Origin of the sequence: Pseudomonas sp. 91RF, from assembly GCF_003576265.1 — a bacterium.
GTDB classification, from domain to species: domain Bacteria; phylum Pseudomonadota; class Gammaproteobacteria; order Pseudomonadales; family Pseudomonadaceae; genus Aquipseudomonas; species Aquipseudomonas kribbensis.
In genome coordinates, this window is the sequence record NZ_QWFC01000012.1 from 1 (window position 1) to 108,356 (window position 108,356).

Here is a 108,356-nt window from a genome sequence, read left to right on the forward strand (position 1 = left end):
ATGTCGTGGTCGAGACCAGCACCCTGGCCAGCGAGATCGATACCGTCAAAGCGTCGATCACCTACACCCTGGGCGCCAACGTCGAAAACCTGACCCTGACCGGCACCGCCAACATCGACGGCATCGGCAACTCGCTGAACAACGTGCTGATCGGCAACGACGGCAACAACCAGCTCAACGGCGGCGCAGGCCTGGACACCATGATCGGCGGCAAGGGCGATGACGCCTACGGCATCGATCAGGCCGGCGAACTGGCCCTGGTTCAGGAAAACGCCAACGAAGGCAACGACACCCTGGCCATCGTTTACACCGCCACCGCGCAGAACAACGTGATCGACCTGAACCTGAGCAACCTGCAGAACGTCGAGAACGTCACTGTGTACAGCACTGGCGCATTCACCCTGCTGGGTAACGCGCAGAACAACGTCCTGATCGGCAACGCCTCCAACAACGTGCTGAACGGTGGTGCAGGCTCAGACACGCTGACGGGTGGCGGCGGTGCCGACACCTTCGTCTTCGGTGCTGTCAACGAGATGGGGTTGGGGAACAACCGTGACGTCATCACCGACTTCAACAGTTTGCAGGGCGATAAAATCGACCTGACTCACTTCGATGCCAACCTGTTGTCCGCCGGTTTCAACGGCTTCACCTTCATTGGTGCAAATGACTTCACGGGTGCAGGTCAACTGCGGTTCGTCGATCACGTGTTGTCGGGTAATGTCAGCGGCAACATCGGTGCTGACTTCGAAATCCAGCTGGTCGGTGTCAACAGCTTCAGCGCCAACGATCTGGTGGCCTGACGTCTTCACCGAAAGACCCGGCCTGTGATTGCAGGCCGTTTCAACAGAAAACAAAACGCCCCGACTGGTTCGGGGCGTTTTGTTTTTCATGTTCGACGATTGCCGCTGTCAACTCAGCATGCCCAGTTCCTTTGCCCGCGCCACAGCCTGAGTTCGTCGCTCCACTCCCAGCTTGCTGTTGATATGGCTGGCATGGGTTTTCACGGTATGCAGTGAAATGAACAACTGCTCGCTGATTTCCTGATTTGAACACCCTTGAGCGATAAGCCGCAGTACTGCCAGCTCTCGAGTGCTGAGTTGCTCTGTTGCCGAAACTTCGGTAACCGGACGAGTGGCCGACAGTGCAAAGCAGTCCAGCAGGTGTTGGCATACCGGATTCGCCGCGCCCGTCAATTGGCCACGCAACCAGTCCGAATGCTCTCTCGCCAGAATATCAAATGGCTGCAACACCCCGCCTGCCGCGGCCTCCAGCGCCTGGGCAAAAACCTTGCGGGCCTCGGGTTCGCGACCACCGGCCAACAGCAACGCCACCTTCTGAGTCAACGCCATCACGCTCAACAACTGACGCCCGGTCTGCTGACCGTTTTCCAGCAACACGTTCAGCCGCCCCTCGGCGAGCATGGGTTGCCCCTGAATGACGTCCAGCAGCGCCTGCTGTAACTCGACATGCAGCGGCAATTGCGGATGAAACTCCGGAGGTGCAGCGGCGCGCTCACCGGTATAGGTCTGGCCCAATCGCCCGAGCCAGGCTTGCGCCAGGTCAATGCGCCCCTGGGCCAGCCACAACTCACATTTGACCAAGGTAATCATCGCCAGGTAGTAGATCGGCGGAACGTCCCAGATGTGCATCAGGCGCTCGGCTTCAGACAGTTCGGCAAAGGCCCTGGCGTAATCGCCACTGCTGCCGTCAAGCCGGGCAATCACGCAATGGCCGATCAACACACTGATATCACGACAGGCCCGCGCTTCGGTCAGGCCCGCCTGCAATCGCAGACGTGCCGCCTGCGGCTGCAAGCGCATGGCCAGCAAAAATCCCTCATAGAGCGTCAAACGTGCACGTACGGCGTACAGACGCTGTGCCGATAATCCGCGTAGACGCTCAAGGCCCTGATGCACCTCTTCGAGCGAGCGCTGGATTTCCCCTCGCGCCTGCAGGACCCGGGCACGGTCATAATGAGCCAGAGCCTCGAACAACGGATTGCCGACCCGCTGAGCCAATTCCAGGGATTCGCGATTCAATCCACGGGCGCGCCACAGATCACCATCGGCAATCGCCAGGTTGGACAAGGTCGACAGGCACATCAGGCGCTGGCCGTAACGCTTGGCCGGCAGGCTCTCCAGCGCTTCGCTGCAATACTCGATGGTCTGCTCGCGATGTCCCCGGCCTCGGGCGATGATGCCCTTGAGCGCCAGCCATTGAGCGAGCATGGACTTCTGTGCGGTGGCCGATGGCGCCGGCAGAAACCGGCTCAGGTGACTGGCGAGTTCTTCCGCCGCATCGAGCTGACAGGCAAGCCCCAGCGCCCAGCTGTACAGCACAATCAGGCGCGGCGTGCTGATCAGCAAGCTATCGGGCAAGTCCATTTTCCAGCGCAGCAACATGCCGACGTTCTGTTCGGCGAGCAACTGTTCCTCGGACAGGTTCTGCACCAGATTCGCCGCCACATCCAGATGCCCTGCCCGCAACGCCTGCTCCACGGCCTCATCCAGCAGGCCCTGGGCATTGAACCAGCGACAGGCGCGCAGGTGCAGTGTTGCCGCGGGGACGATTGCCCGGGCGATCGGCCTGCTGCGCAACAGATCGGAAAACAGATGGTGATAGCGATACCAGTGCCCGTGCTCATCCAGCGGCACCAGAAACACCTGATGTGCCAGCAGGAAGCGCAGGATTTCCGCACTGTCGTGGGATTCGCGCACCGCGTCGCACAGCTCGCTGCAAAAGCGTTCCTGCGGTGCGGTGTCGTAGAGAAACGCTTGCACCTCGGCCGGCAGGCAGTCGATGACTTCTTCCAGCAGGTAATCACGGATCAGCCCTTCCCCGCTGTTCAAGGCCTGCGGCAATGCGGCATCGCTCCCGGCCTCGGACACCGCCAGCAACCAGAAGCGCAACCCGGCCACCCAGCCTTCGCTGCGCTGGATCAGGTTTTCCAGGGCCTCGCCGCGTAGCGAGCTGCTGTGCCTATCGAGCAATGCCAGCGCTTCGTCGTGGGTCAGGCGCAGATCCTGTTCATGCAGTTCCAGTAACTGTCGCGAAAGGCGCAGACGGGCGAGATGCCAGTCCGGTCGCTGACGGCTGGTAACCATGACCAGCAGGCCATCGGGCAAATGATTGAGGAAAAATTGCAGGCAGCGGTCGAGTACCGGCCCTTGGGCGAGGTGGTAGTCGTCCAGTACCAATAACAGCGGCGAGGTCGGTTGCAGGTGCAGTGCCAGCTCATCGAGCAGGCCATCAAGCCATTCTTCGAAGGCGAACGGCTGATGACGCTGGCGCATCTTCAACAGGCCGAGTGCACGGCTGCCCAGTTGCGGGAAATAGTCTTGCAGTCCTTCGAGCAGGCGCTCGAGAAAGCGCCCCGGATCGTTGTCTCGCGGGCTCAGGCCCAGCCACAGGCTTTGCCAGTGCGCCGGCAGGCTCTGGCAGAACTCCACCGCCAGTGAACTCTTGCCAAACCCGGCTGGCGCGCAGACCAGCAACAGACGTCCACCGAGCCCGGCCTGCAGTCGCTCGCAAAGTCGTGGCCGCAATACGTATCCGTCAGGCAGCGGGGGACGAAAGAAACGTCCGTCCAGTGCCGCGACGGCAACGCTTGCAGGACCCGGAAGTGGGGACAGATCAGTCATGGCCGGCTCTTGTTCGAATGGCTGTTGGCGGCGTAGCAGATGTCCGCAGACTAGCCTTAAACGGCGTACATATGAAGTTGTTGCTACAAATGGCTACAAAATCACCACGCAAAAAAAACGCCCCGAACCAGTCGGGGCGTTTTTTCGAGGATGCGGCCTCGGGTTACTGCTTAGCGGATACCGTCCTGGCCCAGGTTGCCTGGCTGGAATTCGCTCTTGGTGGCAGAGAAGCCGAAGTCATAAGCCTGTTTCTCTTCGTTCTTCATGCCCAGTGCCAGGTAACGACCCGATTGCAGGTCGTACAGCGTTTCCAGCGCGTACCACGGCACTTGCTTGTCGTAGTAGTCCTCGGCATGGGCCTCGGCGACGCGCCACAGCTGACCGCGACCGTCGTAGTGGTCGATGACCGCTGCCTGCCAGGTATCTTCATCGATGAAGAAATCACGTTTGGCGTAGATGTGACGCTGACCCGGTTTCAGGGTAGCCACCACGTGCCAGACGCGACGCAGCTCGTAACGGGTCAGATCCTGATTGATATGGCCGGCCTTGATGATGTCGGCGTACTTCAGCGTCGGCGAATCGATCTTGTAGCTGTTGTTGGCAATGTACATCTCTTTCTTGCCTTCGAGCTTCCAGTCATAACGATCCGGTGCGCCGTTGTACATGTCGAGGTTGTCGGAGGTACGCAGGCCGTCCGCCGCAGTACCCGGACCATCATAGGACACTTGTGGTGCCTGGCGCACACGGCGCTGACCGGTCGCATAGACCCAGGCCTTGCGCGGCTCCTTCACCTGGTCAAGGGTCTCGTGCACCAGCAGCACGGTACCTGCCAGACGAGCTGGCGCGGTCACTTTCTGCTTGAAGTAGAACAGCACGTTGCCCGGGTTGGCCGGATCGTAATCCTTCATCTTGTCGCGGAACACGAACTGGTCCTGGAAATACACCAGGCTGAACGAGCCGTTGGTCTGCGGCGTCGCCTGGGTCACCAGACGGGTCACGCTGCCACCGCGATAGCGGGTGATGTGGTTCCAGATGACTTCCAGACCGTCTTTCGGGATCGGGAACGGGATGGCGGTCTGGAAGTTTTCCAGGCCGTTGCCGCCCGCTACCAGCGTGGTGGTCGTGGCGTTTTTCTTGATGGCGGCGAACACGTCATCCGGCACGGTGGCACCGCGATGGGACGGGTAGACCGGCATCTTGAAGGTATCCGGGTAACGCTTGAACATCGCGTACTGGCCCGGCGCAAGCTTGTCCTTGTACTGGTCGACGTTCTGCGCGGTGATGGTGAACAGCGGTTTCTCACTGCCGTACGGATCGGACAGGAAGCCTTTGCTGTCGACGGTGCCGGCATTCTTCGCCAGCGGCTTCCAGGCCGGGATCGAACCGTCGGCATTGCCCGCCATCTCGGCGCCCATCGGGGTCAGGCTCTTGCCCAGTTTGTCGGCTTCGGCGGCAGGGACTGCCGCCATCACGCTGGTCGCCAGCAGCGAGAGCCCCAGAACACCGGCGTGGAACAGATTCATTGTTATTTTCATAGGTTTGTTCGTCCTGAAAAAACTGCGCTTAGAAGTTCACGCCAACACTGAGGGCTACGAAGTCGCGATCATCCACCGTGCTGTATTCGCCACCAAAGAAGTTGGTGTAGGCCAGGCTTGCGGTGTAGGTGTTCTGGTATTCGGCATCCAGCCCGAGGCTGATGGCCTTGCGACCTTCCTCGAAGTTGCCGCCAGGGCCAGGGGAGTAACCCTTGACGTCATGGGACCAGGCCACGTTCGGCTTCAGGTTCACGCCGGCGAACACGTCGCTGTAATCCCAGATGGCACGAGCGCGATAGCCCCAGGAAGTGGCGGTGGTGAAGCCGTTGTTGTCGCAATTGCTGGAGCGGTTGCTGGTCGAAGCACCAGGGCCGGCACCGTTGATGGTCGAGGTGTTGAGGATCTGCGAGCAGGTGTTCAGGCCGCCAGTGGATGGCAGTTCACCCGGACCGAAGACCGGATCGCGGCCGTAACGGGCCTCGGACTTGCTTTCCAGCCCACCGACGTGGGTCACGCCGACTTCACCCACCAGGGTCAGACGGTTGGCGCCCATCACCTGATCGAAGAAGTGCGTCAGGGTGGTTTGCAGCTGGGTGATTTCTTTACGGTTGTAACCGTGCAGGTCCTGGCCAGGAACGCCATTGAGGATCGAGGCGTTGGTCAGAGCGCCACCCAACGGACGCACACCGGCGAACAGGATGTCGGTGGAGTTCAGTTGCACCGGCGCGTTCGGCCGGTAGCTGACCTCACCGCTCCACGCCGTGCCGGTAGGCAGGGTGGTGGAGAAGCTCAGACCGTAGAGGCGAATGTCCTCTGGATACTCGATGAAATACTCGGAGTTACCCGCCACCACCAGCGGCCCCAATGCCTGGAATGGACCCGGGAGCGCCTTGACGCCGTTATAGATCGACTGTGGCGCACCGGTTGCGCTGAAGATCGGCGCACGGCTGTGGTAGTTCATGAAGTAGGCACCGAACTCGGTGGCCAGCGGATCGAACATGTACTTGGCGGACACGCCCCACTGCCCGCTGTCCCGCGCATTGCGGTTCGGCGAACGGCGTACCAGCACGCCTTCTTCGTTGACGTCGACACCGGCGGCAGCCAACGGGCCGAGGGCAACACCTGGAATGGTCGAACGCTTGTTCAGCACGCGCAGGTTGTCGTCGCAACCGGTGGTGACGATGTCAGGCTGGGAGAAGAAGGTGCCGCAGTTGTCCGTCACGGTCTTCTGCCAGTCGATCTGATAGAAACCTTCGGCCGACAGGTTTTCGGTGATGCTCTGGGACAGGTAGAACATGTTGACCGGGATCAGGCCTTCCTTGATCTCGGCACCCGGACGGCGGAAGGCGGAAACGTCGATCGGGTTGATCGAGTTGATGCCGCCACCGATGAAGGTACTTTCACCCCAGTTCACCACCTGCTTGCCCAGACGCACCGAACCCGGCTCATCGGCAATGGCGTAGTTGTGGTAGATGAACGCATCGAGGATCTGGCCGCCCGAAGAGCGGGCTGCCACGTCGCGGTTGTGGTTGCTGACGTCCTTGTATTCCAGGTCCTGGTTCTGCAACGCGAAGTCGTACCAGTACTTGCCCCGGACGAAGACACCGGTGTCGCCGTATTTCAGTTCGAGGTCGTGGATGCCCTTGAAGATCTTCGAGAAGGCCTGCCCGCTCTTGAAGTTCAAGTGACCGTCGTCGGAGGTCTGGGACAGGCCCCGGCCGCCGTTGTTGACACCAATAAGATCCTTGTTCGGCTGCTGGGTCGACACGCTCATGCCCAGGGAGAGCGAGGAGTCGAACTGGCCTTCGATTTCACCGACGTTGAAGCTGACGCCGAATGCGGGCCCGGCGAGCGTGGAGGCAAGACTGACCGCCAGAGGCAGTTTCGCCCGGCGCCAGAACTGGTTTACTGAGGTCATCGACGCTACTCCATGTGCATTATTGTTATGGCAGTGAGTACTTTTAAAAACGCCTGAAGGACCGGGTGCCAGGAGCCTCCCGAAATCGCTTCAAAGTTGCATCGCCCCGTTTGTGCGTGTGCCCCGTTTCTAAAAATCCTTGAGCGGACTATAGCCAGCAGGTGGTACTGCTTGATCCCTCTAAAGTGTGATTTGCAGCTGTCGGCCACTCTGGAACAGTCCTTTCGCCAGTCCGACACAGGTCGGCCCGGCAAGGATGGCTGATTTTTCCGATTTCACAAGCCAAGCGCTTGCTTGGTGGGGCTGGCGCGCCGTTTTCGGCGCGCCAGAGGACACTCAGAGTGTCGAGAGGAAGGTGCTGTTATTGGCCTGCCATTCGGTGATGTCCAGACGGATGCGCTTCTTGTCGAGCTTGCCGACACTGGTCTTGGGAATTTCAGTAACAAGCGCGATCTGGCTCGGGATTGCCCACTTGCTCAGGTGTCCCAGTTCCACGAACGGCTTGAGGTGTTCCTTGAGTTCGCGCGCCCCGATGGCGTGCCCTTCGCGAATGACCAGCAGGGCAAACGGACGCTCGCCCCACTGCGGATCGGCGATCCCCACCACTGCTACTTCACGTACCGCGACGTGACGGCTGATCAGATCTTCGAGGTCCAGCGAAGAGATCCACTCACCACCGGTCTTGATCACGTCCTTGATGCGGTCGCGGATGTCGATCACGCCCATGCTGTCCAGCGTGGCAACGTCCCCGGTGTGCAGCCAGCCACCGGCCCACAGCTCGGCGCCCTTCTGCGGTTCGTTGAAATAGCCCTCGGTCAGCCACGGTGCACGCAGCACCAGTTCGCCCTGGGTTTCACCATCGGCGGGCAGGAAGTTGCCCTCGCCATCGACGATGGCCGCTTCGACCAGCGGCCCCGGCACCCCGGCCTTGATCCGGTAGGTGGTGCGTTCGTCTTCGGTGCCCGCCATCAACTCGTCGTTCAGATGCGCGCACGAGACCAATGGCCCGGTTTCCGACATGCCGTAGGCGGCCGTCAGTTGAATGCCCTTGCTCTTGGCCGTTTCGTACAGCGTGCGATTGAGCGCACTGCCACCGATGACGATCTTCCAGCCGCCAAAATCGGTGCCCTGCGCACCCTTGGCGTTGAGCACCATCTGCAGGATGGTCGGCACGCAGTGAGAGAATGTGACCTTCTCCTTGCGCCACAACTCGACGAGGAACTCCGGGTCGTAACGTCCCGGATAAACCTGCTTGAGCCCGAGCATGGTCGCGACATACGGGAGACCCCACGCATGAACATGGAACATCGGAGTGATCGGCATGTACACGTCGTTGGTGCCCAGCAGCCGCACGCTGTCGATGGCGCCCATGATGGTCGACACGCCCATGGTGTGCAGAACCAGTTGCCGGTGGGTGAAATACACACCTTTCGGATTGCCGGTGGTGCCCGTGGTGTAGAAGGTGGTGGCGACCGAGTTTTCGTCGAAGTCCTGGAAGTCGTACCGCGGGCTCGCGGCCGCCAGCAACTGCTCGTACTCGCCGACCAGATTCGGCAGATCCGCGGTTTTCTGCGGCAGATCGGTCAGCAGCAGGGTTTTCTCCACCGTGGTCAGGTGCGGCGCGATGGCCTGGTACAGCCCGACGAACTCGCTGTTGACCAGCACGAAGCGGTCCTCGGCGTGGTTCATGGTGTAGAGGATCTGTTCCGGCGACAGGCGCACGTTGATGGTGTGAATCACCGCGCCGATCATCGGAATGGCAAACATGCATTCGAGGTAGCGATGGCTGTCCCAGTCCATCACCGCCACGGTATCGCCGGCCTTCACGCCGGCCGCCGTCAGTACGTTGGCCAGTCGCGCGACCCGCTCGATCAGCGTCGGATAGCTGTAGCGCAACTGGTCACGGTAAATGATCTCGCGGGTTTTCTCGTAACGGGCGCCCGACATAAGCAGCCGTTTAATCAGCAATGGATACTGGTAGGCCCCTTCGGCGGGCGGAATAACGCGAGTCTGCAACATAAGAATCCCTTTTCTGACTGCACGGTGTTGGCGTTGGAGTTTTGTACTCTAGAACCCTTATACGCCAGCCAAATCAGCCAAAGGAATGATTTGCAGAGCCGTACAAATGCTAGCCCAGCGCCAGCATTTGTCGGATTTCATCACCGGTCAGGCCGTTTGCCCTACAGCCGCTTCGGAAGGCGTACGTGGGAAAACCACTGCCGCCAGGAACGTCAAAGCGCCAAATCCGGCCAGAATCAGGTAAAGCCCCACAAAACCATGGCGCGGTTCGACATAGGAAATCAGCGGAATCGCCGTCGCACTGGCACCGAACGATAAACAGTAACGCAGGGCAAATACCCGGGACTGCCATTGCGGCGCGACAAAATTGGCGACCATCGAATCGTTCACCGTCACCTGGCCGAACACCACGAACATGAACGCCGCACCGAGCGCGATCACCGCCCAGCCATCGACGTAAGCCATGGCATAAAGCAGCGGTGCCTGAAACAGCGTCAGCACCACAAATGGCCATTTCAGACTGACCCGGTGCAGCAATTGCCCGATGCTCAACTGCGCCACTGCACCGAACGCGTATGCCAGACTGACCACCACGCCGAGGGTCTGCGGTGAGGCGAACAGGTCATGCAAGCGCTCCTGAAACAGTTTCGGATAGGTCATGGTGGTGGCGTTGAACACCACCCCGCCGGTGGCCGTGGCCAGCGCCAGAACACCAAACACCATGACCATCGAAATACGCTGGCCGCCGGCACCCTTGAGCGCGGTGTGCGGGCGTTTGCGGATCGGCTCCTCACGCACCTGCAAGGCAAAACCGATCCCCAGCACGATGGCCACGGCCCCCGGAATCAGGAATGCCGAACGCCAACCGAACTGCGCCACCAGCAACCCGGTAATCAGCGCCGAGAACGCCACGCCGAGATTGCCCCACATGCCGTTGATGCCGATTTCGCGGCCACGATTTTGCGCATAGGCCACCAGCATCGCCGTGCCGACCGGGTGATAGATCGCGGCAAAAATACCGATCAGGGTCAGGCCGATGACCAGCATCGTCGGGCTGTTACTGAGGCCGGTCACGATCGCCGAAGCTCCGATACCGAAGAAAAACACCAGCATCATCTGCCGCCGGCTCCAGTGATCGCCCAGCCAGCCGGCCGGTAGCGAACAGGCGCCGAACGCGATAAAGCCCCCCAGCGACAGGCCGATCAGCGCGGCGTAGTCGAGGGCGAAGGCCTGGGTCATGCCGAGTACGGCGGCGGGAAAAATCAGCATGAACATGTGATCGATCACATGGGCTGCGTTGATGTAGCGGATGACATTTCTGGATTGATTCATCGCGGCACGCTTTTCTTTTTATGAACAGGGAGGGTGTGAGCGCCTATGCTAATTTGGCGAAAAAGCGCATTCCTGCCATTCAAGTCAGCAAACCAGACATGTTGATCAGCCATTTCGAACACGGCCCGGTGAGTGCCTATCCCCGGGATTATCTCGACGGCGCACACCAGCCATTGCACCTGCACCGCGAGGCGCAATTGCTGTATGCAGTGAGCGGTGTCATGCGGGTGGTCACGGCGCAAGGTGCGTGGGTGATTCCCCCGACCCGCGCGGTGTGGATTCCACCGGAAGTCGGCCATGAAATCTTCATGTCCGGCGATGTGCAGATGCGTTCACTGTTCATCGCACCCGAACTGTCACCTACCAGCCTGCAACACTGCTGCGTGCTGGCGGTGACGCCATTGCTGCGCGAACTGATCCTGCGTGCGGTGCAGGGCCCGCCACACGCCGGCAATCCACTGATCCAGCAGTTGATGCTGGAGGAACTGGCCGGCCTCGAAAACCTTCCGCTGCACATCCCGATGCCGAGCGACCGACGCCTGCAAAACATTTGCCTGGCGCTGCTGCGCGAGCCCGATCACCCCAACACCCTGGAAGACTGGGCACAACAGGTCGGCGCCAGCTCACGCACATTGGCGCGGCTGTTTCAGCAACAATTGCAGATGAACTTCAATGCCTGGCGCCAGCAACTGCGCCTGATGGAAGCCCTGCCCCGACTGCTCGCCGGGGACAGCGTGCAGGCCGTGGCGCGGGATCTGGGTTACGGCAGCGCGCGGGCGTTCAGCGCGATGTTTCGCCGTTTGCTCGGGGACAATCCCCGGGAGTACCTCAACGCCCTGAATCAGCTCCGCTCGATCAATGCATCTCGGTGAACGCGAGTTTCACGCCGATGGCGATCAGCACGGCGCCCATGGTGCGGTCGAACCAGTGGCCCATGCGGGCGAAACCGGCGCGCACGCGCTGTTGGCTGAACAGCATCGCCACCAGGCAGAACCAGGTTGCAGTCGCAGCGGCCAGGTAAACCCCATAACCGGCCTGCACTGCCAGTGGCGTGTGCGGGTTGATCACCACGGTGAACAGCGACAGGAAGAACAGCGTGGCCTTCGGGTTCAAACCATTGGTCACGAAGCCTGAAGTAAAGGCGCCACGGGCGGTGCGTTCGCCGGCCTCTTTGTGCAGATCGTCGGTCATAGTCTTGGCCGGTTGCGCGCGCAGGGCCTTGTAGCCGATGTACAGCAGGTAAGCGGCGGCGGCCCATTTCAGGGCGTTGAACAACACGATCGATTGGGAAACGATCAGCCCGATGCCCAGCAGCGAATAACCGACGTGCAGGAAAATCGCCGTGCCCACGCCCAGTGCCGTCCAGGTGCCGGCGCGGCGCCCGTGGGTCACGCTCTCGCGCACCACCACGGCAAAGTCCGGGCCGGGGCTGGCGACGGCCAGCAGGTGGATCAGTGCAACGGTCAAGAACTCGGTCCAGTACATGGGGGCTCCTCTGAGGTCATTACATTCCTGTGGGAGCGAGCCTGCTCGCGAAGAGGGAGTGCCAGCCACATCACATTGGTCTGACACGACGCCTCGCGAGCAGGCTCGCTCCCACAGGTGTTTCATCTGTTAGGCTCGGCAGATTACGCCTTCCCTTCAAAGCACAACAGGTACAGTTGATGACGAACGCCCACCACGCCGTATTCCTCGATCACCCTTCCCTGGACCTCGGTGACCTTGACCTCGAGCCGTTGCGCGCCTGCTTCAGCGACCTGCAACTGTTCGCCCGGACACTGCCTGCGCAGGTTGCCGAACGCCTGCAAGGCGCGACCGTGGCCATCAGCAACAAGATCCTGATCGATGCCGCCGCCATGGCCGCCAATCCACAACTGAAGTTGATCCTGATCACCGCCACCGGCACCAACAACGTCGATCTGGCCGCCGCCCGCGCCCACGGCATCACCGTGTGCAACTGCCAGGGTTACGGCACGCCGTCGGTGGCGCAACACACGATCATGTTGCTGCTCAATCTCGCCACGCGTCTGGCCGATTATCAAAAAGCCGTCGGCGAAGGCCGCTGGCAGCAAGCGAAACAGTTCTGCCTGCTGGATTACCCGATCGTCGAGCTGGAAGGCAAAACCCTCGGTCTGCTAGGGCACGGCGAACTCGGTGGCGCGGTTGCGCGTCTGGCCCAAGCCTTTGGCATGCGCGTATTGCTGGGGCAGATTCCCGGGCGTCCGGCCCGTCCGGACCGCTTGCCACTGGAAGAGCTGCTGCCGCAGATCGACGCCCTCACCCTGCACTGCCCGCTCAATGAACACACCCGGCACTTCATCGGTGCCCGCGAGCTGGCGTCGATGAAACCGGGGGCTTTCGTGGTCAACACCGCCCGTGGCGGGCTGATCGACGAGCAGGCCCTGGCCGATGCCCTGCGTAATGGTCATCTGGGCGGTGCAGCCACCGATGTACTGAGTGTCGAGCCACCGGTTAACGGCAATCCGCTGCTGGCCGCCGACATCCCGCGCCTGATCGTCACCCCTCACAACGCCTGGGGCAGCCGCGAAGCGCGGCAGCGAATCGTCGGCCAACTGGTGGAAAACACCCAGGCGTTCTACAGCGGTAAGGCGCTGCGGGTCGTCAGTTGATAAACTGCGGCACTTTTTTTCACAGGAGCAGTTATGGATCCGCGCAGTGAAGTACTGCTTCGTCAGGTCGAGTTATTCCAGGGGTCGCTGTTGCTGGCCGGTCTGCCCGCCGACGACCTGCTCGGGCGCCTGCCCAACGCATTCGGCTGGTGCTGGCATGCCGGCGATCAGGCGGCGCTCGATGCACGCTTCGAAGGCCGCAGCCATTTTGGCGTGAATGTGCCGGAGCGCGAATTCGATAGCGCTGTGGTGTTCCTGCCCAAGTCCAAGGATTTGACCGACTACATCCTCAATGCCGTGGCCTCGCGCCTGGCCGGGCGTGAGGTGTTTCTGGTCGGGGAAAAGCGCAGCGGCATCGAAGGTGCGTCCAAGCAGCTCAACCCGTTCGGCAAGCCGCGCAAGCTCGACAGCGCGCGTCACTGCCAGTTGTGGCAAGTAACGGTGGCCAATACCCCGCAAGCCAAATCCCTGGAAAGCCTGGCGCAGACTTACGAACTGCCGCTGGCCGAAGGCCCGCTGAAAGTCATCAGCCTGCCAGGCGTGTTCAGCCATGGCCGACTGGATCGCGGCAGCGCCCTGCTGCTGGAGCATCTGGACAAGCTGCCGAGCGGTCACCTGCTGGACTTCGGTTGCGGTGCCGGCGTGCTTGGCGCGGCGGTCAAACGTCGCTACCCGCACAACCAAGTCACTCTGCTCGACGTTGATGCCTTCGCTGCCGCCAGCAGTCGCCTGACTTTGGCCGCCAACGGTCTGGAAGCCGAAGTGTTGACCGGTGACGGCATCGACGCCGCACCGATGGGCCTGAACGCAATTCTGAGCAATCCACCGTTCCATGTCGGCGTTCACACCGATTATTTCGCCACCGAGAACTTGCTGCGAAAAGCCGCCAAACATCTGAAAAACGGCGGCGAACTTCGCTTGGTGGCGAACAGCTTCCTGAAGTATCAACCACTGATCGAAGAACATCTGGGCGTGTGTGCGATCAAGGCCGAAGGCAATGGTTTCCGGATTTACCGGGCCAAGCGTGGCTGAAAATTAGCACTTGCCGAATGGATTGCGCCTAGGCAGAATCCGCTCCGTCCTAGGGGAGTAGTCTCCCACGAGCGCCATGCTCGTCCGGCATACGTCAACATACTTGATCCTCAGATCATGGCGTATGCGACCCAAGCGTCCGCAGCAGACGGATCGCAGGGTTTGACAAGACCTATGACACGCACACCTTACCCGGGGCGGGAAGGCTGTACGTGTCATAGCCGTGTCGACCCGCCCCTTAGGAAATCCTGATGCTGGACTCGTTACTCGTTCCCACCGCAATCGTTGCCTTGGCCGAAATCGGCGACAAGACGCAACTGCTCGCGCTGATTCTCGCCGCTCGCTTTCGCAAACCCTGGCCGATCATTGCCGGTATCGTCGCTGCGACCCTGGCCAACCACGCAGCGGCCGGTGCGGTAGGCGCCTGGTTCGGCAGTTTCTTCTCCGATGCTGTCCTGCACTGGATTCTCGCCGCGAGCTTCACCGCCACCGCCCTGTGGACGCTGGTGCCGGACAAGATGGACGACGACGAAGCCAGCACCGCCCGCAAGTTCGGGCCATTCCTGACCACCCTGATCGCGTTCTTCCTCGCGGAAATCGGTGACAAGACCCAGATCGCCACCGTGATGCTGGCGGCGCAATACCCGGAACTGTGGTTAGTGATCATCGGTACCACGGCGGGCATGCTGATTGCCAACGTGCCGGTGGTTCTGGCGGGTAATTTTGCAGCGGAGAAACTGCCGCTGACCCTGATCCGTCGCCTGGCCGCCTCGGCATTCATGATTCTGGCAATCGTCGCGGTGTACAAGGCGATGCAGAGCAGCGGCTGGGTCTGATCCGGCAGACCGCTCCCACACTCGGTGTAGGAGCGGTCATTGCTTCAGGACTTGGGCGCTTTTTCGTACAGCGGCATGACCTTCGGAATTGCCGCCTGCAACGAGGCGATCCGGCTGGACGACGCCGGGTGAGTGCTCATGAACTCTGGCGGCGCGCCTTCGGACGCCTTGCTCATCTTGTTCCACAGGGTGATCGCGGCGTTCGGGTTGTAACCGGCGCGAGCGGCCAGTTCCAGGCCGATCAGGTCGGCTTCGTTCTCGTTGGCGCGGCTGTTGGGCAGCGTCATCCCGTAGTTGGCCACGGTATCGGCCAGCGCCAGGCTGTCCTGACCCAGGCCGAGCAACGCGCCGGCGCCCTGCTTGGCCATCTCGATGCCATAGGCCTTGGACATCGCTTCACGACCGTGCTCGCGCAGGGCGTGGGCGATTTCATGGCCCATGACCGCGGCGATTTCATCGTCGGTCAGTTTCAGGCTGTCGATCAGCCCGGTGTAGAAAATGATCTTGCCGCCAGGACCGCAGTTGGCGTTGAGCTCGTCACTCTTGATCAGGTTCACTTCCCACTGCCATTGCGCCGCATCCGGACGGAAGTTCGGCGCCTGGGCGATCAAGCGGTTGGCAATCGCCTGAACCCGCTTGGCTTCGTTGCTGGTCTTGTCCAGCACGCCTTTGCTGGACGCCTCGCCAACGGTCTTCTGATAGGACTGGGCATACATCTGGTCGACCTCTTGCGAGGACAGCATGCTGAACATGTACTGCTTGCGTTCCACGCCCACGGCACCGCCGCTGGTGGTGTTGACCGACTGACAACCGGACAGCAACAGCGCTGCGCTCAGTGCACTTACAACCAATGTCTTGTTCATTCAAAAGCTCCCTGAAAACATGCCGCGTATCCTAGGCGGGTAATTGTATCGACGCCAGATACAACGGACGTGTTGCACCCACTTTCAGAAGGCGCCTGCCGGCCCTGTAGGAAAAAATTCACATCTGTCGACAAGCCCTGCGCATCTGCGTCGCGCACTGCTCTATTTGCGACATCCGCCTTCAATTGCGCGCACTTCGCCTCATGGCGCAATAGTGGCTGCCGATACAGCAGCGCAGACGTCCTCTTGCGTGCGGAGCTTCCATGAAATTCAAGTCGATCCAGTTTTCCGTGGCCGCCCTGGCCGGCGCCATCGTTCTCAGCGTGGTGGCTGCGCTGGTGCTGTATGCGCTGTTCTCCGGCGCCCGCACCCAAGAGATGGTCCAACAGCGGACCCAGGAGCAGTTCGAGCAAGTCATCGAACAGCGCCTGACCTCGCTGGCGCAGACCCAGGTCAGCCAGATCCAGCGCGAGCTCGAAGCGCCGCTGCTGATTGCCGGCGGGCTGGTGCGAGTCAACGCCCTGCTCGGCACCCCGGGCGCCGATGGCCAGCCACGACTGACCGTCAGCCGCGAGCAACTGATCAGCCTGATCAAGGAAAACGTCGAGAAGAACCCGAAGATTCTCGGCACCTACATCGGCTGGGAAAAGAACGCACTGGACCACAATGACGCGGCCTACGTCGGCACCCGCGTGGTCGGCATCGACGCCGCCAACGGGCGCTTCCTGCCGTGGTGGTTCCGCAACGACGACGGCACCCTTGGCCTGGACAAACTGGTGGACGTCGACGATCAGAAAGTCCTGTCCACCGGCGTGCGCGCCAGCGAGTACTACCTGTGCTCGAAGGAAACCAAAAAATCCTGCGTGATCGATCCGGCGCCCTACAAGGTCGGCGACAAGATCGTCATGCTCGCCTCCTTCATTGAACCGATCATGCTCAACGGCGCCTTCCAGGGCATCGTCGGCGCCGACCTGTCGGTGAACTTCATCCAGGAAATGCTTCTGGGCGCGAACCAGAAACTGTACGGCGGCGCCGGGCAAATGGCCCTGATCGGCGGCAACGGCCGGATCGTTGCCTACACCAAGGACCCGAGCAAATTCGGCGAGAAAGTCAGCGACATCCTCGACGCCCAGCAGATTGCCAACATGGCCAATCTCAAGCGCGGCGAAGTGACCTATACCGTCAACAAGGAGTCGGGCCGGATTGAGTTGTACCTGCCGTTCGGCATCGGCCAGACCGATGCGCGCTGGACTCTGATGCTGCAACTGCCACTGAATGCGGTGATGGCCGATCTGCAGAAACTCCAGGGCGACCTCGACGCCCAGCGTAAATCCGACACTTTCGGCATGGCCATGGTCGGCCTGGTCATCGCCGGCCTCGGCCTGCTGGTGATCTGGCTGGTGGGCCACGGCATCGCCCGACCGCTCAAGCAAATGGTGACCATGCTCGATGACATCGCCCAGGGCGAAGGTGACCTGACCCGTCGCTTGAGCAGTGACCGCAAAGACGAACTCGGTTCAATCGCCAAAGGCTTCAATACCTTCCTCGCCAAGCTGCAGGCGATGATCACGCAGGTGGTGTCGTCGGTGCAGAGTGTCAGCGACTCCTCGGAGCACACGGCAGACATCGCGATCCGTACCAATATCGGCATTCAGAAGCAGATGGCCGAGATCGATCAGGTCGCCACCGCGGTGCAGGAAATGACCGCCACGGCCCAGGACGTGGCGCGCAACGCGACCCAGGCCGCACAAGCCGCCAGCCATGCCGATCAGGCTGCCAGTCAGGGCATGCAGATCGTGCGCGACACCTCCAACTCGATCGGTGTGCTGGCCGTGGAAATCGGCAAGGCGGTGGATGTGGTGCAGACCCTGGCCAAGGACAGCGAAAACATCACCGCCATCCTGATTGCCATTCGCGGGATCGCCGAACAGACCAACCTGCTGGCCCTCAACGCCGCCATCGAAGCGGCCCGTGCCGGTGAGCAAGGCCGTGGATTTGCCGTGGTGGCCGACGAGGTGCGCAATCTGGCGCAGAAGACCCAGAAGGCCACCGAAGAAATCCAGAGCATGATCCAGCAACTGCAACAGGGCACCCGCGATGTGGTGCGGGTCATGGAAGACAGCCAGAACCGCACCGACGAAAGCGTGCAGCACGCGGCCAAGGCAGCCGAAGCACTGGAGACCATCACCCAGGCGGTGTCGGTGATCAACGACATGAACACCCAGATCGCCAGCGCCGCCGAGGAACAGAGCGCGGTGGCCGACGACATCAACCGCAACGTGATCAACATCGGTCAGGTGGCGAACGAAGTGGCGGGTGGTGCGGATGAGTCGAGTTCGGCGAGTGCAGGCCTGACCAAACTGGCGGAGCAACAGCGGCGGCTGATCAATCAGTTCAAGGTGTAAGGACGCAGGAAGGTCCTTCGGACCTTATCGCGAGCAGGCTCGCTCCCACAGGGATAGCGTGTGATCACAATGTGTGTGTGCACCGAAAGTCCAATGTGGGAGCGAGCCTGCTCGCGAAGGGGCCGGAAGCAACAACACATCAGGCCGGGGTCAAACACTCCGGCCCATTGAGTTTCGGATCATTGACCAGGTTCGCCAGCACCCGCTCGCGCAAGGCGGCGGGTTCGCTGGCGAGCAGGCCTTGCAGGACATGCAGCGGCGTCTCGGGGTCGAGCCACGCCGCCTGCCCCGCCTCGTCGAGAATCAACGGCCGGCGCTGACTCGCCGCAGGCTGGGTAATCACCGCCGTGCTCAGCCAGACCTGCTCCTGCACCGGATACGCCTCCCAGATCGCCGCAAAAAACAGCGAAGAACCTTCTCCTGGTGTCAGCCAGTAAGGCTGCTTGCGCACATTGCCGCGCCATTCGTAGAAACCGTTGGCCGGCAGCAGGCAGCGGCGCAGGCGAAGGGCTTCGCGAAACATCGGTTGTTCGGCGACGGTTTCGGCCCGTGCATGGGCCGGGGTGCGCGACAGATCGGTCAGCCACGGCGGCGTCAGGCCCCAGCGGGCGCGGGCCAGGGTGCGCTGGCCGTCAGGCTCGGCACGCAGCATCAACACCGAATCGTTGGGGGAAATGTTCCACTGCGCCTGCTGATCGGCGGGAAAACCTGGCAGCGCCGCGAAGTCGCGGTTCCAGCGAAACAGGGCATAACGTCCACACATGGGGCAGCACGACTCAAGAATAAAACGAACGCCAGCCTAACAGACCAGCGTACCGGGGAAGCTCTCCGGTTCATCGCCGGGCAGCGGCAGCGCGGCATTGTACGCGCTGATCAGTTCGCGGGCGTATTCGGCTTGATCGTTCTCGACCGAAAGCCCGAGCAGGCCGAAGATCGGCAGCTCGCCGGTGCCGCCGAGCAGATCGCGCCCCACCAGATGCGCCTCGATGCCTTCGCTGGCGAGCATGCCCTTGAGCATTTCGCCCTCCATCAGGTTTTCCGGCTCGTAGATTCGCTGCATGGGCGCACCTCACTCGTTTTCGCTGAACACTTCCAGAAACCAGTCCTGGCCATCGACCTGCAACACAAAGGTGATCGGCCGGCAACACACCTGACAGTCTTCGATATAGGTCTGATCACCCGCCGACAGATCCACTGTCGTCTCGACTTCCTCCCCACAGTACGGACATTCATACAGTGCGCTTTCCAGCATCGCGGTCTCCCGGGTGACTTGTGCGTATAATCGCCGGTCTATTTGCAGGGCTAATTTTGTCTGGCTACTTTTTCAGACCGTGCCCCGTTGGTTTTCGATCAAAACCTTTACTTACCCTAGCCGTTTCCAACAAGAGAGCATGATGGGCGAATTCGATGCCATCCGACCTTACGACGACAGCGAAGTACCTGCGGTACTGGCAAGACTGCTCGGCGACAAGGCGTTTCTAGATATCCTCACCCACTTCCGCTTCCCGCGTTTCGCCGGTGCCTTCGGCTGGATGCTCAAACCACTTATAGCCCATCGGCTGCGTCGTGAGTTCGCCGACGTGACATCGGTGGCGACGTTGCAGGACAAGGTCGAGTTCTACGTCGACCACACCATCGAGCGCGCCACCGACGGCGTGACTTACACCGGTGTCGAGCAATTCAAGTCCGGCAGCGCCTATCTGTTCATCGCCAACCACCGCGACATCGTGATGGACCCGGCCTTCGTCAACTACGCCGTGTATCACGCCGGCCTGCCGACGCCGCGCATCGCGATTGGCGACAACCTGCTGCAAAAGCCTTTCGTCAGCGACCTGATGCGTCTGAACAAGAGCTTCATCGTGCACCGCTCGATCACCGGGCGCCGCGAGAAAATGGCCGCGTACCAGTTGCTGTCGGCCTACATCAACCACTCGATCCGTAACGATTGCGCCTCGATCTGGATCGCCCAGGCCGAAGGACGGGCCAAGGACGGCGACGACCGTACCGAGTCGGCGATCCTCAAGATGTTCCACATGAGCCGCAAGGACGAGCCGTTCGGCGAGGTCATCCAGTCGTTGAACCTGACGCCGGTATCGATCAGCTACGAATACGACCCTTGCGACCAGGCCAAGGCCCGCGAGCTGTACATCCGCGCCACCACCGGCACCTACAGCAAGGCGCCGGGCGAGGATGACGTGAGCATCGCCAAGGGCATCACCGGCTACAAGGGCCGGGTGCACGTGAACTTCGCCGCGCCGATCACCGAGCTGTTCGAAGACACCAAGCAACTGGCGGTCGAGATGGACAAGCAGATTCTCGGCGGCTACCGGTTGTTCCCGGTGCATTACCTGGCGTACGCGCAGTGGGCGGATGCCGATCCGCAACTGAATGTGCCGAAGGCTGCCGACGTGTTCGGTGCCGAGGAACTGGCCAAGGCCCAGGAAGAATGGCAAAGCCGTCTGGACGCCTGCCCTGAGGAGCATCGTCCGTATCTGGTGCTGCAATATGCGACACCGGTGCGCAATCAGTACCGGGTCAAGGCTGGCTTGCCGCTGTAAGCGGTTTCGAGCGGATACAAGAACGGCGCCTTCGGGCGCCGTTTTTCGTTCAGTAGCGGGTACTGATCCAGGAAATCAGCAACGCCAGTCCCAGACAGGCGAAACCGAAACGATAGAAAAACCGGTTCATGCGCAGGGTCGCCCAGTCCAGCACCGGCTCTTGGTCAGGCTGGCTCTGGCGCTGGGCCGCGATACTGGCCATCGCCCGTTGCTCACGCCGACGGGTCGCGTGCAGCAGCCAACTGCCCGGGAAGGCCAACAGCAGAGCCAGCAGGTTGATCAGTTTGGCGGGATGGGCGGTAAACAGCGTCATCAAGTGCATCACAGACCTCAATCTAAACCGGAATGGCGAACGCCAGACCGACGACCGCGGCGCGGATTCTACCGAAACCCTCCCCCGCAGCCCTACCCTTTGCGACAAATTACCCATCAATCGACCGATGGCTGTCCTGTGTCACGGCATCGTCATTTGTTTCGGCCACCCTGCGCGCCTCGAAACGTAAACGGAATGCGACATGCTTCACGCTGAAAACCAGGATCGCCTGTACCTCATCTCCCCGTCCGACGAACAACAGACCCTCGTCGGCAGCCTGGCCTTCAATGTTCAGGACCGTCACTGGCTGGTGTATTGCGCCCTCGGCGGGCACCAGCATGCGGACTTGCCCGAGACCGATCTGCTGACCGGTGTCAGCGTTCTCGACTTCTACTCGCAAGCCGCCTGAATGAAAAAAGCCCGGAGCCATCACTGACCCCGGGCTTTTTTTACATCAACCGAACGCTTTATTCAGCGAGGATCTGGCCGATGGACGGATCCTTGAACACACGGGTCAGCGCATCGCTCAGTACGTCGCTGACCAGTTTGGTGTTGGTTTCCTGGTTCGGTGCCATGCCGAAACGCTGGTCCAGCGAGGCACCGTAACGGCCGCTGTAGCGACGGTTGCCGCTCTGCACGTCGGAGCGGAAGGTCGCGCCGATGGTGGCCTCGGTCACGTACATGCCTTCTTTCGGCGACTGGTATTTCAGTTCAGTCAGGGTCACGGTCAGTTGCGGAGCATTCATCGCACCGTTGGACGGGGTGAAGCCCAGCAGACGCACGGCCGCTTCGGCCTGGGCCTGCAACTTCGGCACGATCTGCTCGCGCTGGACGGTGATGGCGCTGGTTTCCGGGTACAGGCCACCGCGGGTGCCCAACGTTGGCGACGGACGACCGTCGACCACGCGAACCACGACAGGCTGGCCATGGCCGACCGGTGCCAGCTGAGTGGTCAGCTTCGGTTCCGGGCTCAGTTGTTGCGGGCTGTGGGCGCAGCCAACCAGGGTCAAACTGGTCACAGTGATCAAACCGAACAACAGGCGTTGCAACATGCTCTTCTCTCCAGAATCAGGCACAGACAGGCCCGCAGTATAGCGGTGGGCCACTGCGGGTCACCAGCACTGAAATCTCAGACAAACCCCGCTGCACGCGGTTCCTGTCACAGATTGTTCACCCCCCTTACATGTTCGCTTCACGGTCTTTTGACAATCTTCGTCACAGATCTCCAGAAGGAACACACACCATGCGCTATCTGATCTCGTTGTTCGCTCCACGCCCGCTGCACCGCAGCTTCGCCCTGCTCGACCGCAACGGCCATTGCCAGGCTTTCAAGCAATGCAGCCTGCAGCCAATGGGTGACGGCTGGGTCGAAATCGAGGAAATCCGCCTCAACTGGTTGCACCAGCCTCTGCCGGCCAGCGCCCGGGTCGAGCAGCAGCGCCCTCGCGCACGTGCCCAGGCGATGTTGAGCATCTGACCGGATGCCTAATAAAAGTCATTAAACTCGACCAACTCCCCGCATTTCTTCGATACAATCTCCCCCCGATTATAAGGACGTCTCCTGATCGGGCCCCGCAACAGCGTCAATGCGCTTGCATTGGCATCCAAATCGCCCACAGAGAGCCGCCCACACAGATCGAGTGAAGCTGGCGTGCTTGCTGTTTCCCTGGCAAATCCCCGCTTTTCGCGAATCTGCAGAGCTGTCATGACGCTCGGTCACTGAGTTGTTTGCCCCTTCGGGCACGGTGCCAGCCGGGACAGCCCTTTTTGAGGTTCACGTCTTCAAAAGAGCGTGAAAAAAACGGGTTTTCACAACTTCACAAGAGTGTGGCGAGCAAATGAATAGTTTTGCGTCTGAACATGCACCATTAGCGTCTGAAACAGCCCAACGACACAGGAACGGGTACGCCTCGAATACCGGAGCCTGAAGCCTGTCCGCTACGGATTTGGTTGCACAAACGGATGTCTCGACCATAAGTCGAATTGCCAGCCACGTGCTGAAATGAGTTCATGTGACTCTTGAAGCCAGGCCGCACGCATCCGTCGAAGTTGCGAAAAATTGCGAAGATTCGGACATGGCAAACCTGGCCATGGGTACCTGGGGCGTAACTGACCTGCCCCGGACACCTGGCAGCCATGCCGACAATTTGGTGCTGCAGATTTTGGAGACGCGTTAAATGGCGCATAACGAAGCAGTCGACGTAGTTCTGGTTGGGGCCGGCATCATGAGTGCCACCCTTGCAGTACTGCTCAAGGAACTCGACCCGGCGATCAAGCTGGAAGTCGTCGAACTGATGGATTCCGGTGCCGCGGAAAGTTCCAACCCGTGGAACAACGCCGGTACCGGCCACGCCGGCCTCTGCGAGCTGAACTACACGCCGCAGAATGCCGACGGCACCGTCGACATCAAGAAAGCCGTACACATCAACACCCAGTTCGAGGTGTCGAAGCAGTTCTGGTCGTACCTGACCAAGAAAGGCACCTTCGGCTCGTGCAAGTCCTTCATCAGCCCGGTCCCGCACCTGAGCTACGTCGAGGGTGAAAAAGGCGTTTCGTTCCTCAAGGAGCGCTTCAACACGCTGCACAAGCATCACGCCTTCGCCGACATGGAATACACCGAAGACAAGGCGAAGATGGCCGAGTGGATGCCATTGATGATGCCGGGCCGCCCGCAAGACCAGGTGCTCGCCGCCACCCGCGTGATGAACGGTACCGACGTCAACTTCGGCGCGCTGACCAATCAGTTGCTCAAGCACCTGACCAGCGCTCCGGATGCCCAGGTCAAATACTGCAAGCGCGTGACCGGCCTCAAGCGTAACGCCAATGGCTGGACCGTCAGCATCAAGGACGTCAACAGCGGCAGCAGCCGTGAAGTCGACGCCAAATTCGTGTTCCTCGGCGCCGGTGGCGCGGCCCTGCCGCTGCTGCAAGCGTCGGGCATCGAAGAAAGCAAAGGCTTCGGCGGCTTCCCGATCAGCGGCCAGTGGCTGCGTTGCGACAACCCGGAAGTGGTCAAGCATCACCAGGCCAAGGTTTACAGCCAGGCTGCGGTGGGTTCGCCACCGATGTCCGTGCCGCACCTGGACACCCGCGTGGTCGATGGCAAGAAGTCCCTGCTGTTCGGGCCATACGCCGGTTTCACCACCAAGTTCCTCAAGCACGGCTCCTTCATGGACCTGCCGCTGTCGGTTCGCGCCGGCAACATCGGGCCGATGCTGGCCGTGGCCAAAAACAACATGGACCTGACCAAGTACCTGGTCAGCGAAGTGATGCAGTCGATGGAACAGCGCCTGGAATCCCTGCGTCGTTTCTACCCGGAGGCGAAAGCCGAAGACTGGCGCCTGGAAGTGGCCGGCCAGCGAGTGCAGATCATCAAGAAAGACCCGAAAAAAGGCGGCATCCTGCAGTTCGGTACCGAACTGGTGGCCGCGAAGGACGGCTCCCTCGCCGCCCTGCTCGGCGCTTCGCCGGGTGCTTCGGTGACCGTTTCGATCATGCTGGAACTGATCGAGAAGTGCTTCCCGGCCAAGGCCAAGGGTGAGTGGGCGGCCAAACTGGCGGAAATCTTCCCGGCCCGTGAAAAGGTCCTGGAAACCGACGCTGCGCTGTATCGCAAGATCAATGCGCACAACAACGTCGCGCTGGAACTGGTTGAAGCCAGTAACGAGACCGAAAGCTACGCCTGATTCGGCTCCATGAAAAACGCCCCGCACTCAGTGAGTGCGGGGCGTTTTTTTATGCCTCGGGAAAACCGCGGGGATTATCAGCCCCGCGCTTTCTCGATCAGCTCGATGTATTCCGGTGCGTTGCGCTGATCACGGATCTGGTCGACGAAGGTCTTGCCATGCTCGTCCTTGCCGTCCACGTCATAACCGGCTGCAACGAAGAACGTCAGGAAACGCTCGAAATCGTCGATGCGCAGGCCACGGTAAGCCTTGACCAGTTTGTGCAGCGACGGCGAAGTGGCGTCGACCGGCTCAAAATCGAGGAACAGCTTGATCTGCTCATCGCCGATCTCGTCACCAATCACTTGCTTCTTATCTTTACGCATTGCCGACTCCAGCTCGCAGACATTTCACGGGGCGGGCAGTTTACCCCCGCCCGGGCACAGGGCTCAACGCGCACGCGTGCTGCCGGTGTGCAGATCGGCCCAGATGTGGCCGTTGGCGTAGCTGAGAAATTGCACATACACGGTGTCATTGCGCAGCAGATCGATGATCACCCGGTATTGGGCCAGCGGATAGAACAGGGTCAGGGTCTTGCGCTGATCGTCGTACACCGGTTTTTTCAGGCTTTTACTTTCGCCATCGAAGCTGACCAGTACCTGATTGATCGTCGCGCCCTTGTTCAGGGACTTGCCCTTGAGGCGGATCATCAATGGCGCAGTGACCGGAATCGGCTGCTGGTTGGACTGACGCTGGGCACCGACCACCACCGAATAGTCGGTGACCTGCAACAGTTGCTGCTGCTCGGGTTCGGCATCGCGCAGGGTGAGGTCGTCGGGCGGCAGGAACTGACTGTGCATCGGCGCGGCGGCCAGGGGCAGGCTGAGGGTCAGCAACAGGGCGGCGCAGCTGCGGATCAAGAGGCTCATGACAGGCTCCGGAGGGCGGGGCCGAGCACTCTAGCATGGGTATCGCGGAAGGATCAGCACACACAAAACAACTGTGGGAGCGAGCCTGCTCGCGATGGCGTTGCATCAGTCGACATCAATGTTGTCGACATACCGCTATCGCGAGCAGGCTCGCTCCCACACGGGGCAATGCGGGTTCTTACATGCCTTTGACGGCGAAGATCCCGTTGGCGTTGCGCCAGTAGCCTTTGTAGTCCATGCCGTAACCGAAGATGTAACGGTCAACGCACGGCAGGCCGACGAAATCGGCTTTCAGGTCAGGACGGGCCTTGCGGTCGTGGTCCTTGTCGATCAGCACCGCGGTGTGCACGGCACGGGCACCGGCGTGTTTGCAGAAGTCGATGATCGCGCCCAGGGTGTGACCTTCGTCGAGGATGTCGTCGATGATCAGCACGTCACGGTCGATGAACGAGACTTCCGGCTTGGCTTTCCAGAACAGGTCACCGCCGCTGGTTTCGTTGCGATAGCGGGTGGCGTGCAGGTAGGACGCTTCCAGCGGGAACTGCAGATGGGTCAGCAGTTTGCCGGAGAAAATCAGCCCGCCGTTCATCACGCAGAACACCACCGGGTTGCTCTCGGCCAGTTGTTCGTTGATTTGTGCACCGACGCGGGCAATGGCAGCCTCGACTTCAGCTTCGGTGTACAGGCAGTCAGCCTCTCGCATGATTTGACGGATATGCTCGAGATCAGCGGACATGGCGCTCTCCAAGGGGGGTCTGTTTCGGAAAAGCGGGCAAAGGTACGCATCCCGCACGGCCGAATCAAGCATTTGTGGACTAACGTACTGTATGTCCTATAGGACATCACCCTCGTATAGATTAATCTAGGCCGGTTTTTTTGCCCGCCGCCGGAGCCTTTCCCCATGTCCATCCAAGAGATCCGCCATCCGCTGATCCGTCACAAACTTGGCCTTATGCGCCGTGCAGACATCAGCACCAAGAATTTCCGCGAGCTCGCTCAGGAAGTCGGTGCCCTGTTGACCTATGAAGCTACCAAAGACTTGCCGCTGGAAACCTACGATATCGAAGGTTGGTGCGGCACGGTATCGGTCGAGAAAATCGCCGGCAAGAAGATTACCGTCGTGCCGATCCTGCGTGCCGGCATCGGCATGCTCGAAGGCGTGCTGAGCCTGATCCCGGGCGCCAAGGTCAGCGCCGTCGGCGTTGCCCGTAACGAAGAAACCCTGCAGGCCCACACCTATCTGGAAAAACTGGTTCCGGAAATCGACGAACGCCTGGCCATGATCATCGACCCGATGCTCGCCACCGGCAGCTCCATGGTTGCGACCATCGACCTGCTGAAGAAGGCCGGCTGCAAGGACATCCGCGCGATGGTGCTGGTTGCTGCGCCGGAAGGCATTGCCGCCGTCGAGCAGGCTCACCCGGACGTGATCATCTACACCGCGTCCATCGATCAGAAACTCAACGAGCACGGTTACATCATTCCTGGGCTTGGCGATGCCGGTGACAAGATCTTCGGCACCAAGCAGAAGGACGCTTGACCATGCAGGATGAGTTCAACGATCCGCTCTGGCGCACGGTGCTGTCCGGCGCGCAGATGCTGTTCGTGGCTTTCGGCGCCCTGGTGCTGATGCCGCTGATCACGGGCCTTGACCCGAACGTGGCACTGTTCACCGCAGGTCTGGGCACGATTCTGTTCCAGATCGTCACCGGGCGTCAGGTGCCGGTGTTCCTCGCGTCGAGCTTTGCCTTCATCACCCCGATCATTCTCGCCAAGGGCCAGTTCGGCCTCGCTGCGACCATGGGCGGCGTGATGGCGGCCGGTTTCGTCTACACCTTCCTCGGCCTGGCCGTGAAGATCAAAGGCACCGGGTTCATCGACCGTCTGCTGCCACCGGTGGTGATCGGCCCGGTGATCATCTCCATTGGCCTGGCCATGGCGCCGATTGCCGCCAACATGGCGATGGGCAAGGCCGGTGACGGCTCGGAACTGATCCACTATCAGACCGCGATGATGATCTCGATGCCGGCGCTGCTCACCACGCTGATCGTGGCGGTGTTCGGCAAAGGCATCTTCCGCCTGGTGCCGATCATCTCCGGCGTGCTGGTGGGTTTCGCCATGTCGTTCTATTTCGGTGTCGTCGACACCGCGAAGATTGCGGCGGCCCCGTGGTTTGCACTGCCTCATTTCACCGCGCCGGAGTTCAACTGGCAGGCGATCCTGTTCATCGTCCCGGTGGCGCTGGCTCCGGCCATCGAACACATCGGCGGCGTGATTGCGGTCGGCAGCGTGACCGGTCGCGACTACCTGAAGAAACCGGGCCTGCATCGCACCCTGCTGGGTGACGGTATCGCAACCACCGCAGCCGGTCTGTTCGGCGGTCCGCCCAACACCACCTACGCAGAAGTGACTGGCGCAGTGATGCTGACCAAGAACTACAACCCGAAAATCATGACCTGGGCGGCGATCTTCGCCATCGCCCTGGCGTTCATCGGCAAGTTCGGCGCCCTGCTGCAAAGCATTCCGGTGCCGGTGATGGGCGGGATTCTGTGCCTGTTGTTCGGTTCGATCGCCGCGGTAGGGATGAACACCCTGATCCGCCACAAGATCGATCTGGGCGAGGCGCGCAATCTGGTGATCGTTTCGGTGACCCTGGTGTTCGGGATCGGCGGTGTGCTGGTCGGCACCGGCACAGGTCCAGACGATTTCGGCCTCAAAGGCATCGCGCTGTGCGCGGTGGTGGCGATTGCGCTGAACCTGATCCTTCCGGGCAACGACAGCTGGAAACACAAGAAGGCGGATGAGCCGCTGATCTAAGCTGTAGCTTCATCGCCTGAAAGACCGCTATCGCCAGCAGGCTGGCTCCCACATTGGAATGCATCTTCCTGTGGGAGCCAGCCTGCTGGCGATGCTTTTAGAGGGCCAACGGCGCCCGCTCACACAACGTCGCCAACGCCTTCGCCCATTGCGGGTCATCGTTCAGGCACGGCACCAGCACCAACTCCTCCCCTCCCGCCTCGCGGAACTGTTCCTTGCCGCGATCGCCGATCTCTTCCAGGGTCTCGATGCAATCGGCAACAAACGCCGGGCACATCACCAGAATCTTCTTCACGCCGCTTTTGGCCAACTCATCCAGCCGCGCTTCGGTGTAGGGTTCGATCCATTTCGCCCGGCCCAGCCGCGACTGAAACGACACCGACCACTTGCCGTCCGGCAGCCCCATACGCTCAGCAAACAACGCCGCCGTGCGCAGGCATTGGGCGCGATAACAGGTGGCCAGGACGGCAGCCGAAGCGTTCCTGCAGCAATCTTCATTCTTGAAGCAATGATTGCCGGTCGGGTCGAGCTTGGTCAGATGCCGCTCCGGCAAACCGTGGAAGCTCAGCAACAGATGATCGTAATCCTGCTGCAAGTGCGGCCGGGCACTCGCTACCAGGGCATCGAGGTATTCCGGCTGATCGTAGAACGGCTGCAACACCGACAACTGCACATCGAGCTTCTTCTCGCGCACCACCCGCTTGGCTTCTTCGATCACGGTAGTCGTGGTGCTGTCGGCGAACTGTGGATAAAGCGGCGCGAGAGTGATGCGCTTGTGCCCCGCCGCGACCAACTTCAACAGGCCTGTCTCAATGGACGGCTCGCCGTAACGCATCGCCAGTTCCACCGGGCCGTGGGTCCACTGCGCCTTCATCTGCTGTTGCAGGCGACGGCTGAGCACCACCAGCGGCGAACCCTCGTCCCACCAGATCGAGGCGTAGGCATGGGCCGACTGCTCGGGGCGCTTGATCAGGATCAGCGACACCAACAGACGCCGCACCGGCCATGGCAGGTCGATCACGTACGGGTCCATCAGAAATTGATTGAGGTAGCTGCGCACGTCGGCCACCGAAGTGGAAGCCGGCGAACCCAGGTTGACCAGAAGCAAGGCGTGATCGGTCATGCAACGTCCTATTTCAGAGGCGGCTGGACAGATCGTCCAGGGCCGCGCGTAAATCCGTGAACCGGAAATTGAATCCGGCTTCCAGCAAGCGTGCCGGCGTGGCCCGTTGACCACCCAGCAACAGCAATGACATCTCGCCGAGCCCGACCTTCAGGGCCAGGGCCGGCATCGGCATGAACGCCGGGCGGTGCAACACGCTGCCCAGCGTCCTGGCAAATTCGCGATTGCGCACCGGCTTCGGCGCGCACGCATTATAAGGACCACTCGCCTGATCGCGGTGCAGAAGAAAATCAATCAGGGCGATTTGATCGTCGATATGAATCCACGGCATCCACTGCCGGCCATTGCCCAAAGGCCCGCCCAGCCCGAGTTTGAACGGCAGCAACAGGCGCGACAAAAAACCGCCCTCGGCCGACAGCACCAGCCCGGTACGCACCAGCACTACGCGGATGTCCATCGCTTCGGCGCGTTGCGCGGTTTCCTCCCAGGCAATGCACAGCTGGCTGGCGAAATCGTCGACCACCGGTGGCGATTCTTCGGTCAACTCGCGTTCGCCGCCGTCTCCGTACCAGCCAACGGCCGAGCCCGAGATCAGCAGTGACGGTTTCTGCCCGCGATGTTCCAGCCACGCCAGCAACGTTTCGGTGAGCGTGATCCGACTGCTCCACAGCAACGCCTTGCGTCGATGGGTCCACGGCCGGTCGGCAATCGGCGCGCCGGCAAGGTTGACGATCACGTCGACCGGTTCATCGCCAAGATCCTCCAGACGCGCAATGCCACGCACTTGAGCGCCGCAGATTTTCGCGACCTTTTCCGCACGACGACTCCACACGGTCAACCGGTGGCCCTGACCCGACCAGTGCCGGCAGAGCTGACGTCCGATCAATCCAGTACCGCCGGTCAGCAATATGTGCATGACATCTTCCTCGCGTGGCGTTTTACTTCGATCACTAGTCTATTTTTATAAGCAGGGATCTTTTCTATCGGACAGGCTCTATTGTTTAACAATAGGCCAAGCTGTCAGAACGAAAACGCTGGAAGTTATACCAGAAAACAAAATTGTACAGGTTTCATCCACGGCGTAGTCTGTACAGAAAGGTAAACGAGGCCCCTATGACTGTACCTATCGCAATCATTGGCACCGGCATCGCCGGACTCTCCGCCGCCCAGGCCCTGACCGAGGCCGGGCACACCGTTCAGTTGTTCGATAAAAGCCGTGGCAGCGGCGGGCGCATGTCGAGCAAGCGCAGTGACGCCGGCTCGCTGGACATGGGCGCGCAATATTTCACGGCCCGTGACCGACGCTTCGTCACTGAAGTCCAGCGCTGGCAAAGCAACGGCTGGGTCGCCGAGTGGACACCGCAGCTCTATACCTTTCATGGCGGACAACTGAACCTGTCGCCGGACGAACAGACCCGCTGGGTCGGCACGCCGCGCATGAGCGCCATCACCCGTGGTTTGCTCGATGGACTGGAAGTGCATTTCGCCTGCCGGATCACCGAGGTCTATCGCGGTGAAGAACACTGGCATCTGCAAGACGCCGAAGGCTTCACTCACGGCCCCTTCAGCCATGTGGTGATTGCCACCCCGGCGCCTCAGGCCACCGCATTGCTGGCCGCTGCGCCGAAACTGGCCGGGGCCGCTGCCGGTGTGAAGATGGACCCGACCTGGGCCGTCGCCCTCGCCTTCGACACGCCGCTGGATACGCCTATCGAAGGTTGCTTCGTACAGGACAGTCCTCTCGACTGGCTGGCCCGCAACCGCAGTAAACCCGGGCGCGACAACACCCTCGACACCTGGGTCCTGCACGCCACCAGCGCCTGGAGCCGGCAGCACATCGACCTCTCCAAGGAAGCCGTGATCGAGCAGTTGCACGGCGCCTTTGCCGAGTTGCTGCACAGCGCCATGCCCGCACCGACTTTCAGCCTCGCCCACCGCTGGCTCTACGCCCGCCCGGCCACCAGCCATGAGTGGGGCACGCTGGCGGACGCAGACCTGGGGCTGTATGCGTGCGGCGACTGGTGCCTGTCGGGCCGGGTCGAAGGCGCGTGGCTCAGTGGCCAGGAAGCTGCACGCCGCTTGCACGAACACCTGCAGTGAACCTCATCAATCCGCAAAAACTGCTGCTGTCGAAATGGACAGCAGCCCTGCCGCAAAACCGTGAAAAGCATTTTCTGGTGACCGAACTGTTCCGCGACGAGGACGGCACGGTGCTGGAGATCGAAATGCAGGCAGTGCTGACCAGGCGTACCACGCAACTGGACTGGCATGCATTGCAGGACGATGCGCACTGGAAAATGGGCTGGCGTTAGCTTCCGTCAAAATCTTGTACAAATAATTTGACTTGTACACCTTTGAATCTATGCTGAAGGAATGTTGTACAGAATAAATATTCTGTACAAATTCAGATTCGAGGTGCTGTCATGTCCGAACCGTCCCCACCCAAGATCGCCATCAGCGCCTGCCTGATGGGAGCCGAAGTGCGCTACAACGGCGGACACAAGGCTTCACGGCTGTGCACCCACACACTCACTGAATATTTCGAATTCGTCCCGGTGTGTCCGGAAGTCGCGATTGGCCTGGGCATTCCCCGCGAGCCGATCCGTCTGGTGGGTGACCCGGACCATCCCCAGGCCCTCGGGACGGTTCATCGCGAGACCGACGTCACCGATGCGCTGTCCGCCTATGGCAAGAAAATGGCCACCGAGCTCGACGGCATCTGCGGCTACATCTTCATGCAGCAATCACCCTCCTGTGGACTGGAACGGGTCAAGGTCTATCACGCCAACGGCGCACCGATTGGCAGCGGGCGCGGGATCTATGCCCAGGCCTTCTGCGCCCGGCACCCCGACCTGCCGGTGGAAGAAGCCGGGCGCCTGAACGATCCGGTCCTGCGGGAAAATTTCATCACCCGGGTATTCGCCTACAGCGATTGGCAGCAAGTGCTCCGGCAAGGCCTGAGCCGCCGTGCCCTCACCGACTTCCACTCGCGCTACAAATACCTGCTGATGGCCCACAACCCGGTGCAATACAAGGCGCTGGGCAATCTGCTGGGCAACATGGGCCAGACCGATCCCGTAGAACTCGGCCCGCGCTACTTCAGCCAGTTGATGGCGGCGCTGACCACCTGTGCCACACGCCGCACCCACAGCAACGTGTTGCAGCACATCAGCGGTTACCTGAAACGGGCCATCAGCGCCGAAGACAAACAGGAAATGCAGCACGTCATCGGCCAGTACCGCCACGGCATCGTGCCGCTGGTGGTGCCGCTGACGCTGCTCAAGCATCACTTTCGTCAACACCCCGATCCGTACATCGCGCAACAGGTTTACCTGCAACCGCACCCGGAAAACCTCAGCCTGCGAAACGCCATTTGATGAACGACACACCCGACACCAGCGCCCGCGAAGATCTCGGCGCCGACTTCAAGAAAGCCCTCGACGAAGGCTGGCTGCCGATTCGCGAGGTGGCGCGCCAGACCGGCGTCAATGCGATCACCCTGCGTGCCTGGGAGCGCCGTTACGGATTGATCGTGCCGCAACGCACGCCCAAGGGGCATCGGCTGTATTCGGCCGAACATGTACAGCGTATCCAGCACATCCTCACCTGGCTCAACCGTGGCGTGGCGGTCAGTCAGGTCAAACCGCTGCTCGACACCCCGCAAACCGTCAACGAGCCGCTGCAAAACGAATGGCAGCCCTTGCACCAGGCCGCGCTGCTGGCGGTCACGCAATTGAACGAGCGCAGCCTCGACGACAGCGTCAACCAGGCGATGGCGCTGTACCCGCCACGAACCCTGTGCGAGCAATTGCTGATGCCGTTGCTGGCGGACCTCGAACAGCGCTGGCAAGGCCAGTTCGGCGCGCAGATGGAGCGGGTGTTCTTTCACGCCTGGCTGCGTAGCAAATTCGGCGCACGCATCTACCATAACAATCGTCAGTTGCGCACGGCGCCGCTGCTGCTGGTCAATCAATCGGATTTATTGCTGGAGCCTCACCTGTGGCTCTGCGCCTGGCTGATCAGCAGCGCCGATTGCCCGGTGCAGGTATTTGACTGGCCGCTACCGGCCGGGGAGCTGGCACTGGCAGTCGATCACCTGCAAGCACGTGGCGTACTGCTGTATTCCAGCAAGGCCATGAACCTGGCGCAGTTGCCGAAACTGTTGAATGGCATCAGTTGCCCGAAAATGATTGCCGGACCAACGGTGTGCATCCACCACGCCGAGTTGTCCGTAAGAACCTCCGAGATCGCTGATCTGTACCTGGCCGAAGATCCCTTGTCGGCACATCGGGCACTCCTTCAGCGTGGATTGATTTAATGATTCGTGCAGAGAACACCATGCAATTGATCTGGCTGCGCAGCGACCTGCGCCAACATGACAACACCGCCCTCACGGCCGCCGCCGAGCGTGGCCCGACCGTGGCCGTGTACCTGTTGAGCCCCGAACAATGGCAGGAACATGACGACGCCCCCTGCAAGGTCGATTTCTGGCTGCGCAACCTGCGGGAACTGAGCAAAACCCTTGGCGAACTGAACATCCCGCTGTTGATCCGCAGCGCCCCGCACTGGGATCAGGCCCCAGCGGTACTGCTTGAGCTTTGCCAGGATTTGCAGGTCGAGGCTGTTCACGTCAATGAGGAATACGGCGTACACGAAAGCCGCCGCGATGCGGCCGTTGCCCGGGCATTGCAGGCCGAAGGCATCGCGTTTCACAGCTATCTCGATCAGTTGCTGTTCAAACCCGGCAGCGTGCTGACCAAAACCGGCACCTACTTTCAGGTCTTCAGCCAGTTCCGCAAAGTCTGCTACGAACGCCTGCATCGCTCGATGCCGTCCTTGATAAAAGCGCCGTCCGCACAGGCTCCACTGAACATTGCCAGCGATCCGGTACCCGAGTCCATCGAGGGTTTCCCGACACCCGGCCAAGCGTTGCGCAACCTGTGGCCCGCCGGCGAAGCCGAAGCCCGGCACCGTCTCGACTCCTTCGCCGAAGTGCAGATCGACTACTACAAAAGCGAGCGCGACTTCCCGGCCAAGCCCGGCACCAGCCAGCTCTCGGCCTATCTCGCGGCCGGGGTGATCTCGCCGCGCCAGTGCCTGCATGCCGCGTTGCAAAGCAATCAGGGTGAATTCGAAAGCGGCAAGGTCGGCGCGGTCACCTGGATCAACGAACTGCTGTGGCGCGAGTTCTACAAACACATTCTGGTCGGCTACCCACGGGTGTCCCGGCATCGCGCGTTCCGCCCGGAAACCGAAGCCCTGGCCTGGCGCGATGCGCCGCAGGAGCTGGCGGCCTGGCAGGAAGCACGCACCGGTCTGCCGATCATCGACGCGGCCATGCGCCAATTGCTCGAAACCGGCTGGATGCACAACCGCCTGCGCATGGTGGTGGCGATGTTCCTGACCAAGAACCTGCTGATCGACTGGCGCGAAGGCGAGCGTTTTTTCATGCACCACCTGATCGACGGCGATCTGGCGGCCAACAACGGCGGCTGGCAGTGGAGCGCATCGACCGGCACCGATGCGGCGCCGTATTTCCGGATCTTCAACCCGATCAGCCAGTCGGAAAAATTCGACAGCGAAGGCCTGTTCATCAAGCACTGGCTGCCGGAACTGGCCGGCCTGAACAAGAAAGAAGTGCACAACCCTGCAAGCGCTGGCGGACTGTTCGGCGTGGCGGACTATCCGTTGCCGATCGTTAACCTGAGCACCTCGCGGGAGCGAGCACTGACCGCGTTCAAGAACCTGCCCTCCCGTACGTCTGTCGGAGAAGGCCATGAGTGAATTCCTGCGCCGTTTCGCCCGCCAGTTCGCGCAGTTGAACAAAGACAACCTGCACAGCCTGGACGCGCTCTACAGCGAGGACATTCATTTCACCGACCCGTTGCACGAGGTGCAGGGGCTGACGCAATTGCGCGACTATTTCAGCGAGCTGTACGCCAACGTCAGTGAACTGCGGTTCGACTTCCACGGTTTCGACCAGATCGGCGACTGCGAAGGTTACCTGCGCTGGGTCATGAGCTACCGCCACCCGCGTCTGGCGGGCGGGCGACTGATTCGCGTCACGGGCTGTTCGCACCTCCTCTGGCGCGACAAGGTTTATCGCCACCGGGATTACTTCGATGCCGGAGCGCTGCTTTACGAACATTTACCGATATTGGGCCGGGTGATCGCCTGGCTGAAAAGGAGACTGGGATGAGCCGTTCAACGCCACGCCGTTATTGGCTGACCGGTGCCAGCAGTGGCATCGGTGCAGCACTGGCGGAAGAGATTCTGAAAAGCGGTGCGCACCTGGCGGTCAGTTCCCGCGATGTCGCAACGCTCAAAGCGTTGTCGCAGCGCTATCCGGGGCAAGTGCTGGTCGTGGCCGGGGACCTCACCAATAGCCAGACCGTGCGGGAAATCGGTGAACAGATCGCGCTGGAATGGGGATCGCTGGACAGCGTGATCCTCAACGCCGGCACCTGCGAATACGTCGATGCAAAACAGTTCGACGCTACGATCGTCGAACACGTGGTACGCACCAACCTGCTCGCCAGCAGCTATTGCATCGAAGCCGCCCTGCCTCTGCTGCGCAAAGGAACCGCGCCGCATCTGGTGGGCATGGCCAGCTCCGTCACCTACGTGCCGCTGCCCCGGGCCGAAGCGTACGGTGCGTCAAAGGCCGGACTGCGTTATCTGTTCGAGTCATTGCGTATCGATCTGGCGGACGAAGGCATTGAAGTCACGGTCATCAGTCCGGGCTTTATCGAAACGCCTCTGACGGCCAAAAACGACTTCCCGATGCCATTGAGCTGGCCTGCGGAAAAAGCGGCGAGCCACATTTTCGGCAGGCTCAAGGACCGGCCGCTGGAGATTGCCTTTCCGGCACTGTTCATGGCGGCGCTCTGGCCCCTCTCGAAAATGCCCGCACAAGTGCAACTGGCGATCGGCAAGCGCATGGTGCGCAGCACACCACCCTTGCGGGATCCGACGTGAACATCGCCATCGTCGGCAGCGGGATTGCAGGGCTGACCTGCGCCTACCTGCTCGGTCGCCGACATGACGTCACGGTGTTCGAGGCCGGCGCCTGGGTCGGCGGCCATACACACACGGTGACAGTGACGGTGGACGGGCGTGATTACGCAGTCGACACCGGGTTCATCGTGTTCAACGACTGGACGTACCCGAACTTCATCCGTTTGCTCGGTCAGTTGGGTGTGAACTCCAAAGCCACCGAGATGAGCTTTTCGGTGACCGACCCCGACATCGGTCTGGAATACAACGGCAACAACCTCGACAGCCTGTTTGCTCAGCGCAGCAATCTGTTGTCGCCGGGATTCTGGGGCATGCTGCGCGACATCCTGCGCTTCAACAAGGAAGCCCGGCGCGACCTCGCCGAACAGCGGATCGCCAGCGACACCACACTGGACGACTACCTCAAGGCGGGCGGCTACGGCGAGCGTTTCATCCTGCATTACATCGTGCCGATGGGCGCGGCGATCTGGTCGATGCCGATGGCCGAGATGCTGAATTTTCCGCTGCAGTTTTTCGTGCGGTTCTTCGAGAACCACGGTTTGTTGTCGGTCAGCAATCGTCCGCAATGGCGAGTGATCGAGGGCGGCTCCAGTGCCTACCTCGCCCCGTTGACCGCGTCATTCAAAGAGCGGATCCGCGTGAACTGTCCGGTAAACCGGATCGAACGCAACGAACACGGCGTGGTTATCCACAGCCCCGTCGGCATCGAACATTTCGACAAAGTCGTGCTGGCCTGCCACAGCGATCAGGCATTGCGATTGCTGGCCAATCCGAGCCGTGCCGAACGGGAGATTCTTGGTACCCTGCCCTACGCCGACAACGAAGTGGTGCTGCATACCGACACCCGTCTGCTGCCGATGCGCAAACGGGCCTGGGCCAGCTGGAACTATCGCCTCGGTGGGGCCGGCCATACCCACGCGGCCGTCACTTACGACATGAATATCCTGCAAGGCATCCAGAGCGACACCACGTTCTGCGTCAGCCTCAACCAAAGCGCCGGCATCAGCCCGTCCAAAGTGCTTGCCCGTTTCACCTACGCCCATCCGCAATTCAGCCTCGCAGCGGTAGCGGCCCAACAGCGCTGGGCCGAACTCGACGGCGCGCAGCACACCCATTATTGCGGCGCCTACTGGGCCAACGGTTTTCATGAAGACGGCGTGGTCAGCGCTTTACGCGTCGCCGCCGCGTTCGGAGAAAGCCTGTGAACAGCGCGCTCTACAGTGGCTGGATCGCCCACCGGCGATTCGCCCCGCGTCGGCATGAATTCCGTTACCGGATCGGGCTGCTGTATCTCGACCTGACCGAACAGGACGCCGTACTGAACCTGTCGCCACTGTCCGGCACGAGCCGTTTTGCCCCGTTCTCGTTTCGCGAGACCGACTACCTCAAGACGTTTACCGGTCGCGGTGTGCGGCTGATCGATGCGGTACGCCTGCTGGTCGGTGAGGCCCTCGGTCACCAGCCGCAGGGTTCGATCTGCCTGCTCACTCAGCCGCGCAGTTGGGGCCTGGCATTCAACCCGGTGAGTTTCTTTTACTGCCACGAGGCCGACGGGCAACTGGCGGCGATTCTCTGCGAAGTCAGCAACACACCATGGCGCGAGCGCTATCACTACGTACTACCGGCACGAGCCCCGACCAGCGTGCGCGACTTCCACCAGCACTTCGCCGTGGCCAAGGCGTTTCACGTATCGCCGTTTCTGCCACCGGATCTGGAATACCGCATGAGCTTCAGCCCCGCCGCGCAAACCCTGGGCGTGCACATGGCCGACTGGCAGGGCGAACGGAAACTGTTCGACGCCACGCTCAACCTGAAACGCGAACCTCTTGATCGACGCAACCTGCACCGGCATCTGTGGCGCTTTCCGTGGATGACCGCGAAAACCGCCCTCGCGATCTATTGGCAGGCCCTGCGTTTGCTGCTCAAGCGCACCCCGCTGTTTCCCCATCGGACGGCCGACGACAGCTTTCGAACCGCCACAGCGTCTCCCGAGGAGCACCGCCATGAAATCCTCTAGCGTTTCGGCCAGAGCCGCCATCCCGTTCAGTACCCACGGCATCACCGGCTCACTGCTGCGTCGCGGTGTCCTGCGTCAGCTCGCACAGCTCAAGCACGGGCAACTGGTGGTGATCGAGGACGGCGAACGCCAGGTCTTCGGCACACCGGACAGTGCGTTGCTGGGCGAGATTCATGTCCTCGATGCAGCGGCCTGGGGCATGGTCGCGGGCAACGGCTCGATTGGCGCCGGGGAAGCCTTCATTCACGGCTACTGGAGTTCACCGGACCTGACCGCCGTGGTGCGGGTCTTCGTCAGCAACCTCGAAGTGCTCGACGGCATGGAGGGTGGACTGGCAAAAATCGGCCGGCCGCTGGTGCGCGGTCTGCACTGGCTCAACCGCAACACGCGCAAGGGCTCGCAGAAAAACATCGCCGCCCATTACGACCTCGGCAACGATCTGTTCGAGCAGTTTCTCGACCCCACCATGATGTATTCGGCGGCGCAGTTCCTCAGCCCGGACGACAGCCTGGAACAGGCACAACTGAACAAACTGGAGCGGATCTGCCAGAAGCTCGCACTCGAGCCTGGCGATCACTTGCTGGAAATCGGCACCGGCTGGGGCAGCATGGCGCTGTATGCCGCGCAGCACTATGGTTGCAAAGTCACCACGACCACCCTGTCCAAAGAGCAATACGCGTTTACCGCCCGGCGCATCGAAAGCCTCGGCCTGCAGGACCGGGTGACGTTGCTGCTCAAGGACTACCGCGACCTCACCGGCCAGTACGACAAACTGGTGTCGATCGAGATGATCGAGGCGGTCGGTCATCGCTTCCTGCCGACCTACTTCAAGCAATGCGCGCACCTGCTCAAGAGCAACGGCCTGATGCTGCTGCAAGCGATCACCATCCGGGACCAGCGCTACGAGCAGGCGAAACGCGGCGTGGATTTCATTCAGCGATATATCTTCCCCGGCGGCGCCCTGCCCTGTGTGCAGAAGATGCTCGAAATTGTCAGCCGCGATACCGACATGAACCTGCTGCACATGGAAGACTTCGGCCTGCACTACGCCCGGACCCTGCGCCTGTGGCACGAGAATTTTCGCCACGCCCACGGCCGCCTGAGCGAATTGGGCTACGACGATTATTTCCTGCGGCTGTGGGAGTTTTACCTGTGTTACTGCGAGGGCGGCTTCCTCGAACGCACCATCGGCACCGCGCAATTGCTGTTGGCCAAACCGGCGGCGACGCCGGCGCCACTGCTTGGGCGTTTCGATGCCTGAGCGGATCGCCAACGCGGTACTGTTCCAGGTCGGCTGGCTGGCCTGCGTGCTCGGCGGCAACAGCCTGTGGTTGCTGGTGGCGCTGGCGGTATTGGTAATTCATCTGCGCTGGATCAGCAACTGGGCGGCGGAGGGCCGACTGATTCTCGGCGTGGTGATTCTGGGCACCGCCGTGGACAGCGGCCTGCGCGGTCTCGGGGTCTTTGAATTCAAGGACCTGTCGCCGCTGATTCCGTTGTGGCTGATGTTGTTGTGGGCACTGTTGGCCACGACATTGCGCCATTGCCTGCAATGGAGCGCCCGGCCATGGTGGCTGGCGAGTGTGCTCGGGGCCGTCGGTGGCGCGTTGTCGTACTGCGCCGGTGGACGACTGGCCGGGGTGCAGTTTCCCTATGGCGAGTTACCGACTTTGATCGGCATCGGCCTGTTGTGGGCGCTACTTTTTCCGTTGTTGCACCTCTTGTCCCGGCGCCTGGTGCAGTAATCGTCCGTCAGGGCTTTCACACGCGCGCGGGTCACTGCCGTACACTGCGCCCATGAAAACCATTCCCCTGCAGCCAATCGACGAGTCCGCCGTCACCTGTTCGACTTGCGCGGCCTGCTGCTGTCAGCTCGAAGTCATGCTGATCACCGACACCGGCGTACCCGAGCGCTTTATCGATACCGATGATTGGGGGGGCGAAGTCATGTTGCGTCTGGACGACGGCTGGTGCGCGGCGCTGGATCGCGACACGATGATGTGCACGATCTACGAAAAGCGCCCGCTGATCTGCCGCGAATTCGAGATGGGCGCGCCGGAATGCATCGACGAACGCCAGGGGATTGCCACGGCGTATCGCTGAATACAAAAAAGGAGCGCCGGGCGCTCCTTTTTCATGGGTGTTACAACGGCAACGTGTAGTGCAGCGAGTAGCTTTCTACCCCGTCGTTGTTGCTGCTCAGGCCGGCGTTGGAATAGTGCGTGGCCCTGATTCCGATTTCATGCCCGCCATTGAATCGCAGGCCGAAACCGATGCGGTCTTCGAACTGGAAGGCCCCACCGATATTGTTGTCTTCGTACTGGGTGTTGGAGAACAACGCCACCCCGATCCCTGCTTCGACGTAGGGTTTGACCGACTGACCGGCGAATTCGTAAACAAAAACCGGCGAGAACGAAAGACTGTTGTTGCTGGAGGTCTTGTCACCTTCCCAGTAAGTGTAGGCGCCGCTCCAGTAACCGGTCAGGCGACCGACATCGCTTTGCAGCCAGCTCTTGTCCCAGTCGAAATTCATCCCCAGGCGATAGGTCATCGTTGAATCGCTGGTGGCGCCAACCCCGAATTCCACGCCAGCGGCCTGTGCAGTAAAACTTTGCCCCATCAGTGCGGCCGCAATCGCGGCCAAGCAGAATAGTCGCTTCACGTTGAAACTTCCTTTTCCGGAACGATCGTTTGGTTTTTAGGTAACTCAGCGGTATAGAAATCGGCGCTTAAACAGAAGTTCACCCGATGTTCGGGTTATTTCACAATCTTTTTACAAGTGGAAGCGTTGCACATCGCCAGGCGTTTGTCCCAGCAACGGCAGAATGTTTTTCAAGGATTGCGGATCGGCGCTGGTCCAGAATCTGGCGGGACGATTCGGGCCCTCGGCGAGCAGATCGCGTTCGGCCAGCAGGCGCTGAAGTTGCCGGGCCACGGCCGCACCCGTGTCGATCAGACTGATGTCGGCGGGGAGCATCGTTTTGAGCAGCGGTTTGAGGAAGGGATAGTGGGTGCAGCCAAGAATGATCGTGTCGCAACCCGCGCCCAGCAGCGGTTCGACATAGCGGTGAAGCAACTGACGCAGCGCTTCGCTGTGCAGGTCGCCGCCTTCGATCAGCTCCACCAGCCCCGGGCACGGCTGGGTAATGACCCGGATATCGGTGGCAAAACGGTCGAGCAACGCCGCGAACTTCGCGCTCTGCAAGGTGCCGGTGGTGGCGAGGACGCCGACCACGCCGCTGCGAGTGGCGGCGGCAGCCGGTTTGACCGCCGGCTCCATGCCGACAATCGGCCAGTCGGGAAAATCACGCCGCAGATCGGCAACGCCGGCCACGGTCGCAGTGTTGCAGGCGATTACCAGTGCCTTGGCGCCCTGCTCGCGGAAAAAACCGGCCATCACGCTGCAACGCTGGCGGATGAACTCCGGAGTTTTCTCGCCATAAGGAATGTGGCCGCAGTCGCCGAGGTAAAGCAGCGATTCATTGGGCAACAGATGCTGGATTTCCGCCAGCACCGACAGGCCACCGACGCCGGAATCGAATACGGCGATCGGCGCTTCACGCATGGTGCGAACCACAGACGCTGCATCCGGGATCACGCTTGACCCGCAGCTCACGGAATCGCGAGCCCAGCGCATCGATCAACAGCAGGCGCCCCACCAGAGGCTCGCCGAAACCCGCCAGCAGCTTCAAGGCTTCCAGCGCTTGCAGGCTGCCGACCAGACCCACCAGCGGCCCGACCACGCCGGCTTCGCTGCAAGTCAGTTCGGCTTCGCTGCCGTGACCGTACAGGCAGTGATAGCAAGGGCTCTCGGCGCGACGCGGGTCGAATACCGACAGCTGTCCTTCGAGGCGGATCGCCGCGCCGCTGACCAGCGGTTTGCAGGCTGCCACACACGCGGCGTTGACCGCTTCACGGGTGGAGAAATTGTCCGAGCAGTCGAGTACCAGATCCACCGCTGCCACGGCGGCGGCAAGGGAATCCTCGTCCAGTGCCTGACGATGGGGCACCAGCCGGATTTCTGGGTTGATCGCGCTCAGGCGCTTGAGCGCCGAGTCGACCTTGGTCATGCCGACGCTGTCGGTGTCATGGATGATCTGGCGTTGCAGGTTGGTCAGGTCGACCGTGTCGAAATCCGCCAGATGCAACTCGCCGACGCCCGCCGCCGCCAGATACAAGGCAACCGGAGCGCCGAGACCGCCAAGGCCGACGATCAGCACGCGGCTGTCCTTGAGCTTCAACTGGCCATCGATGTCGATGTGTTGCAGGAGGATCTGCCGACTGTAGCGCAACAATTCCTGATCATTCAGCACGGCAGGCGCCCCAGGCTGATCCGTTGATGGCCGCCCAGATCGGTGCGGCTGTGGACTTCTTCGAAACCTTGCGTCAGCAACAGATCGCGCACGGCTTCGGCTTGATCATAGCCGTGTTCGAGCATCAGCCAGCCACCGGCCTCCAGATGCGCCGGCGCCTGGGCGATGATCAGACGCAGATCGTCGAGCCCGTCGATGCCGGCCACCAAGGCGCTTTCCGGTTCGAAACGCACATCGCCTTCGACCAGGTGCGGATCGGCGGCGCGGATATACGGCGGGTTGCTGATGATCAGCTCGAAACGCTTGCCTTCCAGAGCGCTGAACCAGTGACTGCTGAGCACCGTGGCGTTGTTCAGGTGCAGACGCTGACGGTTGCGCTCGGCCAGGGCCACGGCTTCCAGCACGCGATCCACCGCAGTGACGTTCCATGCCGGACGCTCACTGGCCAGGGCCATGGCAATCGCCCCGCTGCCGGTGCCGAGGTCGAGAACCTTGGCCGGGGTCGCTGGCAGCAATTCCAGTGCGGCTTCCACCAGCAACTCGGTGTCCGGGCGCGGAATCAGCGTGTGCGGCGCGACTTCCAGATCGAGTTTCCAGAAACCCTGCTGGCCGAGAATGTAGGCCACCGGCTCACCGCTGCGGCGGCGCTGCAGGTATTCGGTGAAGACCAGCACGGCTTCGCTCGGCACGATGCGTTCGGGCCAGGTGTGGAGAAAACTGCGGGACTTGCCCAGCGCCGCGGCGAGGAGCAGCTCGGCATCCAGGCGTGCGGTGGGCGAGTCCGGCAGTTCGGCGGCGCGCAACAGGCTGGCGATGATGGTCATTTATTCACCTATCGCTGCCAGTTGGTCGGCCTGGTATTCGGCCAGCAACGGTTCGATCACCGCTTCGACGCCACCGGCGAGGATCTCGTCGAGGGAATACAGGGTCAGGTTGACGCGGTGGTCGGTGACCCGGCCCTGGGCAAAGTTGTAGGTGCGGATCCGCTCGGAGCGGTCGCCGGAACCCACCAGCAATTTACGCTCGCTGGCGATGGCGTTGGCCGCTGCGGTGGTCTGCTGGTCGTTGAGCTTGGCCGACAGCCAGGCCATCGCCCGCGCCCGGTTCTTGTGCTGGGAACGTTCTTCCTGACACTCGACCACGATGCCAGTCGGCAAGTGAGTGATACGGATCGCCGAGTCGGTCTTGTTGACGTGCTGACCACCGGCCCCGGAGGAACGGTACGTGTCGACGCGCAAGTCCGCCGGGTTGATCTCGATCGCTTCCTGCTCGTCGGGCTCCGGCAACACAGCCACGGTGCAGGCCGAGGTGTGGATGCGGCCTTGGGATTCGGTGGCCGGCACGCGCTGTACGCGGTGGGCGCCGGACTCGAATTTCAGCTTGCCGTAGACATTGTCGCCTTCGACCCGGGCGATGACTTCTTTATAGCCGCCGTGCTCGCCTTCGTTCTCCGAGAGGATTTCCACCCGCCAGCCGCGTTTCTCGGCGTAGCGCGAGTACATGCGGAACAGGTCGCCGGAAAAGATCGCCGCCTCGTCGCCACCGGTGCCGGCGCGGATTTCGAGGAACACGTTGCGCCCGTCGTTGGGATCCTTGGGCAGCAGCATGCGCTGCAAGGTGGCTTCAAGCTCGATGAGTTGCTCTTTGGTTTCGCGCACTTCTTCCACGGCCATTTCGCGCATGTCCGGGTCGCCGTCCTTGAGCAGCGCCTGGGCGCCTTCCAGATCGGCCTGGGCCTTGAGCAGCTGTTTATAGGCTTCGACGACCGGCTCGACTTCGGCGTATTCCTTGGAATAGGCGCGGAATTTGGTCTGGTCGGAAATGACTTCGGCGTCGCCGAGCAGCGCCGTCAGTTCCTCGAAACGGTCCTGGAGGATGTCCAGCTTATTGAGCAGTGACGCTTTCATTGCGGTTTTTTATCCGAAAAGCTATCCGGTGAGCCCTCGAGGGCAAAGAGTTCCTGGGCCATGGCCAGCGCATCGAGGCGGCCTTCGGCAGAAAGCTTTTTCAACTGCACGCTCGGGGCGTGCAGGAGTTTATTGGTCAGGCCACGGGCCAGCTGGCCCAGCACGTCTTCGGCGTTGCCGCCGTTGGCCAGCAGGCGCAGGGCCTTTTGCAGCTCTTCGTCGCGCAGGCGTTCGCTCTGTTGACGATAGGCCTTGAGCACATCGACCGCCGCCAGCTCGCGCAGGCGCACCATGAAATCGTCGGCCCCCACCGAAACCATCTCTTCGGCGGCTTGCGCCGCACCCTGACGGCTCTTGAGGTTTTCGGCGACCACTTCGTGCAGATCGTCGACGCTATAGAGATAAACGTCGTCGAGTTCGCCGACTTCCGGTTCGATATCCCGGGGAACGGCGATGTCGACCATGAAGATCGGCTTGTGCTTGCGCAGCTTCAGGGCGCTTTCAACGGCGCCCTTGCCGAGGATCGGCAACTGACTGGCGGTGGAGCTGATGACGATGTCGCTGCGCACCAGCTCGGCCGGAATATCCGACAGCAAAACCGCGTGGGCGCCGAACTGTTCGGCCAGCAGGCTGGCTCGCTCCAGCGTGCGGTTGGCCACCACGATACGCTTGACCCCCAGATCATGCAGATGGCGGGCGACCAGGGTAATGGTCTCGCCGGCGCCGATCAGCAGGGCCTGGCTGCGTTGCAGGTCGCTGAAAATCTGTTTGGCCAGGCTTACCGCGGCAAACGCCACGGACACCGGGTTTTCGCCAATGGCGGTATCGGTGCGCACTTGCTTGGCAGCGTTGAACGTTGCCTGGAACAAGCGGCCGAGCAGCGGCCCGATGGTGCCGGCCTCGCGGGCCACGGCGTAGGCCGATTTCATCTGGCCGAGGATCTGCGGCTCGCCCAGCACCAGCGAATCGAGCCCGGAGGCGACGCGCATCATGTGACGAACTGCCGCATCATCTTCATGCACATAAGCACTCGCGCGCAGCTCATCGAGGCTTAAATGGTGATAGTCGGCCAGCCAGCGCAGCACGATATCGGCCGAAAGCTGATCCTGTTCTATATACAGTTCACTGCGATTGCAGGTGGAAAGGATCGCAGCTTCGCGGCTGTCGGTGAGTCGGCAGAGCTGCTGCAAGGCCTCCACCAGCTGCTCAGGGGTAAAGGCCACGCGCTCGCGGACGTCTACTGAAGCAGTCTTGTGGTTGATACCGAGTGCAAGGAAGGCCATTCAAGGTCGCTGATGGTGACGTGAAGCCGGCAATTGTCCTACTTCGTCAGATTCAGAACAACTACCGCTGACTATTGTCCCAATTGTCGGCCCCTATAATGGCCACAATCGAGACTCGGTTATGTTTGGCCGAAGGCTTGTGTCATGATGATCCGACCGCAGGTTAGTCGTCCTCTTCCTATATGAATAGATCTTCCGCGTTGCTCCTTGCTTTTGTCTTCCTCAGCGGCTGCCAGGCCTTGGCCCCCGTTTCGCACGATGGCACCCCGTCGGTCGAAGACACCACGCCAGCCCCTGAAAAGCCCAAGGTTTACAGCTCGTTCAGCCAGGAAACGGTGTTCAGCCTGCTGAGCGCCGAACTCGCCGGCCAGCGCAATCGTTTCGACATTGCCCTGGACAACTACGTGACCCAGGCCATCAACACCCAGGACCCGGGTGTTTCCGAGCGGGCGTTCCGTATCGCCGAATACCTGGGCGCGGATCAACCGGCGCTGGATACCGCACTGATCTGGGCAAAAAACGCCCCGGATGACCTCGAAGCGCAACGCGCCGCCGCCGTGCAACTGGCACGCGCCGGGCGTTATGACGACTCGATGGTCTACATGGAGAAAGTCCTGCAGGGCAAGGGCGACACCCATTTCGACTTCCTCGCGCTGTCGGCCGCCGACACCGATCAGGAAACCCGCAATGGCCTGATGAAAAGTTTCGACCGCCTGCTGCAGCGTCACCCGCACAACAATCAGCTGATTTTCGGCAAGGCCCTGCTGATGCAGCAGGACGGCGACACCAAAGGTGCGCTGACCCTGCTTGAAGACAATCCGCCGGACGACGGCGAAATCGCCCCGATCCTGCTGCGTGCCCGCCTCCTGCAAGGGCTGAACCGTGGCGACGAGGCCCTGCCGCTGCTGCAGAAGAACATCAAGAAGTACCCGGACGACAAGCGCCTGCGCCTGACTTACGCGCGGATGCTGGTGGAACAGGACCGGATGGACGATGCCAAGGTCGAATTCTCCACACTGGTCCAGCAATACCCGGAAGACGACGAACTGCGTTACTCGCTGGCATTGGTGTGCCTGGAAGCCAAGGCCTGGGACGAGGCCAAGGGTTACCTGGAAGACCTGATCGCCCGGGAAAGCCATGTCGATTCCGCGCATCTGAACCTGGGGCGCATCGCCGAAGAACGCAACGACCCGCAAGGCGCGCTGATCGAATACGCCCAGGTCGGGCCGGGCAACGACTATCTGCCGGCGCAATTGCGTCAGGCCGACATCCTGATGAGCAACGGCAAGACCGCCGAAGCCCAGAGCAAACTGGCCGCCGAACGTGATGCGCAGCCGGATTACGCGATCCAGTTGTACCTGATCGAAGCCGAGACCCTGTCCGCCAACAATCAGGGCGACAAAGCCTGGAAAACCCTGCAACAGGCGTTGCTGCAATACCCGGACGATCTGAATCTGCTCTACACCCGCGCGATGCAGGCGGAAAAACGCAATGACCTGGCGCAGATGGAAAAAGACCTGCGCCTGATCATCAAGCGCGATCCGGACAACGCCATGGCGCTCAACGCCCTCGGCTACACCCTGTCCGACCGCACCACGCGCTACGCCGAAGCCAAGGCACTGATCGAGCAGGCACACCAGATCAATCCGGAAGACCCGGCGGTACTCGACAGCCTCGGCTGGGTGAATTTCCGCATGGGCAACCTGGATGACGCCGAGAAGTATCTGCGTCAGGCGCTGGAGCGCTTCCCCGATCACGAAGTCGCTGCTCACCTGGGCGAAGTCCTGTGGACCAAGGGTAACCAGCGCGAAGCCAAACAAATCTGGGGCAAGTTCCTCAAGGATCAGCCCGACAGCATCATCCTGCGCAGCACCATCAAGCGCCTGACCGGATCCGAGACTCTTTAACCCATGTTTTTGCGCCACGTCATTGTTTTCAGCTTCATCGCCCTGCTCGCCGGTTGCGCGGGTTTTGGCGCTCGCGAATCCGTCGAGGGCCATGGCAGCCCGGCACAATGGGCCGCGAACAAACAGCAACTGACCGGCCTCGACGGCTGGCAGATCGACGGCAAGATCGGAATTCGCGCCCCGAAAGATTCGGGGAGCGGCACGCTGTTCTGGCTGCAACGCCAGGATTATTACGACATCCGCCTGTCCGGCCCGCTGGGTCGCGGCGCGGCGCGACTGACCGGTCGCCCGGGCAAGGTTTCGCTGGAAGTCGCCAACCAGGGCCGCTATGACGCGCAGTCGCCAGAAGTCCTGCTGGAAGAACAGCTGGGCTGGAAATTGCCGGTATCGAATCTGTCCTGGTGGGTTCGCGGCCTGCCGGCCCCGGCCAGCAAGAGCCGGCTGACCCTCGATGCCGACAGTCGCCTGGCCAATCTGGAACAGGACGGCTGGCAGGTCGAGTACCTCGGTTATGCCGAACAGAATGGTTACTGGCTGCCCGAGCGGATCAAACTGCACGGCACCGATCTGGACGTGACCCTGGTCATCAAGACCTGGCAACCGCGTAAATTGGGGCAATAAGCATGACCGCTCCACGCCTGACGCTGCCTTCTCCGGCCAAACTCAACCTGATGCTGCACATCCTCGGTCGCCGTGAAGACGGCTATCACGAGTTGCAGACGATTTTTCAGTTCCTCGACTACGGCGACGAAATCACCTTCGCCGTCCGTGACGATGGCGTGATTCGCCTGCACACCGAATTCGACGGCGTACCCCACGACAGCAACCTGATCGTGCGGGCGGCGAAAAAACTTCAGGAACAATCCGGCTGCGCCCTCGGCATCGATATCTGGATCGACAAGATCCTGCCGATGGGCGGCGGCATCGGTGGCGGCAGCTCGAATGCCGCGACCACCCTGCTCGGCCTCAATCATCTTTGGCAGTTGGGCTGGGATGAAGATCGGCTGGCTGCACTGGGGCTGAGCCTGGGCGCCGACGTGCCGGTGTTCGTCCGTGGCCACGCGGCTTTCGCCGAAGGAGTCGGCGAGAAACTGACCCCGGTCGAGCCCGCCGAACCGTGGTATGTCGTGCTCGTACCGCAAGTCTCTGTTAGTACGGCAGAAATTTTTTCAGATCCATTGTTGACACGTAACACGCCGCCCATTAAAGTGCGCCCCGTTCCCGAGGGAAACAGTCGAAATGACTGCTTGCCGGTGGTAGCAAGGCGTTATCCAGAAGTACGTAACGCATTGAATTTGTTAGGTAATTTTACCGAAGCAAAACTCACCGGAACTGGAAGTTGTGTGTTTGGGGGCTTCCCAAGCAAAGCTGAAGCTGATAAAGTCTCGGCCCTTCTGACAGAGACCCTTACAGGGTTTGTAGCAAAAGGAAGCAACGTTTCGATGTTGCATCGCAAGCTGCAAAGCCTGCTCTAAAGGAACCAAGTGCCCGGCACTTGCAAGCAACAGATACAGGGGCGTCGCCAAGCGGTAAGGCAGCAGGTTTTGATCCTGCCATGCGTTGGTTCGAATCCAGCCGCCCCTGCCATTTTCTATACTCATCCAGGTTACCCTCAGCCTCTAGGTACTGCGCGTGTCCAAGATGATGGTCTTTACGGGGAACGCTAACCCCGATCTGGCTCGGCGTGTTGTACGTCAGCTGCATATCCCTCTCGGTGACATTTCTGTCGGTAAATTCTCCGACGGCGAAATTACAGCCGAGATCAATGAAAACGTTCGCGGTAAAGACGTTTTCATTATTCAGCCGACTTGCGCTCCGACCAACGATAACCTGATGGAACTGGTAGTGATGGCTGATGCCTTCCGCCGCTCCTCGGCTACTCGTATCACTGCTGTTATTCCTTATTTTGGTTATGCCCGTCAGGATCGCCGTCCGCGTTCCGCACGTGTGGCTATCAGCGCGAAAGTCGTTGCTGACATGCTTACCGTAGTCGGCATCGACCGTGTTCTCACGGTTGATCTGCATGCTGACCAGATTCAGGGTTTCTTCGATATTCCGGTAGATAACATCTACGGCTCCCCGGTTCTGGTGGATGACATCGAAGATCAGCGCTTCGAGAACCTGATGATCGTGTCCCCGGACATTGGTGGCGTCGTGCGTGCACGTGCCGTTGCCAAGTCGCTGGGCGTGGATCTCGGGATCATCGACAAACGCCGTGAGAAAGCCAATCACTCTGAAGTGATGCATATCATCGGTGATGTCGAAGGGCGTACCTGCATCCTGGTCGATGACATGGTCGATACCGCCGGCACCCTGTGCCACGCGGCCAAGGCCCTGAAAGAGCATGGCGCAGCCAAGGTCTTTGCCTACTGCACACACCCTGTGCTGTCGGGTCGGGCCATCGAGAATATCGAAAATTCCGTGCTGGACGAGCTGGTGGTCACCAACACCATCCCGCTGTCCGCAGCAGCACAAGCCTGTGCACGTATCCGTCAACTGGATATCGCACCGGTTGTTGCCGAAGCGGTTCGCCGCATCAGCAATGAAGAATCGATCAGCGCGATGTTCCGCTAAGGGCCCTGCCCTTCTCGAAATGTCTCGTTGACGAAAAGCGCCCCGCCCCAACACTCATGTTGGGGCGGGGCTTTTTTGCCCATGCCGCTTTGACGTCGGTCGCAGACGTCACCCGGACATGGCTATTTTGGAGATACAAAATGACTGATTTCATCCTGAACGCCGAAGCGCGTACCGACCTGGGGAAAGGTGCGAGCCGCCGCCTGCGTCGTCTCGCCAGCCAGGTTCCTGCCGTTGTCTACGGTGGTGACAAGGCTCCTGAGTCCATCACCATGCTGGCTAAAGAAGTAGCCAAGCTGTTCGAAGACGAGGCTGCTTTCAGCCACGTCATCCAACTGAACATCGGCGGCGTCAAGCAAGACGTGGTTGTTAAAGCCATGCAGCGTCACCCGGCCAAGCAGTTCATCATGCACGCCGACTTCGTACGCGTTGTTGCCGGCAAGAAACTGACTGCCGTTGTTCCAGTGCACTTCATCAACGAAGAAGCTCCGGTCAAAAAAGGCGGCGAGATCTCGCACGTTGTTGCAGAAATCGAAGTTTCCTGCGAAGCCAAAGACCTGCCTGAGTTCATCGAAGTCGACTTGGCCAAAGCCGAAATCGGCACCATCATTCACCTGTCGGACCTGAAAGCTCCTAAAGGTGTTGAGTTCGTTGCTCTGGCACACGGCGATGACAAGGCTGTTGCCAACGTCCACGCTCCACGTGTTGCTCCAGAAGCTGCCGAAGGCGCTGCAGAGTAATCACTCTGTAAAGCCGGAGTGAACAGGTAACATCGCGGACTGGAACGTAGCGAGAAAGCGGGCGGGAACGCGGAGTTTACATCCATGGTAAATGAGCATTTTTCGTCCACTTTCGCCGCGTTCCCCGATCGCGGCGATGTTATCCACCACTCCAAGGAAGGGCCCCTATCGTGACTGCCATCAAACTGATCGTTGGCCTGGGAAATCCAGGCGCTGAATACGAACAGACCCGGCATAACGCAGGGGCCCTTTTTGTTGAGCGCATCGCCCACGCACAGAACGTGAATCTCGTGGCCGATCGCAAGTATTTCGGCCTGACCGGGCGTTTTTCGCATCAGGGTCAGGACGTTCGTCTGCTGATTCCCACCACCTACATGAACCGCAGCGGCCAGGCCGTGGCGGCACTCGCCGGTTTCTTCCGCATCAAGCCCGAAGAAATCCTGGTGGCGCACGACGAACTCGATCTGCCTCCGGGCGTCGCCAAACTCAAGGTGGGCGGCGGCCATGGCGGTCACAACGGGTTGCGCGACATCATTGCGCAATTGGGCAATCAGAATACGTTCCACCGCCTGCGGCTTGGCATCGGCCACCCGGGCGTCGCCAGTATGGTTTCAAATTTCGTCCTGGGTCGTGCGCCACGCGCCGAACAGGAAAAACTCGATGCCAGCATCGACTTTGCCCTCGGCGTGCTGCCGGATATCCTCGCCGGTGAATGGAACCGCGCGATGAAAAACCTGCACAGCCAGAAGGCCTGACTCTAATCCGAGGGGAAACACCATGGGATTCAATTGCGGCATCGTCGGCCTGCCTAACGTCGGCAAGTCCACCTTGTTCAACGCCCTGACCAAATCCGGGATCGCGGCCGAGAACTTCCCCTTCTGCACCATCGAGCCGAACAGCGGCATCGTGCCGATGCCGGATCCACGCCTGAATGCTCTGGCGGAAATCGTCAATCCGAAGCGCATCCTGCCGACCACCATGGAATTCGTCGACATCGCAGGCCTCGTTGCCGGCGCATCGAAAGGTGAAGGCCTGGGCAACAAGTTCCTGGCCAACATCCGCGAAACCGACGCGATCGCTCACGTCGTGCGCTGCTTCGAAGACGAGAACGTGATCCACGTTTCCAACAGCGTCGACCCGAAGCGCGACATCGAAATCATCGACCTGGAACTGATCTTCGCCGACCTCGACAGCTGCGAGAAGCAACTGCAGAAAGTCGCGCGCAACGCCAAGGGCGGTGACAAGGACGCAGTAGCCCAGAAAGCCCTGCTGGAGCAGTTGATCCCGCACTTCACCGAAGGCAAGCCTGCGCGCAGCCTGATGAAGAACATGAGTGCCGACGAGAAGGCGATCATCAAGGGCTTCCACCTGCTGACCACCAAGCCGGTCATGTACATCGCCAACGTCGCTGAAGACGGCTTCGAGAACAACCCGCACCTGGACGTGGTCAAGGCCATCGCCGAAGAAGAAGGCGCTGTGGTGGTTCCGGTCTGCAACAAGATCGAAGCGGAAATCGCCGAGCTGGATGATGGCGAAGAGAAAGACATGTTCCTCGAGGCTCTGGGCCTGGAAGAGCCTGGTCTGAACCGCGTGATCCGCGCCGGCTACGAAATGCTGCACCTGCAGACCTACTTCACCGCCGGTGTCGAAGAAGTCCGCGCCTGGACCGTCCGCGTCGGTGCCACCGCACCGCAAGCCGCCGGCGTGATCCACACCGACTTCGAAAAAGGCTTCATCCGCGCCGAAGTAATCGCCTACAACGACTTCATCCAGTACAAGGGCGAAGCGGGCACCAAGGAAGCCGGTAAATGGCGTCTGGAAGGCAAGGATTACATCGTTAAAGATGGCGACGTGATGCACTTCCGCTTCAACGTGTAAAAGCTGCACCCAAGAAAAAGCCGCGTTTGATACGCGGCTTTTTTGTGCCTGGAATTCAGCCCGTCAGGCCTTTTTGGTTCTGGGCAGGAAAATCGCCAGTACCCCGAACAACGGCAGGAACGAGCACAGGAAGTACAGGTATTCGATGCCGTGAATGTCCGCCAGATGCCCGAGCAACGCCGCGCCAATCCCGCCAAAACCGAACATCAGACCGAAAAATACGCCGGCAATCATCCCGACATTGCCCGGCACCAGTTCCTGCGCGTACACCACGATGGCCGAGAAGGCCGACGCCAGAATGAAGCCGATCACCACGCTCAGGACGCTGGTCCAGAACAGGTCGACATGCGGCATCAGCAAGGTGAACGGCGCCACCCCGAGGATCGAGAACCAGATCACCGCCTTACGGCCGATCTTGTCACCGATCGGCCCGCCGAAGAACGTCCCCGCCGCCACAGCGCCAAGGAACAGGAACAGATGCAGCTGGGAACTGGCCACCGACAGGTCGAACTTCTCGATCAGGTAGAACGTGAAGTAACTGGTCAGGCTGGCCATGTAGAAATACTTGGAGAATACCAGCAACCCGAGCACCACCAATGCACTGACCACCCTGCCCTTCGACAGTCCATGAGTGGCAGCCTGGCCGGCCTTGAGCTTGAACAGGTTCAGGTGATGGGCGTACCAGCGACTGATGCGGTACAGCACGAACAGCGCAAACACTGCGAACAGCCCGAACCACGCCACATTGCCCTGCCCAAAGGGAATGATGATCGCAGCCGCCAGCAACGGCCCGAACGCAGAACCGGCATTGCCGCCGACCTGAAAGGTCGATTGCGCCAGCCCGAAACGCCCGCCTGACGCCAGCCGCGCAATGCGAGAAGCTTCCGGGTGAAAGGTCGAGGAGCCGATGCCGATCAGCGCTGCCGCCAGCAGAATCAGCGGAAAACTGCCGACCATCGACATCATCACAATGCCAACCAGCGTGCACACGGACCCGGCTGGCAACAGCCACGGTTTCGGATGCCGGTCAGTGTGATAACCGACCCACGGCTGCAACAGCGAAGCGGTCAATTGAAAGGTCAGGGTAATCAGGCCGACCTGAGTGAAGCTCAGGCCATAGTTGGCCTTGAGCATCGGATAGATCGACGGCAGCACTGACTGGATCAGGTCGTTGATCAAATGCGCCAGCGCCACGGCGCCGATGATGCGCATCACCAGTGGACTGCTTTGGGGAGGAGCGGACGCCGACGCAGCGGCGGTCTGAACGTTGCTGATAGCCATGGGAGTTTCCGTACAGCAGATGGGTGCACGCAGGCAGGTGCGTCAATGTGCCATTTTTCGGTGCGCCAGCGCCATCCCCTTAGCCAGCTAACGAACTATTCATTCATCGCAGTAAAAGTGATAGCGCAAAGCCATGGTCTGATTCTTGCCTTGCTTCTTCGCTTGAACGCGGCCCCCTTACAAAGGGGATCGAGAATGGGAAGTTCTGCTACAGAGTCTGCCTACAGAGCGGGCGAGAGTGGACTTTCGAAGCCTTTTAGCAGGGCACGGATCGCGCTCGCAAAGAGCGCGGCGCACGCCAATGGTGCGTGGTGTCCAGAGGAGTCATGGGGCATGCAGGCTTTCTTGTTACCGGGGATCAAATTGCTGGGGCGGTTTGGCTTCGCGCGTAAATTCCAGTTGTTGTTTCTGCTGTTCATTCTGCCGTTGGCCGGCAGCCTGTTGATGATCGGCCAGGACTATCGCGTCAAGCTCAACCTGATTTCCGGCGAACGTGCCGGCGTGCGGCAGTTGCTCGCCCTCGATGCGCTCGACAACCTGCTCGCCGCTCAACGCGACCGCGCAGCTCGCTGGCGTGCCACGGAAACCAACCGCCAACCGACACCCGCCACCCTCGCGGCCATGGCTGCATTCGATGCCGTACAACCTGCCGTCGCACAGGCCACAGTGGATCTGGGCAATGCCTTGCAAGCCGAAGCTGCAGAAGGTGAAACCCTGGCCCGTTATCAAGCCCTGCAAACCGCGCTCGGCGGTCTGGACTCCAAGAGCCTGGCCGGCGTCGGCTGGTGGCCGGACGGTTACGATCGCTTCACCAACGCCCTCAGCGCCCTGCAAGCGTTGCGCGAACAGATCGCGATGGACAATCGGCTGATCCTCGCGCCGTGGCTGGAAACCTATCTGTTGACGCAGATTTCCACCCAACATGCACCGGACCTGATCGAACGGGTCGGCCGACTCGCGGCGGTCGGGCAAGCATCCGTAGTCTCCGGTCAGTTCACCCTGCAAAGTCGCCTGCAACTGCGTGACCTGCGCAGCCGCATCGGTGATGCCCGCGAACAGCTTGTTAAAACGGCAAGCCTTCTGGAAGCGCGGCTGCCGAACGATCTGCAAGGCTGGGCCGGGCAGTATCACGACAGCCTCAAACAGCTGGATGCCGGTTTGAAGGTGCTGGATGACGGCGTGTTCGGCGGCAGCATCAATCTCAAACCGGAAGACTTCGAACGCAGCCTCGATGCCCTGCTCGGCAATCTCGCCACGCTGCGTCAGCAATCACTGGTGGCACTGGATCAGCGACTGGACGATTACCACGGTTCGGCGATCCGCCAGTTCATCGTGGTCGCGGCGGTGTTCGGTTGCCTGTTGCTCGCGGCGCTATACCTGTTCGTCTGCCTGCAGGCTTCGATCCGTCGCAGCGCCAGCGGCATCACCGTACTCGCCGAAGCGTTGCGCGACGGCAATCTGAGCCTGCAAGTGCCTGTCGTGGGTCGCGATGAACTGGCCTCGATCAGCACCGCACTCAATGTGGCCGTGGTGCAATTGCGCACCAGCCTGCTGGGGGTCGATCACGAGACATCGCAACTGAGCCACGCCGTGCGCAGCCTCAACGATCACTCCAGCGGCGCGCTCAGCGAGGTCGAAGCCCAGCAATTGCAGATCAGCCAGATCGCTGCCGCTGCCACGCAATTGGCGGCCACGTCCCAAGGTGTGGCGCAGAGTTGCGAACAGGCCTCCGGCAGCGCCCAGCAGACCCGGCGCATCGCCACCGACAGCAGCCGCGACAGTCAACGCACCACGGCGAGCATTCAACAGCTCAATCAGCGCCTGAACGAAACGGCGGCAGCGCTGGGTCGGGTCAGCGAGCAGGGGCAGCAGATTCAACTGGTGGTCGACACCATTCGCGGGGTCGCCGAGCAGACCAACCTGCTGGCACTGAACGCCGCCATCGAAGCCGCTCGCGCCGGTGAACAGGGTCGCGGTTTTGCCGTGGTGGCCGACGAGGTGCGCAGCCTCTCGCAGCGCACGCAATCGTCCACTGCGCAAATCGCCGGTACGGTCGACAGCCTGCGCAATACGGTCAATGAAGCGGTGAGCCTGATGGAGGCGGCCTGCGGCCAGGCGCAATCGGATGCCGAAGCCGTCACCGGGCTGGGCGAACGTCTGGGGGAAATCGCCAGTGCCGTGCAGAGTGTCACCGACACCCTCGCCCAGATCGCCACGGCGGTGGAAGAACAGGCCAGCACCGCCGATGAGGTCAGCGGCAATATCCAGCAGGTCGATCAGGCAGCGGTTCGCCTGCTCGACGGCGCGCGGGCCGTGAACCTGGCGGCAGATACCTTGAGCCAGGGCAGCAAGGCCTTGAGCGACAACACCGCACGCTTCCGGCTCAGTTGATCAGCGCTTCGGGGAAGTCCTTTTCCAGTTCGGACTTGAGCCATTGAATGAACCACGCCGCATCCGCCGACAACTCGGCGGACGGCGTCAGCACCCGATAGCTTTCCAGCTTCACCTGAGCGTCCACTGCGCGCACCAGTTTGCCGGACCTGAGTTCTTCGCGGACCAGCACCTCATTGGCCAACGCAATGCCCTGCCCGCTCTCGGCCACCGATAACGCGTGATCGTTGTTGACGTAGAGCATGTCGGAATTGAGGTGAATATCCAGGTCATGGGCGGCGAACCACAGGTTCCACCACTCGCCGTCATCGACGTGGATCAACTCGTGCCGGACCAGATCGGCCGGGCCGCCGAGCGGCTCGATGCTTGCCAGGTATTGCGGGGTGCAGATCGGAAACACACGGGGGCAGATCAACGCTTCACGGGAGTCCGCGTACTGCCCGTCGAGGCCGTAGACGATGCCGAGATCGGCGCTTTTGCCATCCACTTCGGTAAAGGTCGAGTTCGGTTCGATGGCAAACTTCAACCCCGGGCGCAGGTGACGCATGGCCTCGATGCGCGGCATCAGCCAGCGCTTGGCAAAACCCGGCACCACCATGATCCGCAGCCAGCGCTCGGCCTCTTTGGGGCGTGCCTCCTTGCCGGCCTCGATGATCAATTGCAGGGCAGTCGCGATCTTGCGGTGGTACTTCTCACCGGCCGGCGTCAGGTTGACCCCGCGCGACGTGCGTTCGAACAGCTGAATGCCCAGCCAGTCCTCCAGCAACTTCACATGCCGGCCAATCGCGGGCTGAGTCACGTGCAAGGCTTTCGACGCCTCGACATAGCTGCCCAGGCGGGCAGCGGCATCGAACGCACGCACTGCATTGAGTGGCGGCAAACGCTGGTCGGGCATGTTCCTGGCACCTGTCGGTATTAAATTAACTAACACCTGCCATGTTTAAATTGAAGTTTCGCCCCGCGCAACCCCTCGCCGATAATCGAGCCACAGCAGAACAACAAAACAGCTGGTTTCACCCGTACGCAATCTCGATCCTGCCCAGAAAAATAATATCCATGGCCCGACAGATTCGCTGACCGACAGCGCAATCGCAGGCGATGGGGGAATCGGAGGTAACGCATGAATGCCCTGCATTCGCTGCAAACGCTGGCGGTGTCGATCCGCTCGGTGCGCAAGGTCTACGGCGATCCGTCCACCGGTCCGGTGGCGTTGAAAAACATCGATCTGGATATCCGCGACAACGAATTCTTCACCCTTCTCGGACCCTCCGGCTGCGGCAAGACCACGCTGCTGCGGATGATTGCCGGGTTCGAATTTCCGACCCAGGGCGAGATCCTGCTCTACGGCGAAAACATCGCCGAGCGCCCGCCGTTTCAGCGCCCGGTCAACACGGTGTTCCAGCACTACGCCCTGTTCCCGCACATGACCATTGCCGAAAACCTGGCCTTCGGCCTTGAATCGCACCCGATGGGCAAGGTCCTGAACAAGGCGCAGATCGCCGAGCGCGTCCGCGAGATGCTTGCCCTGGTGCAAATGGAGCGCTTCGCCCATCGCAAACCGGCGCAACTCTCCGGTGGCCAGCAGCAGCGCGTCGCCCTCGCCCGCGCTCTGGCGCCGCATCCCAAGGTTCTGTTGCTTGACGAGCCGCTGTCGGCACTTGATCTCAAGCTGCGCCAGGCCATGCGCGAAGAGCTGAAAACCATCCAGGCCAGGACCGGCATCACCTTCATCTTCGTCACCCACGACCAGGAAGAAGCGCTGACCATGTCCGACCGCATCGCCGTGCTGTCCGAAGGCGAAGTGCAGCAAGTCGGTCGCCCGGAGGACATCTACGAACGGCCGCGCAACCGCTTCGTGGCCGACTTCATCGGCGAAACAAACTTCATTCAGGCCAGCGTCACTCGGGTCGAGGACGGCATGGCGTGGTTCGCCGGGCCGGCCGGACATCCGTTGCCGGCGCAACCGTGCAACGACGTGCAACCGGGTGCCAGCGTGACCCTGTCGGTTCGCCCCGAGCGCCTGCATCTGGTGCCGGCCAATTCTGACGCGGCGTTGCCGTGCCGGGTCGAAGCGCAGATTTATCTGGGTACCGACCTGCAATACCAGGTCAGCCTCGGCGACGGTTCGCGCCTCACCGTGCGCACGCCCAACTGCGTCGATCAGAGCCTGCGTTTTGCCGTGGGCAGTCAGGCCGGTCTGTTGTTCGACCGGGGAAGCGCCAGCGTCCTGCACGATTGAACCCGAGGAGTTGTCATGCACGCCTTACCGATCACCAACACGCTTGAACGCCGAAGGGCGTTCCAGAGCTTCCTCGGTGTCAGCCCGGCGCTGATCGCCATCGCCCTGTTTCTGGTGGTGCCGATCCTGATCGTCATCGGTTATTCGCTGATGGAAGCCAACCCCTACGGCGGGGTCAACAAGGTGTTCAGCAGCGACGCCTACACCTCCCTGCTGTTCGAACGGCAAATGGACGACAGCCTGGCCTTCGCCGACTCCTACCTGATCATCGCCCTGCGCTCGGTCGGGATTGCCGGCCTGACCACCGTCATCACGCTGCTGATCGGTTTTCCGGTGGCGGTGTGGCTGGCCATGCAGCCGGCGCATCGGCGTGGGCTGTTGATCTTCCTGATCACCGTGCCGTTCTGGGCCAACCTGCTGATCCGCACTTACGCGTGGATTCTGCTGCTGCGTAACACCGGAGTGATCAACAACAGTCTGATGGGCCTGGGCGTCATCCATGAGCCGCTGCAGTTGCTGTACACCGACGGCGCCGTGCTGCTGGGGCTGGTTTATACCTATGCGCCCTTCGTGGTTCTGCCGATCTACGCCACGCTGGAAAAAATGGATATCCGTCTGCTCGAGGCCGCTCAGGACCTGTATGCCGGACGCCTGCGCACCTTGCGCAAAGTGGTGCTGCCGATCGCCAGACCGGGAATCCTCGCCGGCGCCATTCTCACCTTCGTGCCGTGCCTGGGCGCGATGATTGCCCCGGAACTGCTCGGCGGCGGTACGCGGATGATGCTCGGCAACCTGATCTTCCGGCAATTCAGCGATGCCCGTAACTGGCCATTCGGCGCGGCGTTGTCGCTGGTGCTGATGGCTGCAGTGATGTTGGTGCTGACGGTTTATGCCTTGCGCGCCGAACGCCAGCGCATCGCCAAAGGAGGTGCGTGATGATCGGTCTGCTCAAACGCAAGGGGCTGGGCGTCCAGGACTTCCCCGGATTCGGCGGCTTCAGTTTCCTCTTCTACCTGTACCTCTACGCGCCGATCGTGTTGCTGGTGGTGTTCTCGTTCAACGCCAACCAGTCGGCTACGGTGTGGACCGGCTTCAGCCTCGACTGGTATCGCGCCGCGTTCGCCAATCAGGCGCTGCGCCAGGCGGCCGGCAACAGTCTGCTGATCGCAGTGTGCGCCAGCATGGTCGCCACGGCGATTGCCACCCTCGCGGCCCTCGGCACCTCGCGGGGTGCGAAGTTCAAGGGCCTGCAACTGTCGATGGGCGCGATCATGCTGCCGCTGGTGCTGCCGGAAATCGTCGTCGGCGTCGCCACGCTCGCGTTGTTCTCCACCATCGGCCTGTCGCTCGGCTACGGCAATCTGATCATCGCCCATACGGTGTTCTGCATTCCGTTTGCCTACCTGCCGATCCGGGCCCGGCTGAACGACATGGACCTGTCGCTGGAACAAGCCTCGGCCGACCTGTATGCCGGGCCATGGCGGACCTTTCGCAAAGTCACCCTGCCGTTGCTGATGCCGGGGATTTTCTCCGGGCTGATGCTGGCCTTCATCGTCTCGCTGGATAACTTCGTGATCTCGATGATGGTCTCCCAGGCCGGCACCACAACGCTGCCGATCTTCATCTTCGGCCTGTTGCGCATGGGCGTGACACCCGACGTCAACGCCGTGTCGACCCTGATCCTGGGCGTCTCGGTGCTGTTTGTCAGCCTCTCTTACCTGCTGGGCAAAAAGAACGCCTGAACCTTCCAAGAACCGTGGGGAAATAGCATGAGCAAGTGGATAAAAAGCGTCGGTAGTTCGTTGTTTCTGACTGTGCCGCTGGTCATGGCCGGGAATGTTCAGGCCGCCGAAAAACTCAACGTGGTGAGCTGGAGCGGTTACTTTTCACCGGAGATTCTCGCCAAATTCCAGAAGCAGACCGGCATCGAAGTCACCGTCGACTCCTACGACTCCAACGAGACGCTGCTGGCCAAGCTGAAGCAGGGCGGTGCCGGTTACGACGTGGCGATCCCCTCGCACCAGTTCATTCCGATCCTGATCAAGGAAAACCTGCTGGAGCGTTTCGATCCGGTCAAGGAGCCCTACTACGCCAGCGTGGTCGACAACCTGAAAAAACCGAGCTGGGACCCGGAAGGCGCCTATTCGGTGCCGTTCATCTGGGGCACCACCAGCGTGGTGCTCGACAGTGGCCGCTACAAAGGCCCGGCCGACAGCTACAAGGTGCTTTATGAGCCGCCGGCCGAGTTGCAGGGGCGGATCAACATGTTCGATTCGGTCAGCGACATGGTCGACATGGCCAGCCTGTACCTGAACATTCCGCTGTGCAGCGAGGACCCGAAACAGATGCAGCAGATCCTCACGCTGCTCAAGGCGCAGAAGCCATTCGTCAAAACCTACAGCTCCAAGGCCGGCTCGATCCGCGAGAACCTCGCCTCGGGCGAAATCGACATGTCAATGTTCTGGGGCGGTTCGTCAATGCGCGCCCGCGAGATGAAACCGAGCCTGAAATACCTGTACCCGAAAGAAGGGGTGCTGGCCTGGGTCGACAACATGGTCATCCCCGCGGGCAGCAAGAACCCGGCGAATGCCAAGGCGTTCATCGCGTTTCTCAGCCAGCCGGAAAACTCGGCGATGACCCAGAACTTCCTCAAGCATCAGAGCCCGATCAAAGGCGTCGAACCGTTCCTCGATGCGAATCTCAAGGATGCACCGGAACTGCATATTCCCGAGGGCACCCACGTGGTGTTCAGCAAAACCTGCGGTGAAGGCGCGATCCGTCTGGCCGATCGTCTGTGGACCAACCTGATGCGTTGATTTCTACCGCCCCGGCACGAGGCCGGGGCGTCTTTCCAGCCGTCTGAAGGGCGCCGTCGTCATGAACTCCAATAACATCAGCGAACTGGTCCTGTTGCCGGCCATCGAGCTCGCCGAACGCATTCGCCTGCGTCAGGTTTCCTGCCGCGAAGTGATGCAGACCTATCTTGCCCACATCGACCGGTTCAACCCGTCAGTCAATGCACTGATCAGCCTGCAGGCGCCGGAAGATCTGCTGGCCCAGGCCGACACACGGGACGCAGAACTGAGCCGGGGTCAATACCGGGGCTGGATGCACGGCCTGCCCCACGCCATCAAGGATCTGTCGCTGACCTGCGGCATCCGCACCACGTTGGGCTCACCGCTGTTCAAAAACTACATACCTGAGCGTGACGGCATCATGGTCGAGCGGATCAAGGCTGCCGGCGCGATCATCATCGGCAAGACCAACACCCCGGAATTCGGCCTCGGTTCGCAGAGCTACAACCCGTTGTTCGGGGCCACCGGCTGCGCCTATGACCCGAGCAAAACCGCAGGCGGCAGCAGTGGCGGCGCGGCGGCGGCACTGGCGATGCATCTGGTGCCGGTGGCCGATGGCAGCGACATGATGGGCTCGCTGCGCAACCCGGCAGCGTTCAACAACATCTTCGGCTTCCGCCCGTCTCAGGGGCGAGTGCCATTCGACGACAGTGCCGATCTGTTCTTCGATCAACTCGGCTATGAAGGGCCCATGGCGCGCAGTGTGCGCGATGCCGCGATGCTGCTGTCGGTGCAGGCCGGCGGCGATGCCCGGGCACCGTTGTCGATCCGTGAATCCGGAGAGGTCTTTACTGCACCGCTGGAGCGCGACTTCACCGGCACCCGGATCGGCTGGCTCGGCGACTTCAACGGGTATTTACCCATGGAGAACGGCATCCTCGCGTTGTGCGAAAAGACGTTTGCCGACTTTGAAAGCCTGGGTTGCCATATCGAGCCGGTGCGTCCGGAATTTGCCCCTGAGAAACTGTGGAGCAGCTGGCGCACCTTGCGCCACTGGATGGTCGCCGGCTCCCTGGGCGCGGCTTACGCCGATCCGCAGAAACGGGCGCTGCTGAAACCGGAAGCCTGTTGGGAAGTGGAAAACGGTCTGAAGCTCTCGGCCAGCGAAGTGTTTGCCGCCTCGGTGGTACGCAGCGACTGGTATCGGGCGATCTCACGCTTGTTCGAACAGTACGACTATCTGTTGCTGCCCAGCGCGCAGGTCTTCCCGTTCGACAAATCGCAGCCGTGGCCGACCACGATCGAGGGCGTGAGCATGGACACTTATCATCGCTGGATGGAGGTGGTGATTCCCGGCACGTTATCCGGTTGCCCGGTGGCGAACGTCCAGGCCGGCTTCAATGCCCGGGGGTTGCCGATGGGGCTGCAGATCCTCGGCCGGCATCAGGCAGACTTCGCCGTTCTGCAACTGGCGCACGCGTATGAGCAGGCCAGTCGCTGGTTCCAGCGCTGCCCTTCGCCACTGTTGAACGCCTGATTTTGATAAACGGTTGAAAGCGTAGAAAAAATTTTGAAATTTACGCTTGACGCTTTTCCATTTCAGGGGAATAATGCGCGCCACTTGGCTACATAGCTCAGTTGGTTAGAGCATAGCATTCATAATGCTGGGGTCCGGGGTTCAAGTCCCTGTGTAGCCACCAAGTACCGATTTACAGATGTCTCAGGATGTCTATAAATCAAAACAAGAAGCCCGCCTCGTGCGGGCTTTCTTGTTTCTAGCTATCCCTCCTTGTATCCCCCTATACCTTCCCTCCGTGTATCCCGCTGTGTATCCTCGACAAATAATTGAACCGAAGGGATACAGGTCAGATGAAGCGTTCAGAGATCAAGCGCCGCCCCCTCTCCGACACCGCGCTGGCCGGGCTAGAGCCTGATGCCAAGGAATATCGCGAGCTCGATGGGAACAGCCTTTATTTCCGCGTGAAAACTGACGGTCAGAAGTCCTGGCAGCTTCGATACAAGAAGCCCGATGGGAAATGGTCGTGGCTTGGGCTGGGCGGTTACCCAGAGGTGAGTGGATCGGTAGCCAGGCAGAAAGCTGCCGAACTCCGCGCCGACGCCGCCGATGGGAAAAACCCGATCATCACCAAACAAGCACGCAAAAAAGCGGAGCGAGATATCGCAGGCGAAACATTCGAGCCGTTGGCCCGTGAGTGGTATGCCTCACGCATTACCAACTGGGATGCGGGCACCGCGAAGCGAATTATCGGCTCACTGGAGCGTCACGTCTTCCCTGCGTTCGGTAAACGTCCCTATGCCGATATCACTCCGCTTGAGTGGATGGAATTTCTCCGCGGCATGGAGCAGCAGGGAATCCTTGAGCAAATGAGCCGTGTACGGTCGTACTGCCGCGATGCCTACGACCTGGCCAGAGTAACCGGCCGGGCAACTCATAACCCGCTTGAAGGTCTGCAAAAATATCTCAAGTCCGGCAAGGCCGAGAACTACGCCCACGTTTCTCCTGATGAACTGCCTGGCCTGATCCGCGCCATAGCCGCTTACCCTCATGCCCATGACGTGCGCCTAGGCCTGCGCCTTCTGAGTCTCTTCGCCGTGCGCCCCAGCGAGCTACGCGAGGCGCGGTGGTCTGAGTTCGACTTTGCCAAGAAAATTTGGACTATTCCCGTCGAGCGCAAAGGTCGCAAGAAAGGCCTTGAGCATCTGGTCCCGCTTTCGTCTCAGGCGATCGAGGCGCTGGAGGAGTTGCGCAAATACACCGGCAACTATCCCCTTCTCTTCCCAGGTCGCAGCGATCACACCAAACCGCGGAGCGACACGGTGTTCCTCATGGCATTGCGTCGGATGGGATACGAAGGTCGGCAAACTGGCCATGGGTTCCGGCATATTGCATCGACGGTGCTCAACGAAAATGGTTTCGACGAGAACCATATCGAGGCCCAGCTTTCGCACAAGAAGCCCGGCGTCGCAGGCGTTTACAACAAGGCGCAGTACTTGCCGCAGCGCACGACGATGATGCAATGGTATGCAAACTACTTGGACGGTCTGGCCGGCGGCGTCGTCGTGCAAGGAGATTTCGGACGGCAATCGAAAAAGGCGCAACAGGAGGAAGCCCTGTGAGCAAGGTGAAGGAGTTCGACGTTTTCAGCGATAAGGTGCCGTATATGGTGCACGATCGACTTGAGGAGTTTCATGGCAGAGCGAAGTACCTCCTTCGGGGCCGTACGGTAGCCCAAATGAAAGAGGCCGGTCACACCATCACGTGGATGACTGAGGAGTATTTCCGCTGGGAAAAAAGCAGCTGGATTCAGCAACAAGTCGAAAATGGCGGCCATATTCTGGGCTACCTCGATTATGAAGATCGCACAGAGGCTGGCCTTCGGCTCTTCATCGAACACTACTCTTATCGCATGAGCCCATCCGAGCTCTATTATCCAAACGAGGAGAACACTAGCCCGCTTGCGGCTTTGGAAGCAGTGCTGGAACAATTTGATCTCGACGATGAATCACTGCCCGGTGCGAAGCCTTTCGAATATCTAGCAGTGCTCGCCCTTCAAGAAATCGGATATGCCGTTCGATCCTATAAAGATGACCTAGACCTGCCGGAAATCCTTCGAGAAGACGTGCCGATGATTCGGATGTCTGGGATTTCAAAAGCAATGCCAGACATCGTCGAGATTGTTTGCCGCGCGGAAGCGTTACGGGATATGGAACGCCGCGAGGCAGACCTAATCCGCAAGTTCGATAACAGTCTTCCTGCCAGGGCAGATGAGCTCGCGAAGACTAAGGTATCTCTAGCGGCGAAAAAAGCAGCCAGCATTCGACATAGAAGCATGAATGAAAAGAAGGAAGCTGCGTTATCGGACTGGGAAGCCAATAAAACCAGCTACCACAGCAGGGCCGACTACGTGCGCATCAATGCGAAACGGCTAGGGATCGAAAAAGAAAGAACGCTCTATACGTGGATCGCCGAGTTCGAAAAAGCCAAATGAACAGGAACTGTTTGCGCGCAGACTGATACGGAATACGCGCAAACTGTACAGTGTGCACGCTGCCCGGACTTCTCCCCCTATTCATGCGCTTTTACTTTGTATTCCGTCTAAACCAATAGCGGAACACAAGGCCATGCAACCATCTCCAGCTACTGATCACTCGCCCCACACGTTCGACCCATCGATCACCCTAATCCGCATGCCGGACCTTGAAGCAATCACCGGGCTCGCACGTCCTACCGTGTACAAGCGCCTCAAAGACGATCCGACTTTCCCGCGCCCTGTGCCTCTGAGCGACAGTAAGTCGCGCGGCTCGCCTGTTGGCTTTGTTTTGGCTGAGGTACAGGCCTGGGTTCGCCAGCGCATCGCACTGCGTGGGGAGGCAGCGTAAATGACACACAAAAAAATGGCCGACCAACAGGCCAGCCACGAAAATACTCACGTAGAGAATACCAGCGGAACCGCTCAACGTGCTCGCCTTTTGGAGCGCCTGAGAGCCGGTCCGATTGATACGTTTACCGCTATTCGCGAGCTGAACATCGTTCGCCCTGGTGCTCGCATCAACGAACTGCGCGCGCTCGGGCACAAGATCCTCACCCATCGTCTCGACTTGACCGACGACCAAGGCCGCAAGCATCCCCGCATAGCTCTTTACTACCTGAGCACCAATCCGCCTGCCGGGGTGCCCGTATGATGGCTATGCTCATGCCAAGCGATATTCGGTCGCAAACTTCGCTTGCTCGGATGGGGCGTCAGCGCTATGGTTCAAGGGTCGCGGTAAATCCCGTGACCGACCTTGGCCGGTCGAGTATCGTTAGGCGCACAAGCGCCCACCATCCGATTGCTGGCGCTTTTTTTGCGTCCGCACAATCGTGTTATGGCGGCTGTGCGTGGGACACCTTCGGGTGTGCCGGGTTCCTAACGTCCCGGTCGGCCAACCCGCGTACAGCTGCCACCCATCTTCGCTTGGCCGCGAAAAGTGGCAGCTCCTCAACGTTAGGAGCTACCCCCATGAACCACACCATCACTCCGTCCGCAATTCGCGCCCTTGTTCATCGCCACATGGCCCTGAGCGCTCTCCGCGCAAACCTATCCCTCTTCTCTCGTCTCGCCCGCTACAACACCAAGATCACCATCGCCCGCAGCCTGGAAGCCGCTGGAGGTGTGCAATGAACACTCATACCGAGCTGGAGGTTACCCCGCTGCTCACAAACGCCTCGGAATTTCACACTGTGGGCACGCGATCATTCTTTGCCGTCTCAGCCGGCGTTCCTGTCGTCGATGCGCTACACGAAGCGAGCTGCTTCCTCGCGGCAGGCGATGCAATGCTGACGAAAGCCATTGATAACGGCCTTGGCGTCGACGAGGTATTTGGTATCAGGCTTTTGATGGCCGCAGCCAAGGCGCTGGTTGATTCGTCCACCGCGCCTATCCAGTTTGGCAATCGCCAAGGCGGTGCCAAATGAACACTCCGGCTCTATCGACCGAAATCAGCGTTGAAGACATACGGGACGTTCAGGAAATTTTGAAGCTGCTCGCGCTTTCCCTCGCCCTGATCGCCTCACCTTCGATCAACATACTCGTGGCACGAGTTACTGCAGTTTTCGCTCAGCACACTGCTATGGCCTGGGCGGAACTTCTCGACGACTTGATCGCTGTGCAAGGGGGTGCCCAATGAGCAGCCTACTTTCAACTGCACTCAATGCCGAACGGGAACATGCGGCTCAGTGGTGGAGTGTCCTCAATCAGTTGCGCATTTCCAACGAGTTGCCGGAGTGGGTTCGAGCAAAAGGATTTGGTAGCGATGCCGACTATGAGCGGGCATTGATCGCGAGAAGCATCGTCAATCGGACGCTATATGGCGTCGATGAGATCCAACCGTCAGATGATCTTGATCCATGCACCTATGAGCGTCAGCGGCTCATTGATCTGATGGAGCTGGAGCGCACCTGCTATCTGACGTGGTGGACCATGCTCAGCGAAATGCGAGCGCGTAGACAGCTACCGGAATGGGTTTTGATTAATCGCATAGGCAACGGCCCGGATCATGAACGGTGGTGTGACAAAGAGGCTCAGGTCAACCAGATGCTGTTCGGGCAACCAAGCGTCCGCCACTTGGCGACGCAGCTCCGTTTACCTGACAGACCGCGACTCGATTCTCGCCAGCGCACAGCATCGCTGACTCCCTTGAATTGCTGATTCGATAAAGGTTTAAGCACATGAAAATTCAAAATGGCGCGCCAGCGCCAACGGGATCGGCTTGCCCGGGAAAAGCCACAGAGCTTTTCTACGTGACCCATCCTAAAGCACTAAAGGCGTTGCTTGGCCCGTTCCTGACGGAGTCTGACGCCGAGTGCGGGCGCGTGGTTATGCGTAGCGTCGACGCTCAGGTGACAGCCTGTCTCGTTGAATCCATCGACGACATCACGCACTGGCACGCCGTGAACAATGGACGGGTTTGCCGGGCCTTCGCAGGGAGCGCCAGTCATGGATGACGCAGCGATCCTGTTCCGTGATGCGCTCCAGGCGACTTATGGCCCGCTTGATTGGCTCCCTGTGCCAGATGGCAGCATTCACCGGTTCCGCGTCCCAGACGACAAGCCCGGCACTCTCAATGGTTGGTATGTCCTGTACCTGGATGGTATCGCCTCTGGTGCTTTTGGCAGTTGGAAGTCTGGAGCTGCCAACACTTGGTGTAGCCGCGAACCGGTAGACGCTCACGAGGCCGCGCAGATCCGCGAGCGAATTGATCAGGCTCGGCGCCAGCGTGAGGCCGAACAACAACGTCGCCAGCAGAAAGCCGCCGAGAAGGCGAATCATTGGTGGCGAAATGCTCGACGCGCAGCACCTGATCACCCATACCTCACCGCCAAAGGAGTTCGCTCCCACGGTCTGCGCCAGCGCGGCGCTGATCTGCTCGTACCGCTCTACCTCGATGGCCAACTAGTCAATCTGCAGCGAATCGCCCCAGACGGCGCCAAGCGCTTCTTGCCCGGTGGGCGAGTGAAAGGCACGTACTCGCCCCTAGGCATCATCGAGCCCGGCTCCGTGCTCTGCATATGCGAAGGATGGGCGACAGGCGCCAGCCTTCACCAACACGGGGGCTATGCCGTTGCCGCTGCCATGAACGCGGGAAACCTGCTCCCGGCGGCGATGGGGCTTCGTTCGCGCTACCCGGACCAGCCATTTGTTATTGCCGGCGACGACGACCGACTCACTGATGGAAACCCGGGACGCACTGCAGCGAACGCAGCGGCGGCGGCAGTGGGCGCTCAAGTGGCGTTCCCCGAATGGCCAGAAGGTGCGCCGGCTGACCTCACTGATTTCAACGATCTCGCAAACTGGAAGCTCGCCAATGGCCAAGCCTGATACCAACGTGATTAACCTTCGGCCAGAGGCCGCAACTATCTCACCTGCTCGACCTTGTTGGGCGGTATACGAGCACTGGGTGATCAACGAGAACGGCCGCAAGCTTCGCCCGGGCGTTTACTGGCACAGCTTCAAGCGCACCGCTGCGGACCAGGACGATGCCGAGAACGACGCCGCCGACAGGCCGATCAGCGATGAGTGGATCTCAAGCCCGGTCATGGTCGTGGCGCGCACCACCAACAGTGACGACGGTAGCGAGGGGCGGCTCCTCCGACTAGTGACCGAGGGCGGGATCAAGGAGTGGATCATTGCCATGGAGGTTTTCGGCGGCAGCGGCGAGGATGCCCGGCGCGCCCTGTTCGGTATGGGCGTCATCATCGCCCTTAAAAAGCGCAGCACGTTCATGGAGTATCTGCTCGACCAGCACCCCGCCGAAGTGTTCGCCACCACCAGCCGGCCGGGCTGGCACGAGTCTGGTGCATTCGTACTGCCCGGGCAGACGATCGGCGCCGCCAACGTGCGATATCAGGCCAGCAACAAAGCCCAGGTGCTTTTCAGCCAACGCGGCGAGCTGGCGCAGTGGCAATCGCAGGTAGCAGCCAAGTGCGCAGGTAATCCGGTACTGACTCTGGCAATCGGCTGCTCTCTGGCCGGCCCGCTGCTGAGTTTGGTCGGCGTGCTGGGTGGTGGGGTTCACCTCGTAGGTGACAGCTCGAGCGGCAAATCTCTGGCCCAACTGGTCGGATCGTCGGTGTGGGGTGACCCGGGCGTGTTCGCCGCCAGTTGGGACATGACCAAGGGCGGCCTTGAGATCGAGGCGTCTAGCCGTAACGACACCATCCTGCCGCTGGACGAGATCAAGCGTGCTGACCCTAAACGGGTGCAGGAAATGGCGTGCTCACTCGCCAATGGCAAGGGCAAGGGCACCATGACCCGGGAGCGAGAAGCCAGAGGCAAACTGAGCTGGCGTCTGCTGACACTCTCCAGCGGCGAGCGATCGCTCTCTGAGCACGCTGCCATATCCGGAAATGCCGCCCACGCCGGCGCCGAGTTGCGCATGGTCGACGTGAACGCCGGCACTCGCACGCATCGTGCTTTTGATGAGTTGCATGGCCTCGAGGGGGCGGACTTCCACCGGCAACTGACCGTCGCGGTAGGCGCCCACCATGGACATCTTGGTCCGGCCTTCGTCGAGCGTCTGGTCGCAGCTGACGACAAGTCCGGCTTGCTCAGTGACTTCGATGGTATCCGCGCCCAGTTCGTCGAGGACAACGCCCAGGCCGGGCGTGTCGCCGATCGGTTCGCCGTGATTGCACTTGCGGGAGAGATGGCCACCGCTTTCGGCTTGCTGCCTTGGGAACAAGGAACCGCCCTCGCCGACTGCCGTTTGCTCTATGGCGAATGGCTTGCTCGTGTCGGCGGCGGTAACGCAGAAGACCGCCAGATCCTGGCAGGCATCATCGACTTCATCGACAAGCACGGCAGCAGCCGGTTCTCCGATGTCGACGCCACGGAAGTCGACGCCAAGGTGTTCAACCGCGCCGGTTACTGGGAGCTGGTGGCCGGCAAACGACTCTACCTGTTCAACAAGTCCGCACTCACCGAGGCCGCTCACGGATTCGGCCTAACCCGCGTGATCAAGGCGCTAGAAGTTGGCGGCGCCCTAGCCAAGCGAGACAGTGATCGGGATAGCCGCAAGACCAAAAAGTATCGCATCCCCGCCGGCGGCTCGGCGCGCCTGTACGTCATCGACCCGGAAGCCCTGGACAGCGAAGGCGGTGCCGCATGACTTCCACCAATACTAGAGACGAATGCCCGTCTTCACAGGAACCTACAAACGTGGGGAACAGGGGGAACGGGGGAACAGCCCGTAAATACGCGGCCTGTAGCTGTTCCCCCTTATTTGGTGTTTGGGGAACATGGGGAACACAAACATGTTTTTGAATATAAGTCCCCCGCCATTTCTGAGCATCTGGTTATCACTGTTCCCCACAAAAAAACGTGGGGAACGGAATCCCCCTGTGGAAGCCCCGGAAACACTGGCTGTTCCCACTGTTCCCCCGTTCCCCCCGATTTTTTCTAGAGACACATATGGGCAATGGAGCAATCAGACCGAGGTGACGACATGAGCCTCCTCTCAGCCCTGCTTGATCACCTGCCTCCGGCCGCTACCAGTACAGACTCGCCAAAAGTGAATAGTCGACCAAGTCCGCGCCTGGTGGTGGCTACTCGGATCGATCGCCCTGCTCAACTCATCACCGGCTCACACGCAAACGCCGCCACCGCTACGCCTGAGTGGCGTCACGCCCGTGATCTATACCTGAACCACATCATGGTGTGTCGAGCTTGCTACGCGCCTACCGGGCGCCATTGCACAAAGGGCGCTCATCTGCGCTCCGACTACGAAAACACACCGATGGAAGCGCACGTCTAGGTGCGCGCGACAACGAGCAATGCCACCGGGGCAATCCGCCCTACTCAGCCAAAAACCGCCGCAAGCAGGCGCCTTTCAGGAAACACATATGACTATCCCATCCACGACCAATCACCTTTCGACTCCACTTGGCATCACTGACCCATTGCTACTGCGCGTGCTGCGTGAGCACGTCAACCAGATTAATCAGCTCGCAGAGGGTCGCATAACTGCCTTCTACTCTGCGCTCACCGCTGCGCCTACCAGCGGACCTTGGATGCAGGGAGACTCCGTGAAGAACTCGGCGCCGTCGGAGTTAGGCACTTCTGGCTCCAAATACGTGATCGAGGGCTGGACCTGCGTTGCATCTGGCACGCCAGGAACATGGGTGCCGCGCCGCTTTCTGACGGGCAACTGATAAGCCAAGAGAGGCGCTCGTAGATCAGACCCGAAAAGGAAGAGCAAGAGCTCGGAGCTGGCAAGTGCCCAGCCCCGAGCGCAACTCCCAGGATACAAACTAAAGCAGGACGAACGGCACAAAAAACCACTGTTCAAACATACAGATAAGGCCCAATCTGCTAATATTAGGTTATAACCTTGCATCGGAGAATGAGTTATGAGCACCAAGACCCGAGGCCACCAAACCAAGCCAACGCGCGCAGAGATTGCCGCCGCATATGAACGTCTGCGCAACGCAGCCAACTCGGGAAGCGTAGAAGCGAACGCGGCGCTGATCGCCCTTGCGGAAAGACGCCCTCTGCTACCTATGGGGGATTTAGTCGCATGAATGAAATCCGATCCAGTATTTCAACGGGGAGACTCGAGCATGGCATTGATCCGAACTCGATTCAGTGGGATGACGCGCCGCAGATCGACCCGGCCGGAATCGTCTGGGACGACCCGTTTGCGGACTTGAACCGTGAATTCAGTCAGGTTGCCCAAGCTGGCTCGCAGCGCGATCCGTTTGCTGAGCTGAACAAAGAGTTTATGACGCCATCGGTGCCTGCTCAGCCTCAACAGCAAACAGCGATGCATAGTCAGAGCTACTCGACTGAACCGGTGCAGGCACCACAAATTCCGATCAGCCCCACGGTGCAGCCAGCGCCGCACATGGCTGGCCGATTCGGCGGCACTATGCCGCTACTGCCTGAAAACGCCGGCAAGGAGCTGATGCAGGATTCTGGCAACCTCCTGGCAGGCGCCTTACGAGGCGCTGGGTCTATTGGCGCCACGATCGTAGCGCCATACGACATCGTGCAGGACCTGCGCGCTGGGAAGGGTCTATCGCTGGAGTCGAACCGTCAGCGCCGGGCGGATATGGATCTGGCATTCCAGGAGCTTGGTGCTCAACCAGATTCGATGGCATTCAAGGGCGGCAAGCTTGGGACTGAAATCGCTGGTACGGCTGGGGCCGGCGGAATGCTTGCCAAGGGCGCCGCGATGCTTCCAGGCGCCGCCAAGATCGCACCCTTGATAGAGTCGATCGGATCGGGTGGCTTTCGCGCTGGCGGCATGCAAGGCCTTGAAGGCCTCGCAACTCGCGCTGTCGGTGGCGCTATCATTGGTGGTGCTTCTGCCGGTCTTGTGAATCCAGAAGATGCTGGTATTGGTGCGATAGTTGGCGGCGTTATCCCAGGATCAACAGCAGTTGTTGGAGGGAGCACCCGAAGCCTTGGGAGGGCGCTACGCGGTGGAGAGGTTAAACCCGCTGTCAGCGCACTGGCACAAAAAGCTCAAGACCTTGGCATCAACATCCCCGGCGATCGCATCGTCAATAGCAAGCCTCTGAACGCCCTGGCCGCGTCTCTGGAATACATGCCGTTCAGTGGTAGGTCTGCCACGCTTTCAAACATGCAGGGCCAACTGAATCGCGCCGTAAGTAGAACGGTAGGGCAGGATTCGACCGATGTGAACATGGCTCTGCGAAATGCCAAGGATGATTTGGGATCGAAATTCGAAAGCGTCCTTCAGAGCAACAAGGTAAAGGTCGATCCGCAATTCACGCAGGAACTTGTCGATCAAGGTTTGCGTGCCTCCAGCGAGCTTGAAACCGGTCAGGCCAGCATCATCCAGAAGCAGATCGAAGAGATCCTGGGCAAGGCTCAGAACGGCGAGATCGACGGTCAAGCCGCGTACAACATCAAGAAAACTCTCGACAGGATCGGCCAGCGCAACAGCCCGGAAGCCTACTACGCCAGCGACCTTCGCAGGTCGTTGATGGGGGCCTTGAATCGCTCGCTAACCCCGGAAGACGCAGCGGCATTCGCCAAGGTTCGTCAACAGTACGGCACGATGCTCGATCTGGAGAAGATGGCGCAGAACGGCGCAGAGGGGAACATCTCAATCGCCCGACTGGCCAATATGAAAAACATCGGCAACCCTGAGCTTCAAGACCTCGCTGACATCAGCGCGCAGTTCCTGCGATCGCAGGAAAGTCCTCATGGTGCCATGCAGAGGATCATGCTCGGCGGTATTGGCGCCGCTGGTTCTGGGCTCGTATCACCATTGCTGTTTGGCGGAGCCATAGCTGCCGGCCGAGGGGCGAATTCAGCCCTGAACAGCAATGCATTGCGCGGCCTGCTGATGAAGGCGCCAAGCCAGGGTGGCGGCCTGCTGTCTCATGGCGCTGAAAAGGCGAACAAGGTCCTCCCCCTGTTGGCGCCTAAGTTGTTCAACGACCAGTAAGGCCGAGCCAGAAACCGTACACAGCTGCAGCGCAGACGATGACAACGCCCTTCCAGATCATGAAGTCGATCATCGTAAAATTCGAGAAGTCCACCGAGACCTCCAAGCCCGCAGACGCGGGCTTTTTACTGAGGATACTAAAACGTCACGGGCATCCAGGCGGTGCCTGGGTCGCCATGAGTCTAGTCGCCGCCGGGCGAAGAAGGTCAAGTAGATTGACCGTTAGTCGGCCTATATCGCGCGCGGTAACCACTAAAGGTAACCACCTCGCATGGTTACTCTTCGTCATCCAGTATCCAATCTGGTATCCACCAAACGGACGTCTTAGAAGCAGGTAAGCTCATAGTCTGCTGCACCCTTGGTTTCAGAGCTGCAGTTATTCTCTGGATCGTTGAGCGAGGGTGTTCTCACAATGTAAGTGATCCAATTGACGTCAATCCAAGAGCTGTACTGATCATAAAATGCTCCACCGCATGCTCTGGCAAAGACACGAACACGATTCCCATCTAGAAACCACCATGACCCTGCATCGCCGGCTGGGCCACTGTTTTTCTGGGCGACAGTACGACAATGGCTGAATCCTTCAGGAATTACCGCTTCGTTTTGTGGTTGTGCTTCCCCTTCGCACACGTGCCCCCAATCCGCATGGCATGAGATTTTTAGATTCCAATATTGCCAAACGATTTTTTGATCCCCAGATGGAATGACTTTGGTTATCGGCGTCGTTTGGCAACCCGCAACGAGCAGGCTCGCCAGTGATAATGCGAAAAGGTTTTTCATCGCACTCTCCATCTCAATAGCTCAAATTTTTAGCTTAGGTTACGGTTGCGGATGCGGATGCGGTTCAGAAGGATTCTTTTGGCAGCAGACTGGACAATAAGGTTGAGGCTTGTAGGCAACTAATCAGTACTGAAATCCGCGATCAAAGATTTGGTGTGGCGCGGATGACGTGAAAGGTGACCAAGCGCGGTGACCACCTCCGCTCTCAACGTCGGCACCGATACCCTTGGCTTAGTTGCCACTCAGGTTGCCAGGGTATTGCGAGTTTTTGGGGGCCATAAAAAGGGAACTGGTGCCCATTCCGGCGACGTGTAACAAGGCCGGCTGTTACAGCCCCTGTTACAGCAAAACACGCGGTTTCACGCAACGCGCTACTTACAGTCTTCGCGCCCTCCGAGCGGAGTGAAAAACCATAAAGTACGCAGGCTGGTACGCACCATAGGTACGCACCATAGGTACGCACTCTGGTGCGCTTGCCACTGAAGTTCGCGCTCGAGGTTCGTACCTCCAGTTCGCACCCGCCAATGCGCACCCTGATGACGGTTACCAGCGCAGTTACCACGAAGAGTTACCAAAACGGCCGGTTGCCAAAAGTCAGGTTTCCACTTTGGTTTCCACCCACAGCAAAGATCTCCAGACATCAAGATTCCAAACTCAGCGAACCAGACCAATCGCCGGCTGCACCGTCAATGCCAAACGCTCGGCTATGCTGAGTTTTCATTTCAAGATGGAGAGCGCAGCCATGGGCTGGAACGATCACGTCGACTGGGAACTGAACGACGCAATCAATGACCTGATTGACGAGGGCTTGCTGGAAGAAGGTACGCCGGCCTATGGAGTTGCTCAGCAAGTAATTCACAGTGGTATTGAATCACTGAGCAAGGATCAGCGCAGGGTTTGGGACAGGTACGTGTGGGAGCCCCTTGCACGGCGGCAGGAGAAACTCGAGATCCAACGGATTGTAGATTCCAATCCCAAATAGAGAGATTCCAATGCGTGGGGTGAAAAAACCGGACAGTTTTACCCTTTCAAGCTCCCACTGGCACCCTCTGACTAAGGCGGAGAGACCTTGCGGTGCTGGATTCGGGATTGCCCGGCCGACGGAAGGAAGTCCTTTATCAACAGTGCGATTGCCACCGAAACTCTCTGATGATCTACTGACGAGATTGCGGAACGCTTTAACGGCTAACGAGCGGTAGGCATATAAATGATTCAATTTCAGTAAAACTATCAAAAATATAAAAATAGCGCAGGGAGCCCGTAATGTCGGAAACGTACATCATTGAAACAAGCTATAGCTTCAAATATACGACGAAAGATCCGGTACCGATCCCAGATATAATAGACAGCTTGAAGTCTATGGAACGGCTAATTAAAAGAACGCCGATCTTCCTAGAAAAAAGATTTGATACATTAAAAATCACCGAAACAGAAGTATTTGTCGAAAGACTTGAAAGTGGCAGTTTGGATTTGGATTTCATTGTGAAATTCTTTTGCAAAACTGATGAACGTACTGAGAGAGCCAAAGCGTTAGCAAAAGAGTTGCTCGAGGAGAAAGGCGTGGTTCGAGAAATAGTAGCCTTAGGGGTAGGTAGCCTGCTTACCATTGGCGCATTCCAAATTCTGTCGCCAGGGACCTCTGCACCGCCGTCGCCAACAATCAACGCCTACCAGAGCGTCGTATTCCAAGCAGGCCGCGACCTTGGCTTTGACGAGGCCGCACTGAAAGAAGCGATTAAAAAAGTGCCTGACCAGAAGACTCTAGGCAAAGATGCGTTCAACGTTTTGAAACCTGCAACGCAGGATAAAAATGCGACTATTGAAGTACCGATTGCCAGCCTCAATATAAAACGAGACATAATTGACAAATTGCCAACAGATTACGAGGCGCCCCAGCCATCTGAACGTTCAACTAGCTACAAAAACGTAGAAATAATTATCGATGCTAGCGATCGACATAATCGTGATAAAGGCTGGGCAGGATCTGTCAGCGGCGTAATAGAAAGTCGGACAAAAATTCATCTTGATGAAAGCATAGACCCTGCTTTGATCCATGGTCGCACGAAGATTAAGGGCAACATCGAAATTATCGAACGATACGTTCCCTCTAAGAAAAAATATGAGACGAAGGAAGTAATATTAGAGGATTTAATCCAGTAAATGATAGGGCCTGAATGGATTATTAGTAACCGCCAACAGGGCATCCCTATATCCACCTCTTCCAGCAGGACCTGCTCTCAGGTCCGCGCAAAGATCCTGTGGCCTGCAGCTGCACCAATCTGACCGTTACTTTTACTCAGTGTTGAAATCTACACTCCGTGTAGATCCCTACACGCGACGACCGCGTCCTCGAAACAGAGTGGTGAGAATGCCACTGTGTGGCACTGTGACCACGCTTTAGCGCTGACGTGTATTCGGTCAACTTGGCACCTTCTCATACCTCCGGAGCCGGCTATACACACCCCCCTGGGCATCGCTTAAACAATGGCTATACACAACCCCCCAGGCATCGACCACTTCCAGCGACTCGAAACGCTCGTCGGCGAGTGAGTAGTGAGCAGTTGTTTCACGCCTCGATCAAATGAGCGCTGCTACGCTTTCATTTTCTCGAATGGAGTCGAAGCAATGCCCACCCCCGAATACTCTCTCCCAGATGTCTTAGAGCGGATGTATCGCAACCAGCTCGCCTTGGAGGCCGCGCTAATGGAGCTGACCCTGCTCGTCGAAAGCCAAGGGCATACCGATGTCGGCGACAATGTCCGAACCGCACTGGAGACAATCGGCGAGAACGCCGGGTACATCAATCAAGGTTTCGCCCGGTTGAAAGCACAAGGCCCGCAGTGACCGAGCCCGAGTCAGGAGCGCCTATGGACGATGAGTGCGAAGTGGTGTTCGTTGCAGGTCTGAGCAAGATGCTCGGTCGCACAGAGGCGTCGGTCAGAGAGGGAATGCGTCGGGGCGTGGACTGGCTGCCCAAGAGCTTCCGGATGGGCACCAGACACTGCTGGCTGAGGGCGGATGTTCGGGAACTCCTGCTCGCCTGCCGGAACGGCGAGAACAAGGCTCCGAAGGTTGGCAGGCCTCGGCAGCCGCCACCCACGTTAAGAGGCGTCAAAAGCCGTAGCGATGGAGAATCCCAGTGACTTTAATATCGATTTCCGAAGCCGCGGCTCTATTGGGCATCGGCCGCACAACAGCCTATCGCCTCGCCAGAGAAGGCCGCATTCCCTGCGTGCGAAGCTTCGGACCTTTGAGAATCCACGCGGAAAGGCTTCAAGCCATGATTGATGCGGAGGCTGAGGCCAGCATTGCACCTGAACCAGATCCGAAGCACGACACTGCAGCGTATCGTGCTGCAGTCAGATCTGGGATTGGCGGATCAACCCCAGCGCAGCTTTCACGAAAGCTTGACTCCCTACTCCAACCAGGGCCCAGAAAAAAGTAACTTCGCAAGGCTGCAAGAAATGCGCTATGTGACCATCAGGAAATTCTCAAGCGAGTCGGGTTACACCGAAGCAGCAATTCGGTCGAAAATCGCGAACGGTACTTGGAGGAATGATTACGTTTGGCGGAAGGCCCCTGATGGTCGAGTGCTGATCGACGTGGATGGCTACGAAGCCTGGGTAGAGATGGGCGCACCATCCAAGGCTGATCGCGCGAATAGGTACCGGCCGGCAACAAGCCCCGCGCCACTGATGAGCAAGGGGCAAAGACTCGGAAGTCCAAAGCCGCTTGTGTGATGCCATTCGTCGGAGCGACCCACCTCATCTAATGGTCACGTCGAGCGCCTTCCCTGGCGAAGAGAAAACGGCAAAAATCCACCTAGCAGCGAGCGCCATGTATCCCCATATGTATCCCTCGCACAAATTGAAATAAAAACACCAAATAAAAACAGACATTTAAGTAATCAGTTCAAATGTCTGTGTACCACCAAGTCCTAAAAACGGCTTACCGAAAGGTAGGCCGTTTTTTTATACCCCGAGAAAAGTGCCCTCCCCACTGGATCGGTCTGATTCTGTAGGAACCGGGTGCGAAAGGCGTACGAAGAGGATTTTTCGTTCGCTCAGGCACCTGCATCTGCGCCAGTCGATTTGATCGCCATCCCGCTCGACCGACACGCTCCCCTGTCTCGATTCCAGGACAGACAGGGAGTGCTCATGGACCTGAACAAATTCCTTTTCGACGATGAGTGGCGTCGAACACGCCCGAGCGAGAACGCGACATGGATCGGATGGATTCCGCCCCCGCCACCAGAACCCGTTTATATCCGGACAGACGAATGGCCGACCCCGAAGCCCCGCGACGATCTGGTATTTGCAAAATCCTGCACACCGGATAACTGGAGCCGAACGGAGGCCGGCACAGCCCCCGAACCCGTCTCAAGTTTCGGCAAAGTCATGGTCGCGGGCGCCATGCGCTTTCCCGATGCCAGTACCGCCGCAGCCAAGGCAATCGGCGCCGATCTGGCCCTGGGGCGCATGGCGGGCGGTGGAATCCTGCAGCAACGCCTCAACTGGGCAATACGAGGCGCCGGCGGCCCGGCCAGTGTGTTCATCCTCGGGATGCTGCCGACCCGAATGGGTGACGGCACGCTCTACACCGACGATCAGCTACGCACCTTGTCTCGCGCCACCACTCGCGTGCGCTTCCAGTTCCGACGCGATGCCGAAGGCGTCATGCAGGTCTACGGCATCCACACCGGCGCATCGGGCGACGACTCGGTGCGTACCGTAAAAGTCCGGTGGAACAGCGACAAGACCGCCATGGAGGCCAAACTCAACGGCATCACCATTCTGTGGACGCCGCAACGCGGGCCGCTGGGAGCAATGCCGCCGCTGGTTTATCCGGAGCACGGCGAACCACTGAGCACCATCCTCGTCCACCCGATCGCCGCGAACACCGACAGCCAGATAGAAATCCTGCCCGGCGAGGACATCACCGCCGAAGACTGCATTCTGGTGTTTCCCGCAGAGACCGGGCTGAAGTCGTTGTATGTGGTGTTTTCGAAACCGGCCAGGTTGATGCTGGGGATGGTGACGGGGGTTGGGGAGGATGTTTCCGGAGTATGGCTTGACCATGCCCGGGCGGGATCTGGCGCGCCAATCCCAACCAGCATTGCCGATTCACTAAGAGGCCGTGAATATTCCAGCTTTGATTCATTCAGGCGCGCCTTCTGGGCCGAAGCCTCAAAAGATACCAGGCTAGCCGGGCAGCTCAGCGAAGACAGCCTGGAGCGCATGCGCAACGGAAAGGCACCTCGCGCCCGATTAGCTGATGCTGTCGGCAAGAGAATCTCTCACGAAATTCATCATGTGGAACTGATATCTCAAGGCGGCGAGGTCTATAACGTTGACAACCTCAGAGTCCACCCCCCCAAAAATCACGTCGAAGTACACCAGGATTGAGGTAACTGCATGAGCGACCCTTTCATCAAAAACAACTTTTCTGATTACACCGAACAAGACTTCATTGAGTTCATTGACGAGATCAGAAAGGAAGACAAAGCACCGACAGATGACCGTGCAGATATTCTATTGCTGCACTTCAACGAGATCGTTGGGCATCCGAGCAAGATGGACCTTATCTACTACCCTGAGCCAGGTGCTGACACGTCGTCCTCTGGCATAGCCCGTACAGTCGCGACATGGCGTGAAGTAAACGGACTGCCAGGATTCAAGAAGTGAAGATCTATGAGAAAACCATTTCTGACTACACGGAAGCCGAGTTCATTGCGCTATTGGAAGAGCTCGCTAAAGAAGATGAAGAAGCCGAAAACAATGATCGGGCTGACTTGTTACTGCTGCACTTCGAGAGAATCAGCGAACACCCAGCTGGATCGGATCTGATCTATTACCCGGAGCCGGGTGCGGATAGCTCCCCTCAGGGTGTAACGCAGATTGTGAAAGATTGGCGCGCTGCCAACGGGCTGCCAGGCTTCAAGCAATAACCCTCCGGCATCCATAGTCAAAACCGCTGCGCATCACCAGGCAGTCAAAACGGCTTACCGAAAGGCAAGCCGTTTGTTTATGCCTCGCCTGCTAATGCCCTGAGCCCTTTCGCCCAGATCTGCCGAGTGCGCAAACCAACCATCGCACGCCAGTCCGGATCCACCGGATAGAACTGCTCCAGCAGATTCAACTTGATCGCCCGCCCCGTCGCATCCAGCGGATCGCCGTGCAGATGCAGCCAGTGATCGTCACGCAGATAACGATGTACGTCCGGCCCCGGGTAAGTCCCGCACTCAATCACGAACGGCATCAGCTGCACTTTCGGCAGCGCGTTGAGCAATGCCTGCGAGGTGTAACCCGTTGCTGTTGCCGCGACACCGGTTTCACTCAGGGTTTCGGCTCCCGTGTGCAAGGTGTAGAGCCACGGGCCATAGATCGATTGCGCAAGGGCCAGCGCCGGATACGGTGCCTGAGTGATCGTCAGCAGCATCGGATGACCGTACTCGCCGGCGCCGGTGTGCAAGTCGAAACACATCACGGTTTCGGCGCCGGCCAGATGATTCTCGATGATCTGGTGCAGCGTGCGATTCGACCAGCTCGGGGCAAAGCCTCCGAAGAACAGACCGTCGGGATGGCTGTGCTGACCGCCCTCGACAATCGACATCACCGCCGGCCAGCCGTGCTCGGCGATTTGCGCATCGAGCAAGGCATCGGCGCGCTGTCGCTCGGGGCCGTTCAAATCAGCGCAGGCGTAAATTTCGTGCAGTGCGGCGTAAGCCTGGTTGTCCGGGAGGGGTTGATTGAAATCCAAATGATTGCGGTTGAGGTCAATGTTGTCTTCGTTGACCCGCCGCAGCCATGCCGTGCCCCACGGGTTGATCAGGTGAATCATCACCACCGCGACGTCCTTCGGCAGCGAACCCGGCGTGAAATGCTTCAGCCAGTCGATCTGACATTCCGAACCGTAATAGCCCTCCACCCCGTGGGTGCCGCTGAGCGCCACCAGACGCCGTTTCGCTTGCGGATCCCCCAGCACCGCCACATCGGTGCTCAACGGCTCGCCAAACGGCCCGCAACGCGGATGGGCGTAGGAAGTGAGCGTCGCACCGGCCGCGGTGGCGGCGGCAAGAAACTGTTCGCGCTGCTGACGGTAGCTGAAGTGGGTCGGGAACTCGCTGTGCATGGTGGTCTCTTGTTGATTGTTCTGGCTTCACGTTTGCCCATGACCCTACAGAAAATTCGCCAAGGCATGAAGGACAAACATACCGACGGTTTGCGTCCTGCACGGTCGGCCGATACAGTCCGTCAGACTTTTATCCCACGGACGGAGAGCCCCGCGTGTTTCCAGCCCAGACCCTGAAACGCTTTCGCCTGCCGGCCCTGACCCTGATCGTCAGCGCCATCACCCTCGCCGCCTGCAATGCACCGCCCTCCTCGACCCTGCCGCTGGCGCCGGAAGCCGCCTCCGGTTACCGCACAGGCCTGCAAGCCAGCCACGCCGATAAACACATGGCTGCTGCCGCAAATCCACTGGCTGCCGAGGCCGGTCGCGAGATGTTGCGTAAAGGTGGATCGGCCATCGATGCGGCCATTGCGATGCAAGCCGTGCTGACCCTGGTCGAACCGCAATCCTCCGGGATCGGCGGCGGCGCGATGATCGTGCTGTGGGATGGCAAGCAAGTGCGTACCTATGATGGTCGCGAAACCGCACCCGCTGGTGCCACCGAAAAGCTGTTTCTGCAGGCTGATGGAAAACCGATGCCGTTCCCGCAGGCGCAGATCGGCGGACGTTCGGTCGGCACGCCCGGCGTATTGCGTGCATTGGAGATGGCGCACGAACAACATGGCCGCTTGCCGTGGGCGACGTTATTCGAGCCGGCGATCAAACTGGCGGAACAGGGCTTTGCGATCTCGCCTCGACTGCATTCGCTGCTGGAGTCCGACCCTGTGGTGCGCCGCTCACCAGACATGGCCAAGTATTTCCTCAACAGCGACGGCAGCGTCAAAGCCATCGGTACGCGTCTGCAAAACCCGGCGTTGGCCGCCGTGCTCAAACGCATCGCCAACGAAGGTGCAGACGCGCTGTACAAAGGCCCGATCGCCGAAGAGATCGTGGCCAAGGTCCAGGGTCACGCCAACCCTGGCAGCCTGTCGCTGAACGACCTTCAGCACTATCAGGCCAGGGAACGCGTGCCACTGTGCACCGACTACAAGCGCTGGCAGGTTTGCGGGATGCCGCCGCCGTCATCGGGCGGGATTGCAGTGGCGCAAATCCTCGGCACCTTGCAGGCCCTGGAGACTCGCGATCCGCGCCTGTCCCTGACACCACTCAAACCCGTGAAGACCGATAAACCGGCCGGCCTCGAACCCACGCCGCAAGCCGTGCACCTGATCGCCGAAGCCGAACGCCTGGCCTACGCCGACCGCGCGCAATACGTGGCCGATACCGACTTCGTACCGGTACCGGTCAAGGGTCTGGTCGATCCGGGTTATCTGGCCAGCCGCGCCAGCCTGATCGGCGATCGCAGCATGGGCACCGCCAAACCGGGCACACCACCGGGGGTTCAGGTTGCCTACGCGCCGGACCGCTCGCCGCTGCGCATCTCCACTTCGCAAGTGGTGGCGGTGGATGACTTCGGTGGCGCGGTGTCGATGACCACCACCATCGAAGCGGCATTCGGCTCGCACCTGATGGTTCAGGGCTTTTTGCTCAACAACCAGATGACCGACTTCTCGTTCATCCCCGAAGAAAACGGACAGAAAGTCGCCAACCGCGTCGAGCCCGGCAAACGCCCGCGTTCGTCGATGGCTCCGACCCTGATCTTCGACCGCAACAGCGGCGAGTTCGTCGCCACCGTCGGCTCTCCGGGCGGCTCGCAGATCATCGAATACGTGGCCAAAACCACCGTCGGCCTGCTCGACTGGAACCTCGACGCGCAAAGCGCTATCAGCCTGCCCAACTTCGGCAGCCGCAACGGGCCGACGGAACTGGAACAGGGCCAGTTCACCCCCGGATTGATCCAGGCGCTCAAGGACAAGGGCCACGCGGTGAGCGAAATCGACATGACCAGCGGCACCCAGGCCATCGTGCGAGTCAAGGATACGCAGGGGAAATCAACGCTGGCCGGTGGGGCGGATCCTCGGCGTGAAGGGGTAGCGTTGGGGGACTGAAATCCCTTCCGCCAACTGAAAAAGGCTTACCGAGAGGTAAGCCTTTTTTGTGTGTCCATGAATCCGATTCGGATAAATCACATTGCCTTTTCCTACATCGGAAAAATGCTGTCCGAGATAGAGTGCTTGCGGAGCTCTCACAAACAGTACGACGCAATCGACGCTGATACCGTCGAAATGGAGTAACCCATGAACATACGTCCGATTCATACCGAAGAAGACTACCGTGCGGCGCTCAAAGACGTGTCCGCTCTTTTCGAGAATGAGCCAGAACCCGGCACGCCTGAAGGTGATTACTTCGACATCATGATCACCCTTATCGAGGCCTATGAGGCCAGGCACTTCCCACTTGACCTGCCCAACCCGATTGATGCCATAAGGTTTCGGATGGAGCAGTCCGGGCTGTCGGCAGCCGATCTCGCTCCTGCAATTGGCCGGACAAATCGCGTTTATGAGGTTCTGAATGGCAAGCGCGCCCTGACGCTTCCCATGATCTGGAAACTTCACGAGTTGTTCGGTATTCCGGCAGAAAGTCTGATCAAACCCATGAAATCGGTTTGATAGAAAAGCCCGAGTACAGCAAGCTCGATATGCTCCAGCCGCCCCCAACGCATATCACCGGTACAGAGCAATAAGATCGAACACTTTCCCGGGCTTGAGCTTGCCCTTAGGGCAATCCTTAATGTGGAGTCCGAGCAGCCAACAGGAGAGGTTCATGCTTACCATCGGACAAATGGCCCGCAGCCACGGGCTCACCACCAAGACCTTGCGTCATTACGACAGCATTGGTTTGTTCAGCCCGGCAGTCACCGGGCGTGACAACGGCTATCGCTATTACCGCCCGGAGCAGATTGTCACGCTTGGGCGGATCATCTGGCTCAAACAATTGGGCATGGCGCTGGAAGACATTCGTTCCCTTGCCTCAAGTGGGGGCCTGGACAGCGTCATCAACCTGCGCGAGTCCCTTGAAAACCACGCTCGGCAGTTGAAGGCCGATATCCAGCGTAGCGAAAACATCCTGGGACAACTGACCCGCTACCTCGCGCAACCGGATCGTGAATTACCCGCCATGCAGACACCTCAGCGCATTGCCTGCCCCGAGTTGCGCATCATGGGGATGTCCTGGCAGCAGGAAGATGAAGGCACCATCGCCCAGATGTGGCAACGCTTCGTACCACGAGAAAGTGAGATCGATCGGCTGCACGACCCGATCGGCACCTTCGGTGTATGCCAACCGCTGGAGGACGGCCAGTGGCGCTATATCGCCGGACTGCCGGTGGGTGCCGATGCGCCTCTGGTCGAAGGCATGGTCGAGCTGCGGATACCGGCGCGTGACTATGCCCGCGTTGAACACCACGGCACCGTCACCACGTTGCCGGAAACCTTCCGCGCCGCCTACAGCGAATGGCTGCCCGCTGCCGGCATGGCACCGGCCGAAGGCATCGAGTTCGAATACTGCGGAGAACGTTTCTTCGGCCCGATGGACCCGCGCAGCGTAGTTGAAATCTACATTCCGCTGAGGAGTTGATGACAACGAAAGAGGCTTCAGGCGCCGCCTGGTTTCCAGTCAACGATTAGCCACCAGATGCGCACCAAACAACAAATAACAGCCACCCGCCAACCGATCCAGCCATGTCCGCGAGCGTTCGTAAACGCCGGCAATCCGTCGACTGGCGAAAAACAGCGCCACACTGCAATACCAACTGAAGGACAGCGTTGCCATGGTCAGGACCGCCAGTGCCAGCAGCATCGGCGGCACATGGGCCGGCATGGCAGTGGCGAAGATCGTCGCCACGAACAGTGCTGATTTGGGGTTGGTCATGTTGCCCAGAAAACCTCGCCCATAGGCACCGAGCAAGGTTTGCTCCGAAGCGTCAGGTGCCCCTTGCGTGAGAGGGGCCTTGCGCTTGAATTGCTTGAGCCCGAGATAGATCAGGTAGCAGCCACCGGCAATCTTGAAGCTCAGATAAAGCGCCGGTGCGGCACTGAACAGCGACTGGATGCCCAGACCGCCGGCCAATCCCCACAATACCGTTCCGCTGGCGACGCCGAGCGCCGCCACCACACCATGGCGTCGGGAACGGCTGACGGCCAGTTGCGCGATGTTGAAAAAGTTCGGGCCGGGCGTCACCACGGCAACCGTCCACAACAGCGCCAGCGACAACAACGGTGCAAGGTAACTGGAAAACATGGGGCAGGCGCCTGATCGGTTCGACAATGCCCCTACCTTGCAATATCCAGCGACGTTTTGCCATCAGACCGAAAGCGTCTTGCCATCCACCGGATCACCAATCGTCAGGAAATGCCCACCGGCCACATGGTGCAGAGTGCGCAAACCGTCATGCCCTTCAAAATGCCAACGTCCATCGCTGAACACCCGCGAATCCGCCTGCGCCGCGATCACCTCGGCCAGGAACAGATCGTACTGTTCGTGATTGCGCGGCTCCGGCAGCAGCCGGCATTCGAGCCACGCCACGCAGCCGTCCAGCATCGGTGCATCGACCTGCTCGCCAGCGAAGGTCTGCAAGCCATACGCCTGAAACTTGTCCTGCCCTTGTTCACGATTGATTTCCAGACCCGAAGTCGAACCGACGGTCTGCACGATGTCGGCCTGATTCACACAAGGAACGTTGAGAACAAAGGTGCCCGAGGCCTCGAGCAGTTGTCGGGTCCAGGTGGATTTATCGAGGACCACCGCGACTTTCGGCGGCTCGAAATCCAGCGGCATGGCCCAGGCCGCAGCCATGATATTGCGCTGCCCTTCGTGAGCGGCACTGACCAGTACGGTCGGCCCGTGGTTGAGCAAACGGTAGGCTTTGTTCAGGGGAACCGGGCGACGGAAGGATTCGCTCATGGGATCTGCTCCGGGAAAAAGAGCCGATTGTAGCGGGATAAAAACAGCGAAGGGATTGCCATGGACAATCCCTTCGCCTGACGGGCATCAGCTGGATAGCTGGTTGGCGAACTGGCCGACCGCGTCCACCACTTTCTGCGCGCCATCCTGGATCTCGACGATCACCGTGCCCGCCTCCGCCGCCAGCGCCAGACCTTGCTCGGCCTGGAGTTTACCGTCGGTCATCAGTGCCACGGCGTTGCGCGCCATGTCCTGGTTCTGACGCACCACGCCGACGATTTCCTCGGTCGCCTGGCTGGTGCGTGAGGCCAGCTGCCGTACTTCGTCGGCCACCACCGCAAAACCACGGCCCTGCTCGCCTGCACGGGCGGCTTCGATGGCGGCGTTGAGCGCCAGCAGGTTGGTCTGCTCGGCAATGCCGCTGATGGTCTTGACGATGGTGCCGATCACCTGGGATTGCTCGTTCAGCGCCTCGATGCCTTCGCCGGCAGTCTGCATGTGCCGCGACAGGTCGCGCATCACATTGACCGCTTCAGTGACCACACGGGTCCCGCGCTGAGCAGTGCTGTCGGTCTGCAAGGACGTGCTGTAGGCAATGTTGGCGGCCTCGGCGACGGCTTGCTCCTGATTGACCTGATCGGTGATCACCGTGGCGAATTTCACCACTTTGTAGAGTTTTTCGTTGGCGTCGAGCACCGGGTTGTAGGACGCCTCCAGCCAGACCTCGCGACCATGGGCGTCGATCCGCTTGAAGCGACCGGCGACGAACTCACCGTTGTTCAGGCGGCGCCAGAAATTCTGGTACTCGGCGCTGTTGGCCTCGCCCGAGTCACAGAACATGCGGTGATGTTTGCCCTTGATCTGCGCCAGGCTGTAACCCATGCCCTGAAGGAAGCGGTCGTTGGCGCTCAGCACATTACCGTTGAGGTCGAACTCGATCACCGCCGTCGAACGCACCAGTGCGCCGATCAGGTTCTCGTGTTCGCGTGAGGCTTCGATGGTACGGGTCAGGTCGCTGGAAAAAATCGAAAAGTGCTTGATCCGCCCGTCCGAAGAGCGGATCGGCTGGACGATCGAACGCAACCACGCCTCTTCGCCATTGCCGCGCGACAGGCGCACGGCGCCGGCGAAGTGCTCGCCCCGGCTCAGTGCGGCCCGGAAGCGGTGATGAAATTCGTCGGACTTCACATGAGCCGGCACGATGTCTTCGATGGCGCGGCCGATCAGGTCGTGGCTCTTGTAGAGCATTTCATTGAGGAAGTTCTGGTTGACCGATTGAATCCGTCCGTCGGGCTCAAGGGTCAGCACCAGCATCTCGCTTTCCAGGCTCTCCTTCACTTGCAGAAGGCTGGAGAGTTCTTCACGAAGAGCCGCCAGCTCTTGCTTGAGGCGTTTGTTGAACATGGGAAAGCACCGATGGACTGTATGGAAAGCGGGGTTGCAGCCCTAACCATCGGCCTTGGAAATCTTTTCTGAAGAGCGATCGAGACCGGCCAGTCAAAAATAATCTCAATTGGCCATTGGTCTTATCCGCCCGCGCAGAACGGATACAAAACCCGGCGCTCTGGCCCGGCCATATCAGGTATTCTCAAGTCAAATTGCAACAATATGTTGCAGGTATCCGCCCGATAAGGAGTGCCGTTTTGGATTTATCGACCGCTGCCTGGATGGTTCACGACACCCGCCTGATTCTCTGCTGCCTGCTGGCGATTGCGACGATTATCGTGCTGATCAGCGCCACCAGGCTGCCGCCCTTTCTATCAATCCTGATCGGTACATTCATTGCCGGCGTCGGCGCGGGTTTACCGCCCGAGGACGTGGCCAAGGCGTTCAGCAAAGGTGCCGGGGCGATTCTCGGTGAAGCGGGGATCATCATCGCGCTGGGCTCGATGCTGGGTGCGCTGATGGCCGAATCCGGCGCCGCCGACCGCATTGCGTCGACCTTGCTCGGGCTGGGCAAAGGCAAGTCCCTGCCATGGGTCATGGCGCTGGTGGCGATGGTGATCGGCCTGCCGCTGTTCTTCGAAGTGGGGCTGGTGATGATGGTTCCGATCATCTTCGTCATGGCCCGCCGCTCCGGTCAGCCACTGTTGAAAATCGCGATCCCGGCGCTGGCCGGCATGACCACGCTGCATGCCCTGATGCCGCCGCATCCCGGACCGTTGATCGCGGTCAGCGCATTGCATGCCGACCTTGGACTGACCATGTTGCTGGGCTTCAGCATCGCCATCCCGGCGGTGATCCTGGCCGGACCGATCTACGGCAACTGGCTGTCGAAACGCATGCACGTGGATGAGCCGGCAGAACTTGGCGCGCTGTTCAGCGCGCCGCCGAAAGCGCCGCGCCAGCCGAGTTTCGGCATGTCGCTGTTGATCATTCTTTTGCCGGTGTTGTTGATGCTCGGCAGCACGCTGGCGAAAGTCGCGATGAGCCCGGAAAGCGGCGTCGCCCTGACCCTGAAGTTTCTCGGAGAACCCTTGGTGGCATTGGGCATTGCCGTCATGGCGGCGGTAATCTGCCTCGGCTGGGCCAACGGCATGCCGCGTGAACACGTCGGCGGCACCCTGCGCAAAAGCCTGGCGCCGATTGCCGTGCTGTTGCTGACCATCGGTGCCGGTGGCGGCTTGAAGCAGACCTTGCTGGATGCCGGCGTCAGCCAGACCATCAGCAAAGTCGCCGAAGGCGCACACATGCCGTATCTCCTGCTGGCCTGGCTGATTGCAGTGGCACTGCGTCAGGCCACTGGCTCGGCGACGGTGGCCACCACGACGACGGCGGGGATTCTGGCGCCGATGATGGCGGGCCTCGCCGCGACGCAAAGTTCGCTGGTGGCGCTGGCGATTGGCGCCGGCTCAGTGTTCTTCTGTCACGTGAACGACGCCGGCTTCTGGATGGTTCGCGAGTACTTCGGCCTGCAACTGAAACAGACGATCTGGGTATGGTCAGTCCTGCAAACCATCGTCTCGGTGGTGGGTCTGGCGGGGACCTTGCTGTGGTGGCACTGGTTGACGTAACGACGACGCGAGTTTGCGCCGAGGCCGTCAACCAGCCTTCAGGAACAGGGCGCCACCGAACGGCGCCCGCCACCAGGCATGCGCACACCGAAGTACGCCGCGCTGACGATGCCGACCGCGCCCATCACCGCACAGAACATCACACAGATCCACGGACTCCACGGCATCAGACCGATCAGCAGCAGCGGTGTGATACTGGCCCATGCGGCGTAGGCAATGTTGTAGGTGAAGGAAATGCCGGACACGCGAATCCGCGCCGGGAACAGACTGACCATCACCGACGGCACCGCGCCGACTACACCACAGCTCAACCCAGCGATGGCGTACGCCAGCCCCACCCAATTGCCGCCCATGATCAAACAGCTGTAAAGCACGCCGATGCCCAATGGCAGCAGCAGACTGTAGAGCATGACTGTGCGCCAGGCGCCGAGGCGATCCACCAGCAACCCGGCAATCACGCAGCCGATGTTCAGGAACACGATGCCCAGCGCACTCAGGGCAAAGGTGTGGCTGGCAGTCATGCCGAAGGTCTTCTGCATCATGGTCGGGGTAATGACCACGAACACCACCACCGCCGAAGTCAGCACGCAGGTCAGCAGCATGGCCGGCAGCATCGCCAGACGATGCTCGCGCAAGACCGTGCGCAACGGCAGTTCGATCCGAGCCTCACGCTGCGCTTCCATGGCCATGAACACCGGGGTTTCACTCAACCAGCGGCGCAGGTACACGCCGATCACGCCGAACACTCCACCGAGCAGGAACGGATAACGCCAGGCGTAATCAAGGATTTCCGCCGGGGTAAACACCTGTGCGAGAAACGTCGCAGTCAATGCGCCGATCAGGTAACCGAAGGTCAGTCCGGCCTGCAGGAAGCCCAATGCATAACCGCGATGCCCGGCCGGTGCGTGCTCGGCGACGAAGACCCAGGCGCTCGGCACTTCACCACCGACCGCCGCGCCTTGCAGGATGCGCAGCGCCAGCAGCAACAACGGTGCGAAATAGCCGATCTGGGCGTAGGTCGGCATGATCCCGATCAGCAGGCACGGCAGCGCCATCATCAGGATGCTCAGGCTGAAGACTTTCTTGCGCCCCAGCCGGTCGGCGAAATGCGCCATCAGGATCCCGCCCAGCGGCCGCGCCAGATAGCCGGTGACGAAGATTCCGAAGCTTTGCAGCAGACGCAGCCACTCGGGCATTTCCGGCGGGAAGAACAACTGGCTGAGGGTCAGGGCGAAGAACACGAAAATGATGAAATCGTAGATCTCCAGCGCCCCGCCCAGGGCCGCAAGGCCGAGGGTCTTGTAGTCGGAACGGCTGAACGGCGCCGGTCGGGCAGTGGAATGGGCAGTCATGGCAAAGAACTCTGGCAGGCAAAAAACCAAGGCGCCCATGGTCTACGCAAACGGGCCGGTCGACAACCCGTTAGACCATAGTCTGATTCAGCGAAACACGGTCACATAAATCCGCCGGTTGATTTACTGTTGGCACCTGTCCAGACGGGCCGGCCAAGCCCCGAAGACCACAATAAACATAAAAATCCGAGGTACTCCCGTGGCCGTTGATATCGAAGATAGCCGCTCTGCGCGCTTTGCCTTGCGCTGCTCCAGTTTTGCCGAACGCTGGTTTCCCGACTCCTGGGTGTTCGCCGCGCTCGCCGTGATCATCGTGGCCCTGGCCACCCTGGCCATGGGCGCCAAACCCACCGATGCTGCCATGGCTTTCGGTGACGGCTTCTGGAGCCTGATCCCCTTCACCATGCAGATGGCCTTCGTGGTGATCGGCGGTTACGTGGTGGCCAGCTCGCCGCCCGCCGTGAAGCTGATCGATCGCCTGGCGCGAATCCCGAAGAACGGCCGCTCCGCCGTGGCCTGGGTCGCGCTGATCTCGATGGTCGCGTCGTTGCTCAACTGGGGCCTGTCGCTGGTGTTCGGCGGTCTGCTGGTGCGCGCCCTCGCCCGGCGCACCGATCTGAAAATGGATTACCGCGCCGCCGGAGCCGCAGCTTATCTGGGCCTTGGCGCCGTATGGGCGCTGGGTCTGTCGTCCTCTGCCGCACAGTTGCAGGCCAACCCCGCCAGCCTGCCGCCGTCGATCCTGTCGATTACCGGGGTGATTCCATTCACCCAGACGATTTTTCTCTGGCAGTCGGGCGTGATGTTGCTGGCGCTGGTGGTGATCTCGATCATCATCGCTTACGCCACCGCGCCCGGCCCGAACTCGGCGCGTGACGCCAAGGCCTGCGGCATCGACCCGGCCTTCAACCTGCCGCCGCTGCAACCGCGCACCCGCCCCGGTGAATGGCTGGAGCACAGCCCGCTGCTGATCATCGTGCTGGTGCTGCTGGCGGCCGGATGGCTGTTCCACGAGTTCTCGACCAAACCGGCGATCACCGCGATTTCCGGGCTCAACACCTACAACTTCCTGTTCATCATGCTCGGTGCATTGCTGCACTGGCGGCCGCGCAGCTTCCTCGATGCGGTGGCACGAGCGGTGCCGACCACCACCGGCGTGCTTATCCAGTTCCCGCTGTACGGCTCGATTGCCGCGCTGATGACCACGGTCAAGGGCACCGATGCCCAGACCCTGGCTCACCATATCTCGACGTTCTTCGTCAGCATCGCGTCCCACGACACCTATGCGCTGCTGATGGGCGTGTACTCGGCGATTCTCGGCTTCTTCATTCCGTCCGGGGGCGGTAAGTGGATCATCGAGGCGCCGTACGTGATGCAGGTTGCCACCGACCTGAAATACCACCTCGGCTGGGCCGTGCAGATCTACAACGCCGCCGAAGCCCTGCCGAACCTGATCAACCCGTTCTACATGCTGCCGTTGCTGGGCGTGCTGGGGTTGAAGGCCCGGGATCTGATCGGTTTCTCGTTCGTACAACTGCTGGTGCACACACCGCTGGTGCTGCTGTTGCTGTGGGCGTTGGGGACGACGTTGGCGTATACGCCGCCGGTGATGCCATGACGCGGAATCCTCTCCAGGCGTGATTCTCATGAGGGAGCTAGCGTACTGGCTCCCTCATTTGTTTCTGCGCCTTGGAAATGTCACCCAACCGTCACATTCCCTTGCTAGCGTCCGCCCGAAACATACTGAAACAATTAAGCATAAACGGACTTCTACATGAACGACGACACCGACGGCAAAGCCCCCTCCTCGCCTGAATCCGACAATCCCACCGATACCAGCCGCCGCCGTTTTCTCGGCGGTGTCGCCGTGCTGGGTGTGGGCGCCACGCTGGCCGGGTGCGGGAATGCCGGTGATCAACCGGGCAAGCCCGAGGAGCGTCCGCTCTCGCCCGCAGAGCTGGACAAGGCCCTGCGCGATCAGGTGAAGACCGTTGTGGTGATCTACGCCGAGAACCGCAGCTTCAATAACCTGTTCGGTGATTTCCCCGGTGTCGAGAAGCCGCTGTCCGCACTCAAGCCTGAGGAATACCAGCAGCGCGACCGCGACGGCAGCCTGCTGCAGACCCTGCCGCCGGCCTGGGGCGGTGTATTGCAGATCGGCCCGCAAACGCTTGATGGCGTGACCTATCCCAACGCCGTGCAGTTTCAGGAAAACCTGCCCAACGCGCCTTTCGCACTGAAAGGCCCGAATGCCGAGGACCTGCCACTTGGCCTGGTAACCCGCGACCTTTGGCACGTGTTCTATCAAAATCAGATGCAGATCAACGGCGGCAAGAATGACGGTTTCGTGGCCTGGGCCGACTCTGGCGGCCTGACCATGGGTCACTACGCCCAGAGTCGCTACTCCCTGCGCCTGTGGGACGTGGCCCAGGAGTTCGTGCTGTGCGACAACTTCTTCCAGGGGGCCTTCGGTGGTTCGTTCCTCAACCACCAGTATCTGATCAGCGCCACCGCGCCGTTCTACCCGAATGTTGCCAACTCTGTCGCCAAGAGCCAGATCGCCGCGCTGCAAAGCGATGACCCGGCCGATACGCGCCTCAAGCCGCTGGAGCAGTCCCCGGCCAGCGCCATGACCGGCCCACCGCAGTTCGGCCCTAGCGCGCTGACCCCGGACGGTTACGGGGTCAACACCCTCGCCCCGCCCTACTGGCCGACCTGGATCCGTGACCCGGAGCGCCCGGCGTATTCCAAAGCTGATCTGCCGAACGTCATGGTGCCGCAGACCCACGAGCACATTGGCGACAAGCTGTCGAAGAAAAACATCGACTGGGCGTGGTACGCCGGTGCCTGGCAGGCGACGCTGGATCAGTTCAAGGATTCCGGCGGCATTCCGAAGATCCCCAACTTCCAGTATCACCACCAGCCGTTCAACTACTTCCAGCAGCAGGGCCCGGAGCACCCCGAAGAGCGCAACAAACGCCTGCGCGACGCCGGTCTGGGAGACGAATCGAGCACCAACAAATTCTTCGCCGATGCCGAGGCCGGCAAGCTGCCGGCCGTGAGTTTCTACAAGCCCCAGGGCAACCTGAACATGCACGCCGGTTACGCCGACGTGGCTTCCGGTGATCGGCACATCGTCCGCGCGTTGAAAGTGCTGCGGGAAAGTCCGCAATGGAAAAACATGGTGGTAATCGTGACCGTCGATGAAAACGGCGGCTGGTGGGACCACGTCGCGCCGCCCAAGGGCGATCGCTGGGGGCCGGGTTCGCGGGTGCCGGCGCTGGTGGTGTCGCCGTTCGCCCGCAAGGGCGCGGTGGATCACACGGTCTATGACACCGCTTCGATCCTGCGCCTGATCACCCGAGTCTTCCAGCTGGAGACCCTGGCGGGGATCAAGCAGCGTGACGATGCAATGACCGGCCGGGGCCAGAAACCCATGGGTGACTTGACCAACGCCCTGCATTTCAAGGCCTGAGGACAGGTCCTGCAGTACGGCTCAAAAAACTGCGGCTGACGGCTTCTCGCCATCACCCGGCTGATCCAATATGTGGCTCACCCGAGCAACGGGGAACCCACGCTGAAAAGGATCTGAGCATGTTCAAACTCGCAGGACTCACCCTCGCTGCGCTCACATTGAGCGCAGCCGCCCACGCCGATGTCGACCTGAAACTGGGCAGCACCGAACGCGTCACCCGCCTCTTCGCTTATCCCAACAATTGCAGCGTGATCTGCTTTCGCAACTGGACGCTTGAGCAGACCGTCGCCCACTATCTGAGCCAAAGCGTGCAGCGCGATGGCTACGCCGGTGCCAAGGTGCTGGTGAAGAATGACAACGGGCAGATCTATGCCGAGATCAGCGGTGTGCCGAAAGGTTACGACAAGCCGTTGACCGCGCTGCTGGATGCCGGGGACCTGGCCTACACCGGTGCCAGCAAGCTCAACGCCGATGGCAAGTGGGCGTACAGCTGGTACTTGTTCCTGCCGCTGGGCATGGCTCTGGAAAATCGTAAAAGCGTCGAACTGCTGCACTTCCCGCCGGATTACTCGCTGACCCAGGCCCAGGACTACCTGCGCTCCAACACCACCGATCGCTGGGCTGCGCTGCTGACCGACAACGGTATCCCGGCCGACCAGACGCCGGGTTACCAGACCATCGTCGACATCGCGCCGATTGCCGCCCCCGCCAGCGCCGGCAGCGACCTTGAAGGGGTCTACGATTATTTCAAGGACTACCAGACCACCATGGTCAAACAGGTCAGCGTCAGCGCCAGCGGTGCTGCCCTGCCGATGGTGGCCTTCGGTGCACCGGTGCGTAACTGGATCAAGAAACAATACGGGCAGACCGTGGATGTTCTGGGCCTTGCAACCATCACTCCGAGCGCCGGGGTGAACGTGCCGGTACTGGGTTCCAACCACCCGAGCTACATCTGGTACGCCGCCGATCCCAAGAGCTACACCGGTGACGACGCCCAGGCCAAGGCTGACGCGGCGGGGCTGAAAGTGATGGGCCAGGACTTGAGCGCCGCCTGCTGGCAGGCCGGCATGGGCAGCAAGCCGGGCACCGACCCGAAAACCCTGCTGAACAGTTGCACCCAGACCTGGCAAGTGACGCAGAAGGTCAAGACCTGCGAGTTGTTCTACACCTCGATCCGCAACCTGACCGCCGAACAGGCCGCCGCCAAGTGCGCCACCACACCGATCAAGGCCCAGTTGCAACAGCTTCAAAGCCCGATGCCGGACACCGCGGTGCCTGCTCCGCATATTTGACGCAAGAATGGCTTTTCCGTGTCAGCGCAGGCTGACGCGGAAAAGCGTCTTTCGCCCCTGTCAGATGTGACAGTAGATCTGTAGTTTCATATACGAGATATTGGATCCAATACTGTGTTACCGGGCTGAATGGAAACTGCCCTGTTGAAGTCGCAGCATCTTTCGACAGGGATCGTTATGAATACGCAAGTCCTTCGCCATCCCACGCCCCGCGATACAGAGGGGATCTACCCGTTCATGGGGCTTCCCGTGCGCCTCGGATTCCCTTCCCGTGCCGACTTCGAAGTGATTCACGACGCCCGGGGAACGCCCTGCGCAGTCGTCGCGCGCCGGGAATTTCTGCGCATCACCCGCATGTGCAGGGTCTCGGGTCAATTGTTGCCCTACCGCTGCCGCCAGACCCGGCAATTACAGGCCGGCATCCATATTTACGATCCACGCTTCTGCGGATTGCTCGAGCACTCCTGCGACCCGAACGTATTCATCGACATGAGCGAATTATGGCTGTGGGCCGTGCGAGACATTCAGCCAGGCGAGCGACTGACCATGGATTACACCGCCACCGAGGATCGTCTGCTCAAGCAGTTTGCGTGTGGGTGCGGGTCAGCACATTGTCGCGGCTGGATCACCGGTTACGACGAACCACCCAGCCTTGAAGGCCAGCGCTATTTGAAGAGCTGGCTGCGACAAGGCATGCGCTGACTTGCAGGTTACGGTGCGCCGACCGGACGCAGGCGATATTGCGGCGGCAGTTGCTCGAAACCGCTGATGGTCGTGTTCAGACTTTTCCAGCGGCCATCCTTGATGCCGTAGATGCAACCGTGGATCGACAGGCTCTGCCCGCGATGCCAGGCGTTCTGGATGATGCTGGTGTGAGCGACGTTGGCCACTTGCTGGATCACGTTGAGTTCGCACAGACGATCGACCTGTTCCTCTTCGGTCGGCAGTTTGGCGAGTTCTTCGCGCTTTTCGTAATACAGATCGCGAATCGACCGCAGCCAGCCATCGATCAGACCGAACTGACGGTCCTGCATCGACGCCCGCACACCGCCGCAACCGTAGTGGCCGGTGACCAGTATGTGTTTGACCTTGAGCACGTCCACCGCGTACTGGATCACCGACAGGCAGTTGAGGTCAGTGTGCAGCACCACGTTGGCCACGTTGCGGTGAACGAACAGATCGCCCGGCAGCATGCCGACGATTTCGTTGGCCGGAACCCGCGCGTCGGAGCAACCGATCCACAGGTATTCAGGCGTCTGCTGGCGGGCCAGTTTGGCGAAGAAATCCGGGTCTTCCTTGGTGATCGCGTCAGCCCAACGCTCGTTGTTATCAATCAGGTCTTGTAAGTCATGCATGCTGTAAGGCCTCAAGAAAGATGCGCTGCTATGACAGACAACCGTCCGTCGGGGTCACGAAAGGATCGCAAGTGATTTCATTGGAATTTCTCGTGTGCCGGGTGAGTCCACCTCAGTAAGGCCCACAGTATGAGGATTTGCCATGACTGATTCACGACGTCCCTTCGACGCGGTGCAGCCGGAGCCCATCGATGATAACGAAGACCGCATGGGATCGGTGCATGAGCTGGATTTCGACGACGAACAGCCCAGTGCGAAGATCGGCGATGAACTGCCGGAACGTGAGCGTGAGCAACGGATGCCTCGCGAGCGGGTACGGGAGGCGGGTTTGACCGGTGCTTCAGTGACTGATCATGAGCCGACCGACGATGACCTGAGCCCGGAAACCCTGATCCGTGAAGACGGCGCCCGTGATGCCGATGAGTTGGGGTCAGGCAATCAGGCGGATTGGGATTTGAGCATTGTCGATGAGGACGACATTGGCGGCAGCGACGGGCTGGATGAAGCGGAAATGGCGCGTCGCGACCCGATGGACGGCAAACGCTGAAATGTTCGTTGGAAGCTGCCTCAGTTTGAAGCAGCTTCCAACGGCGATCAGTCAACCAGGGTGCAGGCCATGACCACGGCGTCTTCACGCCCGCCCACCGCCGGGTAGTAATCGCGACGACGGCCGATTTCGTTGAAACCGTAGCGCTCGTACAAGCGGAACGCCGCTGTGTTGCTGTCGCGCACTTCCAGGAAACACTCCCGGGCATCGGCCGCATAGGCACGGGACATCAGGTATTCGAGCAATGTCAGCCCCAGGCCGCGGCCCTGATTCTCCGGCTTGACCGTGATGTTGAGCAGGTGCGCCTCATCCAGAATGATCTGCACCACCCCGTGGCCGACCTGCTGCTCGCCCTCGAACATCAGCCAGATCTGGTATTTGCCCAGCCCGTCGAGAAAAATCCCGCGGGTCCAGGGATGGCTGTAGGCCGCGAATTCAATTTTCAGCACAGCGTCCAGATCGGCTTCGACCATCGGACGGAAGGTTACCGCATCACTCATTCGATTCTTTCCAGCGCGCCATCAGCCGACGCATGGCTTGCCACACGGCGGCTTTGCGCTGTGGCTCTTCCATCAACAATTCCAGTCCCGGCACGGCCCAGGCCAGGCCAAGACCCTCGATCTGCAATTCACTGTTGAACGCTTCGGCATCCGCTTCGCCGGCAAAACGCACCGCCGGCAGACCGATCAGCCACAGGCAGGCGCACGGCGACGCCTCCATTTGCACCGAAAGGAAACCCTGGACGAAATCCCGGGCCGCATCCGGCCCCTGATCCATGGTGCCGCGCACCAGCAATGGCCAACGCACCGGATCGCCGACGATCTGCGGCGCATCCGACAGACCGGCGGCCCGCAGCATGTCCTTGAGCAGCAAATAGGCAGGATCCCGGCTCTGGAACGATTCGCCTGTGGGTAACTCCACCAGCAACAGGCAACGACCGGCGCGCAGCAATTGCAGGGCGAAACGCGGTGGCGGCACCGGCGCGGGCCGTACGACCACAGGCGCTTCTTCGGCTTCCTCCACCGGTTTGGCGGCAGGGCGGCCGCTGGCGGGCGTCGGTCGCGGGACCTCGATCTTCGGCCGCTCGGCTACACGCGCAGCCGGCTGAGCCGGCGCTTCAGCCGGGGATGCCGGTGCGACGGACAGCAAAACCTCAGGCTCTGGCGCCAGCGGCTCCAGCAGCTCGGGCCGCGACGGTGCGGCGAAGGGCAATTCGGTGCGCGGCAGCCAGTTGACCACCTGCATGGCGTTCAAATAGGCGCGGCGGCGGGACTCGATTAGCAAGGGTCGGCCACTTGTGGATAACTGAAGTGCGCTGATTCTACCGCCCTTCGCTCAAGATCGCCCGCTGTTGATCGATAGTCTTGACCGATACCTTGACGCAAAGAAAAGCGACAGCCCGTCCCGAGAGTGAATCGCATCCCGCGTGATGCAGTACAATCGCGGCTTTTAATCGCCAACCAGCCGGCCATTCCGATGATCGAACCCAAGCGCGTCTTGCGCGCCCTCGCTGAACACTGGGCACTTCTGGAGCCACTGTGCGAGCACTTCGACCAGGGCACCCTGAGCCTCAACGAACTGCGCACGCAACTGGCCGCCCAACAACTGGAAAGCACGCCGCAGGACATCACCAGCCTGCTCGACGTGTGGATTCGCCTCGACATTCTGGTTCCCGTGGCGAAAAGCCCGAACCGTTTTGAGCTCAACGCGCAAATCCATGACTTCCTCGCCTACCTGCGCCGGGAACACCGTCTGGGCCTGTGCCTGGAGATCGAAGCCTACCTGCGTCACCTCGAGCGTCTGGCCGGCTACATTCAGGATGCGTTCGACATCCGTGACGGCAATGACCTGGCCCGTCAGTTGCGCCTGCTCGACATGCGTGTGCGTGACGTCCTGAAGAAACTCGACAACGACGAACAGGCGCTGGTGGCGGTGGCCGAACGGGCCAAGACCAGCGACCGGCAAATCCCCCTGCGTCAGCGTTACGCCGAAGTACTGGCGACCTGGGACGAATACGTCGAACCGATGATCGATCTGGTGAACGCCGACGGCGCCTTCGAACAAGGCGTGCGCAAGGTCGAAACCGTGTTGTTGAAGATGCTCAGCGAACAGCAGCGCCTCGGCCATCTGGTCGATGACGACATGCTGCTGCGCACCCACGCGCGCATCCTCGAAATGCAGACCAGCGCCCAGTTGACCCTGCGTCACGCCCGGGAACTGCTGCTGCCGCTGCGTGAAGAAGCGCGCCGGCACAACGCCGTAACCCGTGGTGCTGCGCTGGCGCTGGCGGCGATCCGCCGCAAAGGCATCGACGCCGTGCCGCAAGCCGCGATGCCGCTGTTCACCCGGCCGCAAAGCACCTTCCTCGGCAGCGCCAGTCAGGTTGAAGCCTACGTCTACGCCCTGGCCCGTTTCGAGCCGAAACCGGCGCGCTTCCCCAAGGCGCACAAGTCGCAAAAGACGGGCGATGCTCCGCGCGCACCGCGCACCGTGCGCGAAATGGTCGACCGCTGCGAAGAGTCCCTGCCGATGCCGGATCTGATGACCTGGCTGCTGGAACAGGAACCGGACGGCGCCACCGACGAATTGCTGTACTGGTTCTCGCGCCTGTCGCGGGAAAAACGCTTCAAGCGCGAGCGTCTGGAACGCCGCGAATACCATACTCACGAGCACCAGGTCAGCCTGCGCTCCTTCGCCCTGCTCTCGGCCCGCGATCCCGCCGCCGAGGATTCTGCGAGCACTCCACATGCATCTTGATCTCTCCGAACTGTCTCAACTGGCGCCGATCTTCCGCGAACTGTTCAAGGGCTACCACGTCAGCCGCCGCGACCCTGAACTGTATGCGCAGCTGTCGAACTTCCAGGATCAGTACCGCACGCTGTTCAAGGCCCTGGGTTTCGAACTGGTCTGCGATACCCGTGGCTTCTACTACTTCGTGCCGGACATGGCTGCTGCAGCGGTAAACAAGACCGCCCAGCGTCTGGCGCTGTTCACCTTCATCCTTGTCGAGCACCTGGCTGACCAGGGCCGCGACCCGATCGCCGTACTGGACGGCGGCAGCCTCGGCCGCGACGAACTGCCATCGCTGCTGGAAAAGTACCGCGACCTGTTCATCCAGGCCGAAGTGCAGACCGTTGATGAGCTCGAAGAGAAAATCATGCGCCGCATGACTCAGCTCGGCTTCGCCGGCGAAGAAAACGGTGTGTACCGCTTCCTGCCGCCGATGCACCGCTTCCTCGACGTGTGCCTGTCGGTGCAGCAGGACCGCGATCTGGCGGCCAGCGTCCACAGCGTGCTGCCGCTGCCGGCGCCGGTGCTGATCGACGAAGAGGCCGAAGCCCGAATGCTGGAAACCGACGATCCGCTAGACCTGACCGAGTTTGAAGAAGAAAGCGAAGAAGACGCACTGGCCCGCGCCATTGCCGAAGAACAGGAGTCCGACGCATGAGCCAGGAACGCTACGGCATCCGCCGCTTTGCCCTTTTGAACACCGCCGGCTACAGCCTCGGCCTGTTCCCGCTGGAAGAACCGCTGTCGGTCTACGGCGCGAATAACCTCGGTAAATCCGCCTCGATCAACGCCTTGCAGTTCCCGATTCTGGCGCGCATGTCGGACATGAGTTTCGGCAAGTACAGCCTGGAACAGTCCCGGCGTTTCTACTTTGCCTCCGACACCAGCTACATTCTTGTCGAAGTGAACCTGCCCCACGGCCCGCACGTGATCGGCGTGGTCGGTCGCGGTCCCGGCGGTGGTTTCGGTCACCAGTTCTTCGCCTATGCCGGCAAGCTCGATCTGGCCCACTACCAGAAAAACGATACCTGCCTGCGCCAGAAAGAGCTGTTCAGCAACCTTGAGAAGGAAGGCTTGAAAGCCTACGAACTCAAACCTGACGAGCTGCGTCGTTTGCTGGTCGGCGGTCATACGTCGATCCCGCTGGATCTGACCCTGATTCCGCTGCGCTCCACCAGCGAGCAGAGCCTGAAGACTTTCCGCGCACTGTTCATCAACCTGCTGCACATGCGTGAAATCACCGCCGCCAAGCTCAAACAGCTGTTCCTCGATGCCTTCGAACACAGCCTGCGTTCCGGCAGCGTCGACTACATCGCCGCGTGCGAAGAAGCCTTCCGCGATGTGCGTCGCATGGAACAGGACTACAACTCGCTGGTGGCTGCCGGTCCGTTGGTCGAAGCCTTGGCCAACGGCGTGAAACAGCGCGACGTGCTGCGCGGCAAGCTGCATCGCCTGTCGCCATTGCTCGACTCGTTGCTCGGCACCTGGTCGGACTACGCCACGGCGCGCAAGGAAGAGCTGACCATTCAGGCCGAGCACTACCGTCGCGAACAGGACGACCTGCAGAACGACCAGCGCGGCGGCACTCAGGAGCTGATGCGTCTGGAGCGGGAAATCTCCGGCATCCAGCGCTGGCTGGGTGAGTTGTCGGTACTGAAGAATCGCTTTGCGCTGATCGATGACGTGAAAGTGCTCGAGCAGCAACTGCTCGCCGCCAAGGACGCTCACGACGAACTCGCCGGTGCACTGGCGCAGTCTCGTCAGTTCAGTGCCGAGGATCTCGAAGAACGCCTGCGGGATCTGGAAAAACGCCTTAAGTCGGTGAAGCAGCAACTCGATCACGCCGACAACAACAGTTACGCCCGCCTGCGCGAAGAGTTTTCGCAACAGGATGTCGAGCGCCTGATGCGTCTGTTCAACAGCGCGCTGTTCAGCCTGCCGCTGGGTGAACACGGCATCACCCTCGACGAGGACGGCGAATGGGTGAAATCGGTCGAGCTGATCCTCGACGGCTTCAAGGGCGAGCGTTTCGAAGTGCCGGGCCTGTCGATCGACATCTCGCACATCGAGCCGCCGGCCCTGCAAGCGCTGGCCGACCGTGCCGCGCTGCGCGATCAGAAAGAGCGTCTGGAAAAAGAACTCAAGCAACTGAAAACCCAACAAGCCGTGGCCGCCGACCGCGCCGCGAGCAAGACCCAGACCGAAGCGCTGTACCAGCAGGTGCTGGATGCGCAGAAAGCGCTGGAAGATTTCCGTCGAACCCAGACCCTGAGCGCCGAAGAAGGCGACAAGCTGGAGCAACTGGCGCAGATGGAAGCCGCGCAGGACGAACTCAAGCGCTCCAGCGATGCGTTCACCGAGCGCGTCCAGCAACTGTCCGCCAAGCTGCAACTGGTCGGCCGGCAGATCGCCGACATGGAAGCCAAGCAGCGCACCCTCGACGACGCCCTGCGTCGCCGTCAGTTGCTGCCGGCAGACCTGCCGTTCGGCACGCCGTTCATGGATCCGGTCGACGATTCCATGGACAACCTGCTACCGCTGCTCAACGACTATCAGGACAGCTGGCAAGGCCTGCTGCGTGCCGATGGCCAGATCGAAGCGCTCTACGCGCAAGTGCGCCTCAAGGGCGTGGCCAAGTTCGACAGCGAAGACGACATGGAGCGACGCCTGTCGCTGCTGATCAACGCTTATGCCCACCGTACCGACGAAGCCCTGACCCTGGGCAAGGCCCGTCGCGCGGCGGTCACCGATATTGCGCGGACCCTGCGCAATATCCGCAGCGACTACGACAGCCTCGAGCACCAACTGGCGCTGTTCAACCGCGAAATCAACAAGCGTCAGGTGTCCAACCTGCAGAGCTTCCGCATCGTCCTGGCGCCGAACAAGGAAGCGCTCAAGCACATCGACCAGATCATCCACAGCGCCGGTCAGTACGAAGAAGGCGAAACCCTGTCGGTGTTCGACCTGAGCCAGAGCGCCGAGCAGGACAACAAGAACGAAGAGGCCAAGGAATACCTGGCGCGGCTGGTGGCGGCGAACCACAACCAGCTCGGCCTAAAGGACTTGTTCGAACTGGCGTTCGAGATCACCAAGGTCAACGGCCAGCCGGTTATCCACACCGACATCGATGGCGCGGCGTCCAACGGCACCACGATGACCATCAAGGCGCTGACCAACATGTATTTGTTGCTGCACCTGATGGATCGCGATCTGGCCGGTCGCGTACGCCTGCCGTACTACCTCGACGAAGCGGCGGACATCGACGAAAGGAACCAGGCGGCGTTGCTGGAAACCAGCCTCCAGCTGGGCTTCGTGCCGATTCTGGCGAGCGTGAAGCCGCAGGTCTGCGCCAGTGTCGCTATTGACCTGGAAGGCGGCAGCGGCCCGGCCGGCATCTACATCGACGAGGCGGACTGGAAGTACATCCGCCGCCACGATGTGGTGAAAGCCACGATCAATGTCGAAGCGGATGAACCGGAGCTGGATGCGGTTTGATGCGTAGCTGACGGGCACAAAAAAGGGCCGCGATCCATTGGATCGCGGCCCTTTTCATTGGGCGGGATTATTTGCCGAGGGGGATTTTCGGCGCCCAGGTCAGCCACTCGTCTTCGAACTTGTCGAACAGCGGGAATGTCTGCTCGGCGCGGGCCGGGTTGCCCATCCGCTCGCCGTCCGGTGTGGCGAAGGCGATACCGCCCTGAATCGCCGTTTCGAGGGACTCGGTGCGCACGGTCAGGCCATTGAACAAGCCGATGTCGAACCCGACACCGCTGGTGTTCCAGAAGCGGCTGCCACTGCGTACCAGTGGCGCGTATTTCGGCTCGATCAGGATGTGCACCAGAACGCGATCCGCTGTCTGGCCCAGTTCGTAACCAGTGACTTTACCCACCGTAATTTCGCGATAGGTCACCGGCACGCCAGGCTTCAACGAACCACGACGGGCGGCGCTCAATACCAGACTGAGGCCGGCCTCTTGTTTGCTCACTTCCGGCGGATTGGCCAGTGCCACGAAGTTCTTCTGCGGGCCGAGGCTCTTCGCCGCCGGCTGAACTTCGATGTACTGCCCCGTGACCAGGGTTTCCAGATTCGAGGTCTTGATCAGCCCCAGTTCCGGCTTGACCACCCAGAACTGACTGCCGACCCGGGCAATCTTCTCCGGCACTTCGGTGATGCGTGCGGTGAGGATCACCGATTGCAGATCATCGGTCAGGTCGACGCTTTCAATCTTGCCGACATCCAGTCCCTTGAAACGAACCGGCGTGCCGCTGCGCAAGCCGTCAGCGCGGTCCACCTTGATGGTCACCACCTCGCCCTTCTGATTCGCGTCATCATGATTGGCGAACAGGCGGAAGCGTGGAATCCGCTTCTGCAGCGGCGCCTTGGCTTGCGGCGTTTCGAAGGCGATGCCGCCGGCCATCAAGGTCTGCAAGGATTCGCTCTTGACCTGTATCCCGCCAGTCAGACCGCCGGTCAGTGTGATGCCGCTGACGTTCCAGAACCGGGTCGAGGCGTTGACCAGGTTTTCGTATTCCTTCTCGATGTGGACGCCGATCACCAGTTGCTTCCGGGTCTTGGAGAATTGATAACTCTGCACCGAGCCGACCTTGACCTGTTTGTAGAGAATCGGACTGCCGACCTCGATCGAACCGAGGCTGTCGGTGAACAGCACCAGGTGCAGGCCCGGCGCCTTCAGATCCAGAGGCGGCGCTTTTGGCCGTGCCTCGAACTCGCGTTGCGGTGCACCGCCCTTGTCGCCTGGGCGCACGGCGATGTAGTTACCTTTGACCAACGCTTCCAGACCGGTGATGCCGGCAAGGGAAATCGACGGTTTGACCACCCAGAACTGAGTACCGGTGACCAGATATTCTTCGGCCAATGGATCGAGGGTCAGTTCGGCGGTGGCGCTGGACAGATCAGGATCGATCTTCAGGGCTTTGAGATTACCGACCTGAATGCCCTTGTACATCACCGGCGTACGCCCGGCCTGCAGACCTTCGAAATCGCTGAGTTTGACCTTCACGCGGATACCGGCGGCGGCCGCATCGAAGTCTTCGTACAGGCGGAATGGCAAGCTCGGATCGGTGGGCGGGCTGTCCTTGCGATTCTCTGGCGTGGCGAAAGCAATACCACCCGCGACAATGCTGGCCAGGGACTCGCTGCGTACTTTCACTCCGGACAGGTTGGCGTCGATGCTGATGCCGCTGGCGTTCCAGAAACGCGTGTGTTTGCGCACGAGTTTTGCGTAGGTCGGCTCGATGAACACCTTGAGTTCGACGGTGCTCTGGTCTTCCGACAGCACGTAACTTTTGATCTGGCCGACTTTGATCTGCTTGTAGAACACCGGGCTACCACGGTTCAGCGAACCCAGGCGATCAGCCTTGATCGTCAGGTGCAGCCCGGGTTTGGAGTCCGACAGCGGCGGCTCTTCGGCCAGAGCCTTGAACTTGCGGGTCGGCTCGCCTTCGCCCGGGCTGATCGCGACATAGTTGCCCGACACCAGGGTTTCCAGACCAGTGATACCGGCCAGGGTTACGCTCGGTTTGACTAGCCAGAAGCGGGTGCTGGTCTTCAGGTATTGATCGACATCCTTGTTCATCTCGATGGTGGCGATCACGCCTTTGGTACCACCTTCGTCATCGAGCTTGAGGACTTTGACCTTACCGACAGACATGCCTTTGTAGACCACTTCGGTCTTGTTGGCCTGGATGCCTTCACCACTTTCGAAACGCACCTGAATCTCGATGCCGGTTTCGTTGTAGGCACGCCATCCCAGCCATCCGCCGATGATCAGGGCAATCAGGGGCAGTACCCAAATGGCAGACCAGTTTGAAGCCGGTCGGGTTTTCGCTACAGGCAAATCAGTCATGGTCGGCGTCCGACTCCGTGTTATCCCAAATCAGTCGGGGATCGAAAGTGACAGCGGCGAGCATCGTCAGAATCACCACACTGGCGAAGGCGATGGCGCCCAGATTGGCTTCGACGCTGGCTAGCCGGCCGAAGTTGACGACCGCCACCAGAATGGCGATCACGAAAATGTCGAGCATCGACCAGCGACCGATGAACTCGATGAAGCGGTACATCCAGATTCGCTGACGCGCAGACAACGGCTGACGGCGCTGTACCGAAAACAGCAGCAACGCGATACCCACCAGCTTGAAGGTCGGCACCAGAATGCTGGCGATGAACACCACGGCAGCAATCGGAATCATGCCGTGCTGCACCAACTGGATGACGCCGGACATGATCGTGCTCGGATCACCCTGGCCCAGCGAACTGACCGTCATGATCGGCAGGACGTTGGCCGGAATGTAGACGATCGCGGCCGTGATCAGCAGCGCCCAGGTTCGCGCGAGGCTATTGGGCCGTCGGGCGTGAACCAGCGCACCGCATCGGGTGCAGGTCTGCACGTCGCTGTCGGCATCCTGCTTGTTCAGTTCGTGGCATTCGGTACAGATCAGAATGCCCGCATCAATCGCCCGCATGGGCATCCTCTCCTGATAACGCCTGCCAGATCTGGTGCGGTGACATCACCACTTCGAGCCAGACCTGAACCAATAACAAACCGATGAAACATGCCAGACCGAGACCGACGGTGATGGCCGCCATGTCCGCCAGTTTGACGATCGCCACCAGGACGCCCATGAGGTAGACCTCAAGCATGCCCCAGTCTCTGAGGTGGTGATAAATGCGGTAGAGCAACAGGCCGTAGCAACGACCGATGTTGAAACGGATGGTCAGCAACACGATCAACTGACACAGCAGTTTCAGCAGTGGGATCGCCATGCTGCACAGGAATACGACGACTGAAACACCGCGCATATCGGTATTGAACAGACCGACAACGCCGCTCCAGACAGTGTCCTGCGACGATTGCCCGAGAACATTGAGCTGCATGATGGGTAAAAAGTTCGCCGGCACATAGAGCAACAGTGCGGCAATGACCAGGGCAAGACTACGCTGCACCACGTTATGACGGTGTGCATATAGTTCGTAACCGCAGCGTGGGCAGAGGGCTTTTTCGCCGTGAGCAAGCTTGGGCTTGCGCATCAGCAAGTCGCACTCATGGCAGGCCACCAAGTCATCCAGCGGTAAATCTGACAGCCCGGGGGCGTCAACCGAATCTGACATAAGGGCTCTGGCTCCGAAAAAGATGGGGTCTATTCTAGTGTTCTGATTCGAAAATAACTGTGCAAATTTGTTCGCTGTTGCCGGCAAAAAACTTTCCTGCGGGCAAAACAAAACCCCAACTGCTTTCGCAATTGGGGTTTCGGAATTTAATCTTGACGATGACCTACTCTCACATGGGGAAACCCCACACTACCATCGGCGATGCATCGTTTCAC

104 protein-coding genes, 2 tRNA genes, 3 pseudogenes and 1 riboswitch are annotated in these 108,356 nt (G+C 60.3%); of the genes and pseudogenes, 71 read left to right on the forward strand and 38 right to left on the reverse strand.

Annotation, left to right across the window (positions count from 1 at the left end; genetic code table 11):
• Positions 1-800: pseudogene (locus tag DXT77_RS29795) on the forward strand (calcium-binding protein); the annotation flags it as partial.
• A gap of 108 nt (positions 801-908) precedes the next feature.
• Here the strand turns inward: DXT77_RS29795 and DXT77_RS02070 are convergent.
• From DXT77_RS02070 to DXT77_RS02090, 5 genes are all read right to left on the reverse strand, one after another.
• Positions 909-3,641, reverse strand: coding sequence for a LuxR C-terminal-related transcriptional regulator (locus tag DXT77_RS02070; protein WP_119426440.1), 2,733 nt, complete (start codon positions 3,639-3,641; stop codon positions 909-911).
• Between the two features lie 170 nt (positions 3,642-3,811).
• On the reverse strand, positions 3,812-5,176 hold the full coding sequence (locus DXT77_RS02075; RefSeq protein WP_119426441.1) for a DUF1329 domain-containing protein: 1,365 nt from the start codon (positions 5,174-5,176) through the stop codon (positions 3,812-3,814).
• 28 nt (positions 5,177-5,204) lie between these two features.
• Positions 5,205-7,094 (reverse strand): DUF1302 domain-containing protein, encoded by a 1,890-nt coding sequence (locus DXT77_RS02080; RefSeq protein WP_119426442.1) that lies wholly within the window; start codon positions 7,092-7,094, stop codon positions 5,205-5,207.
• 336 nt (positions 7,095-7,430) lie between these two features.
• Complete coding sequence (locus DXT77_RS02085; protein WP_119426443.1) at positions 7,431-9,113, reverse strand: fatty acid--CoA ligase; 1,683 nt, start codon at positions 9,111-9,113, stop codon at positions 7,431-7,433.
• 147 nt (positions 9,114-9,260) lie between these two features.
• Positions 9,261-10,445 (reverse strand): MFS transporter, encoded by a 1,185-nt coding sequence (locus DXT77_RS02090; RefSeq protein ID WP_119426444.1) that lies wholly within the window; start codon positions 10,443-10,445, stop codon positions 9,261-9,263.
• 98 nt (positions 10,446-10,543) lie between these two features.
• Between DXT77_RS02090 and DXT77_RS02095 the strand changes: the two genes are divergently transcribed.
• Positions 10,544-11,317 carry a helix-turn-helix domain-containing protein gene (locus tag DXT77_RS02095; protein ID WP_119426513.1) on the forward strand — a complete coding sequence of 258 codons (774 nt, stop codon included), beginning with the start codon at positions 10,544-10,546 and terminating at the stop codon, positions 11,315-11,317.
• Here the strand turns inward: DXT77_RS02095 and DXT77_RS02100 are convergent.
• Complete coding sequence (locus tag DXT77_RS02100; protein ID WP_119426445.1) at positions 11,301-11,930, reverse strand: LysE family translocator; 630 nt, start codon at positions 11,928-11,930, stop codon at positions 11,301-11,303. The two genes, DXT77_RS02095 and DXT77_RS02100, sit on opposite strands and share 17 nt — an antisense overlap.
• Before the next feature lie 179 nt (positions 11,931-12,109).
• Here DXT77_RS02100 and DXT77_RS02105 point away from each other — a divergent pair, with 179 nt between their 5' ends.
• The 3 genes from DXT77_RS02105 (at position 12,110) to DXT77_RS02115 (ending at position 14,943) form a co-directional block, all read left to right on the forward strand.
• On the forward strand, positions 12,110-13,075 hold the full coding sequence (locus DXT77_RS02105) for a 2-hydroxyacid dehydrogenase (RefSeq protein WP_119426446.1): 966 nt from the start codon (positions 12,110-12,112) through the stop codon (positions 13,073-13,075).
• Positions 13,076-13,108: 33 nt separating this feature from the next.
• Entirely contained in the window at positions 13,109-14,107 is a 999-nt protein-coding gene (locus DXT77_RS02110) for a class I SAM-dependent methyltransferase (protein WP_119426447.1), read from the forward strand.
• Between the two features lie 40 nt (positions 14,108-14,147).
• Positions 14,148-14,270, forward strand: a riboswitch (yybP-ykoY riboswitch).
• 88 nt (positions 14,271-14,358) lie between these two features.
• Entirely contained in the window at positions 14,359-14,943 is a 585-nt protein-coding gene (locus tag DXT77_RS02115; protein WP_085709323.1) for a TMEM165/GDT1 family protein, read from the forward strand.
• A 44-nt stretch (positions 14,944-14,987) separates the two neighbouring features.
• On the opposite strand, the gene DXT77_RS02120 is transcribed toward DXT77_RS02115, so the two are convergent.
• Entirely contained in the window at positions 14,988-15,806 is an 819-nt protein-coding gene (locus DXT77_RS02120) for a M48 family metallopeptidase (protein ID WP_119426448.1), read from the reverse strand.
• A 1,352-nt stretch (positions 15,807-17,158) separates the two neighbouring features.
• On the opposite strand from DXT77_RS02120, the pseudogene DXT77_RS30305 reads away from it, so the two are divergent.
• Together DXT77_RS30305 and DXT77_RS30310 are read left to right on the forward strand one after the other, a co-directional pair.
• A pseudogene (locus tag DXT77_RS30305) lies at positions 17,159-17,356 on the forward strand (HAMP domain-containing protein); the annotation flags it as partial.
• Between the two features lie 111 nt (positions 17,357-17,467).
• Positions 17,468-18,211 (forward strand): methyl-accepting chemotaxis protein, encoded by a 744-nt coding sequence (locus DXT77_RS30310; protein ID WP_372238664.1) that lies wholly within the window; start codon positions 17,468-17,470, stop codon positions 18,209-18,211.
• A gap of 139 nt (positions 18,212-18,350) precedes the next feature.
• Here DXT77_RS30310 and DXT77_RS02130 read toward each other — a convergent pair whose 3' ends face one another.
• From DXT77_RS02130 to DXT77_RS02140, 3 genes are read right to left on the reverse strand one after another with little or no spacing between them, the layout of a single operon-like run.
• Positions 18,351-18,974, reverse strand: coding sequence for an SOS response-associated peptidase (locus tag DXT77_RS02130; protein ID WP_085709320.1), 624 nt, complete (start codon positions 18,972-18,974; stop codon positions 18,351-18,353).
• A gap of 36 nt (positions 18,975-19,010) precedes the next feature.
• Positions 19,011-19,271 (reverse strand): putative signal transducing protein, encoded by a 261-nt coding sequence (locus DXT77_RS02135; protein ID WP_085709319.1) that lies wholly within the window; start codon positions 19,269-19,271, stop codon positions 19,011-19,013.
• 9 nt (positions 19,272-19,280) lie between these two features.
• Positions 19,281-19,463: a CPXCG motif-containing cysteine-rich protein gene (locus tag DXT77_RS02140; RefSeq protein ID WP_085709318.1), complete on the reverse strand. Its 183-nt coding sequence runs from the start codon at positions 19,461-19,463 to the stop codon at positions 19,281-19,283.
• A 142-nt stretch (positions 19,464-19,605) separates the two neighbouring features.
• On the opposite strand from DXT77_RS02140, the gene DXT77_RS02145 reads away from it, so the two are divergent.
• The gene (locus tag DXT77_RS02145; protein WP_178083434.1) at positions 19,606-20,769 is read left to right on the forward strand and encodes a 1-acyl-sn-glycerol-3-phosphate acyltransferase; all 1,164 of its coding nucleotides are present in this window, start codon (positions 19,606-19,608) and stop codon (positions 20,767-20,769) included.
• Positions 20,770-20,818: 49 nt separating this feature from the next.
• On the opposite strand, the gene DXT77_RS02150 is transcribed toward DXT77_RS02145, so the two are convergent.
• Positions 20,819-21,091: a hypothetical protein gene (locus DXT77_RS02150; RefSeq protein WP_114885469.1), complete on the reverse strand. Its 273-nt coding sequence runs from the start codon at positions 21,089-21,091 to the stop codon at positions 20,819-20,821.
• A gap of 193 nt (positions 21,092-21,284) precedes the next feature.
• On the opposite strand from DXT77_RS02150, the gene DXT77_RS02155 reads away from it, so the two are divergent.
• A complete protein-coding gene (locus DXT77_RS02155; RefSeq protein WP_039766399.1) occupies positions 21,285-21,491 on the forward strand; it encodes a hypothetical protein in 207 nt (68 codons plus the stop codon).
• A gap of 58 nt (positions 21,492-21,549) precedes the next feature.
• Here DXT77_RS02155 and DXT77_RS02160 read toward each other — a convergent pair whose 3' ends face one another.
• Positions 21,550-22,134, reverse strand: coding sequence for a YajG family lipoprotein (locus tag DXT77_RS02160; protein ID WP_114885471.1), 585 nt, complete (start codon positions 22,132-22,134; stop codon positions 21,550-21,552).
• 191 nt (positions 22,135-22,325) lie between these two features.
• Here DXT77_RS02160 and DXT77_RS02165 point away from each other — a divergent pair, with 191 nt between their 5' ends.
• Complete coding sequence (locus tag DXT77_RS02165) at positions 22,326-22,559, forward strand: hypothetical protein (protein ID WP_039766297.1); 234 nt, start codon at positions 22,326-22,328, stop codon at positions 22,557-22,559.
• 700 nt (positions 22,560-23,259) lie between these two features.
• Positions 23,260-24,768 carry a malate dehydrogenase (quinone) gene (gene mqo / locus DXT77_RS02170; RefSeq protein ID WP_119426450.1) on the forward strand — a complete coding sequence of 503 codons (1,509 nt, stop codon included), beginning with the start codon at positions 23,260-23,262 and terminating at the stop codon, positions 24,766-24,768.
• 77 nt (positions 24,769-24,845) lie between these two features.
• On the opposite strand, the gene DXT77_RS02175 is transcribed toward mqo, so the two are convergent.
• The 3 genes from DXT77_RS02175 to DXT77_RS02185 all read right to left on the reverse strand — a co-directional run bounded on the left by DXT77_RS02175 (position 24,846) and on the right by DXT77_RS02185 (position 26,412).
• Positions 24,846-25,133 carry a PA4642 family protein gene (locus DXT77_RS02175; protein ID WP_007951679.1) on the reverse strand — a complete coding sequence of 96 codons (288 nt, stop codon included), beginning with the start codon at positions 25,131-25,133 and terminating at the stop codon, positions 24,846-24,848.
• 63 nt (positions 25,134-25,196) lie between these two features.
• On the reverse strand, positions 25,197-25,676 hold the full coding sequence (locus tag DXT77_RS02180) for a hypothetical protein (RefSeq protein ID WP_119426451.1): 480 nt from the start codon (positions 25,674-25,676) through the stop codon (positions 25,197-25,199).
• Between the two features lie 178 nt (positions 25,677-25,854).
• Positions 25,855-26,412, reverse strand: a complete 558-nt coding sequence (locus DXT77_RS02185; RefSeq protein ID WP_085709312.1) for a hypoxanthine-guanine phosphoribosyltransferase — start codon at positions 26,410-26,412, stop codon at positions 25,855-25,857.
• A 165-nt stretch (positions 26,413-26,577) separates the two neighbouring features.
• Here DXT77_RS02185 and upp point away from each other — a divergent pair, with 165 nt between their 5' ends.
• Positions 26,578-27,216: a uracil phosphoribosyltransferase gene (gene upp, locus DXT77_RS02190; RefSeq protein WP_011335903.1), complete on the forward strand. Its 639-nt coding sequence runs from the start codon at positions 26,578-26,580 to the stop codon at positions 27,214-27,216.
• A gap of 2 nt (positions 27,217-27,218) precedes the next feature.
• Positions 27,219-28,493 (forward strand): uracil-xanthine permease family protein, encoded by a 1,275-nt coding sequence (locus DXT77_RS02195; RefSeq protein ID WP_085709311.1) that lies wholly within the window; start codon positions 27,219-27,221, stop codon positions 28,491-28,493.
• Positions 28,494-28,590: 97 nt separating this feature from the next.
• Here DXT77_RS02195 and hemH read toward each other — a convergent pair whose 3' ends face one another.
• Positions 28,591-29,616, reverse strand: a complete 1,026-nt coding sequence (gene hemH / locus DXT77_RS02200; RefSeq protein ID WP_119426452.1) for a ferrochelatase — start codon at positions 29,614-29,616, stop codon at positions 28,591-28,593.
• A 13-nt stretch (positions 29,617-29,629) separates the two neighbouring features.
• Complete coding sequence (locus DXT77_RS02205; RefSeq protein ID WP_119426453.1) at positions 29,630-30,532, reverse strand: TIGR01777 family oxidoreductase; 903 nt, start codon at positions 30,530-30,532, stop codon at positions 29,630-29,632.
• 197 nt (positions 30,533-30,729) lie between these two features.
• On the opposite strand from DXT77_RS02205, the gene DXT77_RS02210 reads away from it, so the two are divergent.
• From DXT77_RS02210 to DXT77_RS02265, 12 genes are all read left to right on the forward strand, one after another.
• Positions 30,730-31,716 (forward strand): NAD(P)/FAD-dependent oxidoreductase, encoded by a 987-nt coding sequence (locus DXT77_RS02210; RefSeq protein ID WP_119426454.1) that lies wholly within the window; start codon positions 30,730-30,732, stop codon positions 31,714-31,716.
• Positions 31,713-31,928 carry a TIGR02450 family Trp-rich protein gene (locus DXT77_RS02215; protein WP_119426455.1) on the forward strand — a complete coding sequence of 72 codons (216 nt, stop codon included), beginning with the start codon at positions 31,713-31,715 and terminating at the stop codon, positions 31,926-31,928. The genes DXT77_RS02210 and DXT77_RS02215 overlap by 4 nt, the downstream gene beginning before the upstream one ends.
• Before the next feature lie 111 nt (positions 31,929-32,039).
• On the forward strand, positions 32,040-32,993 hold the full coding sequence (locus tag DXT77_RS02220; RefSeq protein ID WP_119426456.1) for a DUF523 and DUF1722 domain-containing protein: 954 nt from the start codon (positions 32,040-32,042) through the stop codon (positions 32,991-32,993).
• On the forward strand, positions 32,993-33,934 hold the full coding sequence (locus tag DXT77_RS02225) for a MerR family transcriptional regulator (protein ID WP_119426457.1): 942 nt from the start codon (positions 32,993-32,995) through the stop codon (positions 33,932-33,934). The genes DXT77_RS02220 and DXT77_RS02225 overlap by 1 nt, the downstream gene beginning before the upstream one ends.
• Positions 33,935-33,954: 20 nt before the next feature.
• Entirely contained in the window at positions 33,955-35,400 is a 1,446-nt protein-coding gene (phrB, locus tag DXT77_RS02230; protein ID WP_119426514.1) for a deoxyribodipyrimidine photo-lyase, read from the forward strand.
• On the forward strand, positions 35,393-35,815 hold the full coding sequence (locus DXT77_RS02235; RefSeq protein WP_085709303.1) for a nuclear transport factor 2 family protein: 423 nt from the start codon (positions 35,393-35,395) through the stop codon (positions 35,813-35,815). Before phrB ends, DXT77_RS02235 begins: the two co-directional genes overlap by 8 nt.
• Positions 35,812-36,594 (forward strand): SDR family oxidoreductase, encoded by a 783-nt coding sequence (locus tag DXT77_RS02240; RefSeq protein WP_119426458.1) that lies wholly within the window; start codon positions 35,812-35,814, stop codon positions 36,592-36,594. The genes DXT77_RS02235 and DXT77_RS02240 overlap by 4 nt, the downstream gene beginning before the upstream one ends.
• Positions 36,591-37,838, forward strand: coding sequence for an NAD(P)/FAD-dependent oxidoreductase (locus DXT77_RS02245; RefSeq protein ID WP_119426459.1), 1,248 nt, complete (start codon positions 36,591-36,593; stop codon positions 37,836-37,838). The genes DXT77_RS02240 and DXT77_RS02245 overlap by 4 nt, the downstream gene beginning before the upstream one ends.
• Entirely contained in the window at positions 37,835-38,650 is an 816-nt protein-coding gene (locus DXT77_RS02250) for a DUF1365 domain-containing protein (RefSeq protein WP_119426460.1), read from the forward strand. The genes DXT77_RS02245 and DXT77_RS02250 overlap by 4 nt, the downstream gene beginning before the upstream one ends.
• A complete protein-coding gene (locus DXT77_RS02255; protein ID WP_119426461.1) occupies positions 38,637-39,911 on the forward strand; it encodes a cyclopropane-fatty-acyl-phospholipid synthase family protein in 1,275 nt (424 codons plus the stop codon). Before DXT77_RS02250 ends, DXT77_RS02255 begins: the two co-directional genes overlap by 14 nt.
• On the forward strand, positions 39,904-40,395 hold the full coding sequence (locus tag DXT77_RS02260) for a DUF2878 domain-containing protein (protein ID WP_119426462.1): 492 nt from the start codon (positions 39,904-39,906) through the stop codon (positions 40,393-40,395). The genes DXT77_RS02255 and DXT77_RS02260 overlap by 8 nt, the downstream gene beginning before the upstream one ends.
• Positions 40,396-40,447: 52 nt before the next feature.
• Entirely contained in the window at positions 40,448-40,753 is a 306-nt protein-coding gene (locus tag DXT77_RS02265) for a YkgJ family cysteine cluster protein (protein WP_119426463.1), read from the forward strand.
• Between the two features lie 40 nt (positions 40,754-40,793).
• Here the strand turns inward: DXT77_RS02265 and DXT77_RS02270 are convergent, their stop codons facing one another.
• From DXT77_RS02270 to hemA, 6 genes are all read right to left on the reverse strand, one after another.
• Entirely contained in the window at positions 40,794-41,312 is a 519-nt protein-coding gene (locus DXT77_RS02270; protein WP_085733621.1) for an acyloxyacyl hydrolase, read from the reverse strand.
• Positions 41,313-41,423: 111 nt separating this feature from the next.
• Positions 41,424-42,215 carry a glutamate racemase gene (gene murI / locus DXT77_RS02275; protein ID WP_119426464.1) on the reverse strand — a complete coding sequence of 264 codons (792 nt, stop codon included), beginning with the start codon at positions 42,213-42,215 and terminating at the stop codon, positions 41,424-41,426.
• On the reverse strand, positions 42,208-42,963 hold the full coding sequence (locus tag DXT77_RS02280; protein WP_119426465.1) for a molybdopterin-synthase adenylyltransferase MoeB: 756 nt from the start codon (positions 42,961-42,963) through the stop codon (positions 42,208-42,210). The genes murI and DXT77_RS02280 overlap by 8 nt, the downstream gene beginning before the upstream one ends.
• Positions 42,957-43,787, reverse strand: a complete 831-nt coding sequence (gene prmC, locus DXT77_RS02285; protein WP_119426466.1) for a peptide chain release factor N(5)-glutamine methyltransferase — start codon at positions 43,785-43,787, stop codon at positions 42,957-42,959. The genes DXT77_RS02280 and prmC overlap by 7 nt, the downstream gene beginning before the upstream one ends.
• Entirely contained in the window at positions 43,788-44,870 is a 1,083-nt protein-coding gene (gene prfA, locus DXT77_RS02290; RefSeq protein WP_114885501.1) for a peptide chain release factor 1, read from the reverse strand. It lies immediately after the preceding gene.
• Complete coding sequence (gene hemA / locus DXT77_RS02295) at positions 44,867-46,153, reverse strand: glutamyl-tRNA reductase (RefSeq protein ID WP_085700892.1); 1,287 nt, start codon at positions 46,151-46,153, stop codon at positions 44,867-44,869. The genes prfA and hemA overlap by 4 nt, the downstream gene beginning before the upstream one ends.
• A 182-nt stretch (positions 46,154-46,335) precedes the next feature.
• Here hemA and DXT77_RS02300 point away from each other — a divergent pair, with 182 nt between their 5' ends.
• The 8 genes from DXT77_RS02300 (at position 46,336) to ychF (ending at position 53,252) form a co-directional block, all read left to right on the forward strand.
• On the forward strand, positions 46,336-48,060 hold the full coding sequence (locus DXT77_RS02300; RefSeq protein ID WP_119426467.1) for a tetratricopeptide repeat protein: 1,725 nt from the start codon (positions 46,336-46,338) through the stop codon (positions 48,058-48,060).
• A gap of 3 nt (positions 48,061-48,063) precedes the next feature.
• Positions 48,064-48,681, forward strand: a complete 618-nt coding sequence (gene lolB, locus DXT77_RS02305; RefSeq protein ID WP_085709291.1) for a lipoprotein insertase outer membrane protein LolB — start codon at positions 48,064-48,066, stop codon at positions 48,679-48,681.
• 2 nt (positions 48,682-48,683) lie between these two features.
• Positions 48,684-49,535 carry a 4-(cytidine 5'-diphospho)-2-C-methyl-D-erythritol kinase gene (ispE, locus tag DXT77_RS02310; RefSeq protein ID WP_119426468.1) on the forward strand — a complete coding sequence of 284 codons (852 nt, stop codon included), beginning with the start codon at positions 48,684-48,686 and terminating at the stop codon, positions 49,533-49,535.
• A 37-nt stretch (positions 49,536-49,572) separates the two neighbouring features.
• Positions 49,573-49,647 (forward strand) — tRNA-Gln (locus tag DXT77_RS02315).
• A 45-nt stretch (positions 49,648-49,692) separates the two neighbouring features.
• A complete protein-coding gene (locus DXT77_RS02320; protein WP_003171603.1) occupies positions 49,693-50,634 on the forward strand; it encodes a ribose-phosphate pyrophosphokinase in 942 nt (313 codons plus the stop codon).
• Between the two features lie 140 nt (positions 50,635-50,774).
• Positions 50,775-51,374 carry a 50S ribosomal protein L25/general stress protein Ctc gene (locus DXT77_RS02325; RefSeq protein ID WP_119426469.1) on the forward strand — a complete coding sequence of 200 codons (600 nt, stop codon included), beginning with the start codon at positions 50,775-50,777 and terminating at the stop codon, positions 51,372-51,374.
• A gap of 170 nt (positions 51,375-51,544) precedes the next feature.
• Positions 51,545-52,129 (forward strand): aminoacyl-tRNA hydrolase, encoded by a 585-nt coding sequence (gene pth, locus DXT77_RS02330; RefSeq protein ID WP_007951726.1) that lies wholly within the window; start codon positions 51,545-51,547, stop codon positions 52,127-52,129.
• Between the two features lie 22 nt (positions 52,130-52,151).
• Positions 52,152-53,252 (forward strand): redox-regulated ATPase YchF, encoded by a 1,101-nt coding sequence (gene ychF / locus DXT77_RS02335; RefSeq protein ID WP_119426470.1) that lies wholly within the window; start codon positions 52,152-52,154, stop codon positions 53,250-53,252.
• A gap of 63 nt (positions 53,253-53,315) precedes the next feature.
• Here ychF and DXT77_RS02340 read toward each other — a convergent pair whose 3' ends face one another.
• A complete protein-coding gene (locus tag DXT77_RS02340) occupies positions 53,316-54,533 on the reverse strand; it encodes an MFS transporter (RefSeq protein ID WP_119426471.1) in 1,218 nt (405 codons plus the stop codon).
• 333 nt (positions 54,534-54,866) lie between these two features.
• Between DXT77_RS02340 and DXT77_RS02345 the strand changes: the two genes are divergently transcribed.
• Positions 54,867-56,924, forward strand: a complete 2,058-nt coding sequence (locus DXT77_RS02345) for a methyl-accepting chemotaxis protein (protein WP_119426472.1) — start codon at positions 54,867-54,869, stop codon at positions 56,922-56,924.
• On the opposite strand, the gene DXT77_RS02350 is transcribed toward DXT77_RS02345, so the two are convergent.
• Complete coding sequence (locus DXT77_RS02350; protein ID WP_119426473.1) at positions 56,917-57,819, reverse strand: LysR substrate-binding domain-containing protein; 903 nt, start codon at positions 57,817-57,819, stop codon at positions 56,917-56,919. The genes DXT77_RS02345 and DXT77_RS02350 overlap by 8 nt on opposite strands.
• Before the next feature lie 225 nt (positions 57,820-58,044).
• Between DXT77_RS02350 and DXT77_RS02355 the strand changes: the two genes are divergently transcribed.
• From DXT77_RS02355 to DXT77_RS02445, 18 genes are all read left to right on the forward strand, one after another.
• Positions 58,045-59,163 (forward strand): ABC transporter ATP-binding protein, encoded by a 1,119-nt coding sequence (locus tag DXT77_RS02355; RefSeq protein ID WP_119426474.1) that lies wholly within the window; start codon positions 58,045-58,047, stop codon positions 59,161-59,163.
• Between the two features lie 15 nt (positions 59,164-59,178).
• Positions 59,179-60,099: an ABC transporter permease gene (locus DXT77_RS02360; protein ID WP_085709284.1), complete on the forward strand. Its 921-nt coding sequence runs from the start codon at positions 59,179-59,181 to the stop codon at positions 60,097-60,099.
• A complete protein-coding gene (locus tag DXT77_RS02365; RefSeq protein WP_119426475.1) occupies positions 60,099-60,905 on the forward strand; it encodes an ABC transporter permease in 807 nt (268 codons plus the stop codon). The genes DXT77_RS02360 and DXT77_RS02365 overlap by 1 nt, the downstream gene beginning before the upstream one ends.
• Positions 60,906-60,932: 27 nt before the next feature.
• Positions 60,933-61,979 carry an extracellular solute-binding protein gene (locus tag DXT77_RS02370; protein ID WP_119426476.1) on the forward strand — a complete coding sequence of 349 codons (1,047 nt, stop codon included), beginning with the start codon at positions 60,933-60,935 and terminating at the stop codon, positions 61,977-61,979.
• A 61-nt stretch (positions 61,980-62,040) separates the two neighbouring features.
• Positions 62,041-63,495 (forward strand): amidase, encoded by a 1,455-nt coding sequence (locus DXT77_RS02375; RefSeq protein ID WP_119426477.1) that lies wholly within the window; start codon positions 62,041-62,043, stop codon positions 63,493-63,495.
• Between the two features lie 86 nt (positions 63,496-63,581).
• Positions 63,582-63,658, forward strand: a tRNA-Met gene (locus tag DXT77_RS02380).
• A 169-nt stretch (positions 63,659-63,827) separates the two neighbouring features.
• The gene (locus DXT77_RS02385) at positions 63,828-65,096 is read left to right on the forward strand and encodes a tyrosine-type recombinase/integrase (protein ID WP_119426478.1); all 1,269 of its coding nucleotides are present in this window, start codon (positions 63,828-63,830) and stop codon (positions 65,094-65,096) included.
• Positions 65,093-65,968 (forward strand): hypothetical protein, encoded by an 876-nt coding sequence (locus tag DXT77_RS02390; RefSeq protein ID WP_119426479.1) that lies wholly within the window; start codon positions 65,093-65,095, stop codon positions 65,966-65,968. The genes DXT77_RS02385 and DXT77_RS02390 overlap by 4 nt, the downstream gene beginning before the upstream one ends.
• A 133-nt stretch (positions 65,969-66,101) precedes the next feature.
• Positions 66,102-66,359, forward strand: a complete 258-nt coding sequence (locus tag DXT77_RS02395; RefSeq protein WP_119426480.1) for an AlpA family transcriptional regulator — start codon at positions 66,102-66,104, stop codon at positions 66,357-66,359.
• On the forward strand, positions 66,360-66,662 hold the full coding sequence (locus DXT77_RS02400; protein ID WP_119426481.1) for a helix-turn-helix domain-containing protein: 303 nt from the start codon (positions 66,360-66,362) through the stop codon (positions 66,660-66,662).
• A gap of 317 nt (positions 66,663-66,979) precedes the next feature.
• Positions 66,980-67,141, forward strand: coding sequence for a hypothetical protein (locus DXT77_RS29865; protein ID WP_178083435.1), 162 nt, complete (start codon positions 66,980-66,982; stop codon positions 67,139-67,141).
• A complete protein-coding gene (locus tag DXT77_RS02405; RefSeq protein WP_119426482.1) occupies positions 67,138-67,434 on the forward strand; it encodes a DUF3077 domain-containing protein in 297 nt (98 codons plus the stop codon). The genes DXT77_RS29865 and DXT77_RS02405 overlap by 4 nt, the downstream gene beginning before the upstream one ends.
• A complete protein-coding gene (locus tag DXT77_RS02410) occupies positions 67,431-67,646 on the forward strand; it encodes a hypothetical protein (RefSeq protein ID WP_119426483.1) in 216 nt (71 codons plus the stop codon). The genes DXT77_RS02405 and DXT77_RS02410 overlap by 4 nt, the downstream gene beginning before the upstream one ends.
• Positions 67,643-68,167 (forward strand): hypothetical protein, encoded by a 525-nt coding sequence (locus DXT77_RS02415; protein ID WP_119426484.1) that lies wholly within the window; start codon positions 67,643-67,645, stop codon positions 68,165-68,167. The genes DXT77_RS02410 and DXT77_RS02415 overlap by 4 nt, the downstream gene beginning before the upstream one ends.
• Positions 68,168-68,187: 20 nt before the next feature.
• Entirely contained in the window at positions 68,188-68,463 is a 276-nt protein-coding gene (locus tag DXT77_RS02420; protein WP_119426485.1) for a hypothetical protein, read from the forward strand.
• On the forward strand, positions 68,456-69,337 hold the full coding sequence (locus DXT77_RS02425) for a toprim domain-containing protein (protein ID WP_119426486.1): 882 nt from the start codon (positions 68,456-68,458) through the stop codon (positions 69,335-69,337). The genes DXT77_RS02420 and DXT77_RS02425 overlap by 8 nt, the downstream gene beginning before the upstream one ends.
• Entirely contained in the window at positions 69,324-71,126 is a 1,803-nt protein-coding gene (locus tag DXT77_RS02430; protein ID WP_119426487.1) for a DUF927 domain-containing protein, read from the forward strand. The genes DXT77_RS02425 and DXT77_RS02430 overlap by 14 nt, the downstream gene beginning before the upstream one ends.
• Before the next feature lie 1,407 nt (positions 71,127-72,533).
• Positions 72,534-74,435: a hypothetical protein gene (locus tag DXT77_RS02445; RefSeq protein WP_119426490.1), complete on the forward strand. Its 1,902-nt coding sequence runs from the start codon at positions 72,534-72,536 to the stop codon at positions 74,433-74,435.
• Between the two features lie 324 nt (positions 74,436-74,759).
• Here the strand turns inward: DXT77_RS02445 and DXT77_RS29680 are convergent, their stop codons facing one another.
• Positions 74,760-75,215, reverse strand: coding sequence for a hypothetical protein (locus tag DXT77_RS29680; protein ID WP_147406978.1), 456 nt, complete (start codon positions 75,213-75,215; stop codon positions 74,760-74,762).
• Positions 75,216-75,957: 742 nt separating this feature from the next.
• Here DXT77_RS29680 and DXT77_RS02450 point away from each other — a divergent pair.
• The 7 genes from DXT77_RS02450 (at position 75,958) to DXT77_RS02490 (ending at position 81,162) form a co-directional block, all read left to right on the forward strand.
• Positions 75,958-76,197: a hypothetical protein gene (locus tag DXT77_RS02450; RefSeq protein ID WP_119426491.1), complete on the forward strand. Its 240-nt coding sequence runs from the start codon at positions 75,958-75,960 to the stop codon at positions 76,195-76,197.
• Positions 76,198-76,478: 281 nt separating this feature from the next.
• Positions 76,479-77,375 (forward strand): hypothetical protein, encoded by an 897-nt coding sequence (locus DXT77_RS02455; RefSeq protein WP_119426492.1) that lies wholly within the window; start codon positions 76,479-76,481, stop codon positions 77,373-77,375.
• A gap of 465 nt (positions 77,376-77,840) precedes the next feature.
• Positions 77,841-78,059 (forward strand): hypothetical protein, encoded by a 219-nt coding sequence (locus DXT77_RS02460; RefSeq protein WP_119426493.1) that lies wholly within the window; start codon positions 77,841-77,843, stop codon positions 78,057-78,059.
• A 295-nt stretch (positions 78,060-78,354) separates the two neighbouring features.
• Complete coding sequence (locus tag DXT77_RS30315) at positions 78,355-78,660, forward strand: helix-turn-helix domain-containing protein (protein ID WP_158593087.1); 306 nt, start codon at positions 78,355-78,357, stop codon at positions 78,658-78,660.
• Between the two features lie 712 nt (positions 78,661-79,372).
• Positions 79,373-80,620 (forward strand): S-type pyocin domain-containing protein, encoded by a 1,248-nt coding sequence (locus DXT77_RS02480; RefSeq protein ID WP_119426515.1) that lies wholly within the window; start codon positions 79,373-79,375, stop codon positions 80,618-80,620.
• 9 nt (positions 80,621-80,629) lie between these two features.
• Positions 80,630-80,899, forward strand: coding sequence for a bacteriocin immunity protein (locus tag DXT77_RS02485; protein ID WP_119426496.1), 270 nt, complete (start codon positions 80,630-80,632; stop codon positions 80,897-80,899).
• Positions 80,896-81,162, forward strand: coding sequence for a bacteriocin immunity protein (locus DXT77_RS02490; RefSeq protein WP_119426497.1), 267 nt, complete (start codon positions 80,896-80,898; stop codon positions 81,160-81,162). The genes DXT77_RS02485 and DXT77_RS02490 overlap by 4 nt, the downstream gene beginning before the upstream one ends.
• Before the next feature lie 77 nt (positions 81,163-81,239).
• Here the strand turns inward: DXT77_RS02490 and DXT77_RS02495 are convergent, their stop codons facing one another.
• The gene (locus tag DXT77_RS02495; protein ID WP_119426498.1) at positions 81,240-82,346 is read right to left on the reverse strand and encodes a DUF2817 domain-containing protein; all 1,107 of its coding nucleotides are present in this window, start codon (positions 82,344-82,346) and stop codon (positions 81,240-81,242) included.
• Positions 82,347-82,501: 155 nt separating this feature from the next.
• Between DXT77_RS02495 and ggt the strand changes: the two genes are divergently transcribed.
• The 3 genes from ggt (at position 82,502) to DXT77_RS02510 (ending at position 85,862) form a co-directional block, all read left to right on the forward strand.
• Positions 82,502-84,334 (forward strand): gamma-glutamyltransferase, encoded by a 1,833-nt coding sequence (gene ggt, locus DXT77_RS02500; RefSeq protein ID WP_119426499.1) that lies wholly within the window; start codon positions 82,502-82,504, stop codon positions 84,332-84,334.
• Positions 84,335-84,523: 189 nt separating this feature from the next.
• Positions 84,524-84,895 (forward strand): type II toxin-antitoxin system HigA family antitoxin, encoded by a 372-nt coding sequence (locus DXT77_RS02505; protein ID WP_074692315.1) that lies wholly within the window; start codon positions 84,524-84,526, stop codon positions 84,893-84,895.
• Between the two features lie 154 nt (positions 84,896-85,049).
• Positions 85,050-85,862 (forward strand): MerR family transcriptional regulator, encoded by an 813-nt coding sequence (locus DXT77_RS02510; RefSeq protein WP_119426500.1) that lies wholly within the window; start codon positions 85,050-85,052, stop codon positions 85,860-85,862.
• Between the two features lie 39 nt (positions 85,863-85,901).
• Here DXT77_RS02510 and DXT77_RS02515 read toward each other — a convergent pair whose 3' ends face one another.
• The 4 genes and pseudogenes from DXT77_RS02515 to DXT77_RS30325 form a co-directional block, all read right to left on the reverse strand.
• Positions 85,902-86,525 (reverse strand): LysE family translocator, encoded by a 624-nt coding sequence (locus DXT77_RS02515; RefSeq protein WP_119426501.1) that lies wholly within the window; start codon positions 86,523-86,525, stop codon positions 85,902-85,904.
• Positions 86,526-86,588: 63 nt separating this feature from the next.
• Complete coding sequence (locus tag DXT77_RS02520) at positions 86,589-87,188, reverse strand: flavin reductase family protein (RefSeq protein WP_119426502.1); 600 nt, start codon at positions 87,186-87,188, stop codon at positions 86,589-86,591.
• Positions 87,189-87,275: 87 nt separating this feature from the next.
• Positions 87,276-87,707 carry a methyl-accepting chemotaxis protein gene (locus DXT77_RS30320; RefSeq protein WP_372238665.1) on the reverse strand — a complete coding sequence of 144 codons (432 nt, stop codon included), beginning with the start codon at positions 87,705-87,707 and terminating at the stop codon, positions 87,276-87,278.
• Between the two features lie 156 nt (positions 87,708-87,863).
• Positions 87,864-88,592: pseudogene (locus DXT77_RS30325) on the reverse strand (PAS domain-containing protein); the annotation flags it as partial.
• A gap of 239 nt (positions 88,593-88,831) precedes the next feature.
• Here DXT77_RS30325 and DXT77_RS02530 point away from each other — a divergent pair.
• Positions 88,832-90,202, forward strand: a complete 1,371-nt coding sequence (locus tag DXT77_RS02530; RefSeq protein ID WP_119426504.1) for a gluconate:H+ symporter — start codon at positions 88,832-88,834, stop codon at positions 90,200-90,202.
• Between the two features lie 38 nt (positions 90,203-90,240).
• Here DXT77_RS02530 and DXT77_RS02535 read toward each other — a convergent pair whose 3' ends face one another.
• Complete coding sequence (locus DXT77_RS02535) at positions 90,241-91,554, reverse strand: MFS transporter (protein WP_119426505.1); 1,314 nt, start codon at positions 91,552-91,554, stop codon at positions 90,241-90,243.
• Positions 91,555-91,753: 199 nt separating this feature from the next.
• Here DXT77_RS02535 and DXT77_RS02540 point away from each other — a divergent pair, with 199 nt between their 5' ends.
• From DXT77_RS02540 to DXT77_RS02555, 4 genes are all read left to right on the forward strand, one after another.
• Positions 91,754-93,172, forward strand: a complete 1,419-nt coding sequence (locus tag DXT77_RS02540; protein WP_085709272.1) for a short-chain fatty acid transporter — start codon at positions 91,754-91,756, stop codon at positions 93,170-93,172.
• 156 nt (positions 93,173-93,328) lie between these two features.
• Positions 93,329-95,029 carry an acid phosphatase gene (gene acpA, locus DXT77_RS02545; protein WP_119426506.1) on the forward strand — a complete coding sequence of 567 codons (1,701 nt, stop codon included), beginning with the start codon at positions 93,329-93,331 and terminating at the stop codon, positions 95,027-95,029.
• Positions 95,030-95,148: 119 nt separating this feature from the next.
• A complete protein-coding gene (locus DXT77_RS02550) occupies positions 95,149-96,321 on the forward strand; it encodes a hypothetical protein (protein WP_119426507.1) in 1,173 nt (390 codons plus the stop codon).
• Between the two features lie 177 nt (positions 96,322-96,498).
• Positions 96,499-97,023, forward strand: a complete 525-nt coding sequence (locus DXT77_RS02555) for an SET domain-containing protein-lysine N-methyltransferase (RefSeq protein ID WP_119426516.1) — start codon at positions 96,499-96,501, stop codon at positions 97,021-97,023.
• An 8-nt stretch (positions 97,024-97,031) separates the two neighbouring features.
• Here the strand turns inward: DXT77_RS02555 and can are convergent, their stop codons facing one another.
• Positions 97,032-97,676, reverse strand: coding sequence for a carbonate dehydratase (gene can / locus DXT77_RS02560; RefSeq protein ID WP_007951756.1), 645 nt, complete (start codon positions 97,674-97,676; stop codon positions 97,032-97,034).
• Between the two features lie 142 nt (positions 97,677-97,818).
• On the opposite strand from can, the gene DXT77_RS02565 reads away from it, so the two are divergent.
• A complete protein-coding gene (locus DXT77_RS02565) occupies positions 97,819-98,223 on the forward strand; it encodes a serine kinase/phosphatase (protein ID WP_119426508.1) in 405 nt (134 codons plus the stop codon).
• Between the two features lie 47 nt (positions 98,224-98,270).
• On the opposite strand, the gene rimI is transcribed toward DXT77_RS02565, so the two are convergent.
• Positions 98,271-98,723 carry a ribosomal protein S18-alanine N-acetyltransferase gene (gene rimI, locus DXT77_RS02570; RefSeq protein ID WP_085709267.1) on the reverse strand — a complete coding sequence of 151 codons (453 nt, stop codon included), beginning with the start codon at positions 98,721-98,723 and terminating at the stop codon, positions 98,271-98,273.
• Positions 98,716-99,468: an energy transducer TonB gene (locus DXT77_RS02575; protein WP_119426509.1), complete on the reverse strand. Its 753-nt coding sequence runs from the start codon at positions 99,466-99,468 to the stop codon at positions 98,716-98,718. Before DXT77_RS02575 ends, rimI begins: the two co-directional genes overlap by 8 nt.
• A gap of 231 nt (positions 99,469-99,699) precedes the next feature.
• On the opposite strand from DXT77_RS02575, the gene mksB reads away from it, so the two are divergent.
• Genes mksB through mksF form a run of 3 tightly spaced genes read left to right on the forward strand, consistent with a single transcriptional unit; the run spans position 99,700 to position 104,508 of the window.
• On the forward strand, positions 99,700-100,980 hold the full coding sequence (gene mksB / locus DXT77_RS02580; protein ID WP_162803512.1) for an Mks condensin complex protein MksB: 1,281 nt from the start codon (positions 99,700-99,702) through the stop codon (positions 100,978-100,980).
• Complete coding sequence (mksE, locus tag DXT77_RS02585) at positions 100,970-101,671, forward strand: Mks condensin complex protein MksE (protein WP_119426510.1); 702 nt, start codon at positions 100,970-100,972, stop codon at positions 101,669-101,671. The genes mksB and mksE overlap by 11 nt, the downstream gene beginning before the upstream one ends.
• On the forward strand, positions 101,668-104,508 hold the full coding sequence (gene mksF / locus DXT77_RS02590) for an Mks condensin complex protein MksF (protein ID WP_085709263.1): 2,841 nt from the start codon (positions 101,668-101,670) through the stop codon (positions 104,506-104,508). The genes mksE and mksF overlap by 4 nt, the downstream gene beginning before the upstream one ends.
• A 67-nt stretch (positions 104,509-104,575) precedes the next feature.
• On the opposite strand, the gene DXT77_RS02595 is transcribed toward mksF, so the two are convergent.
• Genes DXT77_RS02595 through DXT77_RS02605 form a run of 3 tightly spaced genes read right to left on the reverse strand, consistent with a single transcriptional unit; the run spans position 104,576 to position 108,141 of the window.
• Positions 104,576-106,879, reverse strand: a complete 2,304-nt coding sequence (locus DXT77_RS02595; protein WP_119426511.1) for an intermembrane transport protein PqiB — start codon at positions 106,877-106,879, stop codon at positions 104,576-104,578.
• Positions 106,872-107,495: a paraquat-inducible protein A gene (locus DXT77_RS02600; RefSeq protein ID WP_085709261.1), complete on the reverse strand. Its 624-nt coding sequence runs from the start codon at positions 107,493-107,495 to the stop codon at positions 106,872-106,874. Before DXT77_RS02600 ends, DXT77_RS02595 begins: the two co-directional genes overlap by 8 nt.
• Positions 107,482-108,141: a paraquat-inducible protein A gene (locus DXT77_RS02605; protein ID WP_119426512.1), complete on the reverse strand. Its 660-nt coding sequence runs from the start codon at positions 108,139-108,141 to the stop codon at positions 107,482-107,484. Before DXT77_RS02605 ends, DXT77_RS02600 begins: the two co-directional genes overlap by 14 nt.
• Positions 108,142-108,356: the final 215 nt, after the last annotated feature.

Bases quoted from the DNA above. Each gene is read 5' to 3' on its own strand.
- DXT77_RS02395 (WP_119426480.1), top strand. From the start codon at position 66,102: ATGCAACCATCTCCAGCTACTGATCACTCGCCCCACACGTTCGACCCA.
- DXT77_RS02425 (WP_119426486.1), top strand. From the start codon at position 68,456: ATGGATGACGCAGCGATCCTGTTCCGTGATGCGCTCCAGGCGACTTAT.
- phrB (WP_119426514.1), top strand. From the start codon at position 33,955: ATGCAATTGATCTGGCTGCGCAGCGACCTGCGCCAACATGACAACACC.
- DXT77_RS02405 (WP_119426482.1), top strand. From the start codon at position 67,138: ATGAACACTCATACCGAGCTGGAGGTTACCCCGCTGCTCACAAACGCC.
- DXT77_RS02075 (WP_119426441.1), bottom strand. From the start codon at position 5,176: ATGAAAATAACAATGAATCTGTTCCACGCCGGTGTTCTGGGGCTCTCG.
- DXT77_RS02145 (WP_178083434.1), top strand. From the start codon at position 19,606: ATGGGCGAATTCGATGCCATCCGACCTTACGACGACAGCGAAGTACCT.
- mksB (WP_162803512.1), top strand. From the start codon at position 99,700: ATGATCGAACCCAAGCGCGTCTTGCGCGCCCTCGCTGAACACTGGGCA.
- DXT77_RS02085 (WP_119426443.1), bottom strand. From the start codon at position 9,113: ATGTTGCAGACTCGCGTTATTCCGCCCGCCGAAGGGGCCTACCAGTAT.
- mksE (WP_119426510.1), top strand. From the start codon at position 100,970: ATGCATCTTGATCTCTCCGAACTGTCTCAACTGGCGCCGATCTTCCGC.
- DXT77_RS02480 (WP_119426515.1), top strand. From the start codon at position 79,373: ATGGACCTGAACAAATTCCTTTTCGACGATGAGTGGCGTCGAACACGC.
- DXT77_RS02485 (WP_119426496.1), top strand. From the start codon at position 80,630: ATGAGCGACCCTTTCATCAAAAACAACTTTTCTGATTACACCGAACAA.
- mksF (WP_085709263.1), top strand. From the start codon at position 101,668: ATGAGCCAGGAACGCTACGGCATCCGCCGCTTTGCCCTTTTGAACACC.
- DXT77_RS02360 (WP_085709284.1), top strand. From the start codon at position 59,179: ATGCACGCCTTACCGATCACCAACACGCTTGAACGCCGAAGGGCGTTC.
- DXT77_RS29865 (WP_178083435.1), top strand. From the start codon at position 66,980: ATGAACCACACCATCACTCCGTCCGCAATTCGCGCCCTTGTTCATCGC.
- DXT77_RS02535 (WP_119426505.1), bottom strand. From the start codon at position 91,554: ATGACTGCCCATTCCACTGCCCGACCGGCGCCGTTCAGCCGTTCCGAC.
- DXT77_RS02105 (WP_119426446.1), top strand. From the start codon at position 12,110: ATGACGAACGCCCACCACGCCGTATTCCTCGATCACCCTTCCCTGGAC.
- DXT77_RS02265 (WP_119426463.1), top strand. From the start codon at position 40,448: ATGAAAACCATTCCCCTGCAGCCAATCGACGAGTCCGCCGTCACCTGT.
- DXT77_RS02605 (WP_119426512.1), bottom strand. From the start codon at position 108,141: ATGTCAGATTCGGTTGACGCCCCCGGGCTGTCAGATTTACCGCTGGAT.
- DXT77_RS02400 (WP_119426481.1), top strand. From the start codon at position 66,360: ATGACACACAAAAAAATGGCCGACCAACAGGCCAGCCACGAAAATACT.
- DXT77_RS02455 (WP_119426492.1), top strand. From the start codon at position 76,479: ATGTCGGAAACGTACATCATTGAAACAAGCTATAGCTTCAAATATACG.
- mqo (WP_119426450.1), top strand. From the start codon at position 23,260: ATGGCGCATAACGAAGCAGTCGACGTAGTTCTGGTTGGGGCCGGCATC.
- upp (WP_011335903.1), top strand. From the start codon at position 26,578: ATGTCCATCCAAGAGATCCGCCATCCGCTGATCCGTCACAAACTTGGC.
- DXT77_RS02345 (WP_119426472.1), top strand. From the start codon at position 54,867: ATGCAGGCTTTCTTGTTACCGGGGATCAAATTGCTGGGGCGGTTTGGC.
- DXT77_RS02420 (WP_119426485.1), top strand. From the start codon at position 68,188: ATGAAAATTCAAAATGGCGCGCCAGCGCCAACGGGATCGGCTTGCCCG.
- DXT77_RS02260 (WP_119426462.1), top strand. From the start codon at position 39,904: ATGCCTGAGCGGATCGCCAACGCGGTACTGTTCCAGGTCGGCTGGCTG.
- DXT77_RS02340 (WP_119426471.1), bottom strand. From the start codon at position 54,533: ATGGCTATCAGCAACGTTCAGACCGCCGCTGCGTCGGCGTCCGCTCCT.
- DXT77_RS02175 (WP_007951679.1), bottom strand. From the start codon at position 25,133: ATGCGTAAAGATAAGAAGCAAGTGATTGGTGACGAGATCGGCGATGAG.
- DXT77_RS02365 (WP_119426475.1), top strand. From the start codon at position 60,099: ATGATCGGTCTGCTCAAACGCAAGGGGCTGGGCGTCCAGGACTTCCCC.
- DXT77_RS02225 (WP_119426457.1), top strand. From the start codon at position 32,993: ATGAACGACACACCCGACACCAGCGCCCGCGAAGATCTCGGCGCCGAC.
- DXT77_RS02080 (WP_119426442.1), bottom strand. From the start codon at position 7,094: ATGACCTCAGTAAACCAGTTCTGGCGCCGGGCGAAACTGCCTCTGGCG.
- DXT77_RS02385 (WP_119426478.1), top strand. From the start codon at position 63,828: ATGAAGCGTTCAGAGATCAAGCGCCGCCCCCTCTCCGACACCGCGCTG.
- DXT77_RS29680 (WP_147406978.1), bottom strand. From the start codon at position 75,215: ATGAAAAACCTTTTCGCATTATCACTGGCGAGCCTGCTCGTTGCGGGT.
- DXT77_RS02135 (WP_085709319.1), bottom strand. From the start codon at position 19,271: ATGCAGCGAATCTACGAGCCGGAAAACCTGATGGAGGGCGAAATGCTC.
- DXT77_RS02355 (WP_119426474.1), top strand. From the start codon at position 58,045: ATGAATGCCCTGCATTCGCTGCAAACGCTGGCGGTGTCGATCCGCTCG.
- DXT77_RS02410 (WP_119426483.1), top strand. From the start codon at position 67,431: ATGAACACTCCGGCTCTATCGACCGAAATCAGCGTTGAAGACATACGG.
- DXT77_RS02130 (WP_085709320.1), bottom strand. From the start codon at position 18,974: ATGTGTGGACGTTATGCCCTGTTTCGCTGGAACCGCGACTTCGCGGCG.
- acpA (WP_119426506.1), top strand. From the start codon at position 93,329: ATGAACGACGACACCGACGGCAAAGCCCCCTCCTCGCCTGAATCCGAC.
- DXT77_RS02555 (WP_119426516.1), top strand. From the start codon at position 96,499: ATGAATACGCAAGTCCTTCGCCATCCCACGCCCCGCGATACAGAGGGG.
- hemH (WP_119426452.1), bottom strand. From the start codon at position 29,616: ATGACCGATCACGCCTTGCTTCTGGTCAACCTGGGTTCGCCGGCTTCC.
- DXT77_RS02115 (WP_085709323.1), top strand. From the start codon at position 14,359: ATGCTGGACTCGTTACTCGTTCCCACCGCAATCGTTGCCTTGGCCGAA.
- DXT77_RS02495 (WP_119426498.1), bottom strand. From the start codon at position 82,346: ATGCACAGCGAGTTCCCGACCCACTTCAGCTACCGTCAGCAGCGCGAA.
- lolB (WP_085709291.1), top strand. From the start codon at position 48,064: ATGTTTTTGCGCCACGTCATTGTTTTCAGCTTCATCGCCCTGCTCGCC.
- DXT77_RS02195 (WP_085709311.1), top strand. From the start codon at position 27,219: ATGCAGGATGAGTTCAACGATCCGCTCTGGCGCACGGTGCTGTCCGGC.
- DXT77_RS02445 (WP_119426490.1), top strand. From the start codon at position 72,534: ATGAATGAAATCCGATCCAGTATTTCAACGGGGAGACTCGAGCATGGC.
- can (WP_007951756.1), bottom strand. From the start codon at position 97,676: ATGCATGACTTACAAGACCTGATTGATAACAACGAGCGTTGGGCTGAC.
- DXT77_RS30310 (WP_372238664.1), top strand. From the start codon at position 17,468: ATGGCCGAGATCGATCAGGTCGCCACCGCGGTGCAGGAAATGACCGCC.
- DXT77_RS02235 (WP_085709303.1), top strand. From the start codon at position 35,393: ATGAGTGAATTCCTGCGCCGTTTCGCCCGCCAGTTCGCGCAGTTGAAC.
- DXT77_RS02325 (WP_119426469.1), top strand. From the start codon at position 50,775: ATGACTGATTTCATCCTGAACGCCGAAGCGCGTACCGACCTGGGGAAA.
- DXT77_RS02565 (WP_119426508.1), top strand. From the start codon at position 97,819: ATGACTGATTCACGACGTCCCTTCGACGCGGTGCAGCCGGAGCCCATC.
- DXT77_RS02070 (WP_119426440.1), bottom strand. From the start codon at position 3,641: ATGACTGATCTGTCCCCACTTCCGGGTCCTGCAAGCGTTGCCGTCGCG.
- DXT77_RS02575 (WP_119426509.1), bottom strand. From the start codon at position 99,468: ATGCAGGTGGTCAACTGGCTGCCGCGCACCGAATTGCCCTTCGCCGCA.
- DXT77_RS02520 (WP_119426502.1), bottom strand. From the start codon at position 87,188: ATGAGCGAATCCTTCCGTCGCCCGGTTCCCCTGAACAAAGCCTACCGT.
- ispE (WP_119426468.1), top strand. From the start codon at position 48,684: ATGACCGCTCCACGCCTGACGCTGCCTTCTCCGGCCAAACTCAACCTG.
- DXT77_RS02160 (WP_114885471.1), bottom strand. From the start codon at position 22,134: ATGTTGCAACGCCTGTTGTTCGGTTTGATCACTGTGACCAGTTTGACC.
- DXT77_RS02350 (WP_119426473.1), bottom strand. From the start codon at position 57,819: ATGCCCGACCAGCGTTTGCCGCCACTCAATGCAGTGCGTGCGTTCGAT.
- DXT77_RS02120 (WP_119426448.1), bottom strand. From the start codon at position 15,806: ATGAACAAGACATTGGTTGTAAGTGCACTGAGCGCAGCGCTGTTGCTG.
- prfA (WP_114885501.1), bottom strand. From the start codon at position 44,870: ATGAAAGCGTCACTGCTCAATAAGCTGGACATCCTCCAGGACCGTTTC.
- DXT77_RS02430 (WP_119426487.1), top strand. From the start codon at position 69,324: ATGGCCAAGCCTGATACCAACGTGATTAACCTTCGGCCAGAGGCCGCA.
- DXT77_RS02550 (WP_119426507.1), top strand. From the start codon at position 95,149: ATGTTCAAACTCGCAGGACTCACCCTCGCTGCGCTCACATTGAGCGCA.
- DXT77_RS02165 (WP_039766297.1), top strand. From the start codon at position 22,326: ATGCGCTATCTGATCTCGTTGTTCGCTCCACGCCCGCTGCACCGCAGC.
- hemA (WP_085700892.1), bottom strand. From the start codon at position 46,153: ATGGCCTTCCTTGCACTCGGTATCAACCACAAGACTGCTTCAGTAGAC.
- DXT77_RS02600 (WP_085709261.1), bottom strand. From the start codon at position 107,495: ATGCGGGCGATTGATGCGGGCATTCTGATCTGTACCGAATGCCACGAA.
- DXT77_RS02210 (WP_119426454.1), top strand. From the start codon at position 30,730: ATGACTGTACCTATCGCAATCATTGGCACCGGCATCGCCGGACTCTCC.
- DXT77_RS02220 (WP_119426456.1), top strand. From the start codon at position 32,040: ATGTCCGAACCGTCCCCACCCAAGATCGCCATCAGCGCCTGCCTGATG.
- DXT77_RS02090 (WP_119426444.1), bottom strand. From the start codon at position 10,445: ATGAATCAATCCAGAAATGTCATCCGCTACATCAACGCAGCCCATGTG.
- DXT77_RS02100 (WP_119426445.1), bottom strand. From the start codon at position 11,930: ATGTACTGGACCGAGTTCTTGACCGTTGCACTGATCCACCTGCTGGCC.
- DXT77_RS02510 (WP_119426500.1), top strand. From the start codon at position 85,050: ATGCTTACCATCGGACAAATGGCCCGCAGCCACGGGCTCACCACCAAG.
- DXT77_RS02505 (WP_074692315.1), top strand. From the start codon at position 84,524: ATGAACATACGTCCGATTCATACCGAAGAAGACTACCGTGCGGCGCTC.
- rimI (WP_085709267.1), bottom strand. From the start codon at position 98,723: ATGAGTGATGCGGTAACCTTCCGTCCGATGGTCGAAGCCGATCTGGAC.
- DXT77_RS02180 (WP_119426451.1), bottom strand. From the start codon at position 25,676: ATGAGCCTCTTGATCCGCAGCTGCGCCGCCCTGTTGCTGACCCTCAGC.
- DXT77_RS02150 (WP_114885469.1), bottom strand. From the start codon at position 21,091: ATGCACTTGATGACGCTGTTTACCGCCCATCCCGCCAAACTGATCAAC.
- DXT77_RS02375 (WP_119426477.1), top strand. From the start codon at position 62,041: ATGAACTCCAATAACATCAGCGAACTGGTCCTGTTGCCGGCCATCGAG.
- DXT77_RS02255 (WP_119426461.1), top strand. From the start codon at position 38,637: ATGAAATCCTCTAGCGTTTCGGCCAGAGCCGCCATCCCGTTCAGTACC.
- DXT77_RS02205 (WP_119426453.1), bottom strand. From the start codon at position 30,532: ATGCACATATTGCTGACCGGCGGTACTGGATTGATCGGACGTCAGCTC.
- murI (WP_119426464.1), bottom strand. From the start codon at position 42,215: ATGCGTGAAGCGCCGATCGCCGTATTCGATTCCGGCGTCGGTGGCCTG.
- DXT77_RS02095 (WP_119426513.1), top strand. From the start codon at position 10,544: ATGTTGATCAGCCATTTCGAACACGGCCCGGTGAGTGCCTATCCCCGG.
- DXT77_RS02185 (WP_085709312.1), bottom strand. From the start codon at position 26,412: ATGTCCGCTGATCTCGAGCATATCCGTCAAATCATGCGAGAGGCTGAC.
- DXT77_RS02370 (WP_119426476.1), top strand. From the start codon at position 60,933: ATGAGCAAGTGGATAAAAAGCGTCGGTAGTTCGTTGTTTCTGACTGTG.
- prmC (WP_119426466.1), bottom strand. From the start codon at position 43,787: ATGACCATCATCGCCAGCCTGTTGCGCGCCGCCGAACTGCCGGACTCG.
- DXT77_RS02415 (WP_119426484.1), top strand. From the start codon at position 67,643: ATGAGCAGCCTACTTTCAACTGCACTCAATGCCGAACGGGAACATGCG.
- DXT77_RS02110 (WP_119426447.1), top strand. From the start codon at position 13,109: ATGGATCCGCGCAGTGAAGTACTGCTTCGTCAGGTCGAGTTATTCCAG.
- DXT77_RS02515 (WP_119426501.1), bottom strand. From the start codon at position 86,525: ATGTTTTCCAGTTACCTTGCACCGTTGTTGTCGCTGGCGCTGTTGTGG.
- DXT77_RS02450 (WP_119426491.1), top strand. From the start codon at position 75,958: ATGGGCTGGAACGATCACGTCGACTGGGAACTGAACGACGCAATCAAT.
- DXT77_RS02155 (WP_039766399.1), top strand. From the start codon at position 21,285: ATGCTTCACGCTGAAAACCAGGATCGCCTGTACCTCATCTCCCCGTCC.
- ychF (WP_119426470.1), top strand. From the start codon at position 52,152: ATGGGATTCAATTGCGGCATCGTCGGCCTGCCTAACGTCGGCAAGTCC.
- DXT77_RS02460 (WP_119426493.1), top strand. From the start codon at position 77,841: ATGCCCACCCCCGAATACTCTCTCCCAGATGTCTTAGAGCGGATGTAT.
- DXT77_RS02140 (WP_085709318.1), bottom strand. From the start codon at position 19,463: ATGCTGGAAAGCGCACTGTATGAATGTCCGTACTGTGGGGAGGAAGTC.
- DXT77_RS02300 (WP_119426467.1), top strand. From the start codon at position 46,336: ATGAATAGATCTTCCGCGTTGCTCCTTGCTTTTGTCTTCCTCAGCGGC.
- DXT77_RS30320 (WP_372238665.1), bottom strand. From the start codon at position 87,707: ATGCGCGACCTGTCGCGGCACATGCAGACTGCCGGCGAAGGCATCGAG.
- DXT77_RS02595 (WP_119426511.1), bottom strand. From the start codon at position 106,879: ATGACTGATTTGCCTGTAGCGAAAACCCGACCGGCTTCAAACTGGTCT.
- DXT77_RS02240 (WP_119426458.1), top strand. From the start codon at position 35,812: ATGAGCCGTTCAACGCCACGCCGTTATTGGCTGACCGGTGCCAGCAGT.